This is a genomic window from Rhodococcus sp. BE178 (assembly GCF_050433545.1).
Lineage (GTDB): Bacteria > Actinomycetota > Actinomycetes > Mycobacteriales > Mycobacteriaceae > Prescottella.
This window is the reverse complement of sequence record NZ_JBNPXA010000009.1, coordinates 1-115,343: the sequence shown is the minus strand read 5'-3', so window position 1 is coordinate 115,343 and position 115,343 is coordinate 1. Positions and strand designations below refer to the sequence as shown.

Here is a 115,343-nt window from a genome sequence, read left to right as displayed (position 1 = left end):
GTCCGCCGGCACTGCCACGGTGGCGCTGGTGGACCTCGACACCGACCTGGCCCGGGCCGCATCGTCCCTCGCCGCCCTGTTCGGACTCGCCACGTCGCAGGATCGACACGGGTCGGTGTCCGCGATCCATGCGGGTGGCGGATCGAGTCGACACCGGCCGCCGCCGGGCATCGCGGCCGCTGTATTGCCCTCGATCCATTCGGCCTATCTGCTTGGGGGCGAATCACAGTGGGCCAACGAATGCGTCGCCCGTTCCGCGGTCGCACTCCCCGGGACCGGGGACGCGGTGGTGCTCGATGCGCTCGCGCACCTGCACGACCAGCACCTCGAGCGGGCCCGGAAGCTGCTCGTCCCGGTGCTCGACGGCAACCTGATGTGCACTGCAGCAACGAACCTGATCACTGCGTGGCTCGCCGAGGCCGTGGCGGCGCACCGGCGCGGACACCGCGCTCGTACCCACTCCTCCTTGGCGGAGGCGCTGCGACTCGCCGAAACCGAGTCGGTGCTGCGCCCGTTCCATGACGTCGACCCGTCGATTCGAGACCTGCTGCTGGACAGCCACGGCAGATTCGGACACCTCGGAGGTTTCGCGGATCTCGTCGTCGCGTCGCTCCCGGCCCGCGAGTCGGGGCCCACCGAGGCGCTGACTCCCCGGGAACTCGAACTGCTCGGCGAACTTCCGTCGTGGCGAACTGCCGAGCAGATTGCGAACGACCTCTGCGTATCGGTGAACACCGTCAAGACCCACCTGCGCGGGATCTACCGCAAACTCGGCGTCACCACCCGGCGCGACGCGGTCGCCGCCGCGCACACGCGCGGACTGCTCTGATCGGGATTCACCATCGATGGGTGAGGTGACCCGGACCTCACGACGGCATCCTCGGAAGACCGGGTTCCGCGACCCGGTCGGGGCAGTTCACCTGACATGCCGAGGGAGGCGTCATGGCGCAATCCGATCCGGGCTGGCCGGCCACCGTGCGTTACGCGTTCCTCGTCGGTGGTGAACTGTCCGAACGGGTTCTCGCGGCTTTTCCGGAACTGCAGGTGTCCGAGACGGCTCGCGCCCACACCACCCTCTACGGCCCCGTCCGCAGCCCCACCGAACTGCGTGGCATGCTCGCGCGATTCGACTCGTTGGGACTCACCATCATCGAGATGCGGCGCCTGCCGGACTGAGTCGTTTCAGCTCAACCGTCGTGGCGTTCGGTCACCCGCACCAGGCGATTCTCCGCCGCGGCGAATGCGTGACGCGTCGACTCCCCGATGGTGTCGGTCGACGGGTAGATCTCCAACGCGATTCCCTGACCGGCCAACCGCTCGTCGTCCCAGTACCGCGAGGCGCCCTCGCCGACGCCGCTCAGATACAACCGCCCACCGGCTGCGTCGAGGCGCTTCGCGTAGTCACGGACGGCGGAGAAGAACGTCGCACCCAGCGTGGTACGACCCCGAAGTCGCAGGATCACTTCCGGATTCACCGCTCCACCCGGATCGGGCAGCCGAGCCTGCAGTGTCCGGGCGCCGGCATAGAAGAGGCTGCCGTAGACGTCGAGGACGACGATCTGCCCGTCGGCCAGGGCGCGCGGGGCGGGCTGCTCGCGCAGAGCGCCGTCCGAACCGGGCACCAGTTCCACCACCGACAGGTCGATGGCCTCCTGGTTGAGCTGTAACAGCAACGACAGCGCTACGCCGATTCCGGCCGCGGCGGTCACCGGAAGAAACAGTGTCGCAACGAAGGTGGTCGCAAGCGCGATCTGCGAGCTCGGGCCGGACTGCAGGATCGTCCGGATCCGGCTCGGCCGGATGGAGCCGACCGCGGCGAACACCAGCACCGCGGCGAGCGTCGGCATCGGCACCTTCCCGACCAGCCCCGAGAACAACACCAGGATGATGAGCATCCAGATGCCCGACCAGACGGCGCCCCAGCGGCTGCGCGCGCCCGCGGTCTCGTTGAGCGCCGTCTGCCCGACCGAGCCGCCGACCGGCATGCCCCCGAAGAAGGCCGAGCCGATGTTGCCGATGCCCTGCGCCGAGAAGTCCACGTCAGCCTGCGACCGGCTGCCGTCCAGGTTCGGTGCCGCCTCGGCCACCCTGGCGCCCTGCACGAGCACGATCACCGCGACCGCGAGTGCCCCACTGACCAGCGAGGGTGACAAGAGCCCCAGATCGGGCAGGCCGGGTAGCGGCAGGCCGGTGGGGATGGTGCCGACGTCGGACACACGGTCCACGGTGCCCCAGCCGAACCCGATCACGATCGCACTCGGCACGACCAGCGCGATCAGCGAGCCGAACAGCGCCAGCCGCGTGCGGGCGAGGACCACGGACAGCAGCAGCGCCGTCACGCCCGTCACCAGGGAACGCCAGTCGATGCTCGACGGGTTGGACACCACGTCGAAGAACTTGGCGACCGCGACGGACCCGCTCGCATCGGCGCCCGCGAGATCGGGGACCTGCCCGAGCACGATGTTCACCGCGATGCCGGTGAGGAAACCGGTCATCACCGAGTGCGAGACGAATCGCGTGTAGCGGCCGAGGCGCAGCAGCGCTGCCGCGACCATCACGACACCGGCCATCAGCGTGAGCAGGATCAACGCCCCGGACCGATCCTCTTCGGGGATGTCGGCCACCGCCGATCCCGCGGCCAGGGCGGCGGCGCTGGTGGTGGTGATCACCATCAGCTTGGTGCTGGTCTGCATACCACCGAAGAGGGGACCCGCGAAGCTCGCGTAGAGCCCGTGGACCGGGCTCACGCCGGCGAGCACACCGGACGCCATGCCGTCAGGCACGCTGCTGATCGCACCGGGCATTCCCGCGACGAAGTCGGCCTTGAAGGACTTCCGCTCCGGCGAGACGCGCACGAATCCATCCCCGCACCGCCCCGCGCACATCGGACATGTCGGCCAGTCTGCGCAGCGGAGCGGTCCGCGTCCCCACTCGCCGCGGATGATGTCCAGCGCGTCTACCGGCCGACCAGTCGAATCTTCGCCTCGATCCGGTGGATGCGCGGGTCGTCGGCGGGAATGACGAACGTCTCGTGAACGTGCGCGGTGGCGAGTGTGCGACCGAACATGCCGGCGTCGATCAGGTAGTCGGCCACTACCTCGTCGCCCTCCACTCGATACTGCTCGTCACGGATTGCGCGGATCACCCGGAACTGTGGGCCACGCGAAAGGCTGCGGCGCAGGTGGTTTCCCGAAAGGCCCGTCTTGAGGCCCATCTCGTAACGCACCGCGTTCGGCGCGTACGGCACCGAATCTCCGTCGTGGCTGAGCAGGGCGGCCACATACGAGCGGGCCGCGTCGAGCTGTGCTGTCATGCGCACAGTCGACCACGTCGACCCCGCCCTCGGTGTGAATTTGCTCCCCACTCCGCGCGTGCTGGAGAGACGCAGGAGTACAGTGCCAGCTATGCAGCGCGCACTCCTCCTTGGGTGCCGCGGCGGGGTCTGATCCAGACTGGCTTCCCGTCGCGGGGTTCTCTCGTGCGCCGGTCGACTCAGCTGTCGGACTCATAAAGTCCACATTCGAACTTGGAGATCAATCCCATGTCCCCCGCTGACGCCTTTACTTCCGGATCGCGCACCATCACTCCGCCGTCCAAGCCGGCGCCTGCTGACCAGCCGATCTGGAACACCCAGAAGAACTCGTCGATGCCGACTTTCCGCTACCGCTCGTTCGGTGAAGAGGTCGAGACCGTCTCGCTGCCGGATCGCAGCTGGCCCGACAAGGTCATCGACCGCGCCCCGCAGTGGTGCGCCGTGGACCTGCGCGACGGCAACCAGGCCCTGATCGACCCGATGAGCCCCGCCCGCAAGCGCCGCATGTTCGAGCTGCTGGTCCGGATGGGCTACAAGGAGATCGAGGTCGGCTTCCCGTCCGCGAGCCAGACGGACTTCGACTTCGTCCGCGAGATCATCGAGGACAACGCGATCCCGGACGACGTCACCATCCAGGTGCTGACGCAGTCCCGTCCCGAGCTGATCAAGCGCACCTTCGAGGCCTGCGACGGCGCGAAGAACGTGATCGTGCACTTCTACAACTCGACGTCGATCCTGCAGCGTCGCGTCGTGTTCCGCGCCGACAAGGACGCGATCAAGAAGATCGCCACCGACGCCGCCGCGCTGGTGCTCGAGGAGGCGAAGAACCACCCCGACACCAACTGGCGCTGGGAGTACTCGCCCGAGTCGTACACCGGCACCGAGCTGTCGTACGCCAAGGAGGTGTGCGACGCGGTCGTCGAGACCCTGGGCGCCACCCCCGACAACCGGGTGATCATCAACCTGCCGGCCACCGTCGAGATGGCCACGCCCAACGTGTACGCCGACTCGATCGAGTGGATGCACCGCAACCTGACCAAGCGCGACAGCATCATCCTGTCCCTGCACCCGCACAACGACCGCGGCACCGGTGTCGCGGCCGCCGAGCTGGGCTACCAGGCCGGCGCCGACCGCATCGAGGGCTGCCTGTTCGGCAACGGCGAGCGCACCGGCAACGTGTGCCTGGTGACGCTGGGTCTGAACATGTTCACGCGCGGCGTCGACCCGCAGATCGACTTCTCGAACATCGACGAGATCCGTCGCACGGTCGAGTACTGCAACCAGCTGCCCGTCCACGAGCGGCACCCGTACGGCGGCGACCTGGTCTACACCGCGTTCTCGGGCAGCCACCAGGACGCGATCAACAAGGGCCTGGACGCGATGAAGGCCGCGGCCGACGACCAGAACGCCGATGTCGACGACATCGTGTGGGAGGTCCCCTACCTGCCGATCGACCCCAAGGACGTGGGCCGCACCTACGAGGCCGTGATCCGCGTGAACTCGCAGTCCGGCAAGGGCGGCGTCGCCTACATCATGAAGGCCGACCACGGCCTGCAGCTGCCGCGTCGTCTGCAGATCGAGTTCTCGCAGGCCGTCCAGAAGATCACCGACGGAGAGGGCGGCGAGGTCTCCCCGAAGGAGATCTGGGACGTGTTCTCCGAGGAGTACCTGGCCCCGGTCAACCCGCTCGAGCGCATGCGCCAGAAGGTGACGGCGTCCGAGGAGGACGGCGGCACCGACGCGATCACCGCGGTGGTCAAGGTCAACGGGGCCGAGCAGGAGATCTCCGGTTCCGGCAACGGTCCGCTGGCCGCGTTCGTCGACGCACTGGGCACCATCGGCTTCGACGTCCGCGTCCTGGACTACTCCGAGCACGCGATGTCCGCCGGTGACGACGCCCAGGCCGCGGCCTACATCGAGTGCGCGGTGACCCTGCCCGATGGCACCAGCAAGGTCGTCTGGGGCGTCGGCATCGCCACCTCCATCACCACTGCGTCGCTGCGGGCCGTCGTCTCGGCGGTCAACCGGGCGCACTGAGTTTTCCGAACTCCTCGAGAGGGGCCGCATCCGTGAGGGTGCGGCCCCTTCTTCGGCATGGGACTCCGATTCGTAGCGGGTATCGCGGCGGCGCTCCTGGGCCGTGGGGCGCAACCGCACCGGAATTGAGCTGAGCGCCCATTCCTCGACGCGAGCCGCGGGTTTCCGCGGAAGCCGACGAGGAGTGGGCGCTCAGGCCGATGCGGGAGGCCGACGAACGAGGAATCCGACGGTAATCGCGGCCGTCGAGATCGTGACGCGGATTTCACCTACAACGAATGACCCAATTGCGGCGGCCGTTGTGTCACAGTCAGTTGCACTCTCGACCGAACACGTGAATGGAGCCGTCCGCATGGACTCTTTCTGGGATTTTCTCTGGGTGATTCTCGTCAGCTTCGCGTTCGTCGCCTACCTGATGCTGTTGTTCTCGATCATCACGGACCTGTTCCGGGATCACAAGAGCTCCGGCTGGGTCAAGGCAATCTGGGTGGTCTTCCTGATCATCCTCCCGTTCATCACCGCGCTCGTGTACCTGATCGTCAAGGGCGACGACATGACAAAGCGGTCCATCGCTTCCGCACAGCACATGAAGGACGCGCAGGACTCCTACATCCGCCAGGTGGCCGGTAAGTCCGGCGCGGAGCAGATCGCCGACGCCAAGTCGCTGCTCGACTCCGGCACCATCACGCAGGAGGAGTTCCAGGCGCTCAAGGCCAAGGCCCTGGCCAGCTGACCTGGGCACTCGTGGGTCCACGCGGCACTCGTCGCTCGGCTTTTCGTGATGCCGCGCTCCCGATCGGGAGCGCGGCATCGCCGTTTCCGGAGCGGCAGCCCGGCGCCGGGCGACGTCCCCGATCGGCCTGTGGAAAACTCGGCACGTGGGAACTAGCACTCGGATCAGTCTGCGCGGACGCCTCGCCCTGCGTGCCGCGGCCGCTGCGGCGTGGGCATCGCAGAAGGCCGGACGCGGCAAGGGCTCGATGATCGGCGGCCTGATCGCGCTAAAGATCGACCCGACCCTGATGGAGCAACTGGGTCGCGGACGCCGCAGCGTGGTGATCACCGGCACCAACGGCAAGTCGACCACCACCCGCATGACCGCGGCGGCGCTGGCGACGCTCGACGAGGTCGCGACGCAGGCCGACGGCGCCAACATGGACGCCGGTATCGTCGCCGCGCTCACCGCGCGCGTGAACGCCCCGCTCGCGGCCCTCGAGGTGGACGAGCTGCACGTCCCGCACGTGTCCGACGCCGTGAACCCCGAAGTCGTGGTGCTGCTCAACCTCAGCCGCGACCAGCTGGACCGGGTCGGCGAGATCAACATGATCGAGCGCAAGCTGCGCGCCGGCCTCGAACGGCACCCCGACACGATCGTGGTCGCGAACTGCGACGACGTGCTGGTCACCTCCGTCGCCTACGACTGCAAGAACGTGATCTGGGTGGCCGCGGGCAGCGGTTGGGCCAGCGATTCGGTGAGCTGCCCGCGCACCGGCGAGCCGATAGTGTGGGACGGCCCGAACTGGCGCAGCACCGGCTCCGACTTCGCGCGTCCGACGCCGGACTGGTGGCTCGACGACGACAACCTGTACGGCCCCGACGGGCTGGTGCTCCCGATGAAGCTGACGCTGCCGGGCAGGGCGAACCGCGGCAACGCGGCCCAGGCTGTCGCCGCCGCCGTCGCGATGGGGGCGAAGGCGGAGGACGCCGTGGCCGCCGCATCGATCGTCGAGGAGGTCGCCGGCCGCTACAGCACCGTGCAGGTGGGCGCGCACTCCGTGCACATGCTGCTGGCGAAGAACCCGGCCGGCTGGCAGGAGGCGCTGTCGATGATCGACCACAGCGTCGACGGCCTCGTCATCGCCGTCAACGGCCAGGTCCCCGACGGCGAGGATTTGTCGTGGTTGTGGGACGTGCGCTTCGAGCACTTCGAGGGAGTCAAGGTCGTCGCCGCCGGTGAGCGCGGCACCGACCTCGCGGTCCGCCTGACGTACGCCGGCGTCGAGCACACGCTCGAGCCGGACCCGTTGAAGGCGATCGCGTCGTGCCCGCCCGGACGGGTCGAGGTACTCGCCAACTACACGGCGTTCCGTGACCTCAACACCGCGATCGCGAAGGAGAACAGCCGCGATGTCTGAGTCGACGGTCCGCATCGGCCTGGTCCTGCCCGACGTCATGGGCACCTACGGCGACGGCGGCAACGCCCTGATCCTGCGGCAGCGCCTGCGCATGCGCGGATACGACGCCGAGATCGTCGACATCACGCTCAGCGATCCCGTCCCCGACTCCCTCGACGTCTACACCCTCGGTGGCGCCGAGGACTCGGCGCAGCGCCTCGCGACCCGCCACCTCAACACCTATCCGGGCCTGCAGCGCGCCGCCGAGCGTGGCGCACCCGTGCTCGCGATCTGCGCGGCGATCCAGGTGCTCGGGCACTGGTACGAGACGTCGGCCGGCGAGCGCGTCGAGGGCGTCTCGATGCTCGACGCCACCACCACCCCGCAGGCCACGCGCTCGATCGGCGAGGTCATCACCACGCCGCTGATCGACGGCCTGACCGCTCCCCTGTCGGGTTTCGAGAACCACCGCGGTGGAACGACTCTCGGCGCCGACGCCGAGCCCGTGGGCCGGGTGACCCACGGCGTGGGCAACGGCGTCGGCGACGGACTCGAAGGCGTCACGCAGGGCTCGGTGATCGGCACCTACATGCACGGACCGGTACTCGCACGGAATCCGGAGCTGGCGGACCTGCTGCTGAAGCGCGCCCTCGGGGTGGACGAGTTGGCGCCGCTGGACCTGCCCGAGGTGGAGCAGCTGCGCCGCGAACGGTTGCGGGTGCGCTGAGTCGGATCGACGCCGACGAGGGAAAGGTCCCCAGACAGGGGTTCGGCCGGGAATGCTTTCACACCCTCGGCCGGATCTCTGTTTCACGAGCCTTTCACCGTTACCGATTACTCACTCGATCCGCACTACTAATACTACGCGCGGACCGGCGCGCCGCAATGCCTCGAACGGGCCGATCCAATTTGTGACTGTTGCCCGAACAATGTGACCTGAGTGTTATCGGAGTTCCCGTGTGCTCCTGGCGTCGCCGGCAGGAGCACTCGGGGCAACACGACCGTTCGTTTCGGGGTGGAACCTACGGATTCGCCGAGGGGACGCCGGCACGGATCCGCCGAACCTCGGATCGCGCGAATTCGACGCGGCCGGTGTCGGTTCCGCGAGACCCCGCCAACTCGTCGGCCAGGTCCCCGGCCGCCTCGAGGACGAAACCGGCGCGCTTGCGTTCGTGGTGGGTGGCCGGGGCCTTCCGAAACGCCCTGCGCGCCTTGCGGTCGCCACACATCGCCTCGAGTTCGGCATCGGTGATCACACCGTTCGCCACCTCGGGCGCCATGACGTGCCGCAGGTACTCGCGTTCGCGCGGAACCGTCATCTTGAAGACGCGAACCACGACGTACAGCCCGACCAGGATCATCGCGACGATCATCAGCAGCATCAGCGCACCGTTGCCGCGGGTGATCGCCCCGGCGGAATCCCAGACGCCGTGCAGCAGCATCGCGCACGCCATCAGCGCCAGTCCTCTTCCCGCCCGGCGCGGCTCGCCCGGACGCCCCATCAGGTAGACCAGGCCGGCGCAGAAGATCGCGCTGTAGAGGACGTGGGCGGTGACTCCGGTGGCCATGCGCAGCCAGACGGTCGACATGGCGGCCTCCACCTGGTTGGCCCCGAACTGCGACCCGGCGGAGTTCAACGCGTAGACGATGTCCTCGATGATCTGGAATCCGAGGCCCAGGAATGCGCCGAGGATGAAGCCGTCGAAGGCGGTTCGCACCAGTCGCGGCGCCAACGAGACGAGGAGCAGCAGGCCGATCCCCTTGGCGACCTCCTCGGTGGAGGGGGCAGCGAGACCGGCTCCCCAGTCGAGCGACCACGCCTGCCCGAACACCTTCGCGTACAGGGCCAGCAGGGCATCGTTGGCGGTAGCCGCCATCACCCATGTAGCGGCGAATCCACCCCACAGGAACGCGACGACGATCAGCTTCACCGGCTGGCGGGCGTACCGGTCGATGTGCCGGGTGAACCACCAGAACACCGCCCCGTACACGGTGAAGGAGACGGCTGCGACGGCAATCGCCCGACCGTACGCGCCCGACGAAGTGGCGAGCATCGCGAAGAAGGTCAGGATTCCGCTGGCGACCAACAGCAGGTACACCCAGAAGGCGGCGTTGCGCGGCTGATAGAACGCGAACGAGCGACCCCAACCGGAATTGTCGATCGCCGCGACGCGGGACTGCTGCAGCTCGTCGATCGTCTCGGTGGTGGTCATGCGCCCCCTCCCGTTCGGTGGCTGATGCTCGAGATCATGCGTCCGATATCCGAGGACTGATCGCGGTCGATCTCTGTGGGGCCGACGGCCACGACCTCGACACCGATCCCGTCGAACACGAACGCCGCGATGACGCCGTCGGACGTCGTGCCCGAGTACCTCGCCAGCACACCGCAGCCGCCGTCCGCGGTCGTGATGTCGGCCGGGTCGCCGGCGACCTGGAATCCGTTGGCACCATTGAGCGCCTCGGTCGTCTGCCTGATCTGGTCGAGGAGTCCGGCCGCATCCCCGGTGAACGGAGCGCTGCGAACCGCGAAGGAGACGTCGCCGTCCACAACCTTTGCCGAGGGCGGGTACGACCCGGAAGTCGGCTTGTCGCCGACCCGCACGCCCGAGGTGATTCCCCAGTCCGCGGCCGGAACGAACGTCACGCCGCCCTCGACCTCCATGACGTCGCCCGCGGCCACCCGGTCGTCGTACGGGGTCGCGTCGTCGATCGCGGGCAGGATCGTGGCCATGATGAGGACGAACGCCAGGACGACCAGCGTCGGAGCGATGGTCCTGCGGTCGAGGCCCAACCATCGTCGATCGACGGGAACCCATCGATCGTCGGGCTCGAAGTAGTCGATGGCGGCACCATCGGTCTTTACCGGTTGCTGCGACTCGGTCAAACCTTCGTCCTCTGTTCCGGCATGGGGCGCTGGGCACCCTGTGCCCTCCATCAAACCGGACGAATGCCCCGCGCACAGCGCGCAACACCGGAACGTGCCGACGTCGGCACGGCCTGCACCTACACGAGTCGCCTGCCGCGCCGGATCCGGCGTTGCAGGTCACGCATCAGCACCCGACTCGGCAGATGCCGCACGAATCGGGGAACGAAGCGGTTGACGAACGCGACGAAGATGAACAGGTGCTCGAACCGGCGGCGATCGTCCTCGCTCCACTCCAGCCCGAGCTGTTCCCGGAACAGCGGCGCCAGGAATCCGGCGGTGAGGAACTTCAAGAGGGCACCGAACACCAGCCGCAGCGGCCACGACACCATCCGCAGTCCGATCAGATCGGTGAGGTATCCGCGGACGGTGTCGTCGATCGCGACCCGCTCGCAGGCGATGTTCCAGTACCGGTCGAAGTCGGCGCGCGTGGCCGGCCACATGTCCTCGGTGACCTGCAGCGTGGTGCCGAGGGTCGACGACGAGCGGTAGAACTCCTCGGCCTGCGCGGGCGTCATCTTCCCGTGCAGCAGCTGGTGAGTGTCCTCGAACCCGATGAAAAGGCATGCCGCAACCCACAACTGCAGTTCCCGGTGGAAGGCGTTGTAGGTCACCGGACTGTTCTCGTCCGACCGCACGTGCCGGTGGGCGCCGTTCACCGCCTCCCGGTAGGCACGGCGCTCGTCGTCGGTGCCGAGGATCGCCACCGACAGGTACGTGAACGTGGTGCGGGCACGCTTCCACGGATGCTTGACGAGACTGCCGGACTCGACCTTGCTCTCCGCCACCCCGTGTCCCACCTCCGGCCACGACAGTTGCATCACGACGTTCGCCGCGCCGCCGGCGAACGACCAGAAGTCGAGGGCATCGGAGATCCGGGCAGGGCCGCGTCCCCGGCGCCGCGCGGTCGCGATGCGAATCCGGGTGCGCTCGTTGGTCAGTCGCGGTTCGGCGCCCGCGAGGTCGAGATAGTTGGTCGGCATGAGACCCCTCCGCTGCCGGTGGCTACTTGGTCTCGACGTTGTCGACGACCCAGCGGTCGCCGTCCCGTTCGAGCATCACGACCATCCGGTACTTCTGCGACTTGCCTTCGGGGGCAATCACGTTCTTCGCCTCCTGGTCAACGAAGGCCAGCATTACCGCACTCGAATCGTCGAGGCTCTGGACACCGATGTTCGTGACGGTGGCCGTCGCCTGCCCCTGACCGTCGGTGACGAGTGTCCGCAACGCGTCGACCATCTCGTTGTACTTGCCGGTGAACTCGGGCGTGGACATCCCCGCGATCTTGTCGCGGTTCGCGTCGAGGTTCTGGTAGTCGAACGACGCCATCGTCTGTGCGTAGTCGCGGGTGGTGTCGATCGCCACGTCGCGCAGTGAATCGAGCTGCCGCTGCTCCCACCACTGCCGGCCCGCCACCAGTCCGAGGACGACGGCCAGCACCGCCAGGATCGCGACGGGGACGGTCCCGAACCGGCGCCGGTCGGTCGACGACGGCTCGCTCGTGTCCGCGGTTGCGTCCACCACCGGTTGCGCCGTCGTGGCAACCGCACCGGTGGTCGCGGTGTCGTCGCCGTTGTCCGGCTTATCGTTCGCCATCTCCGAGCTCCTCCAGCAGTTGGTTCCATTGGTCGAGCGCCTCGACCCCGGTGGGGACGAGGATCGGGTCCTGCACCATCGGCGGGCCGATGACCGTTCCTGGCGTCGTCGCGTTCTGCAGCCCGAGATCGTCGGGGCGTGGGGCCGTTCGCGATCCGCGCTGCGCGATGTCGGTTCCGGGCGGGCAGTACAGCGTGAGGTTCGGCTCGGTGGGCGTCAGGGCGCCCACGGCGCGACGGGTCGTGTCGTAGTTGCACACGGGCCCCTGCGTACCGACGAGCGCGAACTCTGCCCGGTCCCCCTTGACGATCGATTCGAGCTTGCCGAGCCCTTCGGGGATCTCGTCGAGTCCCGCGGCCAGTGCGTCATGTCTGTCGGAGATGACCGGGGTGACCGTCGCGAGATTCGCCAGCAGCGCACCGAAAGTGTCGTGGTACCGGTCGAACAGTTCCCTGGTGCGGGTGAGCGCCTCGGGCGAACGGTCGACCAGATACACCAGGACCGGCCGGTTGTCGTCGAGTTGGCCGGTGAAGGTGCGCGCCGCACCCATCCCGCGGACGAACGAATCGGAGGCCTCTGCCATCGTCCCCACCAGGCTCGCGGTGCGCGTGAACAGTGAGCGCAGTTCGGGTGCCTGCCGTTCGAGCAGAGCGGTGAGCCGGTCGCCGTCGTCGATCAGTCCGGTCAGGCTGGGCCCGAGCCCCTCGAAGGATGCGCCCAACTCGGTGCCGAGGGTGCTGACGGCGTCGGGGTCGATACTGCCGAGCAGCCTCGCGGCGTCCCCCATCAGTTGGTCCATCTGGACGGGCTGCTGATCCTGTGGCGCGGCCAGGGTGTCGCCGTCCTCGAGATACGGCCCGGCGTCGGTGTTCGGGAAGATGTCGACGTTCTGGATGCCGGCAACGGTCCCCATCCCGACCTTTGCGATGCTGTCCTGCGGGATCCGGGTCCCCGGATCGAGGTCGAACTCGACACGCGCACCGCCGTGTTCGGCGTCGAGCGCCACCGACGCGACCTTCCCGACCTGCACGCCGCGGGAGGTGACGGTCGTTCCCGCGGTGAGCCCGAGTGCGTCGGACATGTTCGTATGCAGTCGGATCGGGTCTCCGAAGGCGCGCGGACCGGCCACGTACGCGATACCGAACGGCACGACCACTGCGGCCGTGAGCGCGAACAGGATCAGCTGGACCAGCACGACGCGCCTCATCCGATACCTCCCGACAACAGCGAGCGCATCGACTCTGCCTCGGGCGGCGGTGCGGCCGTCCCGCCGGTGATCAGGTTCTCGATGCCGGCGGGGATGTCGAGGGTGCCGTCGAACATCAGATAGTCACCCTTGGCCGCACGATCGAAGTTCCCGAGGAAGCTGTTCATGTTCGCGAGGGTCTCGCCGATGCGAGAGTTGTACGAGCGCAGCGATGCCAGCACTGTCGCAGTGTCGCCGAGCACCGCACCCAGGCCGGTCGACGACTGCGACGTCACGAAGTCCACGTGCTCGGCCAGCCGTGCGCTCGAATCGAGCAGGGAAGCAATGCGATCCCGCTGTCCCGCCAGGATGGTCACCGTCTCGGGCGCGGTGTCGAGGAACCCGTCGATGACGTCCAGCTGCGCCACCAGTTGGCGCGAGATGTCCGCAGCGAGATCGGTCGCGGCATCGAAGTCCTGCTGGTGCTGCGTCGCCGTCCCGGTCAGGGCGGTGACCGTGTCGAGCAGGTTCCGGACCTGCTGGGGTCGTCCGTCGAAGGCGGCGTTCAGTTCGCCGATCACGGTCTGCAACTGGTCGAAGCCGCTACCGGTCAGGACCGCGCCCAGGGTGGCGAGCGCGCTCTCGATCTGCGGCCCGATCTCGGTGCGGGACAGAGCGATCACGTCGCCGTCGGACAGCGCGGTTCCGGACGGCTGCTCGGGCTCCCGGAGCCGGATGAACGGACTGCCCAGCGCGGACGGCAGCTCCACCGCGGCCTCGACGTTGTCGGGCAGCTCGACCGACGACGTCAGGTTCAGGTCCACGGCCGCTCCGACGGTGTCGGTGGACAGGTGCGCGACCCGACCGATCACGCGCTGTCCGTGGCGGACGTCGGCACCGAGGAGCAGTCCGTCGGCGTGCGCGAGTTGGACGCTCACGGTGTAGTTGTCGCCGGGCACGGACCGCCCCAGCGGCAGGTCCTGGATGCCGGTGCCGCACCCGGTGGCGGCCAGGGCTCCGGCCAGCGCAACCGTCACGATTCCTCGGCGCCGCATCAGTTCCCCCCGATCGGCGCGGAACCTCCCGAGAGCAGCGTGGCCAGACCCAACGGGTCGGATGCGCTGATCGGGAAGGAGATCGGATTGGTGAAGCCGGCGCCCGTGCACAGCGGCATCGGGTACTGCTCGCACAGGGGCTGCGCAACCGCGAACTGGGTGAGCGCGGTGGAGATGTCGAGCCGGATCCGGCCGCGGTCGTCGGGTCCGACGGTCTTCGACAGGTTCTGCATCAGCAGCGGCACCAGGTCCATGAACTCGGCCAGGCCCGGCCGATTCGCGGCGAGCGCGTCACCGAGGGTCGACATGTTCTGCGAGATCACCCCCACGTGGTCGCCGTGTTCAGCGGTGAAGCGGTCGATCTGGTCGAAGACGGTCGCCAGATCCTGCAGCGGCTGGGAGATGTCGAGGTCCTGGGCCGCCCATTCGTCGCCGAGCGCAGCCAGGTCGGACACCAGCGCGTCGAGGCTCACCTGCCGCTCGTCGAGCTGGACCATGAGCGTGTTCAGGTTCTCGACCACGGCTCCGATGTCTTCACTGCGCGCGCCCACGACACCCGTTGCGGCGCCGAGGTTCCGGACCGCACGGTTGAAGTCGTCACCGCGACCGCTCATCCCGGTCGCGGCCCGCGACAGCAGCTCGCCCGCGTCGCCGCCGTCCGGTCCCAGCGCCTCGGTGAGCGTGCTGAGGCTGCCCATCAGGCCGTCGAAGTCGATCGGTGCGTGGCTGCGCTCGAGCGGTATCTCCGCACCGTCCTCGAGTTTCGGGCCGCCGCGGTAGGCCGGGCCGAACTCGAGGTGCCGATCGCTGATCACCGAGGGGTTGAGCACGTACGCGTGCGCGTCCGCCGGCAGGTCGACGGTGTCGGGCACCGACGCCGTCACCCGGACGTGGGTACCCAGCGGTTCCACTGTGGTGACCGTGCCGACAGGTACCCCGAGCACCGTCACGTCGCTGCCCGGGTAGAGACCGTTGACGTACGCGAAGTCGACGTGCACGGTCTTCGTGCGGTCGGTCCCCGCGAACACGAACCAGGCGCCGGCCGCCACCGCGATCACCACGACCAGCGCGAGCACGATCCGGCCGGAGATCCGTCGGTGGGGGACACTCATCGGCAGCCCTGCATCACGCCGAGCATGCACAGCATGTTGTCGGGGACCACGGCGGCGGGGGCGGTGACGTCGGTCCACGATCCGTTGCCCGTCGCGTCGGTGGCCGCGCGCAGTGCCCGCGGCAGCCGGGTCAGGATCTGGTCGATGTGATCGGCGTTGCGTTGCAACGTGTCCGTCACCTCGACCAGGTTGGTGGTCATCTCCCCGAACTCCTCCTCGTGTTCGGTGTAGGTGGTCGCGAGGGTGGACAGCACGGACCGGAGATTCTGGACCAACCGGGTGAGCACCTCCTTGCGCACCGCCAGGGTGCGGACGATGGTCTGTGCGTTCGCCACCGTCGCAGTCAGCGAGTCGCTCTGTCGGACGGCCAGATCCGACAGCGAGCGCGACATGGTCAGCAACTGGTCGATCTGCTCGGCGTTCTGCGCGACGACCGCGGACGCTCCGCTGATACCCGCGAGAGCCTTGCCGAGCTGCTCGGGGTCGTCCGGCATCACTTCGGACAGCGTCGTCATCATCGCCTCCAACGACTTCGCGTCGATCCGAGTCGCCGCATCGGTGGCGTCCCGGCTGATGTCGTCGAGGCTGTACGGCACGGTGGTCCGGGCGAGCGGGATGAGGTTCGCCGCCGCCCCGTCGGACGCAGCCTCGTCGACAATTCCGGCAGGGACCACCTCGAGGTACCGCTTGCCGAGCACCGTCTTCAGCCGCACGGTGGCGGTGGTCCGGTTCCCGAGCGGTTGTCCGTTGTCGAGCCGGAAGTCCACGCGCACATGATCACCCGCGAGGTCGATGCCCTCGACGCGTCCGGCGGGCACGCCCGCGACGTAGACGGGGTCGCCGCCGGACAGGCCGCTGGCATTGGCCAGTTCGGCCGTGTACGGGCTGGTCCGGGCCAGGTACCACACCTTGGGTATGCCGATCGCCGCCGCGAGACCGGCCACCAACAGCACGATGCCGACGGTGCCCAGCGCCAGCGGAGTGCCCGCACCGGGGCGGCGCTCACCACGGAAGACGAACAGCCACACCCCGACGACGACGTCGATGATCCGGACGGGGAACATCATCGGCACACCTCCGAATGGGTGGTACCGAAGATGTTGGCCTCCACGTCGCCGACCTTCAGGACGAAGTTGCACAGGTAGAGGCTGACGAACCCGCCGTAGCTGCTGATCCGGTTCACCCCATCCGCGAACTGGGGCATCTGTGCGACGAAGCGTTCGAACGCATCGGTGTCCGCGATCCAGGCATCGGTGACCGATGTGAGGTCGGTGATCGAACTGCCGAACGCGCCCTGCGAGTGCGTGAGGGCGTCCGCGAGCGACGCCACCGCGCGATTCCCGTTGTCCAACAAGGCCGCCAGTTGATCGTTGCTGCCGGCCACCGAGGTGCTCAGATCACGCAGACCGGTGACGAGTTCCTCGAGTTGCGGTTGGCGCGAGTTCACCGATCCCATCAGGGTGCTCATGTTCGACAGCAGTTCCTCGAACACACCCCGGCGGTTCGCGAGATCGGTGGTGAGGGTCCCGATCCGGTCGAGCAGCGTCGCGACCGTCGCCCCACCGCCGTCGAAGGTCTCCACGAAGCCGCGGGTCAGCGCATTGACCTCGGCGGGGTCGAGTGCGTCGAACAGCGGCGCGAATCCGTTCATCAGGGCGGTGAGGTCGACCGGCGGTGTGGTCCGCTCGAGGGGGACGACGCCACCCGGCGCCAGTGCCTCCGACGACGTACCGGCCGCGACCGCCTCGACGGCGCCGCCCGGCGGTGGGGTGAGCGCGAGGTACCGGGCACCGAGCATGTCGCCGTACCGCACGGCCGCGGTGACGTTCCGGTCGAGGGGATAGTCCGACGACACCTCGATCCCGACGACGGCCTTGCTGGTGCCACCGCCCGCGTCGGCGAACTCGATGGAGTCGACCCGGCCGACCCGGACCCCGAACATCGTCACCGGATTGCCCTGGTTGAGACCCTCGACATCGGTGAACTCGACGGCGTATCGCTCGGTGGCACCGTGCACCGGGACCGACAGCGTGTTCGCAACCAACGAGGCGCACACGACACCCACCGCGCAGAAACCGATCACCTTCGCGAGCGGAACCCAGGCCACCTTCATCGGATCTGCACCTCGGTTCCGCGCACCAGGGGGCCCAGCATGAGCGTGGACACCGGACTCTGTGCAGGCTCCGAATCCGCTGTCGCGCCGAGCAACCGATCCTGCAGCACCTGCAGCGCCTGCTGCTCGTCGGCGCCGCCGTCGACGCCGACGGGCCCACACGCCCCGGCCAGCGCGCCGTAGGAAGGACAGTCGGCAGCCGTGTAGGGCATGGGATCCGCGAACGTCGGCACGGCGGTGATGTCGAAGTGGCCGGTGGAGAACACCCGCGCACCGGCCGCGCCGAAGGTTCGCGCCCCCTCGAGCGTGTCGACGAGCCCGGTTGGGTCCGCCGCGGTGGTCGCGAGAATCACGCCGGTCGAATCGACGACCGTGACGATCCGGTCCCGCTGCCCACCGAGGAATCCGGCCAGGACGGGCGCGAAACTCGCGGCTGCCGAGAGACTTTCGGACAGGGAATCCGCGTTGTCGACCAGACTCCTGGACACCGACGCCGCCGACGACAGCGTCGCGACGACGTCCGGGGTCGCGGTGTCCAACGCCTGCAGCACCGCCCGGAACTCGGGGGTCGCGTCGAGGAACGTCTCTGCGGCCGGGGCGAGCGTCCGCGACGCGGCGTCGAGCCGGCCGATGATCCGGCCCACCGTCTCGCCGCGTCCGTCCAGGGCCTGCGACAGCGCCGACAGGGCCACCTGCATCTTCTGCGGTTGCATCCGGTCCAGGACGTCGACGAGCCTGGTGTAGACGCCGTACAGCGCCACCGCCTCCGGCCCGGAGTCGACGCGCACCTCGTCGCCGTCGGACAGGCTCGTCTCCGACAGCGCCGGGGGCCCCGGATCGTCGACGAGCTGTATGTAGATGTCCCCGAAAAACGTGCGGGGTACCACCCGGGCCGTGACGGTCGCCGGGATCAGTCCGATGGCGTCGGCGTCGAGCTGCAGCCGGACGACCGACGACTCGGTGCCCGGCTCGATCCCCGAGATGCGGCCGACGTTGACCCCGCTGTAGCGGACGGGCGCCTCCCCGCTGACGAGTCCCGCCGACGCCGGGATCGCGACGACCACCTCCGGGTCGCGGTGCAACTGACCGGTTCCCCGCAACACCATGGCGGTGCCGGCGACCACTGCGACCAGGACAGCGATCGCGCCACGCACGAGGAAGGCTGTTAGGCGACGGCTGTACACGTCCACGTCAGACCCCCATTCCGGGGATCGTGGGCACCAGGCCCCAGAGCGCGAACGTCATGAGCACATCGAGGATGCCGATCGCGAGGATCGCGGTCCGGAGCGCGCGTCCGGCGGCCTGCCCCACCCCGGCGGGGCCGCCCGACGCGAAGTAGCCGTACGAGCAGTGCACGAGGGCGACGACGCCCGCGAACACGATGGCCTTGAGCGCCGAGTACACGAGATCGGTCGGCGACAACGCCAGGTGGAAGAAGTAGTCGTAATTGCCCGCCGAGGCCCCGCCCCAGAACACGATCACCAGTCGCGTCGACAGGTAGCTGGCGAGCAGACCGATCATGAAGATCGGCAGGACGCACACCATCGCGGCCAGCACCCGGGTGCCGGCGAGGAACGGGATCGACCGCACCGCCATCGAGTCGAGGGCGTCGATCTCGTCGGAGATCCGCATCGCGCCCAGCTGCGCGGTGAATCCGGTCCCCACCTTGGCGGCCAGCGCGATCGCGACCACCACCGGCGCGAGTTCGCGGGTGTTCGCTATGGCCGAAAGCATCCCCGAAAGTGTTGTCATGCCGATGAGTTCGAGGCCACGGTGGGTCTCGACACCGAGCATCATCGCGGCGGCGAGGGACATCGCGAACACGATCCCGATCGTCCCGCCGCCCGCCAGCACCGAGTTGGTGCCGAAGCTGACCTCGCTGATCTGAGTGAGGACGTGCTTGCGATACCGCGTCGCCGCGTACGGCAGCGAGACGAGGGTGCGGTAGAAGAACGTGACGTGTCGGCCCACATCGGCGAGACCGTCGAGCACGGCGGATACCGGCCGGACGGCCCGGCGTAATCGCACCCTGGTGTCGAAGCCGACCATCAGTACGCTCCCACTGCCGGGACGATCACCGTGTACAGCGCCGACAGCGCGGTGTTCACGATGAACACGAGCGCGAACGCGATCACCACGGCCTCGTTGACCGCGTCCGCGACCCCACGGGGTCCGCCCTTGGCGTGCAAACCCTTGAAGGTCGCGACGAGCGTCGAGGCGAGCGCGAAGATCGCGGCCTTCACGAGCGCCATCACGAAGTCCGACATGCGGCCGTACTGACTGAAGGTCGCCATGAACGTTCCGGCCGGCAGGTGCTGGACGTAGATGTGGTAGAGGTAGCAGGCCATCACGCCGCCGAAGGTGACCATCGCGCACAGCGCGAGCGACACCACGACAGCCGCGACCAGACGGGGCGCGACGAGCCGCTCGAGCACGTCGATCCCCATGACCTCCATCGCGTCGATCTCTTCGCGAATCTTCCTCGAGCCCAAGTCCGTACAGATAGCCGATCCGGCCACCCCGGCCATCATCAGTGCACACACCAGTGCCGACGCCTGTCCCACGATGATGAACGCCACCACCGCGCCGGAGTACCCGCCGGCGCCGATCCTCCCCGCCAACTCACCGACCGACACCGCGACGAACACCCCGATCGGAATCATCAGCAGCAGAGAGGGACCGGTACTCACGCGGCCGATGAACAGCGTCTGAGTCACTGTCTCCCCGAGCGAGAGTCGCCCGCGCAGCAGCGCCCGCACGAGCGCGACGAGAGCCTGCACGGAGAAACCGATGAGGTACCCGCTCTGGAGGGCGACGTCCTGCATCGGCCCCTTGGCGGTGGGTAACTCGTACGTCATTCGCCGGCCCTCCCCAGTTCCGTGTCGAACCCGAGACCGCTGCGGCCCCCCGCGCGGTCGGCTGCGCCGTCAGCCCTGCACGACGGCGGCCGCCCCGCCCCGCAGGTCGCCCTTGACGACCTTGCCACTCGCGTTGCGCGGCAACGCCTCCACGCACACGACCGCCTTCGGGTGCTTGTAGCGGGCCAGCTGCTCGTCGAGGAACGGCTGCAGTTCGGCGAGCGTGAGGCTTCCGCCGGCGTCCGGCCGCAAGGCGATCACCGCCACCGGAATCTCGCCCCACTTGGGGTCCGGGCGGCCGATCACGGCCGCCTCCTGGATCTTCGGATGCGCGAACAGCGCGTTCTCCACCTCGGCGCAGTAGATGTTCTCTCCGCCGGAGATGATCATGTCCTTCTTGCGGTCGACCACGTAGACGAAACCCTCGTCGTCCATGCGCACGAGGTCTCCCGAGTGGAACCACCCGCCGTGGAACGCATCCGCGGTGGCCGCCGGGTTCTGCCAGTACTCGAGCATCATCGTCGGCCCGCGGTAGACGATCTCCCCGACCTCGCCGGGCGCGACGTCGTTCATGTCGTCGTCGACGACCCGGGCCTGGACGGTCGGGATCACCCGGCCCACCGAGCCCAGCTTGCGGAGTGCGTCCTCACCGTCGAGCACGCAGGTGATCGGCGACATCTCGGTCTGCCCGAACACCGCAACGTTCGACGCGTCCGGGAAGGTCTCGGCCATGGCCCGCAGTACGGTGTCCGATGCGGGGGCCGCGCCCCAGGAAATACCGCGCAGCTTCAGCTTTCGCGGCTGTACCTGCTGAATCGCACAGACGGCCTGCCACTGGACGGGCACCAGGAACAGCGTGGTGACCTGCTCCTCCTCGAGGACGTCGAGCAGCGTGTTCGGATCGAACGCACCGACCGGGTAGATCACGGTGGTCAGGCCCAGCATCAGACTCGGCGCCATCGACCCCAGTGCGGCGATGTGGAACATCGGGGACGCACAGAACCCGATATCGTCGGCGCGGTTCAACTGGAAGGCGCGAATGCAGGTGAGGGCCTGCGCCTCCATGTTGCTGTGCGTGAGCACCGCACCCTTGGGACGCCCAGTAGTGCCCGACGTGTACATGATGAGCGCCGGGGTGTCGTCAGGAACATCCAGCACGGCACGATGTTCCCCGGCCTCCGCCACGAGATCCTCGTACCCGAGCACGCCTCCTTCCGAGCCGGCGCCGACCGTGACGATCAGGTCCAGCCCGCCGGTCTCCGCCCGGACCGCAGCGGCGAGGGGCGCCAACGTCGTATCGGTGATCACCGCGCCTGAGCCGCTGTCCCGGACGAGATATGCGACCTCGGGGACGGTCATGCGGAAGTTCACCGGCACCGCGATCGCCCCGAGCGCATTGGTGGCGAGCACCGCCTCGAGGTACTCCGGACGATTCAGCATGAGGATCAGGACCCGGTCCCCGAAGCCGACGCCACGACGCGACAGCGCGTCCGCGAGCTTCTCGACCCGATCGTGCAGCGTGGACCACGTGATCGAGGCGCCCTGGAAGCGCAGCGCCTCGCGCTCCGGGATCATGCGGGCGTGGCGTGCAACCTGGTTGTTCCAGTTGGTGCGACGGGACCGTTGCGCCTCGAGCGAGGCGGCGGGCACAGCAGCGGAAGTGACCATCGAGGGTTCCTCTCGTGCGTGGCGGGTCCTCCCGACCTGACCGGACCCGTGGTTCGATGTGAGGCAGATTACATGTTATGAGCGGTTTCGGTGAGCAACTTTGTTAATCGATATTCTCGGTCCACGCCAAGGTGTGTCGGCCCGGACCGTCACGCCCGCACGTTCCGCCGGAATGGCCGTTCACCAGCTCTTATCGGACGATCGTCCGACGGCGTCCCGAGAGGGAAAGCGGTCGAAAAGTAGACGCAAATTCCACTAGTCAGGGAAACTGGGGACGTCGCTTCTGCAGCATCGCGGCGGCCCCCTCGGCGAAATCCGCCGACGCGAGAAGCTCCGACTGACCGGCCTTCTCCCGTTCGAGTGCGTCGTCCAACACAGCCAGTGTGCCCGCCGCGAGCGCCCTCTTGGTGAGTTCGAGCGCGCGGCGCGGCCCCGACGCGAGCCGGGCCGCGACAGCGCGGGCGTGCGCCACGAGCTCGTCGTCCGGCAGCGTGCGGGACACCAGGCCCAACCGGTCGGCATCGGCTGCGGGTACCCGCTCACCGAGCAGCGCCATCTCTGCGGCCTTCGCCCGGCCGATCGCGGCCGGAACCAGCACGCTCGATCCCCCGTCCGGCATCAGCCCGATACCGACGAAGGCGAGCAGGAAGTACGCGCTGTCCGCCGCGTACGTGAGGTCGGCTGCGAGCGCCATCGAGACCCCGACCCCCGCGGCCGGCCCGTTGACCGCCGCGACGACCGGAACCGGCACCTCGACGATGGCCCGGATCACCTCGTTGGCGACGTCCATGATGATCTCGGGATCCGCCGGATCCGACACGGTCGCAGCCAGATCCGCCCCCGTGCAGAACGCGCTACCGGCACCGGTGATGAGAATCGAACGCACGTCCGGATCTCTGCCGGCGGCACGGATGGCGGCACCGAGATCGCGCATCGTGGGCATGTCCACGGCGTTCATCCGTTGGGGCCGCGCGATGGTCAGTTCCAGGACCGAATCGCACAGTGCCCGCTGCAGGCCGCTGCCTGTCGTCGTGGTCATACCCGTACCCCTCGTCGAGTGAGTGTGCGAGCCGGACGCCGATGGCCGACTCAGTTCCGTCGATCATGCGCCGAACCGGCTCGTCGCACGTCGAAATGTCGCCGATGGTCACCCGCGGACCGTCAGGTTCCGGGACCGCAGTAAGAATCGGCGTTAACTTTCGTGTCGGGCGGATCGATTGTCAACCACTGATGCGCAGCAGGATTCGCGCTAATCTCCGGTCGGACAAACGATCATGAAGTCGGATACGGGGGCTCACCGCTGCGCTATGCTGCCGACACCAGTCCCCCACTTGTCAGGAGGTTCGGGTGGCGGAACGGACGGAGATCCGGCGCAGGCCCAAGAACCGGAGAGCGCAGATCGCCACGGTCGCGGCCGAGGCCTTCAGCGAGCGCGGGTATCACGGCGTCAGCGTCGACGAAATTGCTTCGACGGTAGGAATTTCCGGGCCCGCGCTGTATCGCCACTTTCCGAACAAGTACGCACTGTTCCTGCATGCCGCGACCGATCTCGCGACCGCGCTCGAGGGAGCGATCACCGACGACGCCGATACGCCGGCCGCGACCGCCGCCGAACGCCTCGACGGACAGATCCTGGCCGCGATTCGCACCACCGTCGCCAACCGACGCACCGCGGGTCTCTACCGTTGGGAGAGCCGGTATCTCGACACCGGCGACCGGGAGTGCATCCGCGCCACGATCGAGAGCGTCAACCGCCGGATAGGTGCCACCCTCGCCGAACTGCGTCCGGATCTTCCGCAGCGCGACGACGTGCAGATCTGCGTTGCGCTGCTCAGCGTCATCGGCAGCATCACGGTGCATCGGTCGAACCTGCCCCCGAAACGTCTCGAGCGACTCCTCCTGGACGCCTGCCGGACCGTGTCCCGTGTCGAGTTGCCCCCACCCGCGGAGCCGACAGCCGCATCGACCAGAGCGCCCGGCATTCCGCTGTCCAACAAGCGGGAGGTGTTACTCAACGAGGCCATCGTGCTCTTCCACGCCCGCGGCTACCACGAGGTGAGCATCGAGGAGATCGGCAGTGCCGCAGGCATCAACGCCTCGGGCGTGTACCGACACTTCGCCGGCAAGTCCGATCTGCTGGCCGCAGCGTTCCATCGTGCCGCGGACCGACTGACGGTCGCCGTCAGCACCGCGCTCGGCGAGTCCACGACTCCGCAGGAGGCCCTGCGGGCACTGGTCGCGGTGTACGTCCGGCTGTCGTTCGCCCAGAGCGAGTTGATGAGCGTGTACTTCGCCGAGATCGGCAGTCTGCCGTCCGCGCAGCGCACCGAACTGCGCAACGTGCAGCGTCTCAACATCGAGGAGTGGGCCCGACTCCTCGGCGAGACCCGAACCGAACTGTCGGCGACCGAGTGCCGCTTCCTCGTCCATGCCGCGCTGAGCCTTGTGCTCGACGTGGGCCGGGTGATGCACTTCGACCCGACCCCGGGCAACGAACTCCGAGTCCGAACGCTGATGCTGGCAACACTGTTCGGCGAGGCGAACGTCGCACCGGATCACGCAGGAGAAGACACAGGAGGCTGATCATGACCGTGCAGGACGACGTGGCGAAACTGAAAGCCCGCACCGATCGGATCGACCCGCGTGAACTCGACGCGCTCTGGACCCGCCTCGAACCGTGCCAGTCCGCCGATCTCATCGGATTCCGCTGGCGCGGATTCGCCTTCGACACAGGACACCGGACGAGCGGTCTGCTCGAGCGGGCGCATTGGTACGGCAAGGCGTTCGTGAGCGAGTCGGAGGTGCAGCCGCTGCTGTGCCGCGGCGACGACGGTCAGCTGTTCTCCGACATCGGAACCGGACACGGTGAGGCCAGTCTGTGGGAGGTGGTCTTCCGCGGCGAGGTCACCGCGACCATGGTCTACGACGGCATGCCGGTGTTCGACCACTTCAAGAAGGTCGACGACGACACCGTCATCGGCGTCATGAACGGCAAGGGCACGCTCGTCTTCGACGGCGGCGAGCACTTCTGGTTCGGGCTCGAACGCGACGTCGCGCTCTGACCGTGGGTCACACAGCGCCCGCGCTCTCGTACCCGACACCGACGTCGGGCACCGGTGCGGTTCCGAACCGCTGTGCGATCTTGTAGAGCAGCGCATCCACCTTCGCCAGGATCGGCCGATGGTCGTTGGTACGTCGGACCAGGGCCGAGGGCATCGAGGGAAGATCGATGGCCACGAAGTCGACGTTCGGCGTCCCGTAGTAGTCGACCGCCCGCTTCGTGATCATCAGGCTGCCCTCCCCCGCGCTGACAGCGGCTATCCCTTCGCGGATCGTGGTGATCGTCGGGCCCGAGGCGATCGGTGTGCCGCTCGGGGTCGTCCGAGGGAAGTGATAGTCCTGCCAGCCGACATCTGTCGATTCCGGTGGAATCCGGCACATCTTCAGCTCCGCGAGTTCCTCCGGGTCGACGAGCGTGCGCTCTGCCAGCGGATGCCCGGACTGAACGCACAGGACACGCTGGTCCCGGAGGACGACGGGACCACTGGTCAGTCCGGAAGCCCCGAGAGGCAGCCGGCAAATGGCGAGGTCGACATCACCGTCAGCCAGCGCCGAGAAGTGCGTCCGATAGTTCAGCTCGGTGAACGACAGCGCTACCTCCGGAAACTCCTCCGCGAACTCGCGGACGAACGGCTGGTGCAACTCGTACAACCCGCCCCCGAGGAAGCCAATCGTGAAGGGGACCTTCTCGCCGCTGTTCATGGCGCGGCAACGGTCGACCGTGGACACCAGCTCCAGGCATACGGGCTGGAGGGATTCGAGAGCTCTACGGCCGAAGTCGGACAGCTCGACTCTACGACTACTCCTGTCGAAGAGTCTGCCGCCGAGGTGATCCTCGAGGTTCCGAATCGACTCGGAGAGCGTCGACTGCCCGATGAACAACGTTGCCGCTGCCCTACCGAAATGGAGCTCCTTCGCGAGGGCAAAGAAGCAGTCGAGCCAGCGCAGGTTCACCCGAACACCCTTTCATCGGATTAGCCGATCAATCGATCGGAAACCGCTCGTTGATCAGTGAACTGGATCACCGATAGCGTCGTGCTCCGACAGGAAGCTTGAAGCGATGTTACGAGGTAGATGCAGTGATTACCAGATCGTTCCCCGCAGACACATTCGATGGGGCCAGAGAATCAATCGAGTTTTCCGTACAAGGTGATCTTGTTCGCGGGACGCTGTACGTCCCCGCCGGCCATTCGGCTCCTCTACCCGCCGTTGTGATGGGTCACGGGTGGTCGATGGTCACCGGTGGCGACCTCGAGGACTACGCCGCGATCGTGGCCAGTCGGGGCCTGGCCGTGCTGACATTCGACTTCCGGAACCTCGGGCTGAGCGAGGGACAGCCCCGCCAAGAGATCGATCCTGCCCGCCAGATCGAGGACTTCCGGTGCGCGATCTCGTTCGCTCGCTCCCGTCCAGAGATCGATCGAGACCGGATCGGCGTCTGGGGAAGCAGTTACAGCGGCGGACATGCACTCGTCGTCGCCGCGGTCGACCGGCGGGTCAAGTGCGTCGTCGCTCAGGTGCCGACGATCAGCGGATACGAGGCAGGTCTGCGACGCTCTCCATACGAGAAGGCCGCACTCCTCCAGGAACGCCTGGAGGCCGATCGCGAGGCACGCTTCGCCGGCGCCCCACCGCAGACGATCCAGACGGTCAGCGCCGATCCCGATGCGCCGGTGGCCTACCCCCAGCGCGACTCGTACGAGTACATGACATCCGAGGCGGCCCGCTGCCCGTCCTGGCGCAACGAGATCACGCTGCGCTCGATCGAACTCGCCCGGCAGTACGAGCCGGGCACCTTCGTCCGCAGGATCGGCACCACGCCGCTGCTCATGATCGTGGCCGACGCCGACGGCCTCACCCCGACCGATCTCCAACTGGACGCGTTCAACGCCGCACATCCACCCAAGGATCTTCTCCTCGTCCCCGGCGGGCACTACTCGGTGTACACCGACCATTTCGAGCAGACGAGCACGGCTGCCGCCGACTGGTTCCTGCAGCATCTCGCACCCACCCGACACCGGCCGGAGCCGTTGTCCGCGAAGGACTCCACCCATGACTCTCATCGATAGCCCGCCCGGAACCCTCAGCGCGAGCGCACGTCGCAAGTCCTTGCGTGCGGCCGCCGTTGGCAATGCGCTCGAGTGGTTCGACTGGACCCTCTACGGCACCTTCTCGGTGTATCTCGCCGCGAATCTCTTCAACTCCGACAATCCGACGTCGGCGCTGCTGTCGACGCTCGCGGTCTTCGCCGGCGGGTTCGTGGCGAGGCCGGTCGGCGGGTGGCTCTTCGGCCAGATCGGGGACCGCAAGGGACGCAAGTTCACGCTGGTGACCACGATGTCGCTGCTGGCACTCACCAGTCTCCTGATCGCTCTCGTACCGACCTACGAACAGGTCGGCCCCTTGGCCTCGCTGTTCCTGCTCGTCCTGCGCCTCACCCAGGGACTCGCGCACGGCGGCGAGAGCGGTGTCAGCTACACCTACGTCGCCGAGATCGCACCTCCCGAACGCCGAGGGCTGTGGTCGAGTTCGGTGTTCGTGAGCGTGACGATCGGCGTCATGGCCGCCACCGCGCTCGCGGCCGGCCTGACCGCGGCGATCGGCAAGGACGACATGCAGAGTTGGGGCTGGCGTGTCGGATTCGCGGTGGGCGGCATCCTCGGTGTCTACGCCTTGTTCCTGCGCCGCAATGCCGCCGAGTCCGACGTCTTCGAGGAATCGTCGAAGACCACGGACGACCCCGCTACCGCGCTCAGCACCCGGGACTTCCTCGGGATCGGCGCCAGAATCATCATGATCGGCGCGGCATCCAACGCCACGTACTACACGTGGGTGACCTTCGCACCCGCGACCGCGATCGCGACGAAGGGCATGGATCCCAACGGAGCGTATGTCGCCAGCCTGCTGGCACAACTCGTCTGCATCCTCTGGCTGCCGCTGTGCGGCATGATGGCCGACCGCTGGGGTCGACGTCCGATGCTCGCGATCTACGGCGTCGGCGTTTTCGTCGTCGTGATCCCAGTCAACCTGATCCTCGGCTCGGCGCCCTGGACGCTGTTCGCCTCTCAACTGCTCGGCTTGCTGGTCTGGTCGCTACTGGCCTCGATCTTCCCCGCGTTGATCGCCGAACAGCTTCCCACCTCCGCGCGCGCTCGTGGCGTCGGCTTGATCACGTCGCTGTCGGTCGCGGTCTTCGGCGGTACTGCCCCCTACTTGAACACGTGGCTGGCCTCGATCGACATGTCCTGGATCTACTCGGTCTACGTGATGGCCCTCGGACTGCTCGCCGTCGCTGCGGCGGCGATCATCCGCGAGACGGCCAAGGTTCCGCTACAGATGATCGGCCGCACGAACCTCTCGAACAAGAAGGAAGCCGCATGAACCTCACCACTTCCCACGACACCGCTCCGATCGCCGTGTACCCGGATCTGCGAGGCAAGGTCGTCGTCGTCACCGGCGCAGGCGGCGGAATCGGTACGGCTGCCGTCGATGCCTTCGCGCAGCAGGGCGCCGTCGTGATCGGGCTCGATCTCGCTGCAGGGCAGACGCAACCGCAGCGGCCGGACGTCCACCACATGACCGTCGACATCGCCGACACCGATCAGATCGCCGACGCGGTGGACCGGATCGCCGACGACCACGGCAAGATCGACGCCTGGATCAACAACGCCGGATTCATGGCGCGGATGCCCGCGTTCGACATGGACCTCGAATCGTGGAACAAGACGATCGCGATCAATCTGACGGGCACGTTCTTCGGTGCACAGGCTGCCGCCCGCGTCATGGCCGACAACGGCGGCGGGTCCATCGTGAATCTCTCGAGCTACGCCGCACTCAAGGCTCGGCCCAACTGCACCGATTACGCCGCCGCGAAAGCTGCAGTCGTCCATCTGACCTCGTGCCTGGCCCTCGAGTGGGGTCCGCTCGGTATCCGCGTGAACGCGATCGCTCCCGGCTACATCCGGACACCCATGAGTTCCTGGATGCACGCAGACCCCGTCAACTACGAGTCCTACGTGGGCAAGACGCCCCTGCGCCGCATGGGTGAGCCCGCCGAGATCGCACAGATGATGCTGCACCTCTCGTCCGATACCTCGTCGTACGTCACCGGCCAGACCTTCCTGGTCGACGGCGGAGTAACCAAGGCATGAAGGACGATTCGATGAGCTACTGGACTGGGAAATCGGTCGTCGTCACCGGCGGAGCACGCGGTCAGGGCGCCGCCGAGGTCGTCGCCCTGACCGCGGCGGGTGCACATGTACACGCGGTGGACGTCCATCCGGAGGACTCGCACTGGTGGGTGGACCTGATCGAGCAGGTCGGCGACGGTAGAAGGCTCCTGAACACGATCGTCGCCGACGTCGCCACCGAGAGCGGATGGGAGACCGTCGCCGATGCGGTACGTGATTGCGGGGTACCGCTCGCCGGTCTCGTCAACAACGCCGGCATCACTCTCCGCAAGACTCTCTCGGAGACGACCCTCCCCGAGTGGGATCGGGTCATGGGCATCAACCTCACCGGCGCCTACCTCGGAATCCGCACCCTCGCACCCCTGCTGGAGGACGGAGGGGCGATCGTCAACATCTCCTCCACCGCAGGTCTGACCGGGTACTTCAGCGCCGCCTACACCGCCAGCAAGTGGGGGCTCCGCGGACTCACCAAGGCGAGCGCGCTCGAACTTGCGCCACGGAACATCCGCGTGAACTGTATCTGCCCCGGTCTCGTCGAGACACCGATGATGAACTCTGCGAATGCCGTTCACGACCTGGACACCGCGCGACTGCTGCACGACGGAAACCGGGACGCGACGCTGCTGGACCGTGGCGCCCACCCTGCTGAGCTCGCGGCGGCTGCGCTCTTCCTTCTCGGACCGGATTCCTCGTTCGTCAACGCCGCCGACCTACCCGTGGACGGAGGCATGATCGGAGGCGGAATCTACTGGCGGATAGGCAAAGCCACGGGCAATCTCGGAGCCCGCCCGTGAGGGTGAGCGCTTCCACCACAGCCGTGTACGCCGTTTCCGGCAGCCGAGCCACGTACCGACGTCCCGCCACCGACGTCTCCCGCCGCACCCGAAGGAACCCGTGAACTCGACCGTCACACCCACCCGCGCCGCCATCGCGCGCTCCTGGCTGCTCGTTCCGGCCAGGAGCAGCGAGGAACTGGACCGCGCCGCGAAGTCCCCCGCCGACGTCGTCGTCCTGGACCTCGAGGACGGCGTTCCCCCGTCGGGTAAGGCGGCGGCGCGAGTCGTCGCACGTGAATGGCTTCGGCACCGTCGTGGATGGCTCCGGATCAACAGCCGAACGTCGCCGTCCTGGCGAGATGATCTGGAATCGCTGCACGATCTCGAGGGTGTCGAGGGTGTCGTGCTCGCCAAATCCGAATCACCCGACGAGGTAGCGGCGACGGCCGACGCGCTCGGCGGCGCCGTTCCCCTGATCGCACTCGTCGAATCCGCGCGCGGCATCGCCCGGGCCGCAGAGATCGCCGCGTCCCCGCACGTCGTCCGTCTCGCCTTCGGGCGCGGCGACTTCCGCCGAGACACGGGCATCGCCGACACTCCCCTCGCCCTCGCCCACGCCCGGTCCCAGCTGGTGATCGCGAGCCGGCTCGCCGACATCGCGGCGCCGATCGACGGGCCGTGTCTGTCCACCGACCCCACACGCATCCTCGCCGACGCCGCAATCACCGCCGAGATGGGCATGACCGGAAAGCTGTGTCTGCGCCCCGAACAGGCGTCGATCACGAACGACGCGCTCAGCCCCACCGACGACGAGGTCACGTGGGCCGAGCAGGTCGTCGCGCGGCTGGGGGCATCCGGAAGCGGCATCGAGAACGGGAGCGACCTGCCGGCCCTGCAGCGGGCACGGAACCTCCTGTCGCTCCGCGCTCAGCTCGACTCCATGTGGTGACAAGGGCAAGCTCGTCTTCGACGTCGGCGAGCACTGCTGGTTCGGGCCCGAGCGCGACGTCGCGCTGTGACCGTCGATCTCCACCGTCTCCGACCCACAGCGACCGCGGGCATCGGTACAGAATGAGGGCATGGTGCTGTGGATCGTCGAGTACGTTGCGGGGGAGCCGGGTTGCCCGCCGATCCTCAAGGGGAAACTCAACCGGCCGTGGTACTGGGACGCGTTCGATCCCGAGCCCGCCGAGTCTCCGACCGAGTCGGACTACGAGCTCGTCACCACGAATCGGCGGATCGACGTCGACTACTGGGGCGTGAACTGGCTCGCATCGGAGGAGTTCGTGCGGATCTGCCGCGGCTTCGGGCTCCGACTCGTGTCGGTGCCCGTGCGAGTGCTGCAGTCCGGCGGGGTGCCGACGACGAAGCGCTACAGCTACCTGCGCTGGGGCGAGTGGGCGTCGGTGATCGACGTAGCGGCATCCGACGTCGAGCTCGAGTTCGAGTTCGACACTGCCGGCGGTGAGGCGCCCCGCAATCGCAACATCCCGGACGCGCCGAGGTTCGAATCCGTGGCCAGGTTCGAGATCGCGGAGGCGCGCGTTCCCGAGGCGGCAGCCTTCATCTGCACCGACGTCGGCCATGAGCTGGTCTGCACTGACGAGTTCAAGCGCGCCTGCGAGGCGGCGGGGCTGCGCGGCCTGGGATTCTCGCCGCTCTCCGACTACACGAAGGCCGATTTCTGGGGCTAGTCCACGGACCTAGATGAGATGCCGGTGCGCCGCGAGGCGCCGGCGCATGTCCCGCAGGTAGTACGTGGCGGTGATCTGGCGGATCGGCCGCGGAACTCGCCGGTAGACGACGGGCAGGACCGCCATGAACCGGTCGAAGCGGCGCTGATCGCGTGGGCTCCACGGCAGCTCGAACTGGTCACGGATCCGGGACGGCAGCAATCCGATCGTGAAGAACCGCTGCAGCGGCATCGCCAGCCGCACCGGCAGCGGCGCCCTGCCACCGGAGAGAAGGCCCCGCACGTACGCTCGCACCTGGTCGTCCACCTCGGCCGACGCGATCATCCGGTCCCAGTAGGCATCGAACTCGGCGCGGGTGGCCGGCCACATGTCGTCCCCGACCTGCAATGCGGTGCCGTACACCGCGGACTGCCGGTACAGCCGCTCCGCGTCGGCATCCGAGGGGGCACCGAAGAACCGCGAGTACATGTCGGAGCCGTTGCGGTACAGCGTCGCCGCCACCCATAGCTGTAGCTCCGGATCGAACGCGTTGTAGCGTTCGGATCGCACCGGGACGTGTGCCCGGTTCACCAACCGGACCACAGCCTGCTTCTCCTCGGGCGTGCCGAGCGTGACGGCGTACACGTACGTCATCGTGGTGCGCAGTCGGTCCAGCGGTCGTTCGAGCGTCGTGCTGTGCTCGGCGACGCCGTGCCCCACGCCCGGCAGCGCCAGCTGCAGCAGGACGGTCGCCCCCGCCCCGATCAGCAGCATGGACTCCCCGACGAAGTCGGCCAGGTCGACCGTGCCGGCCGGCGGCTCCCCCGCCCGGATCCCGGTCTGTCGGCCAGCGGTCTCGGTGGCCATCGCATGGCCCCCCTTCCCAGTCGAGTTGCTCTCCACAGCAACCGGATTCGATCCCGCGGTCATGTCCAGATCCCCGCTCGCCCCAGGTGCGCGACCAGCCGCTCGGCCGCATCGTCGAACTGGATGCGGGTGTGGCGCACTACCGCGTCCCGATCGTGGACACGGATCGCCTCGATCAGACTCGTGTGGGATCGCACCGCCAGCTCACCCCATGCCGGATCCGCCGCGTACAGCCGGTAGGGCGTGTACCGCGCGGCGTTGAGCAGGAACCACGCCAGCTTCGGTCCGCCCGCGATGCGGCACAGCTCGCGGTGGAACTCGTACTCCGCGTCCGCGATCCGGTCCGGGTCCGCGAGTGTCACGGCGTCACGCAGCACGTCGTTGAGTTCCCCGAGCCGGGTCAGGTCCTCGGTCCCCGCGGACCTGGATGCACGCACCGCCAGCTCCACGGTGATCTGCCCCTGCAGCCAGAAGATGTCGTGCACGTCCTCCGGCGCCAGACGTGAGACGACGTAGCCACGGTTGGGCACCGACTCGACCATGCCCTCGCCGCGCAGGGTCAGCAGGGCCTCGCGCACCGGTGTGACGCTCACCCCGAGTTCGGCTGCGGTCTCGTCGAGTCGCACGAACTCGCCGGGCCGCAATCGCCCCGACATCACGGCGCCGCGCAGATGCGCCGCCACGTCGTCCGAGAGTTGTGTCCGACGCAGCGGCCGCGTCGGACGTACCGGTGCAACCACGATCGGCTCCTACAACCCGTACGTCTTGCCGATGATGTCGCGCTGGATCTCGTTGGTGCCACCGTAGATCGACGACACCAGCGTCTTGCGAACGTGACCCTCCATGTCGAACTCGGTGGCGTACCCGTAGCCGCCCATCATCTGCATGCCCTCGAGCGCCACCTTCTTCGCGGTCTCGGTGGCCTTGAGCTTCACCATCGACGCCTCGCGCGGGAACAGCTTCGTCGGGTTCGCGTCGATCAGCCGCGCCGTGCTGTACACCAGCAGCCGGGTGCACTCGATCTCGGTGGCGAGGTCCGCGATGCGGTGCCGCAGCGCCTGGAACGTCCCCACCGGTCGGCCGAACTGCTTTCGCTGCGTGATGAATTCGAGCGCGTCGTCGAACGCCCGCTGCGCCGTGCCGAGCATCATGGCGCCGAGGATCAGCCGTTCGATGTTGAGTCCGGTCATCAACTGCGTCCACCCGCGGCCCACCTCGCCGACCACGGCGTCGTCGGGCAGCAGGACGTCGGTGAGGTACAGGTCGTTGACCTCCTTGCCGCCCATCGTCTCGATGCCGCTGATCTTCAGTCCCGGGGTGTCCGCCGGCAGGTGGAACATCGTGAGCCCCTCGTGCTTGGAGCCGCTGCGATCGGTGCGCGCCACCAGCAGGATGTTCTCGGCGAAGTGCGCGTTGGAGCACCACGTCTTCTGCCCGTTGATCAGCCAGCCGTCGGACACCTTCTCGGCCCGGCAGCTGAGGTTGCCGACGTCGGAACCGGCCTCGGGCTCGGACATCGAGATCGACTCGGACGCCCCGCGGACAATGCCCCCGAGCACCGCCTCCTTCTGCGCGGGCGTCCCGAACTTCTCGTACGCGGCGCCGGTGATGAGGGTGGGCCCGATACCGCCGATCGGCGCCATGCCGCGGGCGGCCTGCTCGAGCAGGATGCACATGTCGACCGCGGTGCCGGCGGATCCGCCGTACTCCTCGGGGACCGTGACACCGAGCCACCCCAGCGCCGCCATCTTGAGGTAGAGGTCCTGGTTGTGGTTGTGCTCGCCGCGTCCGGTGAGGGCGTCACGCTGTTCACGGGTACCGCATTCCTTGCGACAGAACGCGGCCACTGCCTGCGCGAAATCCTGTTGCTCGGCGGTGAAGTCGATCGTCATTGATGTGCTCCTGCCTGCGAAGAATCGAGTGAACCGCGATCCGTGCGGTCCGGGCCGGGCGTGGACGCCGCGCGTGGGGGTTGTCCACACCGGCCGCGCCGAATAGTGTGAGCGTCACCACAGTAAATCACATCAAATATATTTGATGCGATCCCTTGGAGGAAGCCCGACATGACCCGAGAACTGTCTTCGAGCGACGCGGCACCCGGTTTACCTGCTTCTCCATCCCCCACCGACGCACCCACGGCGTTCGAGAGCCTCGATCCCCGCACCGGCCAGGTGCTCGCCGAATACCCCGTCGCGAACGCGGCCGACGTGCGCGCGGCCGTCGAGCGAGCACACGGCGCGGCCCGCTGGTGGGAAGCACAGGGGTTCCGTGGACGCCGCGACTGGCTGCTCGAGTTCAAGAAGGCGATCGCCTCGGACGCCGACGGTCTCGCGCAGGTCGTGTCCGCAGAGACCGGCAAGCCGCACGACGACGCGCTCCTCGAGGTGATGCTCGCCGTCGAGCATCTCGACTGGGCCGCCCGCAACGCCAAGAAGGTCCTCAAGCCCCGTCGGGTGCCATCGGGACTGGTCAGCGCCAACCAGTCGGCCACCCTCGGCTACAAGCCGATGGGCGTCGTCGGCGTCATCGGCCCGTGGAACTACCCCGTGTACACGCCGATGGGTTCGATCTCGTACGCCCTCGCCGCCGGCAACGCGATCGTGTTCAAGCCCAGCGAGCTCACCCCCGGTGTCGGCAAGTGGCTCGAGGCCAAGTGGAACTCGCTCGCCCCGACCCAGCCCGTGCTGCAGGTGATCACGGGGCTGGGCGCCACCGGCGCGGACCTGTGCCGGGCCGGGGTCGACAAGATCGCGTTCACCGGGTCCGGCCCGACCGCCCGCAAGGTGATGGCGGTGTGCGCGGAGACGTTGACCCCCTTGGTGGCCGAGTGCGGCGGCAAGGACGCGATGCTGGTCGCCGAGGATGCCGATCTGGACAAGGCCGTCGAGTTCGCCGCCTTCGGCGCGTTCGGCAATGCCGGCCAGACGTGCGCGGGCGTCGAACGCATCTACGTCGCCGAGCCGGTGTACCGGCAGTTCCTCGACAAGTTCACCGCCGCGGTCGAGCGCGTCCGTCCGGGCAGCACGGACGGGGACACGTACGGCCCGATGACCCTGCCCCGCCAGGTCGACGTCGTACGCGGCCACATTGCCGACGCCCTCGACAAGGGCGCTCGCGCGGTGATCGGCGGAATCGACTCCGTGCACGAACGATTCGTCGATCCGGTGATCCTCACCGACGTCCCGGAATCCTCGTCGGCCGTGTGCGAGGAGACGTTCGGGCCCACCGTCGTGGTCAACAAGGTGCGCGACCTCGAGGAGGGCATCGAGCGCGCCAACGCCACGTCCTACGGCCTCGGTGCGTCGGTGTTCACCGGAAACCGTTCCCGCGGAAAGGACATCGCGGACCGCCTGCGCACCGGCATGGTGTCGGTGAACTCGGTCCTCGGGTTCGCGGGCATCCCGTCGCTGCCGTTCGGCGGCATCGGGGAGTCCGGGTTCGGCCGCATCCACGGCGCCGACGGCCTCCGCGAGTTCAGCCGACCCAAGGCCGTGACCGTCCAGAAGTTCTCGGCCCCACTGAACCTGCTGACCCTCGAGCGGTCCGCGCGGGACATGAAGATCTCCGCGTGGATACTCAAGGCCCGGCACGGTCGGTGACCGGGATGAGCCTCACCAACTCTCGCCGCGCCGGCACCTTACCTCCACCCGACCCCGACCAGCGGCCCGGTCCGGGCCGGATGGGGTGGGTCGAGGTGATCGAGCAACTCGATCCAGCGACCCGGCACCAGGACATCCTGCGGATCACGGCGGGCTACGAATTCCCGTGGGACTACCAACGTTCCCTCGAGTTCGCGCTGTTCCGGACGTACTGCGTTCCGACGATCTCCGAACTCCTCGCCCGCACGGGCGAATTCGAGAACCGGCCGCAGAAGCGTTACGACGACACCGCGCTCCTGATGGCCGAACTCATCGAGCACGGCTACGACTCGCCGAGGGGGCGGGAGTCGCTGCGGAACATCAACCGCATGCACGGCCGCTACACGATCTCGAACGACGACATGCTGTACGTGCTGTCGACGTTCGTGCACGACCCGATCGACTGGATCGACCGGTACGGCTGGCGTCGGCTGCATCCGCACGAGCGCCTGGCGTCGTTCCACTTCTACCGTCAGGTGGGAATCCGCATGGGAATCAAGGACATTCCCGACTCGTATCAGGATTTCCAGCGCTTCAAGATGGACTACGAGCGCGAGCACTTCGTCTACAGCGAGGACAACCACCGGATCGGTACGTACACGCTCGGCCTGTTCCAGTCGTGGTACCCGAAGGCCCTGGCCCGCCCCGTCGCGGCGGCCGTCTACGCGCTGATCGACGACCGCATGAGTACCGCGTTCGGATTCCCCAAGGGCTCACCCCGGGTGCAGGCAGCCGCCGAGGCGGGGCTGCGTTCCAGGTCGGCGGTGGTGCGCCTACTCCCGAAGCGGCGGGCGTCGGCGTCGGCGCACGATCCGCGGAACCGCACCTACCCCGGGTATCCGGTGGGCTACTGCCCGCGGGATCTGGGGGTCGAGCAGGATCACTCGCTGCGCGAGTCCTGAGCTTCCCCGCTTCCGAACGCCGCCTCCACCGCATCGACGCCGGCGCGCACCGCGGGTCCGCCGGTGTCGGCCCGCCATACCGCGTAGATGTCGCGGTAGAGGCGGGGTTCGGTGGCCACGAGCGCCACCCCGGCGGGCGGCCGATCGACTGCCAGACGCGGCACCAGCGCCGCCGCGAGTCCGGCGGCGGCAAAGGCGAGGTGCGTCGAGATGTCGGACGCCTCGAAGTCGACCCGGGGCTCGAAACCCTGCCGCCGCAGCGTCCGCACGAGCCACGCGTGGAAGGCGGTCCCCGAGCCCCATGCCACCCACGGCATTGCCGACAGCGCCGACAACGGAACCACGGCGCTGCGCGCGAACGGATGATCCGCGGGGAGGGCGACATCGGCGGTGTCGCGGTGGATCAGTCGCGATTCCAGCTCCGTCGGGATCTCGACGGGCGCCGATTCCCAACTGTCGACGACACCGATGTCGATCCGGCCCCGGCTGACGGACTCGAGTGTGACCTCGGTTTCGGCCTCGGTGACCGTCACGTGGACGGGGTACCGGGACAGCAGGAACGTCACCGCGCCCGGAAGCACGAGCCGTGACGCGGTGACGAACGCCCCGAACCGGATCGGGCCGACGACCTCACTGCGCATCGCCACGATCTCGGCCTCGATCCCGGAGGCGTGGGACAGCAACTGGTCGCCGCGACGGGCGAGGAGTTCACCGGCCGGCGTCAGCCGCACCCCGCGCCCCGTCGGCTCGAGCAGGACCGCACCGACCTCGCGTTCGAGTTTGGCAAGCTGCTGGGACACCCCGGAGGGCGTGACATGCAGGATCCGGCCGGCCGCGGCCACCGACCCCGCCTGCGCCACGGCGCACAGCGCTCGTACTCGATCGAGGTTCAACACGGTAGAAACACTACCGAATCGTAAGAAGAACTTCTTACTTGTCGTTTCCGCAGGTAGAACGCAGAATCTCAGAAGTGCGTACCGTTCGTTTCCCCACCGCCCGCCCGGCTGCCGGCCCCGCGTTCGGCGGGTTCCGCGACCCGCGGGCCGTTGCCGTCTGGGGAGCCCTCTACATCTCGCTGACGGCCGTCCTCATCCGCCTCGCGGACGTGGCCCCCGCGACGGCCGTGTTCTACCGATGCCTGCTCGCGCTGCCGCCACTCGCGTTCCTCGCGCTGCGCGAGCACCGGGCCGGACACGGATTGTCCCGCCGCGCCGTCGCCCGCTACGCCGTCGCCGGATCCCTGCTCGGTGTCGACTTCGCACTGTGGTCGCAGTCCATCCTGCTGATCGGAGCCGGTATCTCCACCGTCCTCGTGAACGTCCAGGTGGTCGTGGTCCCGCTGTTCTCGTTCCTGATCTTCCGGACGCGCATTCCGATGCGGTTCGTCGTGTCCGTCCCGGTGTTGTTCGCCGGCATCGCACTCGCCGCCGGACTGAGCGACGGCGCGTCCGCGGGCCCGGACCTGGCGTGGGGAGCGTTCCTCGCGCTGCTGTCCGGCGTCGCGTACGCGGGCTACATCTTCATCGTCGGCCGATCCGGTTCCGCCGAGACCGCCGCCGCCCAGGTCCTCGTCTCGACGGCCGCGGCGGGTGTGGTCGGCTCGGCTGTCGGATCACTGTGGGGTCCGGTCGATCTCGCCCCCGGGTGGAGTGCGTTCGGTTGGCTGCTCGTCCTGGCACTGTCGGCGCAGTTCCTGGGCTGGATCATGCTCGGCCGGTCGCTGCCCCGACTGGCACCCGAGGTCGGCGCCACCCTCCTGCTGCTCCAGCCGGTTCTCGCGATCGCAGCCGCGATGGTCGTGCTCGGAGAGCGCCCCACGCTCCCGCAGCTCGTCGGCTGCACCATGGTGATCGGGGCGGCCTGGTTCGTCTCGATTCGACCGGTCGTTTCGCGGAAAGCGGTCCCACTGAGCGAGATTCGGCACACGCAATAGTGACGGAGGCGACAATGGTGCCTCCAGCGCAACCCATGGTTCCGCCGTTTCGGCGGGCAAGGCAGATCGGGCCCGGGACTCCTCTCAGGCCATAACAGCTAGGAGGCTCGACTCATGTATCCCGGCGTCTACGCAGCGACCTCACCCGACCGGCCGGCGGTCGTCATGGCCGCCACCGGCGAGACGGTGACGTATCGAGAGCTCGAGGACCGTTCGAACCGACTGGCGCAGCAGTGGTTTGCGCTCGGACTCCGCACGGGTGACCACGTCGCGATCCTCGCCGAGAACCACCCCCGGTACTTCGAGGTGTACTGGGCGGCAGTCCGATCCGGGCTCTACATCACGGCCGTGAACCGGCATCTCACAGCGGACGAGGCCGCCTACATCGTCAATGACTGCCGGGCGAAGGTGCTGGTGTCGACGGCACGCATGACCGACCTCGCGGTCGCGGTCCTCCCTGAACTGACCGACACGCCGCACCGGTTCATGATGGACGGCACCGTCGACGGGTTCGAGGCGTACGAGGCCGCGATGGCGCGGTTCGATCCGGTCCCGCTCGCGGAGCAGCCCCGCGGCGACATGATGCTCTATTCGTCGGGAACAACCGGTCGCCCCAAGGGCATTCGACGGCCGTTGACGGGCATGGACATCGACGACCCGCGCGGCATGGGCGCCGGCCACTTCGCGAGCAGCCTGCTCGGGATGGGCGAGACCTCCACCTACCTGGTGCCGGCACCGATGTACCACTCGGCGGCGCTGCAGTGGTCGGTCGGCGCGCAGGCGCTGGGCGCGACGGTGGTCCTCATGGAGCGCTTCGACGCCAGGGACTTCCTCGCCGCGATCGAGCAGTACTCCGTCACGCACACGCAGGTGGTGCCGACGATGTTCGTCCGCCTCCTGAAACTGCCCGCCGCGGAACGGGAGAGCTTCGACCTGTCGACGCTGCAGAACGTCCTGCACGCGGCCGCCCCGTGCCCTCCCGCGGTGAAGCATCAGATGATCGACTGGATGGGGCCGATCGTGTGCGAGTTGTACTCGGGCACCGAGGGAATGGGCATCACGTTCATCACCGCACAGGAATGGCTCGACCGCCCCGGTTCGGTGGGCCGCGCGGTGCTCGGCGTCCCGCACATCTGCGACGAGGCCGGCAGCCCCCTCCCGGCCGGCGAGATCGGCACCGTCTACTTCGAGCGCGACGTCGTGCCGTTCGAGTACCACAACGACACCGACAAGACGGCCGACTCCCGGCATCCCGACCACGCGCGGTGGTCCACCGTCGGCGACGTCGGCTACCTCGACGCGGACGGCTACCTGTTCCTCACCGACCGCAAGTCGTTCATGATCATCTCCGGGGGCGTGAACATCTATCCCGCCGAGATCGAGTCGTGCCTGTCGGCCCACCCCGAGGTGTCCGACGTCGCGGTCTTCGGGCTTCCCGACCCCGAGATGGGCGAATACGTCCACGCGGTGGTCGAACTCGATCCGGGGGTTCCCGCCGACGACGTGACCGCCGAGCGGCTGCGCGAGTACGTCCGAACCCACCTGGCGGGCTACAAGGTTCCGAGGACCATCGAGTTCTGCGAGCGGTTGCCGCGCCTGGCGACCGGCAAGGTCAAGAAGCACGAGTTGCGCGATCTGGCGCTGCGCGCCCTCGCCTAGAAACGCCGAACGGGCGGTTACTGCGCTCGGCTCTCGGCCGATGTCGCAGTAACCGCCCGTTGTCGATGAGCTAAGCGGCAGCCTTGACAGGTTCGTCGTCGGTGAGGCGGGTGTCCGGGGCTTCGATCGGCCCGACCTCCTGCGCGTAGTGGAAGTGCGGGCGCCGGTGGCCGAGGAACGATCCGAACCACGACATCACCGCGACGTAGCGGTTGCGGAAGCCCACCAGGTACACCATGTGCACCGCGAGCCACAGCACCCACGCGACGAAGCCGGTGAGCTCGATGCTCTTGACCTTCGTCACGGCGCGGAAGCGGTTGATGATCGCCATCGAGCCCTTGTCGCGGAACTTGAAGGGCGTGCCGCGCTTGGTCTTACCGAGGATCGTCGCGGCCACGTGCCGGCCACCCTGCATCGCGACAGGCGACTGCCCGGGCAGGTTGTTCAGCGACGTCATGTCGCCGACGGCGAAGATGTCGGCGCGGCCACCGACGGTGAGGTCGGGGTTGACCAGCAGGCGTCCAGCGCGGTCAGTCTCGCAACCGGTGCGCTCGGCGAGCGCGGCCGCGAAGTCGTTGGCCTGCACGCCCGCCGACCAGATGATGGTCTCGGCGGTGCGACGCTCACCGGTGTCGCTGCCGTGCGCCTTGAAGGTCGCGCCGTGCTCGTCGATATCGGTGACGAGGGTGCCCAGGACCACCTCGACACCCGACTTCTCGAGCGACTCCTTGGTGTACTCGCTGAGCTTGCCGCCGTACGCGGGCATCGCGACACCGGCGCCCTCGACGAGGGTGACGGTGACGTCGTCGGCGGTGACGCCGCGGATCGACTGCTCGAAGTAGCGACCCGCGAGCTCCTTGATCTGCCCGGCCAGTTCGACGCCGGTCGCACCGGCACCGATGACGATGAAGCTGAGCAGGTTCTTGCGGCGCTCGAGGTCGGTGGTGGTGTGAGCCTCCTCGAAGCAGCGCACGATCTGGGCGCGCAGCCGCTCGGCGTCGTCGACGGTCTTGAGCGCGTAGGTGACCTTCGCGAACTCGTCGCGGCCGAAGTACGACTGCCGTGCGCCGGTGGCGGCGATCAGCGAGCTGTAGCCGAGGGTGTGCCGCTGACCGGCAGCCTCGTAGACCAGCTCCTGCTCCTCCGGGTGCACATCGACGACGCGGCCGAGCCGGACGTCGGCGTTGGGGTACTTGGCGAGGATCGCGCGCACCGACGGGGCGATCTCACCGGCGGCCAGGACACCGGTCGCCACCTGGTACAGCAGCGGCTGGAAGAGATGCTCGGTGGTTTCCGAGATCAGAACGAAGGGCTTGCCGGCCTTGGCCAGCTTCTTCGCCGCAGCGAGGGCACCGAATCCGGAACCAACGATCACTACTTCGGTCCGGTCGACTGCTACTTCGCTCACGGGTACCTCCTCGTCGAGATGTATGAGGAACACCGTAGGAGCGCTAACGACGTTTGCGCCAGTAATCAGGGATATTCGGAAAACAGTTATCTCGATTGCTCATAAGTAGTATGTCGTCATGGACTTCCGACAGCTGCGCTACTTCCTCGCCGTGAGCGAGGAGCTGAGCTTCAGCCGAGCGGCCGAGCGCTGCTTCATTTCGCAGTCTGCCATCAGCCACCAGATCACCAAGCTCGAGCAGGAACTCGGCGCGCCGCTGTTCGAACGATCGACCCGGGTCGTGCGCCTCAGTCCGGCCGGAACCCGGCTCGTACCGATCGCGCAGGAGGTGCTCAGCCTCGAGACCAAGGCCTTCGCCGTCGCGAAGGGACCGCGCGACCGGATCCGGATCACCGCGAGCATGAGCTTCGCGCCGCAGAGCCTCGACGCCATCGCCCGCGTGCGCGAGCGGCACCCGGACCTGGACATCGAGTTCGTGATCAAGAACTTCACCGACCGCATCGACGCAGTGTCCGCCGGGGACGCCGACATCGCCCTGATCCGCGGGGAGGTGGACCGACCGGGCCTGGAGACGGTGGAACTGGGCGTCGAGGACCTGATGATCGCGACGTCGAGCCAGCATCCGGTGTCGGCGTTCTCCACCGTCGAACTGGGCGAGCTCGCCCCCTACCCCCTGCTGCTGCCGCCGCGGCCCAGTCAGGTCCTGATCCACACGGTCGTCGAGAACGCCTTCGTCGACGTCGGACGCCGGGTGCAGCTCGGGCCACCGATCGCGCGCGACCACACCGCGATCCTCGACGTCATCACCAACCCCCGGGCCTGGACGGTCCTCTACGCGAGCACCGTCGGCGAGGCACCTCGCACCGGACTCGCCCTCATGCGGGAGGCCCGCAACCGGCTGCGCGTGCCCGTGAGCGGGATCGTCCGCACCGGCGCGGCCGCCTCCCCCGGCCTGTCCGACCTGGTCGAGTCGCTCCGCCGGACGGTGACCGCGCAGAGCAGTGTGCCCCCGAATCCGGGACACGGACTCGGGGGCACACCGCAGGCTCGGTAGCCGCTACAGCGTCCGGCGCCCCGACAGCGCGCGACCGAGCGTGAGCTCGTCGGCGAACTCGAGATCGCCACCCATCGGCAGCCCCGACGCCAGCCGGGACACCGTCAGGCCGGGGAAATCCCGCAGCATCCGCACCAGGTACGTCGCCGTCGCCTCCCCCTCGGTGTTCGGGTCGGTCGCGATGATCACCTCGGCGACGTCGACGCCGTCCTCCTGATTGCCGATGCGGGCCAACAACTCCCGGATCCGCAGCTGGTCCGGCCCGATGCCGCTGAGCGGATCGAGCGCGCCACCGAGAACGTGGTAGCGCCCCCGGAACTCACGGGTGCGCTCGATCGCCTGCACGTCCTTCGGTTCCTCGACGACGCACACCATCGTCCGGTCCCGACGCGGGTCGGAGCAGATGCGACACTTCTCCTCCTCGGAGACGGTGCCGCACACGATGCAGAACTGGACGCCGTCGCGCACCCGCTGCAGGACGGCCTGCAACCGGTCGATCTCCGGCGGCTCGACCGTCAACAGGTGGAACGCGATGCGCTGGGCGCTCTTGGGCCCGATACCGGGCAGCTTGCCCAGCTCGTCGATCAAGTCCTGGACGGGACCCTCGTACAACGCGCGGTCCTAGAAACCGGGCAGTCCGGGCAGACCGCCCCCACCGAAGCCGCCGGCCAGCGGGCCGAGCTTGCTCGCCGCGAACTCCTGCGCCTTGTTCGACGCGTCGGCGATCGCACCGATGACGAGATCCTGCAGGGTCTCGACGTCGTCCGGATCCACCACCTTGGGATCGATCGTGAGGCCGACGACCTCACCGGTGCCCTTGACCGTCGCGGTCACCAGGCCGCCACCGGCCTGACCGGTCACCTCGGCCTGCGCCATTTCCGCCTGCGCGGCCATCAACTGCTGCTGCATCTGCTGCGCCTGCGCGAGCAGCTGCTGCATGTCGGGCTGTCCACCTGGTTGCACCTGAATGGTCCTTTCTGAAGTCGCGTTGCCAGCGTAGTCCGTCGCGGGCCTTACCCCAGCTCGCGAACCAGATTCGACAGCGTCTTCTCCTGGATCTTGCGCAGCCCGAGGGGCGCGAAGGTGCGCTCGAAGAAGCCGCCGATGCCGCCCGCGCCCTTCCACTCCGTCGTCGTGGTGACCGTGGAGCCGGTCCCGGAGGGGGCCACCTCCCACGTCGTGACGAGTGATGAGTTCGCATCACGCTCGGTGATGGTGTGGCCGGCAACGGTGACCGACGCCTTGATGTCGCGCGAGCGCTTCTCGGTGGCCTGCAGCGTCCACTGGGCAACCGTGCCCGCGCCCTGGCCGCCCTCGAGCACCCGATAGTCGAGATACTGCTGCGGCAGGATCCGCGGTCGGACGGTCTCGTAGTCCGACAGGGCGGCGAGCACCTGCTCGGGGGCCGCGGTGGTGGTGATCGAACTGCTGGCGCTGACCTGTGCCACTAACTGTCTCCTTGCTCTGGGTGTACCCCTCCATCCTGCACGTTCGCCCGCGATGGCGGCGATCGTGCGGGCACCTCACGCCGCGGCCGCCAAGTCGTTAGCATGGCTACAGAATGGCGACGCACCGGGATATCCGTGGCCCGCCGATCCGACTAGCGATAGCGTCAGGGTGTGGCCGACTCTACGAGTGGTATCCGCGAAACTGGACTCGCCGCGCATCGCGCAGGAGTCGATCGTCTGCTGACCAGCTACCGGGCAATTCCCCCGGACGCGAACGTGCGACTGGCGAAGAAGACGTCGAACCTGTTCCGAGCACGGGCGAAGAGCACCGCCCCCGGACTGGACGTCTCGGGCCTCGACGGCGTCATCTCGGTGAACCCGGAGGCGCGCACCGCCGACGTCGCCGGCATGTGCACGTACGAGCACCTCGTGGCCGCCACCCTGCCGTACGGGCTGGCGCCGCTGGTGGTTCCGCAGCTCAAGACCATCACCCTCGGCGGCGCGGTGACCGGGCTCGGAATCGAATCGACGTCGTTCCGCAACGGCCTGCCGCACGAGTCGGTGCTCGAGATCGACGTCCTCACCGGGAGCGGCGACATCATCACCGCCACCCCGGACGGGGAGCACTCCGACCTGTTCTGGTCGTTCCCGAACTCGTACGGGACCCTCGGCTATTCCACGCGGATCCGGATCGAGCTCGAGCCGGTGAAACCCTATGTCGCGCTGCGACACCTGCGCTTCGGCGACCTGAAGCAGCTCGAGAAGACGATGGACCGGATCGTCGAGGAGCGCAGATGGGACGGGATCGCGGTCGACTACCTCGACGGCGTCGTGTTCACCGCGACGGAGGCCTACCTGACGCTCGGGGTGCAGACCGACGAGCCGGGCCCGGTGAGTGACTACACCGACATGGACATCTACTACCGGTCCATCCAGCACGAATCGGTCAACCACCCGAAGACGGACCGCCTGACCATCCACGACTACCTGTGGCGCTGGGACACCGACTGGTTCTGGTGCTCGCGCGCGTTCGGCACCCAGAACCCCAGGATCCGCCGCTTCTGGCCGAAGCGCTACCGCCGCAGCAGCTTCTACTGGAAGCTCATCGGGCTGGACCAGAAGTACGACATCGCCGATCGCCTCGAGGCCCGCAAGGGGCTGCCGCCCCGTGAGCGTGTCGTGCAGGACATCGAGGTCCCGATCGAGAACACGGCGGACTTCCTTACTTGGTTCCTCGACGAGATCCCGATCGAGCCGCTGTGGCTGTGCCCGTTGCGCCTTCGCGATCCCGCGCATCCCGCGGCGGACACCACGCGGCCGTGGCCCCTGTACCCGCTCGAGCCCGGACGCACCTACGTCAACGTCGGATTCTGGTCGTCCGTGCCGATCGAGGCCGGCGCACCCGAGGGCGCGGCGAACCGGCTGATCGAGAAGAAGGTCAGCGACCTCGACGGCCACAAGTCCCTGTACTCCGACTCGTTCTACGGCGAGGACGAGTTCGCGCTGCTCTACGGCGGCCAGCACTACACCCAGATCAAGAAGCGGTACGACCCCGATTCACGTCTCCTGGACCTCTATTCGAAGGCGGTGCAACGAAAGTGACGACTCTCAGAACGAACCCCGACACGGCGCAGAAACTCAGCATCGCGGAGATTCTCGAAACCGTCTCCGACGGCCGGATCCCGCTGCGATTCACCGCGTACGACGGCAGCGCGACCGGGCCGGAGGACGCACAGTACGGCCTCCACCTGAAGTCGACACGCGGCACCACCTACCTGGCCACCGCCCCCGGCGACCTCGGCATGGCCCGCGCCTACGTCTCCGGCGACCTCGAGGCCGTCGGCGTCCACCCCGGCGATCCGTACGCGATCCTGAAGGCGATGACCGACCTGCACTTCCACCGCCCGTCGGCGAAGGAGCTCGCGACGATCACCCGGTCCATCGGCTGGGACAAGTTGCGTCCCATCGCTCCCCCGCCGCAGGAGCACCTGCCGCGGTGGCGCCGGTTCGCGGAAGGCCTGCGGCACTCCAAGACCCGCGACGCCGAGGTGATCCACCACCACTACGACGTCTCGAACACTTTCTACGAGCATGTGCTGGGCCCCTCGATGACGTACACGTGCGCCGCGTACGAGTCCGAGGACCAGAGCCTCGAGGACGCGCAGGAGAACAAGTACCGACTGGTCTTCGAGAAGCTGGGCCTGAAGGAAGGCGACCGGCTGCTCGACATCGGTTGCGGCTGGGGTGGAATGGTCCGCTACGCCGCCCGGCGCGGCGTCAAGGTCATCGGTGCGACGCTCTCGCGGGAGCAGGCCGAGTGGGCGCAGAAGGCGATCGTCGAGGAGGGCTTGTCCGAGCTGGCCGAGGTGCGGTTCTCGGACTACCGGGACGTCCACGAGACCGGGTTCGACGCCATCTCGTCGATCGGCCTCACCGAGCACATCGGCGTCCACAACTACCCGGCGTACTTCGGCTTCATGAAGGAGAAGCTGCGCGAGGGCGGACGGCTGCTCAACCACTGCATCACCCGGCCCGACAACCGCAGCGGCGCCAAGGCCGGCTACTTCATCGACCGGTACATCTTCCCGGACGGCGAGCTCACCGGCTCGGGCCGGATCATCAGCGAGATCCAGAACGTCGGCCTCGAGGTCCGGCACGAGGAGAACCTGCGCGAGCACTACGCGCTGACCCTCGCCGGCTGGTGCCGGAACCTGGTCGAGAACTGGGACGCGTGCGTCGCCGAGGTCGGCGAGGGCACCGCGAAGGTGTGGGGCCTGTACATGGCCGGTTCGCGGCTGGGATTCGAACGCAACGTCGTTCAGCTGCACCAGGTGCTGGCCGTCAAGCTCGGACCCGACGGCGAGGCGAACGTGCCGCTGCGCCCGTGGTGGAAGGGCTGATCGCACCCCCGCGCTGACATCGCGATGCCCGTCGTCCGCTTCGGACGGCGGGCATCGTCACGTCGTGCGGGAGGCCGCATCCACCTGGCGTGCCGCGCGCTCGATCGCCGCGGCCGCTCGTTGCACGGCCTCGACCATCCGGCGGTCGCCCGTGATGCGGTCGAGCGGACCGCAGATCGAGATCGCGGCGGGCTTGGGGATACCCCGCGCGATGGGCGCCCCGATGCACCCGAGGTCCGGGACGGCGGTGCCCCGGTCGTAGGTGACCCCCTCGGCGAGCGCGCGATCCAGTTCGGCCTCCAGAGCCTTCCGCCCGCCCACGACACCGGCTTCCAGGTGCGCGAACACCGGCTGGTCGAATACCTCGCGCGGAAGCGTCATGAGCAACGCCTTCCCGACCGCGGAGCGGTGCGCCGGATACCGGGCTCCGATCCGGGACGGGACCTTGGCGCCGAACGTGCCCGACAGCTTCTCCCAGTAGATGCTGTCGGCACCGTCGAGGAACGCGAGGTGGACGACGGCACCGGTGGACCGGTGCAGATCCTGGAGGATCGGCAACGAGGTCCGATGGAACCAGTGATTGCGCACTGCCCGCGATCCCAGTTCGAACAGGCGAACCCCCAGCTCGTACCGCGATCCGTCACGGTTGAGCCAGCGCATCGACACCATCTTCTCGAGCAGTCGATGCGCCGACGAGCTGGGGATGCCGGTGAGCCGCGTCGTCTGACTCAGGGTCAGATACCCGTTGTCGTCGAGCGCCTCGAGCACCAGCTCGATCCGATCGAGCATCGACGTGGCGGGGGCCTGTTCACGATCATCCGACACGGCCGAGTCCTGTCCGCTAGGGCAGGTCAGACAGGTCAGACACCGATCCTTCTGACATCGAGATGTACAGCCCCGAAATATAGTTCCCCCGCACGCCCCGCAGGCACGAGTTCCCACCGACAGAGACGAAGGTGCCCTCCGTCCGGTGACGGACGGAGGGCACCTTCGAGATTCTGCCGAAAATTCGCCGCTCAGGCCTCGAGCGACGCCGGCGGGGTGAAGCGCTCGCCGTACTTGGCGGCGAGTTCCTCGGCGCGCTTGACGAAGCCGGCCTTGCCGCCCTCGTAGCCGGCGACGAACTGGCTCACGCCGCCGGTCCACGCCGGGTAGCCGATGCCCATGATCGAGCCGATGTTGGCGTCGGCGGTGGACGTGATGACACCCTCGTCGAAGCACTTCTGCGTCTCGATGGCCTCGATGAACAGCATGCGGTCGATCAGGTCCTGGATCGGCGGCGTGACCGAACCGGAGTTGAAGTGCTCACGCAGGCCCTGCCACAGGCCGGAACGCTTGCCGTCGGAGTAGTTGTAGAAGCCCGCGCCGCCGAGACGGCCCTTACGGTCGTTGCCCTCGACCAGGTAGTTGATGACGTCGCCGGCCGGGTCGGCGGGCAGTTCCTTGCCCTCGGCCAGCGCGGCGGCCTTCGACTCGGCGCGAATCTTCTGCATCAGCGTCAGATTCAGCTCGTCCGACAGCTGCAGCGGTGCCGCCGGGTAGCCGGCCTGCATGCCCGCCTGCTCGATGGTGGCCGGCTCGATGCCCTCGGCGACCATGCCGATGGCCTCGTTGACGAAGGTGCCGATCACGCGCGAGGTGAAGAACCCGCGCGAATCGTTGACGACGATCGGGGTCTTGCGGATCGCCTGCACGAAGTCGAACACCCGCGCCAGCGACTCGTCGGATGTCTTCTCGCCGCGGATGATCTCCACCAGCGGCATCTTGTCGACGGGCGAGAAGAAGTGGATGCCGATGAAGTCCTCGGCCCGCTTGACGCCGGTCGCGAGGTCGGTGATCGGCAGCGTCGAGGTGTTGGAGCCGAGGAGCGCGTCGGGCTCGACGATGTCCTCGATCTCCTGGAACACCTTCTTCTTCAGGTCGGGCGACTCGAAGACGGCCTCGACGACGAAGTCGACACCCGCGAAGTCGGCCGGATCCGCGGTGGGCGTGATCAGCGCGAGCAGGGCCTTGGACTTCTCCTCGGTGGTCTTGCCGCGGGAGAGCGCCTTGGCCTCGATCTTCTCGGAGTACGCCTTGCCCTTCTCGGCGGCCTCGATCGTGACGTCCTTGAGCACCACCGGGATTCCGGCCTTGGCGCACACGTACGCGATGCCGGCGCCCATCATGCCGGCGCCGAGGACGCCGACCTTCTTGATCTCACGCTTGGGGATGTCCTTGGGACGCGAGGCACCCGAACCGATCGCCTGCATGTCGAAGAAGAACGCCTGGATCATGTTCTTCGCGACGCGACCGGTGACCAGCGAGGTGAAGTAGCGGGACTCGATGAGCAGCGCGTTGTCGACGTCGACCTGGCTGCCCTCGACCGCGGCGGCGAGGATCGCGCGCGGCGCCGGCATCGGCGCACCCTTGAGGGTCTTGCGCAGGTTCGCCGGGATGGCCGGCAGGTTCGCCGCGAACGCCGGGGTGGCGGGGGTGCCGCCGGGGATCTTGTAGCCCTTGACATCCCACGGCTGGACGCCGCCCTCGGGGTTGGCCTTGATCCACGCCTTCGCGGCGGGGACCAATTCGTCGACGGACGAGACCACCTCGTCGACCAGGCCGACCTCCTTGGCCTGCTGCGGCCCGCGCTGCTGGCCCTGCAGCAGCATCTGGGTCAGCGCGGTCATCAGGCCGAACATCCGGACGGTGCGGACGATGCCGCCGCCGCCGGGCAGCAGGCCGAGGGTGACCTCGGGCAGGCCGATCTTGACGCCCTTGACGTCCGCCGCGATGCGGTGGTGCGTGGCGAGTGCGATCTCCAGGCCGCCGCCGAGCGCCGCACCGTTGATGCAGGTGACGACCGGCTTGCCGAGGGTCTCGAGGCGACGCAGGTCGGCCTTGAGAGTGAGGCTGTGGTTGAAGATCTGCTCGGCGTCCTCGGGGCCGACCTTCATCATGTTCTTCAGGTCGCCGCCCGCGAAGAAGGTCTTCTTGCCGGAGGTGAGGACGACGCCGGTGATCGAGTCCTTCTCCGCGTACAGCCGGTCGACGGTCTCCTGCATCGACGAGATGTAGCGGTCGTTCATGGTGTTCGCGCCCTGGTTGGGGTCGTCGATGGTGAGCACGACGATACCGTCGGCGTCCTGCTCCCAGTTGATGATGTTCTGATCGCTCACTGTTTCGTATCTCCTGCTTGGTCCGTGAGCGTCAGACGCGCTCGATGATGGTGGCCACGCCCATGCCGCCGCCGATGCACAGCGTGACGAGGGCGCGCTTGGCGCCGCGGCGCTCGAGCTCGTCGACCATGGTTCCGGTGATCATGGCGCCGGTCGCGCCGAGCGGGTGACCCATCGCTATGGCGCCACCGTTGACGTTGAGCTTCTCGTCCGGGATGTTCAGGTCCTTCTGGAACTTCAGGGCGACGGCGGCGAACGCCTCGTTGATCTCGAACAGGTCGATGTCGTCGACCGTCAGACCGGCCTGCGCGAGCACCTTGTGCGCGGCCGGCGTCGGGCCGGTGAGCATGATCGTCGAGTCGGCGCCGGAGGTGGCGGTCGCGACGACGCGGGCACGCGGTGTCAGGCCCATGGCCTGCCCTGCGCTTTCACTGCCCACGAGCACGAGCGCGGCGCCGTCGACGATGCCGGAGCTGTTGCCGCCGTGGTGGACGTGGTTGATCTTCTCGACCCAGTGGTACTTCTGCAGCGCGACGGCGTCGAAGCCGCCCATCTCACCGAGACCCGCGAACGACGGCGCCAGCTTGCCGAGCGCCTCGACCGTGGTGCCCGGACGCATGTGCTCGTCGTTGTCGAGGACCGTGATGCCGTTGATGTCCTTGACCGGGACGACGGACTTGGCGAAGTAACCGCCCGCCCACGCCTTGGCGGCCAGGTCCTGCGAGCGCGCCGCGTAGGCGTCCACGTCCTCGCGGGTGAAGCCCTCCATGGTGGCGATCAGGTCGGCGCCGATGCCCTGCGGCACCAGGTAGGTGTCGAAGTTGGTGGCGGGGTCCTGCATCCAGGCGCCGCCGTCGGAGCCCATCTTCACCCGGGACATCGACTCGACGCCGCCTGCGATGACCAGCTCGTCCCAGCCGGAGCGCACCTTCTGCGCGGCCATGTTCACGGCCTCGAGGCCGGAGGCGCAGAAGCGGTTGATCTGCACGCCGCCGACCGTCTCGGGCATCCCGGCCACGGTCACGGCGGTGCGGGCGATGTCGGCGCCCTGGTCGCCGAGCGGGGAGACGACACCGAGGATCACATCGGAGATGCGGTTCTCGTCGAGGTCCGGGAAGCGGGTGCGCAGTTCCTGGATCAGGCCGGTGACCAGCGAGATCGGCTTGACCGAATGCAGCGAACCGGTGTTCTTGCCCCGGCCGCGCGGGGTTCGGATGGCTTCATAGATGAATGCCTCTGTGGTCACTGTGAGGTGTTCCTTCCTGTTCACGTCTGCGTGCCGCCGCAGCGACCTGCCCATTCGAGGCACAGACCTCGGCTCGCTTCACCTTAGAACGTGTTCCATTTTGCGGGAAGGACCGAAGCGATCCCGGTCTGTGACCGAGGCGATCACCGGACCCTCCCGCGGGCGTCGCCATCAAGCATTCGATCGATTCGGCCGTTAGCCTTCTGGGGAGTCGGGCAGTGCGGAGGGATCGAAGTCGATGAGTGCAGTGGGGGGCGGATCGCGGTCCGGGCTGACACGACGGGGCTTCCTGGGCGCGGCCGCGCTCGGTGCGGCCGGCGCGGCGAGCGTGACGGCGGTGGCGGCGGTGGCGGCGGTGGCGGCCCCTGGGGTGGCCGCGGCGCGATCCACCGTCCGCCGCAGTGCCCCCGCGCAGGGTCTTCCCGCACCCGGATCCATCACGGCGACGGATCCCGCGCTGCTCAGCGCGGTGGAGGCCGCCAGCCTCCTGCAGTCCGGCACGCTGCATCCCCGAGAGTTGCTCGACGCCTGCCTGAACCGCAGCGCCGCCTTCGACGGCGCGACCGGCGGCTGGGTGCGGATCTATCCCGAGATGGCGTACGAGGCAGCAGATGCTGCGGCGCAGCGACTGTCGGGCAAGGGCCGCGCCGCCGTCGGCGACGCCCCGCTGGTGTGCGGGCTGCCGCTGGCTCTCAAGGACCTGTTCGCGGTCGCGGGCCTGCCGCTGACGGCGTCGAGCAAGGTTCTCGAGGGCAACATCGCCGCCGGTGACTCGACGGCGTGGACGCGCCTGCGCGACGCGGGCATGGTGTTGATGGGTCACGCGCACACCGATGAGTTCGCGATCGGCGTCGCCACCGAACAGGTGGGCAACCCGTGGAACACCGAGTACTCACCGGGCGGATCGTCGGGCGGCAGCGCGGCCGTCCTCGCGGCGCGTTTCGTCCCGCTTGCGACCGGCACCGACACGGGCGGTTCGCTCCGTCTGCCGGCGAGCGCGTGCGGGATCACGTCGATCAAACCGACGTTCGGCCGGTGCAGCACCCGCGGCGTCATTCCGTTGACGTGGACCCGCGACCACGCCGGACCGATGGGCCGCAGCGTCGCCGACGCCGCACTACTCCTCGGCTTCATGGCGGGCGCGGATCCCGACGATCCGACGACGACGGTCGGCCCCGACGTCCCGGCCGGCGGCTACCCGATCGCCGCGAAGGGCGGCCCGACACCGCTGTCGGGCAAGCGGTTCGGTGTGGCCCGACGCAGTGTCGATGCGCTGCCCGCACCACTCGGCACACTGTTCGCGAAGTACCTCGATCTCATCGGACGCCTCGGCGGCAGCTTCGTGGACGTCGCGCTGCCGATCGCCGGCCCGGACCTGTTGACCGGCGACTCCGCCGAGATGGGCAGCTACCACAAACAGTTCGCCGACAAGCTGGGCTCCTACCGTCTCGACAACAACGTGACCGTCGCCGGCGCCTTGGCGGCACTGGCGGTTCCGTCGATCGACTACATGACCGCTGCCCGCAACCGACTGGTGTACCAGCACGAGTACAACCGGATGTTCGTCGACAACGACCTCGACGCCGTCCTGGTGCCGGGCTCGAAGGTGGACGGGTCCAAGCGACTCGAGATCGCGGGCGTCTCGGTGTTCGGCGGTACGACCGGGGACGTGCGGTGGGCCAACCTCACCGGCGCCCCCGTGATCTGCACGCCGGCCGGACGTTCCGCGGCCACCGGGCTGCCGTTCGGGGTCCAGATCGGCGGGCGCCCGTGGGACGAGACCGCGCTGATCGAGATCGCACTGGAACTACAGGCGGCGCGCCCCGATTGGACCGAGGCACCCCCGGTGGCGCCGGCGCCGCGGCAGATCCCGCAGGTCCGGGTCACCACCCCCGGTCCGGGCCCCGATCCGACCAACACGGCGAACATCGGTTTCGGATTCCACTTCCTGCCGACGACGTCGACGGTCGCCATCTGATCGTCACCGCCCGGGACTCGACCTGCTCAGTGACCCATGACGATCCGACCGCCCTCGCCTGTCGGCGCTCCCGGCAGGGTCTCGTCGGCCGCCCACTCCCGTCGCGTGTACGCCTGCACCCGGGTGAACAGGCCGGTCGGGCAGGTACCCGACGTCCTGTCGCACCCGCCGGCGGCGTACACGATCCCGAGCACCGCGACCGTGCCGTCGGCCCGCGGTACCCACACGGGGTTTCCGGAATCGTTCGGGGCGACGGCGGGGGCCGCGTCGAAGCCGGTGAAACTGCAGGTGTCGCTCGTCGTGGGGCACGGTGCCGTCAGGCGTCCGCACCGGACGTTGCCGGCCGCCGCGGTGTATTCCGACGCGAACCACTCGGCGCCGGACTGGCACACGACGGCCCCCGGCTCGAGGTCGTCGGCGACAGCGGCGATTCTCGCCGTGCGCGGCAGCGTCACTCGATCGGTCCCGGACCCTGTCGGCACCACCACGACGTCGTCCGGCGTCGCGCCGAGGGCCGCCGACAACGTCAGCACCGGCGAGACGGGCTCCGGACCGGTGTCCACCATGGACATGTCGAGACCGGATCCACCCGTGACCGAGCCGAAGTCGGCACCCCAGCGGCGGGTGCTGTGGCTGACAACCGCCTGCGTGGGCCCCGGCCACCCGAGCTCGAGGCGCGCACCCACCTTGCCGCCGACATGACCGGCAGACAGCAGGTAGTACCTGCCGTCCCGTTCCAGCGCTATCGAGTACTTGCCCCACTGCGCATGCGCCGAACCGGGATACGTGTTGTACGTGACGAACGGTCCCGCGGTCCGAGCGGGGTCCGGCGTCCGGATCGGTGGCTCGGCCGGCACCCCGGAAGGTGCCGCATACGCGGCGGTCGGCGGGTCGTCGTGTCCGCCGCCGTCGAGCCGGTCTGCGTCACGTGTGTCCCACACCGTCACGACGGCGAGTACCGACGCGACAACGAAAGCAATCGCCGCTCCCGACAGAAGGATTCGACGACGCACGACGGAAGTGTCAGGCCAGATCGGGCAGCTCGTTCGGCCGCACCCGCGATGCACGGACGAGGAGCAGCCCCATCACCAGTACGAACATCACCAGGACCAGGGCGCCGGCAACCGGCGCGCCCGTGAAGGCCAGCGTTCCCCCACCGGCCACGGCCGCCGAGCCCGCACCGGCACTAGGCCCCGCACCCAGTGTGTACATCCGAATCCTCTTCTTCTCGTGTCGTTCTCGACTCCGATACTCCGCTACCCCGCTCGATGATGCCTCGCGCAGCACCGCCGCCAGCGCCGGGCGGTCCCGATGTGCGGGTTCGGTGCGCGCTACCGCACCACTCAGGTGCCGGCGATCCGGTGCATCGGCACCGACGTTCGCTCGGCGTTGCGCTTCGTCTTGACCCAGTCGCTCTGACGACTGATGAGGCGCCCGAAGGCCCTCCACGCCACGACGTAGGACATCAGCATGTAGCCCACATAGCTCACGCCCAGCACGATCCCGTGGAGACGCGACAGCTGCGGTTCGCTGCGCCGGCGATACAGCGGACCCCAGATCGCGAACTCGCCCACACCGAGGATCAGATAGGACACGAACAGCGCCCACCCGCCGCTCACCAGGTACGACTTGAAGAACTCCGGGTAGTTGACCATGTTCCAGGTCATCACCAGCAGTGGCAACGGATAGACGATCGTGCCGATCACCTGCAGCCAGGGAGTCAGCATGAAATAGGTGATCTCCCATGCGCCGAGGTTGGTCACCCGCCGTGAGCGCCAGATCGCCGGCAGATAGCGGATGCACTGCATTCCGCCCTGCGCCCAGCGAACCCGCTGCCGGATCAGCGGTTTCAATTCCGGCAGCGCCTCCTGATCGACCCAGCTCGCCGTGGTGTACGCATTGCGCCATCCCAGCAGGATCAGGTGCAGTCCGAGTTCGAAATCCTCGAGCAGTGCGCCGTGCCACGGCTCACCGAATCGGGCCGCGACCGCGTCGAGCGCCGACAGCCGACTCAGCTGACCGTTGCCGCCGATGCTGACGGTCCGTGAGTAGCGCCGGGCCATCTGCATCGCGGAGATCGGGCCCCGGAATTCCAGATCCTGCAGACGCACCAGGGTCCGGGCGAACCTGTTCTTCCACTGCCGACCCGGGCCGAGCGGCTGCGGATCCGCGCGGTTGCTCATCCGGACCTCGACCTGCACCGACCCGACGTAGTCGTTGCCGAAGCAGTCCGGGCCCGCCGAGATCTCCAGCATGTTCGGAGCAGGTCGTCCGTCCGCGTCGACGATGCAGATCAGCACCTTGTTCCGGTCGACGTCGTCGGGCAGCTGGGCGTCGATCGCGCGATAACCGAAATTGAGCGCGTCGCCCTTGCCGGTACGGGCGTTCGGGAGGGTGCGTGGGAGGAGGTGGACCATGGGATCGAACTGCTCGATCGCAGCGACGACGTCGCGCGTCCCGTCCTCCGACTCGTCGTCGGTCACCCACGCGTGACAGTCCGGGAAGTGTCGCCGCAGGTAGCTCAGGGTGTCGCCGATCACCACTTCCTCGTTGAGGCAGGGGATGATGAAGTGCAGTTCGAATTCGTCCGGGTCGCCGGGGCGTTCGGGAACGTGGCGCAGGAACGGGACGAGAATGGCGATCACATACACCAGGAACACGAGGCCGAGGATCAGCGAGAGCACGATCGTCAGGCCGAGCACGGTATCGAAGGTCACTGACGGGGACTCTCTTTCAATCGCGCACGGATCGGACCGGCACCATCCGCGACCGTGCTGGCCCGACCGATCCACCTACTGAAGACCACCAGGGTCGTGCATCCACCCGCCAACACGATGAGCGACCCGATGATGGTGTGCGCCATCTCGAAGCCGGAGCGCCCGTTGTGCACCGTGTACACCCCCACGACGACCAGGCGGATCATGTTGACACTGAGCATGGCCACGCAGCTGATGACCAGTCCGATCGTCATGTGCAACAGCCGGACCCGGCCGAAGTGGAGGTAGATGGCGGCCAGCAGCAGCATCGGCAGGATCAGCAGCGCGGTGCTGCAGCCGGTGACCAGTTCCAGGGCGAACACCTTGTTGGTGCCGATGCCGACATAGAAGGTGTCGGACCCGCGCACCCATTTGGTGGGCGCCCCGACGAGGCCGTTGAGCAGCGCCGCCAACCCAGCTTCCCAGGCACGGAACTGAGGTTGGCGAATCAATAGCATCACGATGATCAAGGCATAGACCCCGACCCCCATCCATCGGACCGACGGAGCATCCGGCATGCGCACCCCTCGTCCGGCGGTCACTTCGGGACTCCTCGTTCCCGGATCACACTCGACCGCAACACGACCGTCGAATAGACGCCGAGCACGAGTACCAGTCCGACGGTGAGGTTGGTGAGCATCAGGTGCTTGATCAGATCGGACGCACCGTCGGAGAGATTCACCGCCCAGAACTGTGCGATCGCGGCGACCGCGAGGAACAGGCCGGTCGCGCCGATGCTCTTGTCCTGCTGGTCCGGGCACACCCGCAGCACCGCGACGAACAGCACGCATGCAACGAGCGTCAACGCGACGATGAGCAGCGGAAGCGCGCCGAACATCATGCGCCAGAAGTGGTAGAAGACCGACACCCGCCACTCCTGGGTGTCGGGCCGTCCCGAATACCACGGATACGAGTAGATGTAGTCGGCCCGCAGCTTGGACATTCCCACGAGACCCCGCCCCATCATCGAGAGCAGTCGGGTGGGCTCGTGCAGGTAGACCTGCGAGAGCAGATCCCACATGGAGGTCTTGTCCAGGAAGCCCTGGTAACCCGGAAGTTCCGTGACCGAGTTCGGCGAGTTGATGCGGGAGCCGACACCGGACACGAGCGACGGATCGAGCCCCAGCCGGGCCAGGTCCTGGTCGGGATGTGGGCTGTGCGGGAGCATCTCGACGAAAACCGCGTTGTACTGGTTCAGTTCGGCGAACCGGGCCGGCTGCGTGCGCAGGTACTGGCCGACCGAGGCGAGCAGTGCACCAACCGCGCCGATTCCGAACCACCTGCCCTGCAACGGATACTGGCCGAGGGACGCCGGGTCACCCACACGGCGGCAGAGCATCAGCCCGGCCGCGACGACGGCGAACGTCACCGCCTGGGTCTTGGTCGTTGCCGTGAACAGCGCGATCAGTCCTATCGCGGCGACGTGCCACCAGTGCACGCGCTGCGCCCGCCACATCGCCAGGGACGCCACCATCAACGCCAGTACACCGAGGATGGCCCCGGTGTCGCTGTAGGGCGACACGAAGTAGCCGGCGAACGATGCGTCGGCCACCACCAGCCACACGCCACCGACGACGAACGCCTTGCCCACCAACGATCCCGGGGTCCAGGCGAAGAGGAGTCCGGCGAGCAGGCCGAGTACGACGGCGCACAGGACGCCGAGCGCTCGCAGGTCCATGACTCCAGGCAGGCGCAACAGCGGAGTCAACCACTCGGCCAGCTGAAGCAGGTAGAGCTGCGACGAGTTGTACGCCTGCCCGTATGTGTTCCACGGGCAGTCTTCGCCGTACCACCGGTGGTCGAAGTACGTCGTGTACACCAGGTCGTCGACCGGGGTGTTGTAAGGGTTTCCGGCGCGCAGACCCATGCCGCACGTGAGCCGCTGACCATCGCCCTGGTCACTGAGGCCGATGGCGCCACCGTAGAACAGACGCATCAGCATGAGGCCCGCGAAGGCCGCGCCCGCGCCCACCGATACCCAGCCGAGCGCCGTGCCCTCGATCCGGTATCCGAAGATCCGGGAGACCGTCGCGAGCGCCGCCCGCAGTCGCGGGCGCGGCTTCGGGGGCTTGGTGCCGGGCACCAACGCCAGTGGATCCTCGGTGAATCCGACACCGTCCGAGTCGACGAGTTCGAACTTGTCGCTCATCTGAGTCCACCGCGCACGCTGCCGATGACGGTGCCGGTCGCCGGGCCGTACCAGCAATCCGCGGACGTCTCACCGACGAGCGGCTTGATCACGAAGTCGTCCGGCCGCTGCCCCGCCGTGTACTGGTCGATCACCGGCTGGCAGGCGCGGTAGGCCGCATCGAGGCGGACCTGGGCGTCCCCGTTCGGCACGGGGATCGACCCGGTCATCTCGGCGTCGTGCGGACGTGAACACACCGTCTGCTTCTCACCCGAACGGCACAGCCGAATGCCATCGGAGATGGTGCGTCCCATGATGTTCCGCAGAGATCCGGTGAACTCGGGGCGGCTCTCCGGCTGCAGCGGATCCTGCACACCGAGCGAGCACACCACCGTGCGGAGCCCGCCGGCCCATTCCTTCTGGGTCGGGTACTTCGCCCACACCGATATTCCGTACTGGTAGTCGAATTCGCGTGCACCCAGGTATCCGCGAATCCCGTCCCACGGACAGACATCCGAGGCCTGCAGGCGCTCCAAGGCATTGGACGGACGATCGGGCTGATTCAGCAGATCGTCCGGCAACACACCGAATCCGTACACCTCGAGCTGATGCGGGTACTCGCAATTGATCCACGGAGAGACGTTGCTGAGCGAGAGCATCTCCTCTGCAGTCTCGCGGACGTAGCAGGTGCCCTCGGCGGCCTGATAGGTGGGAAGCGCGGTGTCCGGTTCGGTCCCACACGCGACGACGAACGTCGCTACCACCGACGCCGCCGCGATCACAAAGATCGACCTGAACAACCAACCGCTCCTCGTTGAGTCCTGACACGCTCCGCGGCGACGCGAACACACCGACGGTAGTGGTCCCCGCACACTCGAACCACGGCTCGCGACGAAAGGGCGGAACCACGCACGCGATGGTGCGCAGCGCCGTACCGCCCTGCTCGGCCGGCCCGTCACCCGATCGTCTCGACGACCGCGAGCGCCAACCGCTGCGCACGCACCGACTGCGGCTGTGCAGTGGTGACGACGACCGCGGTTGTTCCACGTGCAACCGCGTACACCGCGCCGTCCGGACCCCCGAACCGGCCGCCGCTCCAGCCCGCCGGTTCCGACGCGGGCGAGCTGGTCGATATCGGGGCCGCGCGGTCGACCACCTCAACCGCCGTCGTCTCGGCCTCGGTCCGCGCCACCCACACCGAGGCCACCACGGCGCCGCCGGGATCGGTGAAGAAGCACGCGGGCGGGTCGACGGTCGGATCGACGAGCACCGACCCGACCCGTTCGCCGTTGAGCTCCTCGACCTGCTCGACCGAGAGGACCGAGCAGTCGCCCGCCGTACGCGGGACCGGAACGTCGGGTACCGCGGCGACGACGGCCGACGGTGCCGCCGCCACCTCCGGCGCATCCTGTGCCGCACCGCAACCGACAACTGCGCCGAGCAGAGCGGCCACGACGACACCGGCCAACGCGTGGTCAGCCCTCACAGCACTGCCACCCGGGTGAACGGGACGAACGGCTCGACCACGGGAAACACCACGAGCATCAGCAACGCCACCGTCGCGACGAAGAGCACCACAGCGGCGACCAGTTTCGCCGGCCAGGGGCCGGGCAGATGCCGCCAGATCCAGGCGTACACAACTATCCTTCCGAGAGGGACTTGGGAACAACGGGATTCAGCGGATCCTTCTCCGCCGTGTCGACCAGGACTGCCTGCACGACCAGCCGATCCGTCGCCGAGAAACGGGGCGTACAGGTGGTGAGCGTCAGCAGCGCGACTCCGTCCTGCGGCGGCTCCGCGTAATCCGCGTCCATCGGCACCGGTGCGATCACACCGATAGCCGTCGGATCGACCACCTGCTGCCCCACCGCGCGCTGATAGGGCGCCGGCAGTGGCGTGACGGTGACCGAATCCGCCGAACACGTGGCAGGTTTCCTGTTGGTCGCCCAGTCCAGCGCTTCGCTCGCGCTCGGCAGCACCCGGTAGGTGAACCAATGGGTCCGGGTCTCCACCACCACCGCGTCACAGGTGTTCAGCAGGTCGATGTCGTTGAACGGGGATCCCTTGCCCACGCGATGACCGGCGAGCGCGAAGTTGCCCCGTTCTCCGGGTTGCGCGGTTCCCTCGTAGTGCCCCGGCCCGATTTCCAACTCGGCGTCGGACGTGCCCTGCACCACCGTCAGCTGGAAATCGTTGCCGAAGGCTGGGATGTGCAGCTTCGCGAAGCCGACCGGTCCGGACACCGACTCGGTCGCTGTCCGCTCGCGGTCGGGCTCGGACCAGAGCTGATCGAGCTGCTCTGTGGCCGTGCGCTGTTTGCGGTCGGAGGTGAGGTCGGTCCAGTACACCTCGTACACGATGAACAGGACCCCGATCAGCGCGAGGGTCAGCAGCGCCTCGCCTGCCCCACGGTAGATTCGTTGCGCGCGTGTGACCGGCGCGTCCAGGACCACCCGCGTGGGGCTGTACGGCGAATATCGATGTCGTCCGGGCATAGGGGATTCGGAACCTCACACAGGGATGCTCGAGGCAGACGCCGGCTGCTCGTTCTTGATCAACGCGAAGACCTCGGCGCGCGAACGGATACCAAGTTTGCGGAAGATGCTGGTGAGATGCTTCTCCACCATGCGCTGCGAAACGTACAGTTGCGCAGCGATCTCACGGTTGCGCATGCCCTGCACGACGAGTTGGACCACCCGCCGCTCGATGTCGCTCAGCGTCCCGAGTCGAGGATCACCGGACGCCGGGGGCGCGGCGGCCTCCATGCCGGTGCGGGTGGACCAACGACCACCACTGATCCACCCGTCGGCGCCGATGCGCTCGAACAGCGCGAAGGCCGTCCGCGCACGCTGACGGCTCTGGGTCACCTTGCCGTGCTCGAGCAGCCTGTCGGCATAGATCGCCAGGGAACGAGCCCGCTCCAGCGCGGGAACCTTGTCGTCCCGGGAACCCAGCGCCAACTCGACCAGCTCACGGGCATCAGTGATTTCGGCGACCAGCAGCCGTCCCCGTGCCAGGATCGCCGACGTCAGAGTCGTCTGGGTGCGCCGCTGCAGCCGTTCGGTCGTCACGTCCAGCATGCGCGCCGCGGCCCGCAGGTCGCCGGCAAGCACGAGCGCCTCGATGAGGTCGACGTACCGTTGCGTCTTCCAGATGCACGCATGCCGGTCGACGTGGTCGATGCTCTGCTCGAGCAGGGCGATCGCCCGTTCCGCATCACCCTGCATCAATGCGTTCTCGCCCAGCACGGCGAGCACCCTCGCCTGCAGGCTGTCGATCTCCCCCGACGCACCGACGGAAAGCAACTGGGCCGCAATCTGTTCGGCCTCGCAGAACTGTCCCTGCAACCCCAGGATCTGCACGCGCTGAGCGAGCCGCAGCGTGCGCAGGTGCGTGTGCGACGAGAGGATCGCGTCGGCGTGTTCCCAGAGATTCCTCGCTCCGACGGGGTTTCCCGCAATGATCTCGCAGTCGACCTGCGCCGTGAGCAGGTACATCCGTTGGAGCGGGGTCAGGGACGGATTCGAAGCGCATTCGAACCGTGCCCGGGCCTCCTCGACCCGTCCCAGCCGGGTGAGGAACATCCCCGAGGCGACGATCTCACGAAAGTCACGCCGGGAGAACGGCTCGACGGCGTCCGCCTCGTTGTGCAGAGACTGCGCCTCCTCGGAGTTCTCCCGCGCCAGCGCCAGGCTCATGCGTGCCAGCGTGAGCGCATCGCAGGGGCTTCCGGGGTGGCGGGTGTGGATACGCTCCGCCAACCTGTACAGCTCGTACACACCGTAGAACTGGCCCTGCTCGAGCTGAAAGAGTATCGCGACCCCTGCCAGGTCCATCGCGGCGGCGGGGGCCTCGTCGGCACACTCGCGCACTGCGTCGACGACGGACTCGACGTTGATCGGCCGATCGGCGAGATAGCGCGCCTCGATCTTGACGAGTTCGGCCGCGGCACGGTCTGCCACGCATGCATCCGACCACACCACCTCGTCCGCGAGACTCTCGGCGTCGCTGCGGAATCCCTGTTCGAGCGCGAGCTTCGCGGCGGTCAAGCGCAGTGCGCTCGCGCTCGTGTCGCACGACATCGAGATTGCGTCACGCAGAATCGACAGGGCGACAGAGCACGACCACTCGCGGGCCATCGCGTCGGCGTTCTCCAGGACCTGCTGCGGCTCGAGTTCCGCGTCGACAGGGCGCAGGACCGAAGCGTCCGTGACGCCGTCACGTCCGCTACCGAGCTCTCTCTGATACCCCCGCTCGTCGACCAGGGTGTGCGCGAGCGCCCGGCGGCCGGGGGTGGCAGTCCCGTAGACGGCCCACCGGTCCAGCTGACTGCCGATCCGTACCCGGTCCCCGATCCGTTCCAGCTGTCGCAGCGAGAGCAATCCGTCCAACTCGCGTTCGGGGTCGGCGCTTGCCCGGTCCGCAGCCAGTTCGAGCAGATCCGGTACTGCAACCGACTTCGCCACCGCCAGAAGGGACAACATCGTCCGCTGGTTCTCGGTCATACGGTCGTCGATCTCCATCCAACGCGACGCGCGGGAGCCGCTGACCACGATCGGATAGCGGATCGACTCGATTCCGTCGACCTGCCGCTCGGTGACCGTCTCGCACAGCTCCAGCAACGCACCCGGATTACTGCGCGAGATGCGGTGCAGCTCATTGACGAGAGCCGGCGCCGGGGTTCTTCCAAGCGCCTCGGTCATGAGCGCGACTGCAGCGGCCTTCCCGAGCGGGGGCACTGCGACTTGAGACAGGGGCAGGAACGGTTCGGGCGGTTCGACTCCGCTGACGAGCACCAGGACGACCCGATGATTCGCGAGCCTTCGCCCCACGTACCCGAGGAGCGTCTGGCAGTCCTCCCCCATGCGGTCGGCATCGTCGACGAGTATCGCCAACGGCCCCTCGTGATCGGCATGCCGCGCGATCACGTCGAGCAGATGTTCGGCGCGGGTGGCGATCGTGGATTCGCGGATCTCGAGCCCCGCCGTCCGCCGGGAAGCATCGCGCTGCCGACCCGATCGGCCGAGCAACGCCATCAGGCTGTAGTCGACCTGCTCGCACACGTTCGACGCGCCGCCGATGGAGACCGTGTCGAAGGAGGAATTGACGACCAACTCGCCCAGCAGACGAGTGCGTCCGGACCCGGAGGGTCCAGTGATCACGAGCGCAGATCCGAGACCGAGTTCGGCGGCCTCGAAAGCATCCTGAACCTGTCGAAGGGTGGAGATCGGCTCGGCCGTGCGGCTGCGGAATCCGCCGTCGTTCATCGTTGCCGTCGCGCCCTTCTCCCAGTGATATTGATCGTGATCGCCTATATCTAACGCTTGACCAGAGGTCTCCGCCTCCGTAAACCACGGGTCGGCGGGGATTTCACCGAATCGGTGCGGGAACTGCGGGGTGCCGCACCGATCTGTGCGGCGCCCCGCCTCCTGGCTCCGCAAGACCCGACAGCATCGAGAGGTCGGGTTGGCTGTCGACGAATGCACCGATCCGACAGCCGGACTGCGGATCGAGATGAGCGAAAGGGACAGCAAATTGTCGCACCAATCCGCGCGCGGCGAGTCACGGTCGGCTCGAATCGCGGTCATCTACGGAACCCGCCCGGAAGCCATCAAATGTGCGCCCCTGGTCAAGGCACTCGAGGCCCATCCCGCACTCGACCCGACCGTCATCGTCACCGGCCAGCACACCAGCCTCGTCGACCAGGTCCACGCCACGTTCGGGATCTCCGCCGACCACGACCTGAACCTCATGGAGCCGGGTCAACCGCTGGGCCGGCTGTCCGGCCGCGTCACCACCGCCGCGAGTGCGGTGCTCCGCGCCGAACGCCCCGACGCGGTGGTGGTCCACGGTGACACCTCCAGCTCCACCGCGGCCGCCCTGGCCGCGTTCAGCGAGAACATCCCCGTCGTCCACCTCGAGGCCGGGCTGCGCTCGCACGACCTCGGCAACCCGTTTCCGGAGGAGGGCAATCGGCGGATGACGGCGGCTGTGACGGCGCTGCATTTGTGCCCCACAAACCTGGCCCGCCGCAATCTGCTCGACGAGGGTGTCGTGCCCGATCGGGTCACGGTGACGGGCAACACCGTCGTCGACGCGCTGCTCACCGTGGCGTCCAGCGACATCCCGCCCACCGACCCCGCCCTGCAGACCGCGTTGGCCGGCGGTCGACGCCTCGTTCTGCTGACGCTGCATCGCCGCGAGTCGTGGGGGCCAACGATGAGCGCGATCGCGAAGTCGGTGCGACGGATCGTCGAGGCCGTGCCCGACATCGTCGTTCTCTGCCCGATGCACCCGAATCCGATGGTGCGCGAGACACTGACCGCGAACCTGGGTGGGCACGAACGCATTCTGCTCACCGAGCCGCTGGAGTACACCGACCTGGCAACCGCGCTCCGTCACGCCCATCTGGTCCTCACCGACTCCGGCGGAATCCAAGAGGAAGCACCGACTTTCGGAGTACCCGTACTGGTGCTGCGCGACACCACCGAGCGCCCCGAGGCCATCGACGCCGGGTGTGCTCTGCTGGTCGGCACCCGACCGGACGCGATCTTCAGCGAGGCGACGCGGCTATTCCTCGACGCCGACGCGTACCGAACGATGACGGCCGCCGGAAACCCGTACGGCGACGGGCACGCCGGCGCGCGCGCCGCCGCCGCGATTGCCGAATTGGTCGGGGCCGGGTCGCGGTTGCCGGACTACGCACCCGACGGTGACTTCTCATCCTCGACGCGAATCGCCGTATCGGTCGGATAGCCGGACCGTCGGAGCGTGCTCGTGCCATCCCGCAGCGGTGCGGGATGGCGCACAGTCCGCGCGCGAGGCCGCACAGTGATCTCGCCGAACCGTCTCCGTGCCACTTCGTGGGCGAACCTGACCGTGGGGGGAGTCCCCACCTGTTGCGGACCCGTGACGCTGCAGGCGGCACGAGAATGGAGCAAGAATGAGGATGGCGTCGTTCGCAAGGACCGTCTCCGGTCTGGCGGTTGCTCTGACCGCGACCACCTGGGGGATCGCCGCGGCACCGGCCGGAGCGGATCCGCTGGCCGCGCAACCGGGTGAGCTGATCGTCAACGGCGACGCCGAGAACGGCACCACCGGATGGGCGGGCCCCAACTTCATGTCGAGGGAATACGCCGGTATGTCGCCGCTGATCGTCGACGGGAAGGGCTCGACCGGGCAGACGTTCGACGGCGGCGGCAGCTTCTTCGGGGTCGCGGGTAGTTCCAACAGGAACGCCACGCAGGTTGTCGACCTGACGCCGTCGGCGGCCAGCATCGACACCGGCAAGGTGACCGCCCTCGGCGGGGCCTATCTGGGCGGGATCGCCGGCCAGAACGACCGCGTCGGCGTCAACTACACCTTCACGGACGCGTCCGGTACGGTCCTGGGCACTTTCTCGCTGCCCGCCGTGACCAACAGCGACCGTGGTGGCGTACGGGGATTCGCCCGCCGCGACGCCTCGGCGCCCGTTCCGGTCGGCACCCGCTCCGTGACGGTCGAACTCGCCTTCTCCGTCGCCTACGGCACCCTCGACGCGTTCGCCGACAACGTCTCGCTGCGACTCGACGCGGCACCGAGCGAGTTGCAAGTGACGCACACTGCCGACGCATCGGGCCCGCTGGACGACAACCAGGTGGTCAACTACACCGTCACCTTCACCAACACCGGCGCCCAACCGCTCGTGGTCGACCAGGCGCTGGCGCTCGCGGGCCTGCTCGACGACGCGGACCTCGTCTCCGGACCGACCAGTTCGGACGCCGCCCTGTCAGTCCAGGGCTCTGGCGACACCTTCGGCATTGCCGGAACCCTGCAGCCCGGCCAGACGGTGACCGTCGTCTACAGCGTGGTCACCAAAACGTATGCGCAGCAGGGCGACCACAACCTCGTGTCCCTCGTGGCCGCCCCGTCCGCTCTGCCCGGAGGCGTGCCGGCCTCGTGCACCGGCACCGCCGACTGCCTCGAAATGGCGACCGCCGACACCGCCGCCGTCCCCCTCGTGAACCCGGCCGTCGCCGGAATCACGGCGGCAGTGGGCCTGGCCGGAGGCGGCGTCCTGCTGCTCCGCCGGCGACGCACCGGAACAGCCTGAGCCCGGTCACCCGGTTCCCGCGCGCGACCGGCCCTGCCCGAGTTCGATTCCGATCTCGGGCAGGGCCTTTCGCGTCCTTGCCGCAGGCCCCTCGCCGCGCGTGACCGCCGTTCGGTCACTGACCGTGCGGCGTCGACTCCCGACAGCCAGTCCCACGGACGAGACAGGGAACCGGTTCGGCTCGACGGCTCGCGTCAGTTTCGATAGCCCAACTCGGCTGCCGTCTGCCTCGCGGCGTCGGTGACGGGTACCGCGTAGGCCGCGGTGCCGTACGCGCAGATCTCCGACCAGTTGCCGCCGAGGTCGGACGTCTCGAACCGCATCGCGACGATCACGTTCCCGCCCCGCTGCGACGCCTCGTTGATCAGTCGGCTCATCGCCTCGTTACGGCTCTCGGTCAGGTTCTTCGTCATGCCCTGGAGCTCACCTCCCACCAGCGACTTGAGGCCGGCGCCGATCTGCGAACCGATGTTGCGGGACCGGACGGTCAGTCCGAAGACCTCGCCGATCACGCGCTGGATCTCCCAGCCGGGAATGTCGTTCGTCGTCACAACAAGCATGCCGATCAGGCTAGACAACAGCTGCGACAACGTCCCGATCGGCTGCGGCCGCGGCTCGGCGACGCCCGGTCGAATGTTCCGTTTGCCCCGGGCCGGGAAGCGCGAACCCGATCCGGATCGCGCGGGAACCTGCCACCGAGCCGTCGGCGCCCCTGGTGGCACGCCTGCCGTCGGCGTTCAATTGGCTCATACACCTGAGATAGGCGGAGCCGAAACGTGAGTCGGGAGGTCGGAACGATGTCGATGCCGTCGGGCAAGATCGAATCGCGGGACTGGGACGAGATCTCGCAAGTAGTCGCGGACGCCTACTTTCCGCACACCCTCACACCTCGCACTCCCGTCCGCACCGACGGCGCGTTCCTGCGCAGCACCGGGGAGGGACCTGTCCGCATCGCTCGACTCGGCTGGGGTGCCGACGTCTCGATCCGGTCCGATCACCCCGGAGCCTACGGCGTCAACATTCCGGTGTCGGGTCGACTCGACTCGGTCGTCGGCGGGCGCGAGGTGTCGTCGCTGCCGGGCACCGCCACGGTGTGCCCACCCGACACCGACACCCGGATCTCTCGCTGGGCTGCCTCGTGCGAAATCATCGGTGTCCGTTTCGATCACGAGTACCTGGAACGGGAAATGCATCGAATACTCGCGCGCCCCGATCGTCCACTGCCAAGCCAGGTGGACCTGTCCGCCCCCGCGGGGACGACGTGGATGCGGTTCGTCGAATCGCTGTCCGACCAGATGGAAGGACCGAACTGCCTGCTGCAGAACGATCTGGTCGCGGACCAACTGCTCAGCGCCGTCACCACCGCGTTCGTCCTCGCGGCCGTACCGGACGATCCGGAGCACACGGAGGGCGCCGTCGCGGCGCGACCACGAATCGTCAAGCGGGTCATCGACGCCCTGCACGGCGACCCCGCCCACCGGTGGACGGCCGGCGAGATGGCCGAGCAGGCCGGCGTGAGCGTGCGCCGACTACAGGAAGGGTTCCGGCAGTACGTGGGCAGGAGTCCGACCCAGTACCTGAACGACATCCGCCTCGTCCGCGCCCGCGACGATCTCCTCGCCGCAGACCCGGGCGACACGGTCACCGCGGTGGCCCTGCGCTGGGGCTTCGCCCACACCGGCCGCTTCGCGGCCACCTACCGCAGCCGATTCGGCGTCTCCCCGTCCTCGGCCCTCCGCACGACCTGATCCTCTGTCCGCCGACATAATCCAGCCGAAGGGATCCCCGTGTTCTTCTCGACGTCCGTGCCGACCCGCCTTCGCTCGCCCGCTCCCCACACCACGGCCTTCTCACCTGCGAGACATCCCGTCGGCAGCCCACTCGTGCTGACAGGTCGCATCCACGACGACACGGGCCGGGGTGTGCGCGGTGTCTCCGTCCAGGTCCGTCGCAGCGACAACGGCGGGACGGTCCGTGCGGGCACCTCTACGGTCGTCACGGTCACGACCGACGACGACGGCTGTTTCACGATTGCGACGATTACGCCTGCGCCCTATCAGATTCCGGCTGACGGCCCGACCGGTTGGTTCATCGCGAACGAGGGCTGGAACCCGTGGCGACCGGCGCACCTGCACGTCACGGTCAAGGCGCCGCGGATGCGCACCCTGACCACTCGCCTGTACTTCCGCCGCGACGCCTGGATCCGGCACGACGCCCCGGCGAAGGCGATCCTCGACCCCCGACCCGGTGTCGGCGGAATCGACCGGGCCACAATCGACTTCACGCTCGAACGGTCGACGTCGCCGGGATCCGGCGCCTAACCGTCGATCTTGCGCGCGCCGAGGATTTCGCCGAGGAACTCCGCGGCGACCTCGTCCGGGTCGCGACGGCTCGCCTGATCCACCGGCACGGCCGCCTCGGCCATCATCTCTTCCTCATCCTCGGGAGTGGTGGGAGGAGGGGTGGCCTCAGACGAACGGCAAGATCGAGCGGTTCCACCGCACTCTCGGTGACGGTTGGGCCTGCGCCCGCTTCTACACCTCGGAAGCCGAACGCCGAACTGCTCTACCCCGGCTTGCTTCACTTCAATCACCACCGAGCCCACTCCGCCCTCACGGGACTCAGCGACCAGGGAGCGCACGGTCGGAGTCCCATTCGACACCAGTGTGGCGTCCTCGCCAGAAGTTGACCGCAGTGGCGTGCGTCACCTATGTTACGTGAACATCGCTACCGAGCGTTCGCTCGGTCGGTCCCATGAGTTCGAAAGAGGCGAAGATGCCCCCAATATCGGCTTCCCCGCAGCAGACCACGGCGCCGAACGCTGCGCCGCCGCACCCGCGCCGAGCGGCCCGTAAGGCTGCGTTTGCCGCCGCCGTGTCAACCTCCCTCGAGTGGTACGACTTCTTCATCTACGCGACAGCCGCCGCTCTGGTCTTCAACAAGACGTTCTTTGCCACTCAGAGCGAAGTTGTCGCCGCACTCAATTCGTTCGCTACCGTCGCGGTGGGGTTCATCGCACGGCCCATCGGCGGGATCATCTCCGGTCACTTCGGCGACAAGTACGGCCGTAAGCCGGTGCTTGTGATTGCGATCCTGATCATGGGCATCGCGACGACCTTGATCGGACTGGTGCCGGACACCTCGATCGTGTGGCTCGCCCCGACGATGCTGGTGCTGCTGCGCATCTGCCAAGGCCTTGCTGTCGGGGCGCAATGGGGTGGCGCAGTCTTGCTGGCCACCGAGTACGCGCCCCCGAACCGACGAGGCTTCTACGGGAGCTTTGCCCAACTCGGCATCCCGATCGGCGTGGTCGTCGGCAACGCGGTCTTCCTCATCGCAGCGTGGGCGGTGACACCGGAGGCGTTCATGTCATGGGGCTGGCGCGTCCCGTTCTGGATCAGCCTTTTCATGCTCTTCGTCGCATTCGCCATCCACCGCTACCTCGAAGAAACCCCCGAGTTCCAGCAACTCGAGGCCAAGCTGGCCGCCGAACCGATCAAGCGGCGTTCCCCAATTCTCGAGGTCATCCGGAACAACGGGGGCACCGTGATCATGGCCGGTGGCACCTACCTGGTCGGCATCGTGATGTTCTATCTCACCATCACGGGGTCGGTACAGGTCGCCACTACAACCCTCGACATTGCCCGATCGGATGTCCTCGCGATCATCCTGGTGGCAGCGGGAGTGCTTGTACCCATGGTGCCGCTGACCGCGTACCTGTCCGACATTTACGGCCGCAAGCTGATCTACGGCATCGGCATCGTGGGCATGGGGCTATGGGCCGTTCCGATGTGGTTGCTCGTCGGCGCCTCGTCACCGCAGAACATTTGGCCGCTCGCTGCCGCCCTGATCATTTCGTGCGTCGTCATGTCGTTCCAGACCGGTCCGCAGGCAGCTCTGTTCGCAGAACTCTTCCCGCCGGAGGTGCGCTATTCGGGCGCCTCGCTCGGCTACCAGGCTGCAGCCATTCTCGGGGGCATGGCTCCGATGGCTATGGTGGCCCTCATCAACGGAGAGGTCGACAATCTCTGGCGGGTGGGACTGCTGATCGTCGCTCTGGCTGTCCTCGCCCTCGGCTGCCTCGTGGTCCTCGCCCGCCGTGCAAAACGGTGACGGGATCGACTGCAGTGTTGGTATGCGCGGCAGATGTTCGTGTCTACCGACGGTCCAGTCGACCAGGCGGTTCGTATCTGAAATGGGCGAGGAGCGCGGCCGAAATCGTGTCCCAGGTTCCATCGCCGGCATACCGACGCTGACGTTTCCAGATCGTGTGCCACGGGCCGAAAATCGGTAGGTACGTCCCGCCGCCACGCGATTGCGGCCCGGTAGCGGTAGATGATGCCGTCGACCACCCGGCGGTTGTCTCGGAACAGGCGGCCCGCAGGCCGTCCGAGGAAGGAAGCAACGGCTCGATCAACAACCACCGCTCATAATTCAAGTGCTTGGTGGCCGACACGACCAGCAGTCGTCACCGATCCCTCCACCGCGGCCTAGGAGACACGCCCTAACCGTCGATCTTGCGCGCGCCGAGGATCTCGCCGAGGAACTCCGCGGCGACCTCGTCCGGGTCGCGACGGCTCGCCTGATCCACCGGCACGGCCGCCTCGGCCATCATCTCTTCCTCATCCTCGGGGGTGGTGGGAGGAGGGGTGGCCTCGTAGTCGACGGGCGGCGGCCCGGGGTCGTCCGGGTAGTCCGGAGCCTCGGGCGGCGGGATGTCGTCGAGGTCAGACGAGGACGACCGGGGTGCCGACGGAGGGGGCGCCACGGCAGCCCTGCCCTGACTGGGCCGGGAGAAACGCGGTGCGGCAGGAGCTTTCGCCTGCTGCGCCGACCGGGACGGAGCCGTCTGCGCCGGCGGCGCGGTGCCGTGCTCGCACGTGACCTCCCAGTCGCCGCCGAACACATCGCGCATCGCGGCACCGATCACGTCGGTGTTGCGAGGCTCGACCAGACGCTTGGCCAGCGGGGCCGAGTCGTGGCTGAGCACCAGACGCGGACCGTCCACCGACCGGACCGTGGCGCCGGACAGCATCACCTCGACCGTGCGACTGCGGTCGCGCACCTTGGCACGCACCTCGGACCACACCGCACGAACCCCGGCGACGTCCGGGCGATCCGACGACTCCGCTTGCACCGGAGCAGGTTCCGGGACCGGCGCAGGCGCTGCGGGTGCGGGCACGGGCACGGGCGCGACGGGCTCCGGGACGGGCGCGACGGCGACGACGGGTTCGACAACCGATTCGGGCCGGCGCGGGGGTTCCGGCGCGCGCACGGGTTCCGGCTCGTGCACGGGTTCCGGCTCCGGCTGACGCGACTCGGCGAGGGGCTGTGCCGCGACAGGCTCCGGCTGACGCACGGGCTCGGGTTCGCGGGGCGGTTCCGGCTGCCGCTGCGGCTCGGGGGCCGGCGCGGCGTCGGCCTCGCGGCGCTGCGACGGACGCTGGTAGACGGGACCCGACGACGGCGGCGGCTCGACAGCGGCCGGACGCGGCGCGGCGGCCGGGACGGGCGCCGCGGCGGAACCGGCGGCGGGGATCACCACTCCCTGCTCGATCCGCTCGAGGCGTTGCAGCACAGCCGATTCCGCGTCCGTGGCGGACGGCAGCAGCATTCGGGCGCACATCACCTCGAGCAGCAGGCGTGGTGCCGTGGCACCGCGCATCTCGCCGAGGCCGTCGTGCACCAGTTCGGCGTAGCGGGCGAGCGTCGCGGGACCGATGCGTTCGGCTTCCTCGCGCATGCGGTCGAGGACGTCGCCGGGGGCGTCGACCAGCCCGCGTTCGGCGGCGTCGGGCACGGCGCGCATGAGGATCAGGTCGCGCAGCCGCTCGAGCAGGTCGACGGCGAACCGGCGCGGGTCGTGCCCGGCGTCCATCACCTTGTCGACGGTGCCGAACAGTGCGGCGCCGTCGTTCGCGGCCAGCGCGTCCACGGCCTCGTCGATGAGCGCGACATCGGTGACGCCGAGCAGGGCGAGCGCCCGCGCATACCGGACGCCCTCCCCCCCGGCACCGGCGAGGAGTTGGTCGAGCACGCTCAGCGAGTCGCGCGGCGAGCCGCCGCCGGCGCGGATGACCAGCGGGTACACCGCATCCTCGACCGGCACGTGTTCCTGCGCGCAGATCTTCTCGAGCAGCCCGCGCATGGTGGACGGCGCCAGCAGCCGGAACGGGTAGTGGTGGGTGCGCGACCGGATGGTCGGCAGCACCTTCTCGGGCTCGGTGGTGGCGAAGATGAAGATGAGGTGCTCCGGCGGCTCCTCGACGATCTTGAGCAGCGCGTTGAAGCCCGCGGTGGTGACCATGTGCGCCTCGTCGACGATGAACACCCGGTACCGCGACTCGGCGGGCGCGTAGAACGCGCGGTCGCGCAGCTCACGGGTGTCCTCGACACCGCCGTGGCTGGCCGCGTCGAGCTCGATGACGTCGAGATTGCCCGGCCCGCCAGGGCCGAGGGCGACACACGACGAGCACTCACCGCACGGCGTCGACGTGGGCCCCTGCACGCAGTTGAGCGAGCGCGCCAGGATGCGGGCCGACGACGTCTTGCCGCAGCCGCGCGGACCCGAGAACAGGTAGGCGTGGTTGATGCGTCCGGCGTCGAGTGCGGTGCTCAGGGGCTCGGTGACGTGCTCCTGACCCACCACCTCCGCGAACGAAGCTGGTCGATATTTCCGGTACAGGGCCACGGCGAAAGACTACCGGCGCGTCCCGACAGTGCGCCGCAGGACCGCACCCGGGTGCCGTCCGGCCCGCGAATCGGCGAGAGATTTCCGAAACACGCTCGCAACAGCGCGGCAGCGCCGGTGAAACCGGAGGCGACGATCGTCGTTTCTCGCGTGCGGTCGCCCCGCGACGGTGAGGAGAAACTGACATGCCCGAAACAATCGATGCCGGCACCACCGCCTGGCTGCTGGTGAGCACCGCCCTCGTGCTGCTCATGACGCCAGGCCTGGCCCTGTTCTACGGCGGCATGGTCCGCTCCAAGGGCGTCCTCAACATGATCATGATGAGTTTCGTCTCGATCGCCCTGGTCACCGTGGTGTGGCTGTTCGTCGGGTACAGCCTCGCGTTCGGCGACGACGTGGGCGGCGGCCTGATCGGCGGCCTCGAACACTTCGGCATGGCGGGCATCACCCCCGACACCGTGCACGGTCAGGTTCCCGAGTTCCTGTTCGCGACGTTCCAGCTGACGTTCGCGATCCTCACCGCCGCGCTGATCAGCGGCGCGATCGCGGACCGCGCCAAGTTCTCGTCGTGGATGTTCTTCGTGCCGGTGTGGGCGCTGCTCGTCTACGTCCCCGTCGCGCACTGGGTGTGGGGACCGGACGGCTGGATCTCGAAGCTCGGCGCCCTCGACTACGCCGGCGGCCTGGTGGTCGAGATCGTCTCCGGCGCGTCGGCACTGGCCCTGGCGCTGGTTCTCGGCCCGCGGATCGGGTTCCGCAGCGAGCCGATGCGCCCGCACAACCTGCCGCTCGTGCTGCTCGGTGTCGGCCTGCTGTGGTTCGGCTGGTTCGGGTTCAACGCCGGCTCCGCGATGGCCGCCGACGGCACCGCCGCCGCGGTCTTCCTCAACACCCTGGTCGCCGGCTGCACGGGCCTGCTGGGCTGGCTGTTCGTCGAGCAGAAGCGCGACGGGCACCCCACCACGTTCGGCGCGGCGTCGGGCGTCGTCGCCGGCCTGGTCGCGATCACCCCGTCGTGCGGCTGGGTCGGCATGGTCGGCGCGGCCGTGATCGGCCTCGTCGCCGGCTCCGTGTGCTCGTTCGCGGTGGGCTGGAAGTTCCGCTTCGGCTACGACGACGCGCTCGACGTCGTCGGCGTGCACCTGGTCGGCGGCATCATCGGCACGCTGCTCATCGGACTGCTGGCCGCGGAGGTCATGACCGGCGGCGTGGAGGGTCTGCTGTACGGCGGCGGGCTGGCGCAGCTCGGCAAGCAGGCGCTGGCGGTCGCCGTCGTCGGCCTGTACGCGTTCGGTGTCACGTATGGCCTCGGCAAGCTCATCGACCGGCTCGTCGGGTTCCGCGTCACCGCCGAACAGGAGACGTCGGGCATCGACCTCGCGCTGCACGCCGAGTCGGCGTACGAGCACGCCGTGCTCGCGCACGGCACTCAGCCGGGGCTGTTCTCCCGCGAGCACGAGCGCCCACGGCAGCGTCCGGAACCGGAAACCGACGGGGTCTGACGGATCCAATCCCTCCCTCCGGAGCGGTGAACGACGCTACCGTGGTCTGTATCGCCGTTCCGGAGGAAGAGGTGCGTTGTGGCGCCGTTCCCAGCTCTAACCCACATCGCGGTCACGGTGTCCGACATGGCCGTCAGCACCGAGTGGTACACGCGCCTGTTCGGGTCGCCGCCGGTGCTCGACGAGGACGAGGAATCCGGGGCCTTCCATCACGCCGTCTTCGTGCTCGGCGGCGGGACCATGTTCGGCCTGCACACCCACACCGGCGAGCGCCCGGACGCAGAGTTCGACGAACGACGGATCGGCCTCGACCACGTCGCATTCGCCTGCACCACCGGCGAACTCGAATTCTGGCGGGATCGTCTCGACGAGCTCGGCATCGCGCACGGCGGCATCAAGACCGCCGCCTACGGTTCCGGGCTGTCCTTCCGCGACCCCGACAACGTCGCGCTCGAGTTCTTCGCACCGCCCGGCTGAACCTGGTTGCCCCCGAATGACGATGATCGGACTCGCGCGTCAGCCGATCTGCTCGAACAGGGACACGATGATCCCTTCGGGCCCACGCACGTAAGCCATGCGCACGCTGTTCTCGTACTCGCCGATGCCACCGACGAGCCCGTACCCGTCCGCAGCCACAGCGTCGACGGCCGCCTGAAGATCGCCGACCTCGAAGGACACGTTGCGCAGCCCGAGCTCGTTGGCCATCGCTGTCGGCGATCCGGGCACGTGATCGGGCGTGACGAAGGCCGAGAGTTCCAGCCGGGACCCGCCGCCGGGCGGCCGCAGCATCACGATGTTGCAGTGCGCACCGGGGATGCCGCACACGGTCTCGACGAACTCACCCTCCACGGACCCGGTGCCCTCCACCTCGAGACCGAGTCCGACGAAGAACGCGGTTGCCGCGTCGAGGTCCGCGACGGTGATGCCGACGTGGTCGAAACGTTGAACGTGTGCCATGGAATCCATCCTGAGCTTAGTCTTCCCCGTGGTGACCGAGATCTGCCGCGCCGGGGCCTGGGTGAAGTCGACGCCGCGCGCCAGCAGGAGGGGCTTCCGCCCATCGCCCGCACAGCAGCGACCCGTCATCGTTCATCCAGGCGTCCCTACTTCCCCTTCGCCGCCTTCGCCGCGGCCTTGGCGGCCTGCTTGAACTCGCGCACCTCGAGGAGCGTCTGCCTGTCGACGACGTCGGCGATCGAGCGGCGCGCGCCCTCGTCGCCGTAGGCGCCAGCGGCCTCGCGCCAGCCATTGGGCTCGACACCGATCTGCTTACCCAACAGCGCCAGGAAGATCCGCGCCTTCTGGTCGCCGTACCCGGGAAGCGCCTTGAGCCGCTTCAGCACTTCCTTGCCGTCCGGGTCGCCCGACGTCCAGATCGCGGCGGTGTCGCCGTCGTAGTGCTCCACGATGTAGCCGCACAGCGACTGGATCCGCTCCCCCATCGACTTCGGGAACCGGTGCACCGCGGGCGGCTGCGCACACACCGCGATGAAGTCGTCCGGGCTCATCTCCGCGATCTTGTGGACGTCCAGGCCGCCGAGCCGGTCGTCGAGCTTCTTCGGTCCCGCGAACGCCGTCTCCATCGGCACCTGCTGATCGAGCAGCATCCCGATCAGCAGCGCGAGCGGGTCCGACGCCAACAGGGCGTCCGCGTCCGGGTCACCGACAAGATTCAGCGTGAGTGCCATGCCCCGATCCTGCCATCCGGCCGAACGCGGTACATGCCGTCTGCCGGGACCGGTCAGGACGGGCGCCGCCAGAGGATCGCGATCGCGACGACACCGGCGGTGATCGCGATCGTCGCCGCCAGGGCCTCGATCCAGTGCCCGAACAGCGTCGGCTGGTCCACCGCCGGCACCGCGGCCAGCGCGGCGAACACCGCCACCACCGCGATGGCGCCGGCGGCGACCGACCAGGCCTGGGCGATCCGCGAGTGCCGGCTCCCGCGCCGTTCGGCACTGCGCAGCAACGCGCGCTCGATCACCCGGGTCGCCTCACCGAGTTCGGCATCGAGGGCCGTCATCTCCGCCGACAACCGTCGCACCAGCACCGTCCGCAACTGCGCGGGCGACATCCGGGGCAGTGACGCACCGTCGTGCCGCGCCTCGGTCGCCAGCAGGACGCGTTCCATGCGCCGCGCCTGCACCCCGGCGAGGTCGTCGAGCGCGGCCAGCAGTCGACCGTCCTCGAGCGCGTCGTGGTCACGCAGGTGGTCGAGCACCAGCCGGTAGTCCCCGGCGTGGCGGGCCCGGACGGCGACCCACGGCACGAGGGCGCGCACCATCTCGCCCACGCCGAACATGTCGTGGTCGTGGTCGCCGGCGGTCGCGTCGAGGTCGAACACGATCGCCCCGGCGTCCTCGCGGACGGCGATGGCCGCACCCGCCCGCACCGGGCGCTCCACCAGCGCGATCGACTCCCAGCTCCACCCCGCCGCGTCGGTGCCGCGGCCGTCGACCCGCCGGCGGACCCGGTCACCGCCGTCGCCGGTCACCTCGATCGCCAGGGCCGCCGAGGCACGCTCGTGACCCGCACCGGCGACGAGGTCGGGCAGCCGAAGATTCGACAGGGCGGTATCGAGGTCGGCGCTATCGAGGTCCGGGAAGACGTCGCGCAGTCGGGCATCGACGGTGAGCCCGAACGGCGCGAGGAACCGCGCGAGGACCTGGTCGATCTCACCGGCACGCCAGTCGACGAGGTCCCCGCCCGGACCGGTCGCCAACGCCTCGCACGCGAGCACGGCACCGTGGCCGGGCACGATCCACAGCGACAGGCAGGTCGCCTCGGCGCCGACGTGAATCGCACCCGAATCCGTTGCGAGCACGACCTCCCGGCCGGTGCGGTCGAGTGTCACCCGCGCCGCGGACGGGTGCACCGGCAGCGTGCTTCCCGACTCGATGTTCGACGCGGGCAGGAACGGCGCGAACGCGCCTCGGCGGCCGGGATCGCGCACCGAGTCGGCGACCGAAATATCCTGGAGGCCAAGGATATTCAGGGAAAGAAGAAAGATGTCCAGGACCCCTGCCCTGGGCGGCGATGCCGCCGGTGACCCGAGTCCGTCGACTGCAGCCGGAGCGGCCATCACACTCACCACTTTCGAACCCGCCGCGTCCGGCGCGGCGACCCTGGCCGGAGTATGGCAGCTTTCCCTGCCGATCGGGGAACCAATGCCGCCGCCCGCGCGTTGGACCATCCGCTGCCGTCGAAAGGATGACCCATGTCCGATGCCCTCGCCGAATTCGACCGTCAACTCGACCACCTCGTCCGACTCGGCTATCCGGCCCTGGCCGGAAGGTCCGAATCCGCGTTCCGTGACGGGCTGGCCCCGCTGCGTGACGTCGTCGCCGCCCGCCCGGATGCCGACGTCGAGCGCGGCGAGGACCACATCCCGTTCGTGCTCGTCCCGACCGGGCTTCCCCGGCAGGAGACGACGGCCCGCACCGCACTCGGCAAGCAGCAGGGATTCACCGTCCTCGAGGCGGGCGAGCTCACCACGTTCCGGCCGATCGAGGGCGTCGACGTCCCCGACGGTCCCGGCTACCTGCTGTTCGACATCGACACCGGCACCGAATTCCTCAACGTCACGCCGCAGGACGCGCTCGTGAAGATCACCGGCGACGGCCGCAGCCCGCTCACCATCGACGAGGGCATCGCGCTCGTCACCGCGCGCCCCGACATGTTGCGCAAGAACAAGTGCTTCTCACTACTGGCGTCCCGCTGCGGCGACAAGCGCGTGCCGGCGCTGTGGATCAGCGACCGCAAGCCGAAGCTGGGCTGGTGCTGGAACGGGAACCCACACACGTGGCTGGGATCCGCGCACGCCGGGGAGCGCGTCGGGCTCTGACGGTCGGGCGCAGCGGCTACTTCGACACTCCGAATCGCTTCTCGATCCAGGCCGCGGTCAGGTCGGCGAGCTCGTCACGAGCACCCGGGGTGAGGAAGTAGTGATCGGCGACGATCTCGTGAAATTCCTTGTCCTCCGCACCGATCAGGTCAAGGATCGCCGCTGCGTCGCTGGGGAACACACCGGTGTCCGCGAGGGCGTTCACCACGAGCGCGGGGACGGTGATGTTGGGCAGGTGTGCGCGCGCCCGAGTCTGGGAGTCCTCGAGACTCCACAGGGACAGCCACGTACGCAGCGTGCACGCCGAGGCGATGCCGAACACCGAACGGTTGGCCCGCTCCGGAACACCGGCGTAGCAGAGATTCGGTTTCCGTTGGGTGGGCTCGATGGTGGGATCGACCATCCGCGGGTCAGCCCAGGTTCGGAAGATCGAGAACGGCCGGTCGTGGTAGCCGGCGGCAGTGAGCCGCTCGAGCTCGTCCTTCACCCAGCCGGTGATGCGGTGGTTGCGGGCGACCTGAGCTGCCCGGTAGCGCTCGACGAACTCGGCGCTGTATGCCGGCCCGTTGTCCGGGTTGAACAGGTCGAGGGACGGATCGGTTGCCAGCGGGTCGCTCTCGTCGGTGACCGAACCATCCATCCACGCGGTGAGCACCTCGGGCCGACCCAGGTGGGCAGCGGTCGAGATGTAGGCGTCACCGGCCGGCAACTCCGCGACACCTGATGCCAGGTGCATGCCGGGCAGAGGGGTCATCTTCGGTGCCACTGCCTGGGATTGGTAGGCGGCCATGAGAGAACCGCCTCCGGAGTTTCCGAGTAGTACGACGTTCTCCACCCCGGCCTGCTCGCGGAGCCAGCGGACACCTGCCCCGATGTCACTGAGGGCATAGTCGAGGATGAAATGCGCCTCGTCCCCACGGAACCGGGTGTTCCAGCCGAGGAAGCCGATCCCCCGTTCCGCCAGGAGATCCGCCATGTAGTGCTCGGAGAAATCGATCTGATAGTGCGTCGCGATCACCGCCGTCTTCGGGCGTGTGCCCGCCAACCGGTGGTACAGCCCCTGGCACGGGTGTCCGCCTGCGCCGAAGCGCGGCAGATCGAGACTCGGCAATCCGACAAAGATGCGTTCGACAGCCACTGCGACTCCTAGTTTATAAATCTGGGTTCAGATTTAGTATCATGGCCGTCGAGCCGCTGTCCATCGCTCACGGTCGCCAGTAGACGGCGCGATACCAGATCTCGGCCAGCGTCGCGATGCACGCCTCGTCGTCGACATCGGCCGCGCGTCCGTTCGCGAGCTTCTCGTAGCTGAACATGTTCATCATCCCGACGATCGCCGTGGCGGTGAGGTGAGGATCGACGCCCGGGCAGTAACCCCGCCCCTGAGCGAGAGTGATCTCCTCGGCGATTCCGGCAATTGCTTCGGCGCACAGCTCATCCCAGACCTGAGCAAAATCGTCGTTGACCATGGCGAGCTGGAAGACGCCCACCATCTCCGCGAGCCACTCCCGGTAGGTCTCCCAGTGCGCCCGAGCGGACGCAGCCACACGCTCCCGCGGTTCGCGACCGGCCACCTGACGGCCGGCTTGCGCACGCGCGCGTGCCTCGTCCTGGAATCGACGGGCCCAGCGCTCGAGCAACGCCTCCTTGGAGTCGTAATAGTTGTAGAACGACGCCGGGGACCTCCCCGCCTCGGCCAGGATGTCGGCCACCCTCATCTTCAGGAAGCCCTTCTCCGCGATCACCTTTCGCGCAGCGGTATCGATCGCCTCCAACGTCTCTCGACCCCGCCGTGTCGGTCGACCCTTCGCCGGATCAGCCATGTGTGCACCCTTCCCTTGCAATCTTCAGATCGTCTGCCGCCTTTTCTACCCGACCTTCTTCGACCCGCCCCCCTCGCCGCACTTCGACCGTTGATCAAATATGAACCTGATGTTAGAATCAGATACCACCTCGAAAGGAAGCCCTATGAGCACACCCAACTTCGAGATCCGCGGCTTCAACCACGTCGCGCTCGTCTGCTCGGACATGGAACGCACCGTGGACTTCTACAGCAACGTCCTCGGCCTCCCCCTGGTGAAGACCGTCGACCTCCCCGACGGCATCGGCCAGCACTTCTTCTTCGACGCCGGCAACGGCAACTCCCTCGCATTCTTCTGGTTCGCCGAGGCGCCCGACGGCGTGCCCGGCATCTCGGCCCCTGTCGAGAAGCCGGGTTTCGGTGAATGGACCAGCGCTGTCAGCTCGCTCAATCACATCGCCTTCGACGTCCCGCCGGAGAAGTTTCAGGACTACCGCCAAAGGCTCAAGGAGGCGGGCGTACGGGTCGGCCCGATCGTGAACCACGACGACAGTCCGTCCCAGGTGGCGACCGGGATGCACGATGGCGTGTACGTCCGCTCGTTCTACTTCCAGGACCCCGACGGCATTCTGCTCGAGTTCGCCTGCTGGATGCGCGAATTCGGCCCGGAGGACGTCACCCACACGCCCCGGACCGAAGCGGACCGCCGCAGGCCCGTCGCCGTCACCGACTGACGACTGCGACAACCGCCGTGGCACCGCGCACCCTGTTCGCCAAGCTGTGGGACGAGCACGTCGTCGTCCGTGGCAGCAACGGCCCCGACCTGCTCTACGTCGACGTGCACCTGCTGCACGAGATGACCTCCCCCCAAGCCTTCGAAGGGCTCCGGGCGGCCGGCAGACAGGTCCGCCGTCCGGACCTGACGATGGCGACCGAGGACCACAACGTGCCGACCACCGGGCCCGGTTCACCGGTCTCCGATCCACTGAGCCGGCTGCAACTCGAGCTGGTCCGCCGCAACTGCGCGGCCTTCGGGGTGCCACACCACCCGATGGGCTCGTCCGGCAACGGCATCGTTCACGTCATCGGGCCCGAGCAGGGCCTGACTCAGCCCGGTCTGACGATCGTGTGCGGCGACTCGCACACCTCCACCCACGGCGCCTTCGGGGCGCTGGCCTTCGGGATCGGGACGAGCCAGGTGGAGCATGTCCTGGCGACGCAGACGGTCTGGCTGGAACGCCCGGAGGCGATGCAGGTGCGGATCGAGGGAGACCTCGCTCCGGGTGTGAGCGCCAAGGATCTCGCCCTGCACGTCGTACGCGCCCTCGGCCCCAACGGTGGCGCCGGGGCCGTCGTCGAGTACCGGGGCAGCGCGGTCCGGTCGCTCGGCATGGAGCAGCGGATGACGCTGTGCAACATGACCATCGAATGCGGTGCACGCGGCGGCATGGTTGCGCCCGACGACGTGACCTTCGCCTACCTGCGCGGCCGTCCCCACGCTCCGGCGGGAGCCCGGTGGGACGAGGCGCTGGCGTACTGGCGGACCCTCCACACCGACGACGGCGCCCTCTTCGACCGCACCCGAGTGCTGTCCGCCGCCGACGTCTCCCCGACCGTCACCTGGGGCACCATCCCCAGTCACTCGGTGCCACTGGACGGCGTCGTCCCATCCCCCGACGAGTACGCCGATCCCGACGAGCGCGAGGCGGCGGCGCGCGCCCTGGCATACATGGACCTCGAGCCGGGCATCCCCGTCCGCGACATCGCGGTCGACACGGTGTTCATCGGGTCGTGCACCAACGGCAGGCTCGAGGACCTGCGCGCCGCGGCCCGGGTGCTGAGCGGGCGCACCGTGGCTCCCGGCGTCCGGGCCCTCGTGGTTCCGGGCTCGCAGGCCGTCGCGACCGCAGCCGAGGCCGAAGGGCTCGACCGGATCTTCACCCGGGCCGGGTTCCAGTGGCGCTCGGCCGGTTGCTCGATGTGCACCGCTATGAATCCGGATGCGCTGGGTCCCGGGCAACGTTCGGCGTCGACGACCAACCGGAACTTCGAGGGACGTCAGGGTGCTGGTGCACGGACCCACCTCGTGTCCCCCGTGGTGGCGGCGATGACAGCGGTACGCGGCCGGCTCAGCGGTCCCGGAGACCTCTGAGCCGGCCGCGCGGACCGGGATCAGCGGTTCGGGCGTCCCCCGAAGCCGGCCTCGCGGGTCCGCACGAGCGCCGTCAGCGTCGCATTGACCGGAGCAAGACGGCCCACTTTGGCGGCCTCCCGGGGAACGGCACCGTTGATCACCGCGATCTCGCCGACCCTCCCCGCCTCGTGATCGAGTAACGCCGACGGCTTCGCCGCGGGCATCTGGGCCCCGAAGTCGCGCACGAACGCGACCGGATCGTCCACGTCGACGGCAATTCCGCGGGCCTTGGCGATCTCCCACGCCTCGGTTGCGGCCGCCCGGCTCACCGGGCCCATCTCCTCGTGGTCGAGGACTTCCCCCACCGTGAGTCCGGTCAGCGCGCACGGGGCGCTGTAGGCGACGTTGCAGATCAGCTTCTCCCACTGCATGGCGGCGATGTCGTCGACCGCGCGGGCGTCGAACCCGGCCGTTCGCCAGGCCTCGGCGACCCGGTCCACTGCGCTGAACGCGAGATCGGCGTAGGAGCCGAAGCGCATCGCCCGCATCGCGTTGTGGTGCACCCGACCGGGGGCGACCAGTGACGCACCGAAACCGCTGGCGATGCCCACCGCGAGCCGGTCCGCCCCCACGTGCCGGGCGACCTCGTCGGCCGAGCCCAAGCCGTTCTGAATCGTGAGCACCACGGTGTCGGCGCCGATCAGCCCGCCGAGAGTGGCTGCGGCGCTGGAGACATCGGCGGCCTTCACCGCCAACACGACGAGGTCGACAACCTCGTGTGGGGTCGTCGGGAATGCACGGATCGATGCCACCCGATCCCCGTCCGGACCCGAGATCTGCAGGCCCGAGGTTGCGATGGCATGGACGTGATCAGCCCAGGAGTCCACCACCAGCACGTCGTGGCCGGCGGCCGACAGCCGGCCTGCGTATACCGAGCCCATCGCGCCGCAGCCCACCACGGCGATACGCAGTTGCACAGTCATGCCACCAACCCCGCAACCTTCTCCGCCAATCCCATCTTCGCCTCCAGTCCGAACCCGGGGTGGTCGGCCGGCCGTATGAGACCGTCGGCCAGGGAACAGTCGGCGCTGTAACCGCCGAACGGCTGAAACACACCCGGATAGGCCTCGCAGCCACCCAGACCAAGCCCGACGACGATGTGCAGATTCACCAGGTGCCCGCCGTGCGGCATCGCGGCGGTCCGGTCGAAACCGTGCTGTTCCATGAGCGTGATCATCCGCGCGTACTCGGTCAGCCCGTAGCTCAGACCCGCATCCATCTGGAGGATGTCGCGGTCCGACCGCAATCCACCGAAGCGCAGGAGATTGCCGACGTCCTGTGTGGAGAAGAGGTTCTCGCCGGTCGCGATCACGCCGTCGTACGCCTCGCTGAGTTCGCCGTACAGGGCAAAGTCGAGCGGATCGACCGCCTCCTCGTACCAGCGCAGGCCGTACGGCGCGAGCGCCTCGGCGTATTCCAGGGCCTGCCTGCGGTCGAAGCGGCCGTTCGCGTCGACCGCCAGGTGCTGTCCGCTCCCGGTGACCTCGATGGCAGCTTCGATTCGGCGCAGGTCCTCGTCGAGCGGCAGACCGCCGATCTTGATCTTGACGGCCGGGTATCCGGCCGCGAGGTAGCCTGCGATCTCCGCGCGCAGCCGACCGAGGTCGTCGACGTCCTGGTAGTAGCCACCGGCCGCATACACCGGCGCCCCCGCCGCCAGCGGTGTCCGCTCGTAGGCACGCGCGATCGTCTGGTAGGCCGGTTCGTCGTGATACTTGGCGAGCAGGTCCCAGAGGGCCAACTCGATCGCACTCGCCGCCGCAGCGCGGTCTCCGTGGCCGCCGGGCTTCTCGTCGGTGAGCGCGCACCGCAGAACCCGGGCGGGATCCAGCAGCCCGGTAGCGGGCGACAGGAGCGTGTCCGGGTCCGCGTCGAGCACCCGCGGGATCATCCGCTCACGCAGGATGCCGCCCTGGGAGTGCCGTCCGATCGAGTTGAAGGCGACACCCACCAACGGCCGCCCGTTGCGCACGGTGTCGGTGAAAACGGCGACAAGGGAGACCTTGTGCCGGTCGAAGCTGACTACCGCGTTCGAGATGGCCCCGACCAGCGGCACATCGATTTCGCGGATCTCGGTGATCCTCACTTTTCCTCCATGACTCTTCTCAACGCTGCCTCTGCATCGGCACGTTGAAATCGAAGCGATCGCCCGGGTGGATCGACACGGTCACCTGGGCCACTGCTCCCGAACTCTCGACATATCTGCGGGTGATTTCGAGGCACGGCGAACCGGCCTCGGCCTTCAGTTGCGCGGCAAGGCCCTTCGGCAGGGCGCACGCGCGAATGCGTTGCTCGACACGATCGGTCAGCCGCCCGGTACACCGCTCCACGATCTCGTTGATCAGACCATCCGGACGCTCGAGGCGGTCCCCGACGATAGCGGCGACCTCGGGGTCGAGGTACACGTCGGTGTGGCACACCGGGAGTTCCTCACCCAACTCGCCGAGCCGCAGCATGCGGATCAGGGTCCACGCGTCGCCGGCGTGGCCGCCGATCCGGTCGGCGAGGGCCTGGTCGGCGACCACCTCGTCCCGGGACAACACCAGCCGCCGGGTCTCGACGGAGTACTGCACCAGGTCGTTCATGTTCGTAACGGTGCGCATATATCCGCTGGTGGGCTGCGCCGACTCCACAAGCGTCCCGATCTTGCGCCGCCGCGACACCATGCCCAGACGCTCCAGGGAATCCAACGCCGAGCGGACTGTGGCTCGTGACACCGCGTAGCTGTCGGCGAGATTCACCTCGGTCGGCAACTTCGATCCCACCGGGTAGGACCCGTCCTCGATCCGCTGGGACAGTGACCGCGCCACCTCCTCATACCGGGCAACCACAGTCATCCCCCTCCATCCCTCCCAGAACACTCATGCGATCCCTCGCCCGCGCCCCTCCCAGAATGGCCTGCGCAGCTCACGCTTGAGGAGCTTGCCGCTGGGGTTGCGCGGAAGTTCCGGCACCACGTCGACCGTGGTCGGACACTTGTAGTGCGCCAGACGCTCCCGGCAGTAGGCGATCAGCTCGTCCACGTCCGTGGCGGCGCCGGACTGCACCACCACGGCCTTGACAGTCTCGCCCCAGCGCTCGTGCGGTACGCCGATGACGGCGGCGTCGCGCACGCCGGGATGGGACATGAGCACATTCTCCACTTCCACCGGATACACGTTCTCACCACCTGTGATGATCATGTCCTTGACCCGGTCACAGAGGAACAGGTAGCCGTCCTCGTCGAGGTAGCCCGCGTCACCGGTCCGGAACCAGCCATCGGGGCGCAGCACCGCGGCCAGTTCGTCCGGCTGGTTGCGGTAGCCCGTCAGGAGCATCTCACTGCGCGTCCAGACCTCACCGGTGGTCCGCACCGGAGCGCGTTCCTCGGTGACGGGATCGAAGACGCCCATCTCGACACCGGACACGGGCCGGCCGGCCGAAGCGAGCCGCTCACCTCCGCTGCGATGATCGTCGGCGTCGAGAGTGGTGATCGGCCCGCAGGTTTCGGTCATGCCGTAGCCCTGCATCAGGTCACAGTCGAAGACCTCCTGCGCGACCGCTGCGACGGTGGGCGACATCGGCGACCCTCCGTAGATCAGGGTGCGCAGCCCCTTGTACGTCGACTTCCGGGCGTCCTCGTGCCCGACCAACATCTGCACAACCGCCGGCACGGTCAGGGCGTGGTTGACCCGTCCACCAGCGAGGACGCGCAACACCAACTCCGGGCGGACTTCCAGGACGTGGTGCGAGCCGGCACCCAGCCCCAAACAGTAGAAGGTCCATCCCGTTCCGGAGATGTGGAAGTTCGGAGCCGGCACCATCACGACGTCCCCGGGGTGGATCTGCCACGGTGGACCGGAGGCGAGGTTGGCAGCTATGGCCCGATTGGACAACTGCACGCCCTTCGGGCGGCCCGACGTTCCCGAGGTGTAGACAACGAGCGCGACGTCATCCGGATCCGCTTGCGGCTCTACGGGGTCCGCCGACCACTGCGCCAGCCACAGTTCGAAGTCCTGGGGCGGTGCGCCCGGGACGAGGAGCCGGGGACGGCCGTCCTCGGGCACCGGGTGCCCCATCAGCGGCATGAATTCCGCCTCGACCACGATCGCATCCAGGCCCGCGTCCGCGACGATCTCTTGCATTTCCCGGTGACTCAGCCGCCAATTGAGCGGCACCGCAAAGGCTCTCGTCAGCGAGGCCGCAGCCAGCACCTCGCCCCAGGTCACGGCATTCTTGCCGGCGAATCCGACACCGCGCCCTCCGATGCCCTCTGGCCGCAGACCCGCGAAACCGGTGGCGAGCCGGCTGCTGCGCCGGTACCACTCGGCAAAGGTGCGTTCGGCCACGCCCTCGACGGCGATGCCGGGTGAGTCCGGCCGTTCCTGCGACCAGTGCTGAAGCATCCGTCCGATCGAACGGTGGTGGTTGTGCATGTTCACTCAATCCTCTCGTACCCCTGGCCAGGGGTCGTTCACGCGGGCCCGAATGCGAGGCGTTCACGCAGCTCGACCTTGCGCACCTTGCCCAGGGCGTTGCGCGGCAGTTCCGCGATGCGCTCGATCGAGGACGGGCACTTGAAACCGGCCAGCCGCTCCCGGCAGTGGCGGGCGAGCTCGCTTTCGTCCGGATCCACGCCCGGGGCGCAGACGACGAACGCCACCGGGGTCTCGCCCCACTTCGGATGCGGCCGTGCCACGACGGCGACCTCGACCACGGCGGGATGATCGAGCAGCGCGCGCTCGATCTCGGCGGGATAGACGTTCTCGCCGCCGCTGATGATCATGTCCTTGGAGCGCCCGACGATATAGAGGAAACTGTCCTCGTCGAGCACCGCCATATCACCCGTTCGGTACCAGCCGTCGTCGGTGAAGGCCGCCCGCGTCTCCTCGGGATTGTGCCAATACTCGCGGATGATGTTCTCACTGCGAACCCACAGCTCGCCGGGTTCGCCGAACGGCTGCGGGTCCCCGGAGAGACCGGCAATACGCGCCTCCCAGCCCTGCGAGATTCGGCCCGCGGAACCGAGTCGGGTGCTGCCGGGAACATGATCCTCCGGTCGCAGGACGGTCAGGAATCCCTGAAGTTCTGTACTGCCGTAGATCTGCCGGAATCGCCGGCACACGACACGTACGGCCCGCTCCAGCAAATCGGAGTCGATCGGCGCGGCACCGTACTGCACCTCGCGCAGGCTCGACAGGTCCTCCCCCTGTCGCGCTCCCTCCATCGCGTCTACGAGCATCTCGATGATGGTCGGGGCTGCGGTGAAAAACTGGATGCGGTCCCGCACGATCGTGTCGATGACGCGGTCGATCTGAACTCCGTCGTGAATGAAAAGCGTTCCCCCGGTGAGGAAGCACTGCATCGCCTGGGCGAAACCCGCTAGATGGAACAGCGGCATCATCACCAGGTGCCGGCTGCCCCGCTGCTGGTCGCCGATGTCGATCGCGAACCCCGCGAGCCCGCGGATGAGGGAGCCGTGGTCGAGCGGGATCACCTTGGGCAACCCGGTGGTGCCGCTGGTGTGCATGAGGAAGGCCACCTGATCGCTGCGCAGCCGCTCCCGCGGGTACGGCGCGGGCGGACCGACGACACTGTCGGCCTCGATCCAGCCGTCGCCGCCCTGTCCGGCTGCCACGCGCACGAGGTCGCCGCGGTGACCGACAACGGACCGGCACGCCTCGTCGGCGAAGATGCCGACGGGGTTGGTGACGTCGAGCAGCCGATCGATCTCGTGCGCGGTCATTCGCCAGTTGACGAGCAGCGGAAGTGCTCCGAGCCGGATGAGACCGAGTGTCTGGACGAGGAATTCGGCGCTGTTGTGGGCGAGTACCGCGACGACATCCTCCGACTGGACACCGAGGGCGTACCAACTCGCGGCAGCCTCCTCCACGCGATCCCGGAGGTTACGATAGGTCAACTGCTCACCGTCGTCGCTCACCGCGAGGGTGTCCGGATCGGACGTGGCACGCCAGTCGAGAACGTGCAGCCACGTATACATCAGACGGTCTCCTTCTCGTGCTCGGGCTCCAGCGCCGGGTCCGGTTCGGGTTGGGGCACCGGGTCCTGCTTCGGCTCAGGCGCCGGGCGGGAGCGGCGTTGCGGCCCGACCATCCACCCCAGGACCCGGTCGAGCCCGCCGCGGGCGAACATGATGACGAGAATCAGCAGGCCGCAGTAGACGAAGACGCTCATCACGTTGGCGTCGATGCCACCCTGGCCCACGGGAACAAGGAACGGGATGTTGCCCGCGAACTGCCCGAGCAGTCGGGGCAGGACCGTGACGAACACGGCACCGGCGATGGCACCGCGCAAGCTGCCGAGACCGCCGATGATGATGATCACCAAGTAATCAGTGGAAAGCGTGAACCCGAACGCCTGTGGGGTAATGAACTGAATGGTGACGGCGAGGAACACGCCGGCAATGCCCGCGTACACCGAGGCGACGAAGAAGGCCCCGGCCTTGTACCGGCCCACGTTGACCCCCATGGATGCGGCCGCCACTTCGCTCTCGCGCACCATCGACAGGGCCAGTCCGGGCCTGGCCTGCACGATCCGGCGGGCAGCAATATAGGTGACCACTACCAGGACGATTCCGAGCAGCCATAGTTTTTCCACTGCACCGAAGGGCACGCCCAATATGTGCCACGGCTCGCTGTCACCGAAGTTCAAGCCCAAGATATCGAATTCCGGTACCGCCCGGCCGATATAGCCACCGCTGAATTGCTCGACCTCGTTGAGGAAGTGGACCCAGATGAACACCAACCCGATGGTGACGACCGCCAAGTAGAGTCCGGTCACCCGACTCGAGAGCGGGCTGAGCAGCAGGCCACCGATCCCCGCGGCAAGAACTGCCCCGACAGCAGCAACAACGGGTGGCAGACCCAGGCCCCACACGTTCTCACCCGACGGGCTCGCCAGGATGACGTATCCATACGCTCCGATGCCGACAAAGACTGCATGGGCCAACGAAATCTGACCGGCGACGCCCACGAGCATCGTCAAGCCCATCGCAGCGATCGCTGCAGCCATGGCCAGACCGCCGACCTGCAACCAGAATTCAGTGACGAAGTACGGTGCGACAACCAGCGCTACCAGGAGTCCGGCTACGAGCAAACGTCCTCTAGACACGGGCCACCTGCTTCGAACTGAACAGACCCTCGGACCTCACCAGCAAAACAACCAACAGCAGTATCCACGCGCTGATACCGGACAGGTTGTGCGCCCATCCGCCCAATGCGCTCTCGTAGGTCGCCGCGAATGCTTCCGTCAGGCCGAGCATCATGCCACCGACCAAAGCGCCGCCGACCGATCCCAGACCACCGATCACTGCGGCTGGAAAGGCGCGAAACGCCGTGTCCGCCAAGGAAGATGAAACACCCGCGGCCGGGAAGGAAGCAAGGAACAATCCGGCGAGAACAGCCAGCGCACCACCGATGGCCCAGCTGGTCCAGGACACCCGCGACAGACGCACACCCATCAGCTTGGCGACCTCTGCGTCCTGGCTGCCCACGCGCATCGCCAGGCCCCAGTTGGTGAATCGGAACAGGAGCAGAAACACGACGATGGCGGTTACCGCAACCCCGAGCGCAATGAGCCGCGACGCCGGCATGGTGATCATCCCGAATTCGACTATCCGGTCCCCGACCGGATCGTTGAGGGCCCACGACTCCGAACCGAGACGACGGCTGACTTCGGTGACGATCAGCAAGTTCACACCGAGAGTCAGGATCGTCAGCGTCACATGATCCTGAGTCCGGGACTGCCGAATGAAAACAACATCAATGATGATCGCTACCAACGCACCCGCCGCGAGTCCGGCCAGCACACCCACCAGATAGCCATGCGATTCACTGACCAGCGCCGCCACGAAGACACCCGAGAGCAGGAACCCACCGTGGGCGAAATTGAGGATTCCGGTGGCCCGGTAAATGACCACGAATCCGAGGGCCATCACGGCATACAGCGCACCGAGTGACAGTCCCCCAGCCAAGGCATTCACAAAGTTATCCACGAGAAGTCCTCTCCAATTCGTAGGGCGTCGCGTCCGTACCGAGGTACGCGGCGATGACAGCAGGGTCCCGTTGCACGACGTCAGGTGCGCCGTCGGCAATCACCCTGCCGGACTGCAAGACCGTGACGTGGTCGGAGAGAGTGAGCACCAACTCCATGTCGTGCTCGACGAGGAGCACAGTGAGGCCGAAGCGGTCTCGGCACTCCCGGATCTGCTCACCTAGAGCACGTGATTCGGCGTCGTTCATGCCCGCAACCGGCTCGTCGAGCAACAGCAGCGACGGCTCCGCACACAGGGCGCGCGCGATCTCCACTTTCTTGCGGATGCCATACGGTAGTGGCCCGACAGGCTGGTCGAGGTACTCCTCGATACCCAGCGCCTCCGCCATTATCTGAACTACTCGCTCGTCCTCGGCTCGCTCACGGCGAGCCGACGGCAGAGCCAATGCCGCGGCGAGCATCCCAGTGCGGGTCCGATGGTGACGCCCGACCCGAAGTGTGTCCGCGACGGTGAGGTGCGGTGGGAGCACCAGGTTCTGGAAGGTACGAGCAATTCCGTGGGTGACGATCTCGTGTTGCGGCAGAGTATCGAGCCGCTCATCACCGAGACGGACCTCGCCCGACGCCAGCGGGTACAACGCGGTGAGAGCGTTGAAACACGTCGACTTCCCGGCTCCATTCGGACCGATCAATGCATGAATGGTGCCGCGCTTGATAGCGAACGAGACATTGTCCAGTGCCAGGACACCGCCGAACCGAACCGTCAAGCCCTCGGCCGTGAGAAGATTCCCGTCTATTTCAGACATCGTGCCCTTCCCCTGTCATGGCCGACACGGCGGAACCGTGAGCGGCAGTCTTGCCGAGTGTGAGTTCGAGGAGCATGTCGGAGTCGATCAGTTCCGCCGCAGGCCCTTCGGCTGCCATGGTCCCGCCGTTCAGGACATACGCATGGTGTGCGACGGACAGAGCGAGCCTGGTGTTCTGTTCGACCAGAAGGACACTCGTCCCGTCCGCGTTCACATGTGTGATCGTCTCCATGATCTGCTGAGCGATGAGCGGCGCCAGACCCAACGACGGCTCATCCATGAGCAGTACCTTCGGCTCGCTCATCAGAGCCCGTCCGATCGCGAGCATCTGCTGCTCCCCGCCGGACAGCAAGCCGGCGGTTTGCCCCGACCTATCCACCAGGATCGGGAAGAGCTCGCGTACTCGGCTCAAGCTGGCCGCCACGCGGGACCGAGAGCGCACCGACAGTGCGCCGGCCATGAGATTTTCCTGGACGGTCAGTTGCGCGAAGATTCGACGTCCTTCCGGCACCTGGACGATGCCGTGCCGAACGATCTTGTCGGCCTTGCTCCGGTTGAGATCCAGACCCTCGCCGCGAATGGTCCCGGCGACCACGTGTCCACCCTGGGCCCCTAGTAGTCCCGAGAGTGCCCGCAGGAGTGTGGTTTTTCCGGCACCGTTGTTTCCGATCAGCGCTACGATCTGCCCGTCATCGACGCGCAGATTCACGTCATGGAGAACCTTGGCGGTTCCGTAACTCACTGCAAGGGAATCGACTTCGATCATCGTGAGCCTCCCTGCCCTGCAATCACTTGGTGTAGCCCTTGCCGGCCGCGTACTTGACCGCGGCGTCACTGGCTGCGGGGTCCTGCACAATTACTGTGCCACCCTTGGCATTCGGATCGGGCTTGATGATGAAGGAGGACAGCGAGGGAGCCTTGCCCGGAGTGGAGTAATCGAGATCGACAGCAAGCCCGGCGGTGGAGATGGCGCCCATCTTGCTCATCGCAGCAGTAATGCCCTTCGGGGTGAGATCCTTGTCCTTGCAGGCCTGGCTCAAGCCCTTTTCGAGCAACTGCGCCATCAAATAGCCGGAGGCGGCGGGCGACGTGGCGGGCCGGTCGCCGTACTGAGCCGTCCAGGCAGACAAGAGTTCTTGTACCGGTGCCGCATTCGAGCTGAACGGTGCGTTGTTGGATGTCAGGACGACATGATCGGCAAGCGCATCGCGTGCCGGTCCTGCCAGGTCGCCACTGGACAGCAGATTCGTGGACTGAATGACCACGTCATACCCGCTGGCCTTCGCCACAGAAGCCGCCGAAACAGTTTGTGCAGCTGCGGTTCCCATAACAATCGCCTTTGCACCCGCTTGCCGCAAGGTGTTGACCTGCGCGGTCGCGTCCGTCGCCGTGCTGTCGATCTTTGTGTTCTCCACCTTCAGGCCGAACTGCTCAGCCGCACCGGCGACACCGTTTGCAACCGCCGCTCCGATACCGTTCGGATACGCGATGACACCGATCGTGTCGCCTTCCTTCAGGACCCCCTGCTTCACCAGGTAGGCCACGCCGTTCACGGCCTCCACGTCGTACGGCGAACCCGGCATGAATGCCTCATGCACGGCCAGCAGCACGGGGTCGAAAGAGCCGGCCATGACGCCCAGTCCGTCCTGAGCGAGCTTTGGCCCGAGAGTCACCGCATCCGTGCCAGGAGACAGATTCACGATCGCGGCGATGTCCGAACGCAGCGACGTGTACTGCGTCATGGTCTCCTGGGTGTTGTACTTGTTGTCGCGCGACTCGATCCGCAGCTGACGATCACACACGCCACCGTTCTTGTTGACCTTGTCGAACCACAGCTGGATGCCGGCAACGCCATCTTGACCGAGGCCACCGATCGGACCGCTCAGCGGCACCAGCGATCCGACAGTGATCGCATCGGCGGTGACACCGATACCTGCCTTCAGGTCGCCACTTGCTGCCTGGCTGTCAGAGTCGGTCGCCTTCGAGGAGCAGCCGGCAATGGCGAGTGCGATCACGAGCGTTGGGCCTAGGACCTTGAGCTTGTTCTTCATTCGTTCTCCATGGCAGTTGGTACGGGTTGGATAGAGCGCGAGCGGGAGCCGGGTGCGCACGAAGGAGAAGCCGCAACCGGGGCCCAGACGGGGAAACGAAGGCCGAGGAGGACCGCACCGGCCACCGGAGCAGCGCGCCGACGATCAACAGCAACGACCCGCGAATCTCGGCGATCGACGCGATCAGCACCATCGGTCGACCCGGAGAGTGGCCCAAACGATCGAACACTGCTGCGGTGCTTGACAGTCCGACCCTGCCGAGCCATCCGAAGGACTTCTGGGCGGCATGTCCGATGATCGACAGACCCCGCGACGAGACGGAGCAGGAAGGGTCCGACGTCCGCCGGTCCACCGGCGTCCACCACGAGTGCCTGCACGACACGCCTCCCCGTCCTCAACATGTAAATCTAAACTCAGGTTTAGATATAAGCGTGACTCGCATCACAAGTCAAGGTGCGGACCAAAGAATTCTTCGATTTCCTCGAAATCCGCAGGACAAACGTCGATTCCCGAGCACTCATCACACGCAGATAGGTACGGACCAAACTCCCGACAGGCGCAACGGCCAGATCGGTGGAGTCAGTCTCGAGTGCGGTCTGGAGACGCCGTCGCAGACGGCACCCGTAACGAGCGACCCAGCACCACCCGGGGGGAGGAACGTCCCGGAGGTGCCTCGGCCAGCTCCCTCGCCAGACCCCGAGGAGCTCAGACGGCGCGGCCCAGCAGCGCCGCCACCCCCGCGACCAGCAGCTCGCGCCACTGAATGTAGTCGTGGCCGCCGCAGAAATCCCGGTAGTCCACCTCGAACCCCTTGGCCCGCAGCAGGTCCCGCACCTCTCGGTTTTCTTCGATCAGTCGGGGTTCGAGCACCCCAGCCGCCATCCAGAAACGTGACTTGCTCACGTCCAGATCCGCGAGCCGTGCCTGCACCGAGCGTCCCCGCATGTCGGGTCGCGGCCACCAGAACGATCCGGACAGGCTGATCGCCCCGCCGAAATCGTCGGGTGCGTGCAGCGTTGCGAACGTGGCCGCCAGGCCGCCGTAGCTCGAACCGCCGACCAGCACCGACTCCGGATCGCCCGTCGCCTGCCACCGCTCGCGCAGGTACGGCAGCAGGTCGCCGGTGAGGGCATCGAGAAACTCGGTGCTGCAAGGAAGTTCCCTGGAGCGCAGTCCGGGCTCGATGCTGTCGATCATCACGACGAGCGGCACCCGGTAGCCGCGCTCAGCGAGTCGGTCGAGCGCGGGGGCGATGGGAATCTCGACGGCGGTCACCCGGCCGTCGAACAGCACCAGCACCGGACGGTCGCGATCCGCGATCCCCGCGGGTTCGTAGATCCAGATACTGCGGCGCACCCCCGCGAGGATCCGCGACTCCTCCGTCAGCACGCCACGCACCGGCGCATCGGACGCCCACCAGCGTTGCGTGGGGGCACCCGGCATCACCGCCTCCGAGCGCGCCGGCAGCCCCATCGACGAGACTGGCGGACGCGGGTTCTCCTCGTCCGTGACGAGTCCGGCGATCACGGCCCGCCACCACTCCCACTCCGTCTGCCCCTCGGCGGGACCGGTGATCGGCTCCACCCGGGGCAGGAATCCGTAGCCGCCCCGCCATCTCTCCGGAACCTCGAGTGACAGCGTCCACAGATCACTCCCCGGAACCCGTTGGAGCGCATTGCGTTCGGGCCGCCGCCGGTCGGTGATGCCGTTGGCCTCCAGATAGACGTGGCGAACCGGAGATCCTGCCGGCGCCCGCCACACGAACGTCGCGGTCACGAATCCGCGCGGCCCCGGATCGATCAACGGCCCGCCTTCGGCGCGCAGACGTCGCGCCAGGCCGTCGACCGACGTGACGTTCGACATAGGTACCCCTTACTTAGGTGATGCTGCCCTAAAAGTAGGGTCTCATCGTACCCACCCTCAGGAGGAACCCCCTTGTCCCCAACCACGCTTCACCGCCGATCCGTCGGCACCCGGATCGCGGTCGTTCTCGGCGCCCTCGCGATCGGCGTCACGACCGTCGCGTGCTCGTCCGACGACGAATCCGCAGACGCTGCTGCCGCCGCCACCGCCCAGTCCGGCGAGTGGCCGCGCACCGTCGAGACCGCCAAGGGCCCGGTCACGCTCGACGCAGAGCCGCAGCGCATCGTGTCCACGAGCGTCACGCTCACCGGATCGCTGCTGTCGCTCGACGCGCCGCTGATCGGCACCGCCGCGCAGCCCAAGAGCACCGTCACCAACGATCAGGGCCTGTTCACGCAATGGGCCGACGTCGCCGCCGACCGCGACGTCGAGGTCCTCTACCAGGGCCAGCCGAACGTCGAGAAGATCACCGCGGCGGCGCCCGACCTCATCGTCGTCTCCACGAGCGGCGCCGACTCGGCCGCGCAGCAGGTCGACGTCCTGTCCAAGATCGCCCCGACCCTGCTGTTCGACTACTCCGACAAGTCGTGGCAGGAACTGACCACGCAGCTGGCCGCCGCGGTCGGCAAGGAGGACCGAGCGAAGGAACGGATCGCCGAGTTCGACGCCAAGGTGGACGAGGCGAAGAACACCATCGCTCCCGCGCTGCAGGCCGGCGCCGCGCCGGTGAACATTCTCACCTACAACAACCCCGAGGATTCGCGCATCTTCACGACCGAGTCGGCGCAGGGACGGCTCGCCACGCGCCTCGGCCTCACCCTGGCGACGCTGCCCACCGAGATCACCGGCGCCGGCGCGGAAGCAGGCCGATCCGACATCGTCGCCGTGAACGCCGAGAACCTGCCGCTCGCACTGACCGGCGCGACGACCTTCATCATCAACGCGCAGCAGCCGGGTGCCGACCGGATGAAGGCCGACCCGACACTCGCCGCCGTCCCGTCGGTGCAGCGCGGTGCCGTGTACCCGCTGGACTACGACAGCTTCCGCCTGGACTACTACAGCGCGAACAACGTCGTCGACCGCATCGTCGCCGCACTCTCCTAGCCCCGCGAACCCCTGAACGGGAGTGGCCGGTCACCTCGAGGTGACCGGCCACTGTCGTGTTCGACGGTTAGTGCTTGGTGAGCGCGTGCTCCGCGGCCGCAAGCAGGACGCAGGTCGCGACGCCGTCCATCGCCTTCGTGAGCTCGTCCATCGACGGGAAGCTCGGGGCGAGGCGGATGTTCTTGTCATCGGGGTCCTGCTTGTACGGGAAGGCGGAGCCGGCGGCGGTGAGCGCGATGCCGGCATCCTTCGCGAGCGCGATGACACGCTTCGCGGTGCCGTCGACCACGTCGAGGCTGATGAAGTAGCCGCCCTTGGGCTCGGTCCACGACGCGACCTTCGACGCGCCCAACCGATCGTCGAGGATCTCGAGAACCTTCGCGAACTTCGGGGCCAGGATCTCGCGATGCTTGGCCATGTGCGCGCGAACGCCATCGGCATCGCCGAAGAAGCGCAGGTGGCGCAGCTGGTTGATCTTGTCCGGGCCGATGCTCTTCTTACCCAGATGCTGCTGGTACCAGGCCAGGTTGGCATCGGAGCCGCCGAAGAAGCTCACACCCGCGCCGGCGAAGGTGATCTTCGACGTGGACGCGAACACGAGCGGACGGTTCGGGTTGCCGGCCCCTGCCGCCATACCGAGGATGTCGAGCGCCGGGGCGCACTCCTCGACGAGCGGGTGCACGGCGTACGCGTTGTCCCAGTAGATGCGGAAGTCGGGGGCCGCGGTCGGCATCGACGCGAGCGCGCGGGCCACATCCTCCGAGTACACGGCGCCGGTCGGGTTGGAGTACGTGGGAACGCACCAGATGCCCTTGATCTGCGGATCCGCAGCGACCAGTTCCGCGACCCGCGTCATGTCGGGGCCGTCGTCGCGCATCGGGATCGCGATCATCTCGATGCCGTACGACTCGGTGATCGCGAAGTGCCGGTCGTAACCCGGTGCGGGGCACAGGAACTTGATCGCCGACTCCTGCGACCACGGCCGCGGGGAATCGGGGGTGCCGTGCAGCAGCGAGAACACGATCGTGTCGTGCATGATCTCGAGACTCGCGTTGTTGCCGGCCATGAGGTTCGCCGTCGGGATGCCGAGCAGTTCGCCGAAGATGGCGCGCAGTTCCGGCAGGCCCGTCAGGCCGCCGTAGTTGCGGCAGTCGGTGCCGTCGCTGTCGCGGAAGTCACCGTCACCCGGCAGGGAGAGTAGGCGCTCCGACAGGTCCAACTGCTCGGGTGCCGGCTTGCCGCGCGTGAGATCGAGCTTCAGCTTCTCTGCCTTGAGCTGCTCGTACTTCGCGTTCTGACGCTCGAGTTCGGCGCGAAGTTCATCATGGCTCATCAACCCGATTTGGGTTTGTACAGGCATGCGGGCGGCCTTTCACCGACACGACCGGTCGGGGACGGGAAGATAGGGGACCCCGCGCACCCGGCAGAGCCCGTTGACCCTTGCTGCCTTCCGGCCCTGGGGGAGTTCACAGGATGCGCGCCGCGCGGGATCCGTCTACGAGTGTAACCAGATCCACCGATCGCGCAGTGACGCACCCCTCCCTCGGGCCCGTTTGGCATTCCGACCCCTCGAACCGGTATGCTCCCCAACGGAGGATTCGCCTAGTGGCCTATGGCGCTCGCCTGGAACGCGGGTTGGGTTAACGCCCTCAGGGGTTCAAATCCCCTATCCTCCGCCACGGGAAGCCCCCGGTGACTCAGTCACCGGGGGCTCTTCTCTTTCCTCACCTGCCGACGACAGGTCACATGCAGGGCCATACGTCCCACCAGGCAGACGGCGAAAGTGACCACCCCCACCTGCGGTGTATGTTGCTTAGCCATACCTCATCGGAGGCACCGGTGAGAGCGACGAGAGGTCCGACATGGCAAGAACCTGGAAGAGGATTGTGGGTGCGGCGTTCCTCGCGTCGGCACTGGTGGGGATCACCGCCTGCTCGAACGACTCCGACTCGGGCACCTCGAATCCCGCCGCCTCCGGCGCGCCGTCCGGTGAGATCACCGTCTACAACGCGCAGCACGAGTCGCTCACGCAGGAATGGGTCGACGGGTTCACCGCCGAGACCGGCGTCAAGGTCACGCTCCGCAACGGCTCGGATACCGAGCTCGCGAACCAGATCGTCGCCGAAGGCAAGGCGTCGCCGGCCGACGTCTTCCTCACCGAGAACTCGCCGGCGATGGCGCTCGTCGAGAACGCCGGGCAGTTCGCCGACGTCGACGCCGCGACGCTCGAGCAGGTTCCCACGCAGTTCCGGCCGTCCACCGGCAAGTGGACCGGCATCGCCGCTCGCTCGACGGTGTTCGTCTACAACAAGGACAAGCTGACCGCCGACCAGCTGCCGAAGTCGCTGCTCGACCTCCAGAACCCCGAGTGGAAGGGCCGCTGGGGCGCGTCGCCGTCCGGCGCCGACTTCCAGGCCATCGTCAGCGCGCTGCTCGAGCTCAAGGGCGAGGACGTCACCAAGCAGTGGCTGGCGGGCATGAAGGAGAACGCCGTCGTCTACAAGGGCAACAGCACGGTGATGAAGGCCGTCAACGCCGGCGAGATCGACGGCGGCATCATCTACCAGTACTACTGGTTCGGCGACCAGGCCAAGACCGGCGAGAACAGCAAGAACACCGAGCTGCACTACTTCAAGAACGAAGATCCGGGTGCCTTCGTCAGCATCTCGGGTGGCGGTGTGCTGCAGTCCAGCAAGAACGCGGAAGCGGCGCAGGCGTTCCTGAAGTACATCACCGGCAAGGCCGGCCAGGAGATCCTGCAGACCGGTACCTCGTTCGAGTACCCGGTGGGCAGCGGTGTCGCCGCCAACCCGAAGCTGGTGCCGCTCGCGGACCTGCAGGCACCCAACGTGGATCCGTCGAAGCTCAACAGCCAGAAGGTCACTCAGCTGATGACGGATGCCGGCCTTCTCTGACCGGCTCGGGGGGCGGGCACGGCCCCGCCCCCCGCTGGTTCTCGTTCTGATCGTGGCGGCCCTCGTGGCCGTCACGCTGATCCCCCTCGGTTACGTCGTCACCACCACCATCTCGACCGGGTGGGAGACTGCGTCCGCGCTGATCTTCCGCCCCCGCGTCGGCGAACTGCTGGTCAACACGGTCTCCCTCGTGGTCGTCACCATCCCGATCTGCGTCACGCTCGGCGTCGGTGCGGCCTGGCTCGTCGAACGCACCACGGTGTTCGGATTCCGTTGGTGGGGACCGGTTCTCGCCGCCCCGCTGGCCGTCCCCGCCTTCGTCAACAGCTACGCGTGGGTGACGGTGATTCCCTCGCTGCACGGCCTGTGGTCGGGCGTCCTCGTCGCCACCCTCTCCTACTTCCCGCTGGTCGCGCTGCCCGTGGCCGCGACGCTGCGCCGACTCGACCCGGCGGTCGAGGAATCGGCCCGCGCGCTCGGGTCCAGCCCCTGGGCAGTGTTCTTCCGGGTGGTCGTGCCGCAGCTGCGGCTGCCCACGCTCGGCGGGGCACTGCTGATCGGCCTGCATCTGCTCGCCGAGTACGGCGCCTTCGCGATGCTGCGGTTCGACACGTTCACCACCGCGATCCTCGAGCAGTTCCAGTCCACGTTCAACGGTGTCGCCGGCAGCATGCTCGCCAGCGTGCTGGTGGTGTGCTGCCTGGTGCTGCTCGTCTCGGAGGCCGCGGCCCGCGGGTCCGCCCGGTACGCCCGCATCGGCTCCGGCGCGGCCCGGAGCGCACCACGGATCCGACTCCGGTGGAGCGCCGTGCCCGCGACGCTGGCGCTCGTCGCGCTGACGGTGCTGGCATTGGGCGTGCCGCTGTGGACCATCGTGCGCTGGCTGCGGATCGGCGGCAGCGAAGTGTGGCAGTCGGCGGCGCTGTGGCCGGCACTGACACAGACCCTCGCGTTCGGCCTGGTCGGCGCGCTGGCCGCGACGGCGCTCGCGTTCCCCGTCGCGTGGCTGGCGATCCGCTGGCCCGGCGTGTTCAGCAAGATCGTCGAGGGCACCAACTACGTGACGAGTTCGCTGCCGGGCATCGTGACCGCGCTGGCGCTGATCACCGTCACCATCCGCTACGCGAATCCGCTGTACCAGACCACGATCATGGTGATCGTCGCGTATGTGCTGATGTTCCTGCCGCGGTCGCTCGTGTCGCTGCGCGCCGGTCTCGCGCAGGTGCCGGTGGGCCTGGAGGAGGCGTCGGCGGCGCTCGGCAGGCCGCCGTGGACGACGTTCCTGCGCGTGACGCTGCGGCTGACCGCGCCGTCCGCCGCGGTCGGGGCCGCGTTGGTGTTCATGGCGATCGCGACGGAACTGACCGCGACGCTGCTGCTGGCCCCCAACGGCACCCGCACGCTGTCGACCCGATTCTGGTCGCTCACCAGCGAGCTCGACTACGCGGCCGCGGCGCCGTACGCGCTGCTGATGATCGCCCTCGCGTTGCCGATGACCTACCTGTTGTTCAGTCAATCCCGGAAGGCGGCCGGCGCATGAGCGAGATCGTGATCGACCAGGTGTCGAAGTCGTTCGGACCGACGGACGTGCTGCGCGGTGTGAGCCTCGGCGTGGAGCACGGCTCGATCACCGCGGTCGTGGGGTCGTCGGGCTGCGGCAAGACCACCCTGCTCCGGATCATCGCCGGATTCGAGCGCCCCGACGACGGGACGGTGTCGATCGCCGGTTCCGTCGTCGCCGGCCGCGACCAGATGGTGCCCGCGCACCGCCGACGCGTCGGATACGTCGCGCAGGACGGTGCGCTGTTCCCCCATCTCACGGTCGCCGGAAACATCGCGTACGGGCTCCCCGGCTCCCGGTTCGGGAGCCGCAGGGCATCATCCGACCGACGAGTCGCCGAATTGCTGGAGATGGTCTCGCTAGACGCGTCGTACGGGCGGCGGCGCCCCCACGAGCTGTCCGGTGGCCAGCAGCAGCGCGTCGCCCTGGCACGAGCGCTGGCCCGCGATCCGGAGGTGATGCTGCTCGACGAGCCGTTCAGCGCCCTCGACGCCGGACTGCGCGTGACGACCCGCAAATCGGTGGCGGCCACGCTCGGTGCGGCCGGCGTGACGACCCTGCTGGTCACCCACGACCAGGAAGAGGCACTGACGTTCGCCGGCCAGGTCGCGGTGATGCGTACCGGACGCTTCACGCAGGTGGGCACGCCCGAACAGCTCTACCACTCCCCCGTCGACGACTTCACCGCCCGGTTCCTGGGCGAGTGCGTGGTGCTGCCGGCGGATGTCGCCGACGGTGTCGCGTCGTGCGCCCTGGGCCGGATCCCGGTACGCGACACCGATATCCACGGCCCGGCACGGCTGATGCTGCGGCCCGAGCAGATCGTCGCGACGGAAGTCGCCGGGGATTCCGGCGGCGGGACGGGCACGGTGACCCGCACCGAGTTCCTCGGCGCACCGTCGATGCTCGACATCACGCTCGACTCCGGCGCCGAGATCCAGGTCCGTCAGGCGAGCACCCGCACACCGGATGTCGGCGCCCGGGTGACCGTCGAGGTGTTCGGCGCGGCCCAGGCTTTCCCGCCCGGCGAGTGACGCTCACCCGCCCGGCGCGTTGGTGATCTTCTCGCCCGCAACTTCGGGTCGCGCGGTGTCGCTCGTGGCGGGCAGCCACATCTGGAGACAGGTGGATCAGCCCACCACCCGACCCACCCCGCGGGAACCGGCAGGGGGACAGCCGTCCCCGACACCGGGACAAGGCTCGTTTCGTGTCGGGGCGCGAATGTAACTTGTATCGTTACGTGGCCGAGTGCCCGCAATGGACGGGCACTCACGTCGGCGCTCACTGGGGGGTGCTGGTCGGTGGAGCACAGTGCACGACGAATCCGAGGGGATGATGGCGTCCAGCGACGAATACGTTTGCGAGTCCGCGGAGAATTACCGCCTCTCACGGAGTCGATCGATTCGAGCATCCTTCTCACGATGCCGACTGCGCCCGGCGAACATCCCAACGCGCGCCGCACGAACCAATGAGGTCAACCGGATGGTAGCCGCCTTCACCACCGCTGTCCGCCATCATCCGAAGCGGTAGAAAACGCGGCGGTTCCGATGCCAATATGCCGGCATCTCCGCTTGTCGACGTGTTGTCCAGGCCTCGGACACACGGATCCCGCACGCCCCGAACGACTCGGCTCCGCGCAACTAGCGCGGAGATTCGACACACCGAATCCAATCCAACGGAGGAACCATGACCACGCCCGACAACCCGCTCGTGCCCGCGCCTGTTCTGTCGAACCCGGACACTCTTGTCCTTCCGAGCGTTGTTCCTGCGACGCTGGCGCCGACTCCGCCGCCCCCGACGACGCCTGCCGGTTGGTACGCAGATCCGGACGGAAAGCCGGTTCAGCGGTACTGGGACGGAATTCAGTGGACGGAACACACCGCACCTCAGGTACACGCTCCCGCCGTCGCCGCGCCGCCGGCTCCGATCATCATCAACAATTCCTCGTCGGCATCGGCAGCGGCGACTGTCGTGGTCAGCGGCCGAAAGCCCGTCAACCATCTGCTGCACTTCATCCTGACGATCCTCACGGGCGGACTGTGGCTCATCGTGTGGATCATCGTCGCCATCGCCCGCCGATAGAGCCACGCCGGCTGGGCACGTCGACGCGTGATCCCCGCCGAGCTGTGTACTACCACGTGGGGCACTCACCCACCCGGCGCGTTGGTGATCTTCTCGCCGGCGGGGTTGAGCGCCCACCACAGGTTGTCCATCCCCTGACCGGCCACCGAACCGGGCCGCGGATCGCCCGCGAACAGGTACAGCGGCATTCCGTTGACGGTGACCTGGTTGCCGCCCTGCGGCCCCGGGATGGTGCCGATGACGCCGGCGACGCCCAGCACCTCCGGCTTGGGCGTATCACTGGTCACCGGCGGCCACATCTGCAGGCAGACCGCGTCGCACGCGCTGGCGTTGGTACCGGGCTCGTCGCGGTCGTACGCGTACACCGTCATGTCGTCGGTATTCACCACGATCTGGCCGATGCTCGACTCTCCCGTCGACAGCACGGGGCCCGCCGCGGGCACCGTCGTCGGCATCGGGGTGGTGCTGGGGGTCGGGCCCGAGTCGTTGTTGTCGGAGCATCCGACCAACGTGGCGCCCGCCGCCAATGCGGCGAGCGAGATAAGCACGGCTCTTCTCATGCCGGAACTCCTCTTCTCTTGTTCGGCCCAAGCCGGTTCGAGCGCGGGATGTCGGTGCCCGCTCCTACGCTGAGCGGCATGGGGTGGTATTCGCCGACCGCGGTCGCACCGGACCTGGCCGACGCGCTCGTGTGCGCGTGGTCCGCGCGCGCCGAGGGGCACCACCTTCTCGTGCCGGACGGCTGCATCGACGTGCTGTGGATCGCCGGTGCCGGTATCCGGGTGTGCGGCCCGGAGACATCGGCGTGGTCGTTCACGTTGCCGCCGGGCAGCGAGTCGTTCGGGATCCGGTTCCGGCCGGGCACGGCCCCGCATGTGCTGCGCACCTCCGCCGCACACATCCGCGACATCCGGGTCTCACTCGAGGACGTCCTCGGGTCCGCCTCCGAACGCGTGCTCGTCGATCGACTCGAGCACGCGGGCGACACCACCGAACGGCTGACGATCCTGCAGGACGCCGGTCGGCGGTGGCTCGTCTCACTGCCCCAGCCCGACCCTCTCGCGGCCCGGATCACGTCCGCGCTGGCCACTCGCTCGTGGAGCGTCGAGGAGTTGGCAGACGCGTCGGCGATGACCAGCCGCCAACTGCACCGCCGCTGCAACGACGCGTTCGGGTACGGGCCGTCGACGCTGCGATCGATCCTCCGTCTGCAGCGGTTCATGGCGTTGGCCCGGGCCGATCGCCGGCGGGGACTGGCGGCGCTCGCGACCGAGGCCGGATACAGCGACCAGGCGCACCTGTCGCGAGAGTGTCGCCGCATCGCGTCGATCACGCCCACCGCCCTGCTCGCCGGCGAGGCCCCCGACTGGCACGGTGACGCGTCGGTCCTCGATGTCCGATCGGTGCAAGACCGCACCGTCCCCGAGAACGGAGAATCGGCCGCATGACAATCACCGAAACCACACCGGACCTGTACCGACGTCTCGCCGCAGCGCTCACCGAGCGGGTCGACGCGGTGCCCACCAACCGCTGGGACAGCCCCTCGCCGTGCGACGGCTGGACCGCCCGCGACGTGGTCGACCACGTCGTCGGGACGCAGGCGAAGATGATGGGCGTCGTGGGACTGTCCATCCCGCCCGGCCCGTTCGCCACCACCGATCCGGCGGGCGCCTGGCGGCACACCCGGGATGCGGTCCAGGCGATCCTCGACGATCCAGCGAAGGCGGCGCTCGAATACGACGGTCACTTCGGGCGCACCGATCTGGCCTCGACGATCCGCACCTTCTACTGCTTCGACCTCGTCGTTCACGGCTGGGACATCGCCCGCGCGGCAGATCTGGACACGACGATTCCGGAGCGGGACCTCGACATGGTCGACGCGATCATCGCGCAACTCGGCGACTCGCTGCACATGGACGGTGTTTGCGGCCCGGCCGTCGAGGTGCCCGCGGACGCCGATCGGCAGACGCGCAGCCTCGCGGCCCTGGGGCGCAAGGCCTGAGTGAACCGTCCGCCGCGGCGGCGTCATGTGTCGTCGCGGCGCCGGCCGGGGTCGTGTCGTTCTTCCTCGGGCGGCGGCTCACGGTCGCTGTCCGCCTCCCGATCACTGCTCTCGATCACCGCCGTCACCGCGCGGCCGGCGCTGCCCGGACCCACGTGGGCCTCCGCCCGTAGCCGTTCCACCATGTGCGGGTAGTGCAACTCGAATGCGGGCCGCTCCGAACGGATTCGGGGCAGCTCGGTGAAGTTGTGCCGCGGCGGCGGGCACGTCGTGGCCCACTCGAGGGAGTTGCCGTAACCCCACGGGTCGTCGGCCGTGGCGATGGTGCCGTAGCGGAAGCTCTTGAAGACGTTCCACAGGAACGGCAGGGTCGACGCACCCAGGATGAACGAACCGACCGTCGACACCGAGTTCAGCACGGTGAAACCGTCGGACGGCAGATAGTCGGCGTACCGGCGCGGCATGCCTTCGGCGCCGAGCCAGTGCTGCACGAGGAACGTGGTGTGGAAGCCGATGAACGTCAGCCAGAAGTGCCACCTCCCCAGTCGCTCGTCGAGGAACCGGCCCGTCATCTTGGGGAACCAGAAGTAGATGCCGGCATACGTGGCGAACACGATCGTGCCGAACAGGACGTAGTGGAAGTGCGCGATCACGAAATACGAGTCGGTGACGTGGAAGTCGATCGGCGGGCTCGCGAGCAGGACTCCCGACAGACCACCGAACAGGAACGTGACGATGAACCCGATCGAGAACAGCATGGCGGATTCGAACGTCAACTGGCCCCGCCACATCGTGCCGATCCAGTTGAAGAACTTCACGCCGGTCGGCACCGCGATGAGGAATGTCATGAACGAGAAGAACGGCAGCAGCACGGCACCCGTCGCATACATGTGGTGCGCCCACACCGCAACGGACAGAGCGGAAATCGCGATCGTTGCGTAGACCAGTCCCGTGTAACCGAAGATCGGCTTGCGTGAGAACACCGGCAGGATCTCGGAGATGATGCCGAAGAACGGCAGCGCGACGATGTACACCTCGGGGTGACCGAAGAACCAGAACAGGTGCTGCCACAACAGAACACCGCCGGTCGCGGGGTCGTACACATGCGCGCCCACCACGCGATCCGCGAACAGGCCCATCAGCGCCGAGGTGAGGATCGGGAACGCCACCAGGATCAGGATGCTGGTGATGAAGATGTTCCACGTGAAGATCGGCATCCGGAACATCGTCATGCCGGGGGCACGCAGACAGATCACCGTGGTGATCATGTTGACCGCACCGAGGATCGTGCCGAGACCGCTGAGCGCCAGGCCCATGATCCACAGGTTCGCGCCCATCCCGGGCGCGTGCAGGTAGTCGGTGAGCGGCGAGTACGCCGTCCACCCGAAGTCCGCCGCACCGCCGGGGGTGATGAACCCGGCCGACGCGATGATGCCACCGAACAGATACGCCCAGTAGCTGAACGCGTTCAGCCGCGGGAAGGCTACATCCGGGGCGCCGATCTGCAGCGGCAGAATGTAGTTCGCGAAACCGAACACGATCGGCGTCGCGTACAGCAACAGCATGATCGTGCCGTGCATCGTGAACAGCTGGTTGTACTGCTCGTTCGAGAGGAACTGCAGGCCCGGCACGGCGAGTTCGGCACGCATCAGCAGGGCCAGCAGACCCCCGAACATGAAGAAGGCGAACGACGTGATCAGGTACATGATCCCGAGCACCTTGGGATCCGTCGTGGTGATCACGCGATAGATCAACGCGCCCTTGCGGGCGAACCTGGCCGGATACGGCCGAACCGCAACAGGTTTCGACGCGACGGTTGCCACCGCTCCTCCTGACCGCGGGCCCCGCAATCGAGGCGCACTCCTCGTCGAAGCGTGACCAGTCACGGTCTGCTCGGGACATCTGATCGGCAGGCGGCAACCGGCACAAGCTCAGCACTGTGGACGCTACGCCTTCCACCCGCGCTTGGCTACGGATCCGGCGGCCCCGGACCGAGTCCCGAACAGTCGCACCCACCTCGATAAGCTGCAGCAATGCCGAACGAGGTCGACGGATCAACGCATGCGGGACGATTCGCCCCCTCCCCCTCCGGCGACCTGCATCTGGGCAACCTGCGAACCGCGCTGCTGGCCTGGCTGTTCGCGCGGTCCACGGGGCGCCGCTTCCTGGTCCGGGTCGAGGACCTGGACCGGGTGCGACCGGGCGCCGAGGAACGCCAGCTCGACGATCTCGCGGCACTGGGTCTGGACTGGGACGGCGACGTCGTCCACCAGTCCTCGCGGCTGCCGCTGTACGACGCCGCGATCGCCCGACTGCAGCGCGCCGGACTGACCTACGAGTGTTTCTGCACTCGCAAGGAGATCCTGAAGGCGGCCTCGGCGCCGCACGCACCCGCCGGCGCCTATCCCGGAACGTGCCGCGACCTGAGTCCGTCCGAACGCGACGAGCGGCGGGCGACGGGACGGCCGCCGGCGCTGCGGCTGCGGGCGGGCACCGATTCGTTCACGGTGGAGGACGTCCTGCACGGCACCTACACCGGGACGGTCGACGACCTCGTCCTCCGGCGCGGCGACGGCGTCCCCGCCTACAACCTCGCGGCGGTGGTCGACGACGCCGCGCAGGGCATCGACCAGGTGGTGCGCGGCGACGACCTGCTGTCGTCGGCACCGCGGCAGGCGTACCTCGCGGGTCTCCTGGGCCTGCCCGCACCCGCGTACGCCCACGTGCCGTTGGCGCTGAACGCGGAAGGGAAGCGCCTGGCCAAGCGCGACGGCGCCGTCACCCTCGCAGACCAGGCGGGTCTGGGCCACACACCCCGAGACGTACTCGGCATGCTCGCCCGATCGCTGGGAATGACCGACGACGAGGAGTCGGTGACCCCGCAACAGCTTCTCGATCGGTGGGATCCGAAAGCCCTTTCGCTCGATCCCTGGGTTTACGGCATGTGAATCTCCGCCGACGGACCACCCAAACAGACCACTCGCGACGTAGGGTCACGGACGAGAAATTCATCTTCGCCGCGAGCAGTACCCCGACGACGAGAACCAAGGTGCACACATGACCAGTGGTGGACAGGACCCGAATCAGAACCCGGAGGGCGGCAACAACGAGCCGCAGCAGGGTGGCACACCGCCGCCTCCGGGGAGCTACCCGCCCCCGCCCGGTGCCACGCCTCCCCCGCCACCCGGGAGCTACCCGCCTCCTCCCGGCAGCTACCCGCCCCCGCCCGGGAGCTATCCGCCGCCCCAGGGCGGCTATCCGCCGCCGCCCGGTCCCGGCGGTGGTTATCCGCCTCCGCCCGGCAACTTCCCACCGCCCCCGCCCGCATTCGACGCCGGCTACGGCCAACTGCAGCACGTCGGCGGCCTCAGCGTCGGCGCCGCCATCTCCTACGGATGGCGGAAGTTCGCGGGGAACGCCGGGATCTGGGTCCTGATCATGCTGATCGCGGCCGTAATCCAGGCCGTGCTCGGGATGATCTTCGACAGGTCGCCCGAAGTGGCGGCCGACGGGACGATCGACTGGTCACCCATGTTCTCGCTGTGGGGGATCATCGGCCTGATCGTGACCACAGTCGTGGGCTACCTCATCCAAGCGGCGATGATCGGCGGCGCGCTGCACGAGACGTCCGGCACGAAACCGTCGATCGGGTCGTTCTTCCAGTTCGCGAACGTCGGAGCGGTCGTCCTGGCCAGCTTCCTCGTCGGCCTGCTCAGCGCGGTCGGCTTCATCCTGCTGGTCATCCCAGGCATCATCGTGGTCTTCCTGACCTGGTGGACACTGCAGTTCGTGATCGACCAGAACCAGGATGCGGTCACCGCGATCAAGTCCAGCTTCCGCGCGATCTCGTCGAACTGGGGCCCCCTGCTGCTGCTCGCCCTCGCGTTGGTGGGCCTGAACATCCTCGGCGCAATCCCGTTGGGCCTGGGTCTGTTCATCACGATCCCGATGACGATCATCGCGTCGACCTACGCGTACCGCGTCACCGTCGGCCAACCGGTCGCCCCGTAGTTCCCACGTTTGCGCACTTACCGCCCCGGGGAGACCAGCCTCGCCGGGGCGGTAAGTGCGCAAAACGGGCGGACACGGGGTGCGGATCGCCGTCACACCACGCCTAATGTTTGGATGGCGCGGTGACAGAGCCAGTGCAGTCCCGATCCACCGTTTCCGAACCAGCGGCATTTGCCCACGTCAGCCGCGGTTACTATGCCACCATCGTGGCGTTGTTCACGATGACTCTGTTGATCTCGAATATCTGCGCGACCAAGGGGGTCGCGTTCTTCGTGGATCAGGACGTTACGTTCGGCCCGTTCCAGGTCCTGCCGATCATCACCGACGGCGGGTTCTTCCTGTTCCCGCTCGCGTACGTCCTCGGCGACGTCCTGAGCGAGGTGTACGGCTTCAAGGCCACCCGCCGCGCGATCTACATGGGCTTCGGTGCGCTGCTGCTGGCGGCGCTGAGCTTCTGGATCACCCAGCAGCTGCCAGCGGCCGACTTCTACGAGAACCAGGCCGCGTTCGACGCCGTCGTCGGTGTGGTGCCGCGGCTGCTGATCGCCGGGCTCGCCGGCTACCTCGTCGGGCAGTTGCTCAATTCCGCCGTCCTCGTGCTCATCAAGGAACGCACCCGGGAGCAGCACCTGTGGGCGCGGCTGATCGGTTCGACGGTGGTGGGCGAGTTCGCCGACACGGTCATCTTCTGCTCCATCGCGGCCGGAGCGATCGGCATCTCCACGTGGGACGACTTCATCAACTACGTGATCGTCGGCTTCGTATGGAAGACCCTCGTCGAGATCGTCGTGATGCCCGTGACGTACCGCGTGATCGCGTTCGTGAAGAAGCGCGAACCGACCTACGCGCCGGTGGACGACGGCTTGCTGCCGTAGAACCGGCCCAGCATCTCGCGCTTGTACTCCTCGAAGTAGCCGCCCTCGATGCTCTCCCGGATCCGATCGACGAGCCGCACGGTGAACCGCTCGTTGTGGATGGTGCAGAGCGTCGAGGCCAGCATCTCCTTCGCCTTGAACAGGTGGTGGATGTACGCGCGCGTGTAGTTGGCGCACGTGTAGCAGTCGCACTCGTCGTCGATCGGGGTGAAGTCGCGACGGAACCGCGCCGTGTTGATGTTGAAGCGGCCGTCCGGGTGGTAGATCGCGGCGTTGCGGGCGACGCGGGACGGGTTGACGCAGTCGAACGTGTCGGCGCCGTTCTCGATCGCGACGAACATGTCGTCGGGCTCGCTGATGCCGAGCATGTGCCGCGGCTTGTGCTCGGGCAGTTCCTCGTTGACCCAGCGCACGATGGTGCCGAGATTCTGCTTCTCGAGCGCGCCGCCGATGCCGTAGCCGTCGAAACCGCGCCCGCTCACACCGGTGATGGACTCGAGCCCGCGGGCGGCCTGGCGGCGCAGGTCCTCGTACTGCGCACCCTGCACCACACCGAACAAAGCCTGGTACGGCCGGTGCGCGCGCTCGGCGGTGAGCTTCTCGTGCTCGGCGATGCACCGCACCGCCCACGCCTGCGTGCGCTCGACCGACTGCTCCTGGTAGCCGCGGGTGTTCAGCAGCGTCGTCAGCTCGTCGAACGCGAACATGATGTCGGCGCCCAACTGGTGCTGGATCTGCATCGACACCTCGGGGGTGAACCGGTGCGCCGAGCCGTCGAGGTGCGACTTGAACGTCACGCCGTCGTCGTCGACGTGCGCCAGACGCTCCTTGCCGGCCGCGATGACGTCGTCGGACTGCACACCGACGGCCTCCATCGCCAGCACCTTCTTGAAGCCGACGCCGAGGGACATCACCTGGAAGCCGCCGCTGTCGGTGAACGTCGGGCCGTCCCAGTTCATGAACTTCCCGAGCCCGCCGGCCTCGTCGACGATGTCGGGGCCGGGCTGCAGGTACAGGTGGTAGGCGTTGGCGAGCACCGCCTGCGCACCGAGGTCCTTGATGGCCTCGGGCAGCACGGCCTTGACGGTGGCCTTGGTGCCGACCGCGATGAACGCCGGGGTCCGGATGTCGCCGTGCGGGGTGTGGATGGTGCCGGTGCGGCCCAGCTTGTCGGGCAGGCGCGTGCCCACCGTGAAGAACGGATCGGGCGGGGTGGGCACTGCGTCGTTCGTCTGGCCAGGCACGGGGTCACTCACCTGGCCATACTGTCACAGCTCCGCGGGTGAGTTACGCGCGCTCGACCGCGGTGAGCAGCAGATACTCCCAGTCCATCGCGAACGCACCCGCGCCGACGTCGAACTGTCGGGCCAGGTCCACGAGATCGCGATCCAGCGCGGCGACCTTGTCGGGCTCGCCCGATATCGCCTTGTACACCGCGATCGTGGGACCGTAGTTGGCCTTGAAGTAGTCCCGGAACGCCTCGGGACCATCGAAGTGGTCGACCCGGACGGTGTCCCGGTGCGCGACGACGTCGGTGACCCGGTCCCCGAGAAGCTCGCGGACGTGAGTTTCGTCGCCCCACAGCGGCGGCGGCTGCGCGCCGGGCGGTGGCGGCGGCGCATACGGCTTCATGGCCGCGAACATCCGGCCGATGAACCCGGCGGGCGTCCAGCTGAGCAGCCCGATCGTGCCGCCGGGCCGACACACCCGGATCAACTCGTCGGCGCTGTTCTGGTGGTGCGGCGCGAACATCACCCCGAGGCACGACGTCACGACGTCGAACTCGTCGTCCGGGAACGGCAACGCCTCCGCGTCGCCGGCGCGCCACTCGAGTTGGGCACCGCGCTTGGCGGCCAGCTCGCGGCCCGCGTCGAACAGTTCGGGGGTCAGATCGGATGCCACGACGTCGGCGCCGGTCAGCGCCGCGGGAATCGCGACATTGCCGGTACCCGCACCGACGTCGAGGACCCGCTGCCCGCTGCGCACGCCGCACGCCCGGACCAGCACTGCCCCCAGATCAGGGATCACGTCCGCCGCGACCGCCGGATAGTCGCCCGACGCCCACATTGCACGATGTTTGGCCTTGAGCACGCGGTCTGCTTCCTTCGCTACCAGTGATTCAGTCATGGTTCGAGCCTGCGCCCCGACGGCATCGGGAACAAGGGCCCCCAGGGGTGGCCCGCGCGCACCCCGCGACGCGGATGCGACATGGCCCGAATCTGCCGTCCGAGGATTCCGGTCGGGACTGAGACAGGGGCCGGCCCGTTGTCCGGGCCGGCCCCTGTTGCTGTCCGGGGTGTGTGTTGCGGTCAGTGCTGATTGAGCGTTTCGCGCAGTTCGGCGAGCATGTCCCGGTACTCGGCGGAGCTCTCGGTGTCGATGGTGTCGCGGGGCCGGTCGAGTTCTACCTTCGTGTCGATCACAATGCGACCTTCACGCATCGCGACGACACGATCGGCGATCAGCAGCGCCTCGTTGAGGTCGTGGGTGACGAACACAACGGTCTGCCGTTCCTGGCTCCACACGTTGAGGAATTCGTCGCGCACGACGTCACGTGTCTGCGCGTCGAGGGCGGAGAACGGCTCGTCCATCAGGATCAGGGCGGGTTTCATCACCCAGGTCCGGGCCAGGGCGACCCGCTGGCGCATGCCCTGTGACAGCTGCCAGGGGTAGCGGTCGGCCGCCGACTCGAGGCCGACTCTGCGCAGCATGTCCATCGCGCGTTCGCGCCGCTCGGTCTTGTCGACGTGCGCGATCTCCATGCCCAGCTCGACGTTGCGCAGCGCAGTCCGCCACGGGTAGAGCGCGTCGCGGGCGAACATGTAGCCCATCTGCGAGCGCGCCTGGGCCGGGCTGGTGCCCAGCACCGACACCGAACCGGTGGTCGGCTGGATCAGTCCGCCCATCAGGTTCAGCGCGGTGGTCTTGCCGCAGCCGCTGTGCCCGACCAAGACCAGCAGCTCGCCCCGCTTGCCGGTGATCGACAGGTCCCGAACACCCGAGTAGGTGGTCGCACCCGGCGGGGTGTAATCCAGTGTCGCGGAGCGGATCTCGAATGCCGGATCCTCGATGGTGGTGGCGCCGGCGGCGCCCGTTGTCGTCACGTCCGTATGCGTCATCATGAGTCCTGAGGGGGTTGCCAACGGAGAATCGCCTTTTCGATCCGGCCCGACGCCGCATTGAACGCCGCCGCGATGATCGCCAGCACGATCAGCGCCGCATAGACGGTGCCGAGGTCGAAGGCGGCCGAGGACGCGGAGATCTGCTGGCCCAGGCCGGCCGTGGACGCGATCAGCTCCGCGCCGACCACGCCGAGCAGCGAGTAGATCAGGCCCAGTCGCAGGCCCGCGAAGATCGAGGGAACCGCCACCGGCAGCAGCACCTTGTAGAAGCGCTGCCACTTGTTTGCGCCCATCACCACCGACAGTCGCAGCAACTCCGGGTCAGCGCTGGCGACACCCGCACGGGTGTTGATGGTGATGATGAACACCACCAGCGTGAAGGCCAGCACGATCTTCGACGTCGACCCGATGCCGAAATAGATCACGAACACCGGGGCCAGCGCGATGCGCGGCATGGCGTTGATCGCGTCCAGGAACGGGGAGACCACCGCCTCCACACTCGGGGACAGCGCCAGACCGATGCCCACGGCGATGCCGATCACGGCACTGGCGACCAGCGCGATCAACGCCGCCGACACCGTCGACCACAGATCCGGCCAGAAGGTGCCCTTGTCCTGCCAGGCCACGAACGCCTTCCACACCAGCTGCGGGTTCGAGACCACCAGCTTGTTGCTGCCGGCGAAGTTGTAGCTGAGCTGCCACAGTCCCAGCAGCGCGGCCAGTAGCAGGATCTGCACCGCCAGCAGCGGCCCGCCCGACAGCTTGGCCTTCACACCGGTCGCGCCGACAACGACCTTCTTCTTTTTCTTGGCATCGGCGGCACGTTTGCCGCCCGCCGTCACGGCCGCGCCGGCGGCCGCGGTGGGGGTTGTCGAGGTCACACTCATCGCGGATCGCCGCCTGCACACGGCGCGTGGACGGTGTCGGCAAAGTCCGGCACCTGGGGAGCAGGCGAGCCTGCCAGCGGCGCCTGCGCCGCCCAGGAATCCTCGGTGATGGTGAAGGGCAGGTAGACGTCCTTGATGGACTCCCACAGCGCGGGCGCACCCTCGGGCGAGACGCCGACAAGCTCACCGAGCCACTTGGCCATCGTCGCCGCGTTCTGCGGGTCCCGCGAGTAGTCGTAGGCGTCCCACATGGCCTTGCAGTAGTTCAGCACGTCGTTGGGGCGCTGCTCGATCGTGTCGCACGACGCGGACGGATAACCCTGGACCAGCGGCGAGAGTGCGTTGCCGTCCCGGCCGACGATGTCGGTCACGCGGGTGACCTTCGACGGGGGCAGCTGCTCCTCCATCGTCGGCCCGTAGTACATGGCGTCGACCTGCTTGGCGTTGAAGGCCTGGATGGCGGTCGCGGGCGCGCCGACGGCCACGAACGTGACATCCTTCGCGGGGTCCAGGCCCGCCTCGTTCAGCAGCTCGGTGATCCACAGCTCCATGCCGGAGCCGCGGGAGGTGACGCCAATGGTCTTGCCCTGGAGGCTCTTCATGGTGGTGTCGGGATCGGTGGGGTCGCCCTTGATCTCCGTGCCGGGCTGCGCGATGACATCCAGCGTGTTGCCCAGGGTGGAGCCGAGCGCCTTCACGCAGGCGCCCTTGTCGACCGCCGGCCACAGCGTGCCGGGCACCATGGTGCCGACCGTGAGGTCATTGGAGATGACGGCGGCGGACTGCGCGGTGGTCAACGACGGAGGCATCAACTCGACATTGACGCCACGCTTGTCGAAGAACCCCTCGTTCTCGGCGACGACCGCGATCAGGTCGCCAGGCACACCCTGGGTGACGCCGACCTTCATCACGGAACCGTCTGCGGCCGAAGTGTTCCCGCCACATGCTCCCAGGGTGATCGCGCCGACAGCGGTTGCGGCGATCGCAACCGTCTTGGCCGCACGCGTGCGGAATGTGCTCATCTAAAGTCCTCTGATTGCTGAAGTTGGCGGAGGCGGGGATACACGCCGCGTCCTGCCCAACGAAGGCTTCCGCTGCTGGATTGTCAGGCGTGCTGGGTGAAGCCGACCTGGCCGGGGCGACGGTTCGGGGCGTAACCGAGCTCGGCGAGGGTCTCGTCGGCGTTCGCGTAGGTGGTG

General features: G+C 67.9%; 107 protein-coding genes, 1 tRNA gene, 1 other RNA gene and 1 pseudogene (1 of these 110 running past the window's edge). 44 read left to right on the top strand and 66 right to left on the bottom strand.

What is annotated here, in order from left to right; all coding sequences use genetic code 11:
* Positions 1–829: the 3' portion of a LuxR C-terminal-related transcriptional regulator gene (locus tag J2X34_RS17065; RefSeq protein WP_429518554.1), read on the top strand. Its footprint begins 1,727 nt before the window's first position; the window shows 829 of its 2,556 coding nt (coding positions 1,728–2,556); the start codon falls outside the window, past its left edge; it ends in the stop codon at positions 827–829.
* A 113-nt stretch (positions 830–942) separates the two neighbouring features.
* Positions 943–1,176 (top strand): hypothetical protein, encoded by a 234-nt coding sequence (locus J2X34_RS17060; RefSeq protein ID WP_114721198.1) that lies wholly within the window; start codon positions 943–945, stop codon positions 1,174–1,176.
* A gap of 11 nt (positions 1,177–1,187) precedes the next feature.
* On the opposite strand, the gene J2X34_RS17055 is transcribed toward J2X34_RS17060, so the two are convergent.
* Positions 1,188–2,855, bottom strand: coding sequence for a SulP family inorganic anion transporter (locus J2X34_RS17055; RefSeq protein WP_429518552.1), 1,668 nt, complete (start codon positions 2,853–2,855; stop codon positions 1,188–1,190).
* A gap of 101 nt (positions 2,856–2,956) precedes the next feature.
* A complete protein-coding gene (locus J2X34_RS17050) occupies positions 2,957–3,313 on the bottom strand; it encodes a hypothetical protein (protein WP_114721200.1) in 357 nt (118 codons plus the stop codon).
* 228 nt (positions 3,314–3,541) lie between these two features.
* Here J2X34_RS17050 and leuA point away from each other — a divergent pair, with 228 nt between their 5' ends.
* The 4 genes from leuA (at position 3,542) to J2X34_RS17030 (ending at position 8,191) form a co-directional block, all read left to right on the top strand.
* On the top strand, positions 3,542–5,350 hold the full coding sequence (gene leuA / locus J2X34_RS17045) for a 2-isopropylmalate synthase (RefSeq protein ID WP_114721203.1): 1,809 nt from the start codon (positions 3,542–3,544) through the stop codon (positions 5,348–5,350).
* A gap of 352 nt (positions 5,351–5,702) precedes the next feature.
* Positions 5,703–6,083, top strand: coding sequence for an SHOCT domain-containing protein (locus J2X34_RS17040; protein WP_114721205.1), 381 nt, complete (start codon positions 5,703–5,705; stop codon positions 6,081–6,083).
* 145 nt (positions 6,084–6,228) lie between these two features.
* Positions 6,229–7,485, top strand: coding sequence for a Mur ligase family protein (locus J2X34_RS17035; protein WP_114721207.1), 1,257 nt, complete (start codon positions 6,229–6,231; stop codon positions 7,483–7,485).
* Positions 7,478–8,191 carry a type 1 glutamine amidotransferase gene (locus tag J2X34_RS17030; protein ID WP_114721209.1) on the top strand — a complete coding sequence of 238 codons (714 nt, stop codon included), beginning with the start codon at positions 7,478–7,480 and terminating at the stop codon, positions 8,189–8,191. The genes J2X34_RS17035 and J2X34_RS17030 overlap by 8 nt, the downstream gene beginning before the upstream one ends.
* A gap of 295 nt (positions 8,192–8,486) precedes the next feature.
* On the opposite strand, the gene J2X34_RS17025 is transcribed toward J2X34_RS17030, so the two are convergent.
* The 14 genes from J2X34_RS17025 to J2X34_RS16960 all read right to left on the bottom strand — a co-directional run bounded on the left by J2X34_RS17025 (position 8,487) and on the right by J2X34_RS16960 (position 23,014).
* The gene (locus J2X34_RS17025; protein WP_429518548.1) at positions 8,487–9,677 is read right to left on the bottom strand and encodes a PrsW family intramembrane metalloprotease; all 1,191 of its coding nucleotides are present in this window, start codon (positions 9,675–9,677) and stop codon (positions 8,487–8,489) included.
* Complete coding sequence (locus J2X34_RS17020; RefSeq protein WP_429518546.1) at positions 9,674–10,348, bottom strand: hypothetical protein; 675 nt, start codon at positions 10,346–10,348, stop codon at positions 9,674–9,676. Before J2X34_RS17020 ends, J2X34_RS17025 begins: the two co-directional genes overlap by 4 nt.
* 119 nt (positions 10,349–10,467) lie before the next feature.
* Positions 10,468–11,370, bottom strand: coding sequence for an oxygenase MpaB family protein (locus J2X34_RS17015; protein ID WP_429518544.1), 903 nt, complete (start codon positions 11,368–11,370; stop codon positions 10,468–10,470).
* A 22-nt stretch (positions 11,371–11,392) separates the two neighbouring features.
* Complete coding sequence (locus J2X34_RS17010) at positions 11,393–11,983, bottom strand: mce associated protein mas1a (RefSeq protein WP_429518542.1); 591 nt, start codon at positions 11,981–11,983, stop codon at positions 11,393–11,395.
* A complete protein-coding gene (locus J2X34_RS17005) occupies positions 11,970–13,190 on the bottom strand; it encodes an MlaD family protein (protein WP_429518541.1) in 1,221 nt (406 codons plus the stop codon). The genes J2X34_RS17010 and J2X34_RS17005 overlap by 14 nt, the downstream gene beginning before the upstream one ends.
* The gene (locus J2X34_RS17000) at positions 13,187–14,206 is read right to left on the bottom strand and encodes an MCE family protein (protein WP_429518539.1); all 1,020 of its coding nucleotides are present in this window, start codon (positions 14,204–14,206) and stop codon (positions 13,187–13,189) included. Before J2X34_RS17000 ends, J2X34_RS17005 begins: the two co-directional genes overlap by 4 nt.
* 17 nt (positions 14,207–14,223) lie before the next feature.
* Entirely contained in the window at positions 14,224–15,336 is a 1,113-nt protein-coding gene (locus J2X34_RS16995; RefSeq protein WP_429518537.1) for an MCE family protein, read from the bottom strand.
* Positions 15,333–16,400 carry an MCE family protein gene (locus J2X34_RS16990; RefSeq protein WP_114721401.1) on the bottom strand — a complete coding sequence of 356 codons (1,068 nt, stop codon included), beginning with the start codon at positions 16,398–16,400 and terminating at the stop codon, positions 15,333–15,335. The genes J2X34_RS16995 and J2X34_RS16990 overlap by 4 nt, the downstream gene beginning before the upstream one ends.
* Positions 16,400–17,449, bottom strand: coding sequence for an MCE family protein (locus tag J2X34_RS16985; RefSeq protein ID WP_429518536.1), 1,050 nt, complete (start codon positions 17,447–17,449; stop codon positions 16,400–16,402). The genes J2X34_RS16990 and J2X34_RS16985 overlap by 1 nt, the downstream gene beginning before the upstream one ends.
* Positions 17,446–18,603, bottom strand: a complete 1,158-nt coding sequence (locus J2X34_RS16980; protein ID WP_429518535.1) for an MCE family protein — start codon at positions 18,601–18,603, stop codon at positions 17,446–17,448. Before J2X34_RS16980 ends, J2X34_RS16985 begins: the two co-directional genes overlap by 4 nt.
* 37 nt (positions 18,604–18,640) lie before the next feature.
* Positions 18,641–19,498, bottom strand: coding sequence for an MlaE family ABC transporter permease (locus J2X34_RS16975; RefSeq protein WP_114721224.1), 858 nt, complete (start codon positions 19,496–19,498; stop codon positions 18,641–18,643).
* Positions 19,498–20,307: an MlaE family ABC transporter permease gene (locus J2X34_RS16970; RefSeq protein ID WP_114721226.1), complete on the bottom strand. Its 810-nt coding sequence runs from the start codon at positions 20,305–20,307 to the stop codon at positions 19,498–19,500. Before J2X34_RS16970 ends, J2X34_RS16975 begins: the two co-directional genes overlap by 1 nt.
* Positions 20,308–20,376: 69 nt before the next feature.
* Positions 20,377–21,975, bottom strand: coding sequence for a fatty-acid--CoA ligase FadD5 (gene fadD5 / locus J2X34_RS16965; protein ID WP_114721228.1), 1,599 nt, complete (start codon positions 21,973–21,975; stop codon positions 20,377–20,379).
* A 259-nt stretch (positions 21,976–22,234) separates the two neighbouring features.
* On the bottom strand, positions 22,235–23,014 hold the full coding sequence (locus tag J2X34_RS16960) for an enoyl-CoA hydratase (RefSeq protein WP_114721229.1): 780 nt from the start codon (positions 23,012–23,014) through the stop codon (positions 22,235–22,237).
* 308 nt (positions 23,015–23,322) lie between these two features.
* Here J2X34_RS16960 and J2X34_RS16955 point away from each other — a divergent pair, with 308 nt between their 5' ends.
* Together J2X34_RS16955 and J2X34_RS16950 are read left to right on the top strand one after the other, a co-directional pair.
* Positions 23,323–24,558: a TetR/AcrR family transcriptional regulator gene (locus tag J2X34_RS16955; RefSeq protein WP_429518532.1), complete on the top strand. Its 1,236-nt coding sequence runs from the start codon at positions 23,323–23,325 to the stop codon at positions 24,556–24,558.
* A gap of 2 nt (positions 24,559–24,560) precedes the next feature.
* The gene (locus J2X34_RS16950) at positions 24,561–25,037 is read left to right on the top strand and encodes a DUF4334 domain-containing protein (RefSeq protein ID WP_429518531.1); all 477 of its coding nucleotides are present in this window, start codon (positions 24,561–24,563) and stop codon (positions 25,035–25,037) included.
* 7 nt (positions 25,038–25,044) lie between these two features.
* On the opposite strand, the gene J2X34_RS16945 is transcribed toward J2X34_RS16950, so the two are convergent.
* Complete coding sequence (locus tag J2X34_RS16945; protein ID WP_114721235.1) at positions 25,045–25,989, bottom strand: LysR family transcriptional regulator; 945 nt, start codon at positions 25,987–25,989, stop codon at positions 25,045–25,047.
* A 125-nt stretch (positions 25,990–26,114) separates the two neighbouring features.
* On the opposite strand from J2X34_RS16945, the gene J2X34_RS16940 reads away from it, so the two are divergent.
* The 6 genes from J2X34_RS16940 (at position 26,115) to J2X34_RS16915 (ending at position 31,695) form a co-directional block, all read left to right on the top strand.
* Entirely contained in the window at positions 26,115–27,104 is a 990-nt protein-coding gene (locus J2X34_RS16940) for an alpha/beta hydrolase (RefSeq protein ID WP_114721237.1), read from the top strand.
* Positions 27,088–28,416 (top strand): MFS transporter, encoded by a 1,329-nt coding sequence (locus J2X34_RS16935; RefSeq protein WP_114721239.1) that lies wholly within the window; start codon positions 27,088–27,090, stop codon positions 28,414–28,416. The genes J2X34_RS16940 and J2X34_RS16935 overlap by 17 nt, the downstream gene beginning before the upstream one ends.
* The gene (locus J2X34_RS16930) at positions 28,413–29,186 is read left to right on the top strand and encodes an SDR family NAD(P)-dependent oxidoreductase (protein ID WP_429518526.1); all 774 of its coding nucleotides are present in this window, start codon (positions 28,413–28,415) and stop codon (positions 29,184–29,186) included. Before J2X34_RS16935 ends, J2X34_RS16930 begins: the two co-directional genes overlap by 4 nt.
* Positions 29,187–29,197: 11 nt before the next feature.
* The gene (locus J2X34_RS16925) at positions 29,198–30,019 is read left to right on the top strand and encodes an SDR family NAD(P)-dependent oxidoreductase (RefSeq protein ID WP_429518524.1); all 822 of its coding nucleotides are present in this window, start codon (positions 29,198–29,200) and stop codon (positions 30,017–30,019) included.
* Between the two features lie 100 nt (positions 30,020–30,119).
* Complete coding sequence (locus J2X34_RS16920) at positions 30,120–30,950, top strand: HpcH/HpaI aldolase/citrate lyase family protein (RefSeq protein WP_114721245.1); 831 nt, start codon at positions 30,120–30,122, stop codon at positions 30,948–30,950.
* A gap of 130 nt (positions 30,951–31,080) precedes the next feature.
* Positions 31,081–31,695: a hypothetical protein gene (locus tag J2X34_RS16915; protein ID WP_429518522.1), complete on the top strand. Its 615-nt coding sequence runs from the start codon at positions 31,081–31,083 to the stop codon at positions 31,693–31,695.
* Between the two features lie 9 nt (positions 31,696–31,704).
* Here the strand turns inward: J2X34_RS16915 and J2X34_RS16910 are convergent, their stop codons facing one another.
* Genes J2X34_RS16910 through J2X34_RS16900 form a run of 3 tightly spaced genes read right to left on the bottom strand, consistent with a single transcriptional unit; the run spans position 31,705 to position 34,433 of the window.
* The gene (locus tag J2X34_RS16910; protein ID WP_258557826.1) at positions 31,705–32,541 is read right to left on the bottom strand and encodes an oxygenase MpaB family protein; all 837 of its coding nucleotides are present in this window, start codon (positions 32,539–32,541) and stop codon (positions 31,705–31,707) included.
* A gap of 59 nt (positions 32,542–32,600) precedes the next feature.
* On the bottom strand, positions 32,601–33,281 hold the full coding sequence (locus tag J2X34_RS16905; protein ID WP_114721249.1) for a GntR family transcriptional regulator: 681 nt from the start codon (positions 33,279–33,281) through the stop codon (positions 32,601–32,603).
* A gap of 9 nt (positions 33,282–33,290) precedes the next feature.
* Positions 33,291–34,433, bottom strand: coding sequence for an acyl-CoA dehydrogenase family protein (locus tag J2X34_RS16900; protein ID WP_114721251.1), 1,143 nt, complete (start codon positions 34,431–34,433; stop codon positions 33,291–33,293).
* 171 nt (positions 34,434–34,604) lie between these two features.
* Here J2X34_RS16900 and J2X34_RS16895 point away from each other — a divergent pair, with 171 nt between their 5' ends.
* Positions 34,605–36,140 (top strand): aldehyde dehydrogenase family protein, encoded by a 1,536-nt coding sequence (locus J2X34_RS16895; protein WP_429518519.1) that lies wholly within the window; start codon positions 34,605–34,607, stop codon positions 36,138–36,140.
* Positions 36,110–37,081 carry an oxygenase MpaB family protein gene (locus tag J2X34_RS16890; protein ID WP_429518517.1) on the top strand — a complete coding sequence of 324 codons (972 nt, stop codon included), beginning with the start codon at positions 36,110–36,112 and terminating at the stop codon, positions 37,079–37,081. The genes J2X34_RS16895 and J2X34_RS16890 overlap by 31 nt, the downstream gene beginning before the upstream one ends.
* Here J2X34_RS16890 and J2X34_RS16885 read toward each other — a convergent pair.
* Positions 37,060–37,977: a LysR family transcriptional regulator gene (locus tag J2X34_RS16885; protein WP_429518515.1), complete on the bottom strand. Its 918-nt coding sequence runs from the start codon at positions 37,975–37,977 to the stop codon at positions 37,060–37,062. The two genes, J2X34_RS16890 and J2X34_RS16885, sit on opposite strands and share 22 nt — an antisense overlap.
* Positions 37,978–38,051: 74 nt before the next feature.
* On the opposite strand from J2X34_RS16885, the gene J2X34_RS16880 reads away from it, so the two are divergent.
* Together J2X34_RS16880 and J2X34_RS16875 are read left to right on the top strand one after the other, a co-directional pair.
* Entirely contained in the window at positions 38,052–39,014 is a 963-nt protein-coding gene (locus J2X34_RS16880; RefSeq protein WP_114721259.1) for a DMT family transporter, read from the top strand.
* Positions 39,015–39,128: 114 nt separating this feature from the next.
* Entirely contained in the window at positions 39,129–40,673 is a 1,545-nt protein-coding gene (locus J2X34_RS16875; protein ID WP_429518513.1) for an acyl-CoA synthetase, read from the top strand.
* A 70-nt stretch (positions 40,674–40,743) separates the two neighbouring features.
* Here J2X34_RS16875 and J2X34_RS16870 read toward each other — a convergent pair whose 3' ends face one another.
* On the bottom strand, positions 40,744–42,081 hold the full coding sequence (locus J2X34_RS16870; protein ID WP_258557828.1) for an NAD(P)/FAD-dependent oxidoreductase: 1,338 nt from the start codon (positions 42,079–42,081) through the stop codon (positions 40,744–40,746).
* A 118-nt stretch (positions 42,082–42,199) separates the two neighbouring features.
* On the opposite strand from J2X34_RS16870, the gene J2X34_RS16865 reads away from it, so the two are divergent.
* On the top strand, positions 42,200–43,135 hold the full coding sequence (locus J2X34_RS16865; RefSeq protein ID WP_429518511.1) for a LysR family transcriptional regulator: 936 nt from the start codon (positions 42,200–42,202) through the stop codon (positions 43,133–43,135).
* Between the two features lie 3 nt (positions 43,136–43,138).
* Here the strand turns inward: J2X34_RS16865 and recR are convergent, their stop codons facing one another.
* Genes recR through J2X34_RS16850 form a run of 3 tightly spaced genes read right to left on the bottom strand, consistent with a single transcriptional unit; the run spans position 43,139 to position 44,583 of the window.
* A complete protein-coding gene (recR, locus tag J2X34_RS16860; protein WP_114721267.1) occupies positions 43,139–43,747 on the bottom strand; it encodes a recombination mediator RecR in 609 nt (202 codons plus the stop codon).
* A gap of 9 nt (positions 43,748–43,756) precedes the next feature.
* Positions 43,757–44,098 carry a YbaB/EbfC family nucleoid-associated protein gene (locus J2X34_RS16855; RefSeq protein WP_114721269.1) on the bottom strand — a complete coding sequence of 114 codons (342 nt, stop codon included), beginning with the start codon at positions 44,096–44,098 and terminating at the stop codon, positions 43,757–43,759.
* Between the two features lie 50 nt (positions 44,099–44,148).
* Positions 44,149–44,583 carry an SRPBCC family protein gene (locus J2X34_RS16850; protein ID WP_429518508.1) on the bottom strand — a complete coding sequence of 145 codons (435 nt, stop codon included), beginning with the start codon at positions 44,581–44,583 and terminating at the stop codon, positions 44,149–44,151.
* A 171-nt stretch (positions 44,584–44,754) separates the two neighbouring features.
* Between J2X34_RS16850 and J2X34_RS16845 the strand changes: the two genes are divergently transcribed.
* Positions 44,755–46,185, top strand: a complete 1,431-nt coding sequence (locus J2X34_RS16845) for an FAD-binding oxidoreductase (protein ID WP_429518506.1) — start codon at positions 44,755–44,757, stop codon at positions 46,183–46,185.
* On the top strand, positions 46,182–47,483 hold the full coding sequence (locus J2X34_RS16840) for a class I SAM-dependent methyltransferase (RefSeq protein WP_114721275.1): 1,302 nt from the start codon (positions 46,182–46,184) through the stop codon (positions 47,481–47,483). Before J2X34_RS16845 ends, J2X34_RS16840 begins: the two co-directional genes overlap by 4 nt.
* A gap of 57 nt (positions 47,484–47,540) precedes the next feature.
* Here J2X34_RS16840 and J2X34_RS16835 read toward each other — a convergent pair whose 3' ends face one another.
* The 3 genes from J2X34_RS16835 to J2X34_RS16825 form a co-directional block, all read right to left on the bottom strand.
* Positions 47,541–48,308: an IclR family transcriptional regulator gene (locus tag J2X34_RS16835; protein ID WP_114721277.1), complete on the bottom strand. Its 768-nt coding sequence runs from the start codon at positions 48,306–48,308 to the stop codon at positions 47,541–47,543.
* Between the two features lie 191 nt (positions 48,309–48,499).
* Positions 48,500–50,641 carry a 3-hydroxyacyl-CoA dehydrogenase NAD-binding domain-containing protein gene (locus J2X34_RS16830; RefSeq protein ID WP_114721279.1) on the bottom strand — a complete coding sequence of 714 codons (2,142 nt, stop codon included), beginning with the start codon at positions 50,639–50,641 and terminating at the stop codon, positions 48,500–48,502.
* 31 nt (positions 50,642–50,672) lie between these two features.
* Positions 50,673–51,887 (bottom strand): acetyl-CoA C-acetyltransferase, encoded by a 1,215-nt coding sequence (locus tag J2X34_RS16825; RefSeq protein ID WP_114721405.1) that lies wholly within the window; start codon positions 51,885–51,887, stop codon positions 50,673–50,675.
* A 238-nt stretch (positions 51,888–52,125) separates the two neighbouring features.
* On the opposite strand from J2X34_RS16825, the gene J2X34_RS16820 reads away from it, so the two are divergent.
* Positions 52,126–53,865, top strand: a complete 1,740-nt coding sequence (locus J2X34_RS16820) for an amidase (RefSeq protein WP_429518502.1) — start codon at positions 52,126–52,128, stop codon at positions 53,863–53,865.
* 26 nt (positions 53,866–53,891) lie between these two features.
* Here J2X34_RS16820 and J2X34_RS16815 read toward each other — a convergent pair whose 3' ends face one another.
* The 10 genes from J2X34_RS16815 to J2X34_RS16770 all read right to left on the bottom strand — a co-directional run bounded on the left by J2X34_RS16815 (position 53,892) and on the right by J2X34_RS16770 (position 64,016).
* The gene (locus J2X34_RS16815; RefSeq protein ID WP_429518500.1) at positions 53,892–54,878 is read right to left on the bottom strand and encodes a hypothetical protein; all 987 of its coding nucleotides are present in this window, start codon (positions 54,876–54,878) and stop codon (positions 53,892–53,894) included.
* Between the two features lie 10 nt (positions 54,879–54,888).
* Positions 54,889–55,077, bottom strand: coding sequence for a hypothetical protein (locus J2X34_RS16810; protein ID WP_114721283.1), 189 nt, complete (start codon positions 55,075–55,077; stop codon positions 54,889–54,891).
* Between the two features lie 131 nt (positions 55,078–55,208).
* The gene (locus tag J2X34_RS16805) at positions 55,209–56,582 is read right to left on the bottom strand and encodes a glycosyltransferase family 2 protein (RefSeq protein ID WP_220181901.1); all 1,374 of its coding nucleotides are present in this window, start codon (positions 56,580–56,582) and stop codon (positions 55,209–55,211) included.
* Entirely contained in the window at positions 56,579–57,139 is a 561-nt protein-coding gene (locus J2X34_RS16800) for an exosortase/archaeosortase family protein (RefSeq protein ID WP_220181903.1), read from the bottom strand. The genes J2X34_RS16805 and J2X34_RS16800 overlap by 4 nt, the downstream gene beginning before the upstream one ends.
* A 20-nt stretch (positions 57,140–57,159) precedes the next feature.
* Positions 57,160–58,770, bottom strand: a complete 1,611-nt coding sequence (locus J2X34_RS16795; RefSeq protein WP_429518498.1) for a hypothetical protein — start codon at positions 58,768–58,770, stop codon at positions 57,160–57,162.
* Complete coding sequence (locus J2X34_RS16790) at positions 58,767–59,549, bottom strand: septum formation family protein (RefSeq protein ID WP_429518496.1); 783 nt, start codon at positions 59,547–59,549, stop codon at positions 58,767–58,769. Before J2X34_RS16790 ends, J2X34_RS16795 begins: the two co-directional genes overlap by 4 nt.
* Positions 59,550–59,704: 155 nt before the next feature.
* Positions 59,705–60,235, bottom strand: coding sequence for a DUF2020 domain-containing protein (locus J2X34_RS16785; RefSeq protein WP_114721288.1), 531 nt, complete (start codon positions 60,233–60,235; stop codon positions 59,705–59,707).
* Complete coding sequence (locus J2X34_RS16780; protein ID WP_181818747.1) at positions 60,232–60,387, bottom strand: hypothetical protein; 156 nt, start codon at positions 60,385–60,387, stop codon at positions 60,232–60,234. Before J2X34_RS16780 ends, J2X34_RS16785 begins: the two co-directional genes overlap by 4 nt.
* Positions 60,388–60,389: 2 nt before the next feature.
* Positions 60,390–61,244: a class E sortase gene (locus J2X34_RS16775; protein WP_114721290.1), complete on the bottom strand. Its 855-nt coding sequence runs from the start codon at positions 61,242–61,244 to the stop codon at positions 60,390–60,392.
* Between the two features lie 15 nt (positions 61,245–61,259).
* On the bottom strand, positions 61,260–64,016 hold the full coding sequence (locus tag J2X34_RS16770; protein ID WP_429518493.1) for a LuxR C-terminal-related transcriptional regulator: 2,757 nt from the start codon (positions 64,014–64,016) through the stop codon (positions 61,260–61,262).
* Between the two features lie 268 nt (positions 64,017–64,284).
* Between J2X34_RS16770 and wecB the strand changes: the two genes are divergently transcribed.
* Together wecB and J2X34_RS16760 are read left to right on the top strand one after the other, a co-directional pair.
* Positions 64,285–65,505: a non-hydrolyzing UDP-N-acetylglucosamine 2-epimerase gene (wecB, locus tag J2X34_RS16765; protein ID WP_429518492.1), complete on the top strand. Its 1,221-nt coding sequence runs from the start codon at positions 64,285–64,287 to the stop codon at positions 65,503–65,505.
* Between the two features lie 193 nt (positions 65,506–65,698).
* Entirely contained in the window at positions 65,699–66,841 is a 1,143-nt protein-coding gene (locus J2X34_RS16760) for a hypothetical protein (protein ID WP_429518490.1), read from the top strand.
* 194 nt (positions 66,842–67,035) lie between these two features.
* Here the strand turns inward: J2X34_RS16760 and J2X34_RS16755 are convergent, their stop codons facing one another.
* Entirely contained in the window at positions 67,036–67,401 is a 366-nt protein-coding gene (locus J2X34_RS16755; protein WP_114721413.1) for a YbjQ family protein, read from the bottom strand.
* A gap of 237 nt (positions 67,402–67,638) precedes the next feature.
* Between J2X34_RS16755 and J2X34_RS16750 the strand changes: the two genes are divergently transcribed.
* From J2X34_RS16750 to J2X34_RS16735, 4 genes and pseudogenes are all read left to right on the top strand, one after another.
* Positions 67,639–68,589 carry an AraC family transcriptional regulator gene (locus J2X34_RS16750; protein ID WP_429518654.1) on the top strand — a complete coding sequence of 317 codons (951 nt, stop codon included), beginning with the start codon at positions 67,639–67,641 and terminating at the stop codon, positions 68,587–68,589.
* A 39-nt stretch (positions 68,590–68,628) separates the two neighbouring features.
* A complete protein-coding gene (locus tag J2X34_RS16745; RefSeq protein WP_429518488.1) occupies positions 68,629–69,162 on the top strand; it encodes a carboxypeptidase regulatory-like domain-containing protein in 534 nt (177 codons plus the stop codon).
* A 145-nt stretch (positions 69,163–69,307) separates the two neighbouring features.
* Positions 69,308–69,530 (top strand): annotated as a pseudogene (locus tag J2X34_RS16740) (integrase core domain-containing protein); the annotation flags it as partial.
* A gap of 86 nt (positions 69,531–69,616) precedes the next feature.
* On the top strand, positions 69,617–70,954 hold the full coding sequence (locus J2X34_RS16735; RefSeq protein ID WP_429518486.1) for an MFS transporter: 1,338 nt from the start codon (positions 69,617–69,619) through the stop codon (positions 70,952–70,954).
* Between the two features lie 391 nt (positions 70,955–71,345).
* Here J2X34_RS16735 and J2X34_RS16730 read toward each other — a convergent pair whose 3' ends face one another.
* Positions 71,346–73,532: a DNA polymerase III subunit gamma and tau gene (locus J2X34_RS16730; RefSeq protein ID WP_429518484.1), complete on the bottom strand. Its 2,187-nt coding sequence runs from the start codon at positions 73,530–73,532 to the stop codon at positions 71,346–71,348.
* 185 nt (positions 73,533–73,717) lie between these two features.
* Here J2X34_RS16730 and J2X34_RS16725 point away from each other — a divergent pair, with 185 nt between their 5' ends.
* Both J2X34_RS16725 and J2X34_RS16720 read left to right on the top strand, forming a co-directional pair.
* Entirely contained in the window at positions 73,718–75,034 is a 1,317-nt protein-coding gene (locus tag J2X34_RS16725) for an ammonium transporter (RefSeq protein ID WP_114721302.1), read from the top strand.
* Positions 75,035–75,112: 78 nt separating this feature from the next.
* Entirely contained in the window at positions 75,113–75,511 is a 399-nt protein-coding gene (locus J2X34_RS16720) for a VOC family protein (RefSeq protein ID WP_114721304.1), read from the top strand.
* 39 nt (positions 75,512–75,550) lie between these two features.
* On the opposite strand, the gene J2X34_RS16715 is transcribed toward J2X34_RS16720, so the two are convergent.
* The 3 genes from J2X34_RS16715 to J2X34_RS16705 all read right to left on the bottom strand — a co-directional run bounded on the left by J2X34_RS16715 (position 75,551) and on the right by J2X34_RS16705 (position 77,987).
* Positions 75,551–75,991, bottom strand: coding sequence for a VOC family protein (locus J2X34_RS16715; protein WP_114721417.1), 441 nt, complete (start codon positions 75,989–75,991; stop codon positions 75,551–75,553).
* A 146-nt stretch (positions 75,992–76,137) separates the two neighbouring features.
* The gene (locus J2X34_RS16710) at positions 76,138–76,722 is read right to left on the bottom strand and encodes an HhH-GPD-type base excision DNA repair protein (protein ID WP_114721306.1); all 585 of its coding nucleotides are present in this window, start codon (positions 76,720–76,722) and stop codon (positions 76,138–76,140) included.
* 53 nt (positions 76,723–76,775) lie between these two features.
* Positions 76,776–77,987 carry a hypothetical protein gene (locus J2X34_RS16705; RefSeq protein ID WP_429518481.1) on the bottom strand — a complete coding sequence of 404 codons (1,212 nt, stop codon included), beginning with the start codon at positions 77,985–77,987 and terminating at the stop codon, positions 76,776–76,778.
* Between the two features lie 264 nt (positions 77,988–78,251).
* Between J2X34_RS16705 and J2X34_RS16700 the strand changes: the two genes are divergently transcribed.
* On the top strand, positions 78,252–78,878 hold the full coding sequence (locus J2X34_RS16700; protein WP_114721310.1) for a DUF5701 family protein: 627 nt from the start codon (positions 78,252–78,254) through the stop codon (positions 78,876–78,878).
* Positions 78,879–78,894: 16 nt separating this feature from the next.
* Here J2X34_RS16700 and J2X34_RS16695 read toward each other — a convergent pair whose 3' ends face one another.
* The gene (locus tag J2X34_RS16695; protein ID WP_429518479.1) at positions 78,895–80,016 is read right to left on the bottom strand and encodes an alpha/beta hydrolase; all 1,122 of its coding nucleotides are present in this window, start codon (positions 80,014–80,016) and stop codon (positions 78,895–78,897) included.
* Positions 80,017–80,083: 67 nt separating this feature from the next.
* Positions 80,084–80,701, bottom strand: coding sequence for a TetR/AcrR family transcriptional regulator (locus J2X34_RS16690; protein WP_429518477.1), 618 nt, complete (start codon positions 80,699–80,701; stop codon positions 80,084–80,086).
* 145 nt (positions 80,702–80,846) lie between these two features.
* On the opposite strand from J2X34_RS16690, the gene J2X34_RS16685 reads away from it, so the two are divergent.
* Positions 80,847–81,413 (top strand): VOC family protein, encoded by a 567-nt coding sequence (locus tag J2X34_RS16685; protein WP_174907698.1) that lies wholly within the window; start codon positions 80,847–80,849, stop codon positions 81,411–81,413.
* Positions 81,410–82,831 (top strand): 3-isopropylmalate dehydratase large subunit, encoded by a 1,422-nt coding sequence (gene leuC / locus J2X34_RS16680; protein ID WP_429518652.1) that lies wholly within the window; start codon positions 81,410–81,412, stop codon positions 82,829–82,831. Before J2X34_RS16685 ends, leuC begins: the two co-directional genes overlap by 4 nt.
* A gap of 20 nt (positions 82,832–82,851) precedes the next feature.
* Here leuC and J2X34_RS16675 read toward each other — a convergent pair whose 3' ends face one another.
* The 12 genes from J2X34_RS16675 to fes form a co-directional block, all read right to left on the bottom strand.
* Complete coding sequence (locus J2X34_RS16675) at positions 82,852–83,784, bottom strand: ketopantoate reductase family protein (RefSeq protein ID WP_429518649.1); 933 nt, start codon at positions 83,782–83,784, stop codon at positions 82,852–82,854.
* A gap of 8 nt (positions 83,785–83,792) precedes the next feature.
* The gene (locus J2X34_RS16670; RefSeq protein WP_114721318.1) at positions 83,793–84,959 is read right to left on the bottom strand and encodes an enolase C-terminal domain-like protein; all 1,167 of its coding nucleotides are present in this window, start codon (positions 84,957–84,959) and stop codon (positions 83,793–83,795) included.
* Positions 84,960–84,978: 19 nt separating this feature from the next.
* Complete coding sequence (locus tag J2X34_RS16665; protein WP_114721320.1) at positions 84,979–85,710, bottom strand: GntR family transcriptional regulator; 732 nt, start codon at positions 85,708–85,710, stop codon at positions 84,979–84,981.
* Between the two features lie 24 nt (positions 85,711–85,734).
* Positions 85,735–87,258, bottom strand: coding sequence for an AMP-binding protein (locus tag J2X34_RS16660; RefSeq protein WP_181818750.1), 1,524 nt, complete (start codon positions 87,256–87,258; stop codon positions 85,735–85,737).
* A gap of 68 nt (positions 87,259–87,326) precedes the next feature.
* Positions 87,327–88,853: a class I adenylate-forming enzyme family protein gene (locus J2X34_RS16655; RefSeq protein ID WP_429518469.1), complete on the bottom strand. Its 1,527-nt coding sequence runs from the start codon at positions 88,851–88,853 to the stop codon at positions 87,327–87,329.
* Positions 88,853–89,968: an ABC transporter permease subunit gene (locus J2X34_RS16650; protein ID WP_429518467.1), complete on the bottom strand. Its 1,116-nt coding sequence runs from the start codon at positions 89,966–89,968 to the stop codon at positions 88,853–88,855. The genes J2X34_RS16655 and J2X34_RS16650 overlap by 1 nt, the downstream gene beginning before the upstream one ends.
* Before the next feature lie 7 nt (positions 89,969–89,975).
* Positions 89,976–90,854, bottom strand: coding sequence for a branched-chain amino acid ABC transporter permease (locus J2X34_RS16645; protein WP_429518647.1), 879 nt, complete (start codon positions 90,852–90,854; stop codon positions 89,976–89,978).
* A 4-nt stretch (positions 90,855–90,858) separates the two neighbouring features.
* Complete coding sequence (locus J2X34_RS16640) at positions 90,859–91,671, bottom strand: ABC transporter ATP-binding protein (protein ID WP_429518465.1); 813 nt, start codon at positions 91,669–91,671, stop codon at positions 90,859–90,861.
* Positions 91,664–92,437 carry an ABC transporter ATP-binding protein gene (locus J2X34_RS16635; RefSeq protein WP_429518463.1) on the bottom strand — a complete coding sequence of 258 codons (774 nt, stop codon included), beginning with the start codon at positions 92,435–92,437 and terminating at the stop codon, positions 91,664–91,666. The genes J2X34_RS16640 and J2X34_RS16635 overlap by 8 nt, the downstream gene beginning before the upstream one ends.
* 22 nt (positions 92,438–92,459) lie before the next feature.
* Entirely contained in the window at positions 92,460–93,722 is a 1,263-nt protein-coding gene (locus J2X34_RS16630) for an ABC transporter substrate-binding protein (protein ID WP_429518461.1), read from the bottom strand.
* Positions 93,637–94,074 carry a DoxX family protein gene (locus J2X34_RS16625; RefSeq protein WP_181818751.1) on the bottom strand — a complete coding sequence of 146 codons (438 nt, stop codon included), beginning with the start codon at positions 94,072–94,074 and terminating at the stop codon, positions 93,637–93,639. The genes J2X34_RS16630 and J2X34_RS16625 overlap by 86 nt, the downstream gene beginning before the upstream one ends.
* Positions 94,075–94,427: 353 nt before the next feature.
* A complete protein-coding gene (gene fes / locus J2X34_RS16620) occupies positions 94,428–95,585 on the bottom strand; it encodes an enterochelin esterase (protein ID WP_429518459.1) in 1,158 nt (385 codons plus the stop codon).
* Between the two features lie 72 nt (positions 95,586–95,657).
* On the opposite strand from fes, the gene fepB reads away from it, so the two are divergent.
* Positions 95,658–96,689 carry a Fe2+-enterobactin ABC transporter substrate-binding protein gene (fepB, locus tag J2X34_RS16615; protein ID WP_429518457.1) on the top strand — a complete coding sequence of 344 codons (1,032 nt, stop codon included), beginning with the start codon at positions 95,658–95,660 and terminating at the stop codon, positions 96,687–96,689.
* 67 nt (positions 96,690–96,756) lie between these two features.
* On the opposite strand, the gene J2X34_RS16610 is transcribed toward fepB, so the two are convergent.
* Together J2X34_RS16610 and ffs are read right to left on the bottom strand one after the other, a co-directional pair.
* Positions 96,757–98,049, bottom strand: coding sequence for an aminotransferase class I/II-fold pyridoxal phosphate-dependent enzyme (locus tag J2X34_RS16610; protein WP_429518455.1), 1,293 nt, complete (start codon positions 98,047–98,049; stop codon positions 96,757–96,759).
* A gap of 41 nt (positions 98,050–98,090) precedes the next feature.
* Positions 98,091–98,185: signal recognition particle sRNA small type (gene ffs, locus J2X34_RS16605), an RNA gene on the bottom strand.
* A gap of 95 nt (positions 98,186–98,280) precedes the next feature.
* Between ffs and J2X34_RS16600 the strand changes: the two genes are divergently transcribed.
* The 5 genes from J2X34_RS16600 (at position 98,281) to J2X34_RS16580 (ending at position 103,247) form a co-directional block, all read left to right on the top strand.
* Positions 98,281–98,368 (top strand) — tRNA-Ser (locus J2X34_RS16600).
* 183 nt (positions 98,369–98,551) lie between these two features.
* Positions 98,552–99,604, top strand: coding sequence for an iron ABC transporter substrate-binding protein (locus J2X34_RS16595; protein ID WP_114721343.1), 1,053 nt, complete (start codon positions 98,552–98,554; stop codon positions 99,602–99,604).
* Positions 99,588–101,144, top strand: a complete 1,557-nt coding sequence (locus J2X34_RS16590; RefSeq protein ID WP_429518453.1) for an ABC transporter permease — start codon at positions 99,588–99,590, stop codon at positions 101,142–101,144. The genes J2X34_RS16595 and J2X34_RS16590 overlap by 17 nt, the downstream gene beginning before the upstream one ends.
* Positions 101,141–102,199 (top strand): ABC transporter ATP-binding protein, encoded by a 1,059-nt coding sequence (locus J2X34_RS16585; RefSeq protein WP_429518451.1) that lies wholly within the window; start codon positions 101,141–101,143, stop codon positions 102,197–102,199. Before J2X34_RS16590 ends, J2X34_RS16585 begins: the two co-directional genes overlap by 4 nt.
* Before the next feature lie 652 nt (positions 102,200–102,851).
* A complete protein-coding gene (locus J2X34_RS16580; protein ID WP_429518450.1) occupies positions 102,852–103,247 on the top strand; it encodes a DUF2510 domain-containing protein in 396 nt (131 codons plus the stop codon).
* 65 nt (positions 103,248–103,312) lie between these two features.
* Here the strand turns inward: J2X34_RS16580 and J2X34_RS16575 are convergent, their stop codons facing one another.
* Positions 103,313–103,807 (bottom strand): COG4315 family predicted lipoprotein, encoded by a 495-nt coding sequence (locus J2X34_RS16575; RefSeq protein ID WP_429518449.1) that lies wholly within the window; start codon positions 103,805–103,807, stop codon positions 103,313–103,315.
* Between the two features lie 78 nt (positions 103,808–103,885).
* Here J2X34_RS16575 and J2X34_RS16570 point away from each other — a divergent pair, with 78 nt between their 5' ends.
* Together J2X34_RS16570 and J2X34_RS16565 are read left to right on the top strand one after the other, a co-directional pair.
* On the top strand, positions 103,886–104,695 hold the full coding sequence (locus J2X34_RS16570) for a helix-turn-helix domain-containing protein (protein WP_429518447.1): 810 nt from the start codon (positions 103,886–103,888) through the stop codon (positions 104,693–104,695).
* Positions 104,692–105,249 (top strand): TIGR03086 family metal-binding protein, encoded by a 558-nt coding sequence (locus J2X34_RS16565; protein WP_429518445.1) that lies wholly within the window; start codon positions 104,692–104,694, stop codon positions 105,247–105,249. Before J2X34_RS16570 ends, J2X34_RS16565 begins: the two co-directional genes overlap by 4 nt.
* Positions 105,250–105,272: 23 nt before the next feature.
* Here the strand turns inward: J2X34_RS16565 and ctaD are convergent, their stop codons facing one another.
* The gene (gene ctaD, locus J2X34_RS16560) at positions 105,273–107,072 is read right to left on the bottom strand and encodes an aa3-type cytochrome oxidase subunit I (RefSeq protein WP_429518443.1); all 1,800 of its coding nucleotides are present in this window, start codon (positions 107,070–107,072) and stop codon (positions 105,273–105,275) included.
* Between the two features lie 210 nt (positions 107,073–107,282).
* On the opposite strand from ctaD, the gene gluQRS reads away from it, so the two are divergent.
* From gluQRS to J2X34_RS16545, 3 genes are all read left to right on the top strand, one after another.
* Positions 107,283–108,197, top strand: a complete 915-nt coding sequence (gene gluQRS / locus J2X34_RS16555; protein ID WP_429518441.1) for a tRNA glutamyl-Q(34) synthetase GluQRS — start codon at positions 107,283–107,285, stop codon at positions 108,195–108,197.
* 109 nt (positions 108,198–108,306) lie between these two features.
* Positions 108,307–109,260: a hypothetical protein gene (locus tag J2X34_RS16550; protein ID WP_429518440.1), complete on the top strand. Its 954-nt coding sequence runs from the start codon at positions 108,307–108,309 to the stop codon at positions 109,258–109,260.
* A 122-nt stretch (positions 109,261–109,382) separates the two neighbouring features.
* Positions 109,383–110,135, top strand: a complete 753-nt coding sequence (locus tag J2X34_RS16545; RefSeq protein WP_429518438.1) for a queuosine precursor transporter — start codon at positions 109,383–109,385, stop codon at positions 110,133–110,135.
* Here J2X34_RS16545 and tgt read toward each other — a convergent pair.
* From tgt to J2X34_RS16520, 5 genes are all read right to left on the bottom strand, one after another.
* Positions 110,102–111,391, bottom strand: a complete 1,290-nt coding sequence (gene tgt, locus J2X34_RS16540) for a tRNA guanosine(34) transglycosylase Tgt (RefSeq protein WP_429518436.1) — start codon at positions 111,389–111,391, stop codon at positions 110,102–110,104. The genes J2X34_RS16545 and tgt overlap by 34 nt on opposite strands.
* A gap of 31 nt (positions 111,392–111,422) precedes the next feature.
* A complete protein-coding gene (locus J2X34_RS16535) occupies positions 111,423–112,262 on the bottom strand; it encodes a class I SAM-dependent methyltransferase (RefSeq protein ID WP_114721367.1) in 840 nt (279 codons plus the stop codon).
* Between the two features lie 182 nt (positions 112,263–112,444).
* Complete coding sequence (locus J2X34_RS16530; RefSeq protein ID WP_429518433.1) at positions 112,445–113,257, bottom strand: ABC transporter ATP-binding protein; 813 nt, start codon at positions 113,255–113,257, stop codon at positions 112,445–112,447.
* Positions 113,254–114,144 (bottom strand): ABC transporter permease, encoded by an 891-nt coding sequence (locus tag J2X34_RS16525; protein WP_254622744.1) that lies wholly within the window; start codon positions 114,142–114,144, stop codon positions 113,254–113,256. Before J2X34_RS16525 ends, J2X34_RS16530 begins: the two co-directional genes overlap by 4 nt.
* Positions 114,141–115,166 (bottom strand): ABC transporter substrate-binding protein, encoded by a 1,026-nt coding sequence (locus J2X34_RS16520; RefSeq protein ID WP_114721371.1) that lies wholly within the window; start codon positions 115,164–115,166, stop codon positions 114,141–114,143. Before J2X34_RS16520 ends, J2X34_RS16525 begins: the two co-directional genes overlap by 4 nt.
* Positions 115,167–115,343: the final 177 nt, after the last annotated feature.

What these genes read in the sequence shown, in the direction of transcription:
- fes (WP_429518459.1), bottom strand. Translation starts at nt 95,585, where the DNA reads ATGTCGAACGTCACGTCGGTCGACGGCCTGGCGCGACGTCTGCGCGCC.
- J2X34_RS16635 (WP_429518463.1), bottom strand. Translation starts at nt 92,437, where the DNA reads ATGATCGAAGTCGATTCCCTTGCAGTGAGTTACGGAACCGCCAAGGTT.
- J2X34_RS17050 (WP_114721200.1), bottom strand. Translation starts at nt 3,313, where the DNA reads ATGACAGCACAGCTCGACGCGGCCCGCTCGTATGTGGCCGCCCTGCTC.
- J2X34_RS16585 (WP_429518451.1), top strand. Translation starts at nt 101,141, where the DNA reads ATGAGCGAGATCGTGATCGACCAGGTGTCGAAGTCGTTCGGACCGACG.
- J2X34_RS16795 (WP_429518498.1), bottom strand. Translation starts at nt 58,770, where the DNA reads ATGAGCGACAAGTTCGAACTCGTCGACTCGGACGGTGTCGGATTCACC.
- J2X34_RS16595 (WP_114721343.1), top strand. Translation starts at nt 98,552, where the DNA reads ATGGCAAGAACCTGGAAGAGGATTGTGGGTGCGGCGTTCCTCGCGTCG.
- J2X34_RS16550 (WP_429518440.1), top strand. Translation starts at nt 108,307, where the DNA reads ATGACCAGTGGTGGACAGGACCCGAATCAGAACCCGGAGGGCGGCAAC.
- J2X34_RS16875 (WP_429518513.1), top strand. Translation starts at nt 39,129, where the DNA reads ATGTATCCCGGCGTCTACGCAGCGACCTCACCCGACCGGCCGGCGGTC.
- J2X34_RS16930 (WP_429518526.1), top strand. Translation starts at nt 28,413, where the DNA reads ATGAACCTCACCACTTCCCACGACACCGCTCCGATCGCCGTGTACCCG.
- J2X34_RS16960 (WP_114721229.1), bottom strand. Translation starts at nt 23,014, where the DNA reads ATGACCACGACGACAGGCAGCGGCCTGCAGCGGGCACTGTGCGATTCG.
- J2X34_RS16985 (WP_429518536.1), bottom strand. Translation starts at nt 17,449, where the DNA reads ATGAAGGTGGCCTGGGTTCCGCTCGCGAAGGTGATCGGTTTCTGCGCG.
- J2X34_RS16735 (WP_429518486.1), top strand. Translation starts at nt 69,617, where the DNA reads ATGCCCCCAATATCGGCTTCCCCGCAGCAGACCACGGCGCCGAACGCT.
- J2X34_RS16580 (WP_429518450.1), top strand. Translation starts at nt 102,852, where the DNA reads ATGACCACGCCCGACAACCCGCTCGTGCCCGCGCCTGTTCTGTCGAAC.
- J2X34_RS16865 (WP_429518511.1), top strand. Translation starts at nt 42,200, where the DNA reads ATGGACTTCCGACAGCTGCGCTACTTCCTCGCCGTGAGCGAGGAGCTG.
- J2X34_RS16970 (WP_114721226.1), bottom strand. Translation starts at nt 20,307, where the DNA reads ATGACGTACGAGTTACCCACCGCCAAGGGGCCGATGCAGGACGTCGCC.
- gluQRS (WP_429518441.1), top strand. Translation starts at nt 107,283, where the DNA reads ATGCCGAACGAGGTCGACGGATCAACGCATGCGGGACGATTCGCCCCC.
- J2X34_RS16995 (WP_429518537.1), bottom strand. Translation starts at nt 15,336, where the DNA reads ATGAGTGTCCCCCACCGACGGATCTCCGGCCGGATCGTGCTCGCGCTG.
- J2X34_RS16725 (WP_114721302.1), top strand. Translation starts at nt 73,718, where the DNA reads ATGCCCGAAACAATCGATGCCGGCACCACCGCCTGGCTGCTGGTGAGC.
- fadD5 (WP_114721228.1), bottom strand. Translation starts at nt 21,975, where the DNA reads ATGGTCACTTCCGCTGCTGTGCCCGCCGCCTCGCTCGAGGCGCAACGG.
- J2X34_RS16570 (WP_429518447.1), top strand. Translation starts at nt 103,886, where the DNA reads ATGGGGTGGTATTCGCCGACCGCGGTCGCACCGGACCTGGCCGACGCG.
- J2X34_RS16575 (WP_429518449.1), bottom strand. Translation starts at nt 103,807, where the DNA reads ATGAGAAGAGCCGTGCTTATCTCGCTCGCCGCATTGGCGGCGGGCGCC.
- J2X34_RS16565 (WP_429518445.1), top strand. Translation starts at nt 104,692, where the DNA reads ATGACAATCACCGAAACCACACCGGACCTGTACCGACGTCTCGCCGCA.
- J2X34_RS16530 (WP_429518433.1), bottom strand. Translation starts at nt 113,257, where the DNA reads ATGATGACGCATACGGACGTGACGACAACGGGCGCCGCCGGCGCCACC.
- J2X34_RS16685 (WP_174907698.1), top strand. Translation starts at nt 80,847, where the DNA reads ATGAGCACACCCAACTTCGAGATCCGCGGCTTCAACCACGTCGCGCTC.
- J2X34_RS16770 (WP_429518493.1), bottom strand. Translation starts at nt 64,016, where the DNA reads ATGAACGACGGCGGATTCCGCAGCCGCACGGCCGAGCCGATCTCCACC.
- J2X34_RS17010 (WP_429518542.1), bottom strand. Translation starts at nt 11,983, where the DNA reads ATGGCGAACGATAAGCCGGACAACGGCGACGACACCGCGACCACCGGT.
- J2X34_RS16710 (WP_114721306.1), bottom strand. Translation starts at nt 76,722, where the DNA reads ATGGCACTCACGCTGAATCTTGTCGGTGACCCGGACGCGGACGCCCTG.
- J2X34_RS17025 (WP_429518548.1), bottom strand. Translation starts at nt 9,677, where the DNA reads ATGACCACCACCGAGACGATCGACGAGCTGCAGCAGTCCCGCGTCGCG.
- J2X34_RS17005 (WP_429518541.1), bottom strand. Translation starts at nt 13,190, where the DNA reads ATGAGGCGCGTCGTGCTGGTCCAGCTGATCCTGTTCGCGCTCACGGCC.
- J2X34_RS16525 (WP_254622744.1), bottom strand. Translation starts at nt 114,144, where the DNA reads ATGAGTGTGACCTCGACAACCCCCACCGCGGCCGCCGGCGCGGCCGTG.
- J2X34_RS16535 (WP_114721367.1), bottom strand. Translation starts at nt 112,262, where the DNA reads ATGACTGAATCACTGGTAGCGAAGGAAGCAGACCGCGTGCTCAAGGCC.
- J2X34_RS16895 (WP_429518519.1), top strand. Translation starts at nt 34,605, where the DNA reads ATGACCCGAGAACTGTCTTCGAGCGACGCGGCACCCGGTTTACCTGCT.
- J2X34_RS16750 (WP_429518654.1), top strand. Translation starts at nt 67,639, where the DNA reads ATGTCGATGCCGTCGGGCAAGATCGAATCGCGGGACTGGGACGAGATC.
- J2X34_RS16915 (WP_429518522.1), top strand. Translation starts at nt 31,081, where the DNA reads ATGGTGCTGTGGATCGTCGAGTACGTTGCGGGGGAGCCGGGTTGCCCG.
- leuA (WP_114721203.1), top strand. Translation starts at nt 3,542, where the DNA reads ATGTCCCCCGCTGACGCCTTTACTTCCGGATCGCGCACCATCACTCCG.
- J2X34_RS16990 (WP_114721401.1), bottom strand. Translation starts at nt 16,400, where the DNA reads ATGTTCCCCGTCCGGATCATCGACGTCGTCGTCGGGGTGTGGCTGTTC.
- J2X34_RS16610 (WP_429518455.1), bottom strand. Translation starts at nt 98,049, where the DNA reads ATGCCTGTACAAACCCAAATCGGGTTGATGAGCCATGATGAACTTCGC.
- J2X34_RS16715 (WP_114721417.1), bottom strand. Translation starts at nt 75,991, where the DNA reads ATGGCACACGTTCAACGTTTCGACCACGTCGGCATCACCGTCGCGGAC.
- J2X34_RS16800 (WP_220181903.1), bottom strand. Translation starts at nt 57,139, where the DNA reads ATGCCGGATGCTCCGTCGGTCCGATGGATGGGGGTCGGGGTCTATGCC.
- J2X34_RS17060 (WP_114721198.1), top strand. Translation starts at nt 943, where the DNA reads ATGGCGCAATCCGATCCGGGCTGGCCGGCCACCGTGCGTTACGCGTTC.
- J2X34_RS16925 (WP_429518524.1), top strand. Translation starts at nt 29,198, where the DNA reads ATGAGCTACTGGACTGGGAAATCGGTCGTCGTCACCGGCGGAGCACGC.
- J2X34_RS16755 (WP_114721413.1), bottom strand. Translation starts at nt 67,401, where the DNA reads ATGCTTGTTGTGACGACGAACGACATTCCCGGCTGGGAGATCCAGCGC.
- J2X34_RS16910 (WP_258557826.1), bottom strand. Translation starts at nt 32,541, where the DNA reads ATGGCCACCGAGACCGCTGGCCGACAGACCGGGATCCGGGCGGGGGAG.
- J2X34_RS16810 (WP_114721283.1), bottom strand. Translation starts at nt 55,077, where the DNA reads ATGTACACACTGGGTGCGGGGCCTAGTGCCGGTGCGGGCTCGGCGGCC.
- J2X34_RS16640 (WP_429518465.1), bottom strand. Translation starts at nt 91,671, where the DNA reads ATGTCTGAAATAGACGGGAATCTTCTCACGGCCGAGGGCTTGACGGTT.
- J2X34_RS16660 (WP_181818750.1), bottom strand. Translation starts at nt 87,258, where the DNA reads ATGCTTCAGCACTGGTCGCAGGAACGGCCGGACTCACCCGGCATCGCC.
- J2X34_RS17040 (WP_114721205.1), top strand. Translation starts at nt 5,703, where the DNA reads ATGGACTCTTTCTGGGATTTTCTCTGGGTGATTCTCGTCAGCTTCGCG.
- J2X34_RS16935 (WP_114721239.1), top strand. Translation starts at nt 27,088, where the DNA reads ATGACTCTCATCGATAGCCCGCCCGGAACCCTCAGCGCGAGCGCACGT.
- J2X34_RS16690 (WP_429518477.1), bottom strand. Translation starts at nt 80,701, where the DNA reads ATGGCTGATCCGGCGAAGGGTCGACCGACACGGCGGGGTCGAGAGACG.
- J2X34_RS17030 (WP_114721209.1), top strand. Translation starts at nt 7,478, where the DNA reads ATGTCTGAGTCGACGGTCCGCATCGGCCTGGTCCTGCCCGACGTCATG.
- J2X34_RS16700 (WP_114721310.1), top strand. Translation starts at nt 78,252, where the DNA reads ATGTCCGATGCCCTCGCCGAATTCGACCGTCAACTCGACCACCTCGTC.
- J2X34_RS16760 (WP_429518490.1), top strand. Translation starts at nt 65,699, where the DNA reads ATGGCGTCGTTCGCAAGGACCGTCTCCGGTCTGGCGGTTGCTCTGACC.
- J2X34_RS16590 (WP_429518453.1), top strand. Translation starts at nt 99,588, where the DNA reads ATGCCGGCCTTCTCTGACCGGCTCGGGGGGCGGGCACGGCCCCGCCCC.
- J2X34_RS16950 (WP_429518531.1), top strand. Translation starts at nt 24,561, where the DNA reads ATGACCGTGCAGGACGACGTGGCGAAACTGAAAGCCCGCACCGATCGG.
- J2X34_RS16975 (WP_114721224.1), bottom strand. Translation starts at nt 19,498, where the DNA reads ATGGTCGGCTTCGACACCAGGGTGCGATTACGCCGGGCCGTCCGGCCG.
- J2X34_RS16630 (WP_429518461.1), bottom strand. Translation starts at nt 93,722, where the DNA reads ATGAAGAACAAGCTCAAGGTCCTAGGCCCAACGCTCGTGATCGCACTC.
- J2X34_RS17015 (WP_429518544.1), bottom strand. Translation starts at nt 11,370, where the DNA reads ATGCCGACCAACTATCTCGACCTCGCGGGCGCCGAACCGCGACTGACC.
- J2X34_RS16665 (WP_114721320.1), bottom strand. Translation starts at nt 85,710, where the DNA reads ATGACTGTGGTTGCCCGGTATGAGGAGGTGGCGCGGTCACTGTCCCAG.
- J2X34_RS16775 (WP_114721290.1), bottom strand. Translation starts at nt 61,244, where the DNA reads ATGCCCGGACGACATCGATATTCGCCGTACAGCCCCACGCGGGTGGTC.
- J2X34_RS16900 (WP_114721251.1), bottom strand. Translation starts at nt 34,433, where the DNA reads ATGACGATCGACTTCACCGCCGAGCAACAGGATTTCGCGCAGGCAGTG.
- J2X34_RS16520 (WP_114721371.1), bottom strand. Translation starts at nt 115,166, where the DNA reads ATGAGCACATTCCGCACGCGTGCGGCCAAGACGGTTGCGATCGCCGCA.
- J2X34_RS16820 (WP_429518502.1), top strand. Translation starts at nt 52,126, where the DNA reads ATGAGTGCAGTGGGGGGCGGATCGCGGTCCGGGCTGACACGACGGGGC.
- J2X34_RS16655 (WP_429518469.1), bottom strand. Translation starts at nt 88,853, where the DNA reads ATGTATACGTGGCTGCACGTTCTCGACTGGCGTGCCACGTCCGATCCG.